Consider the following 115,343-nt stretch of genomic DNA (forward strand, 5'->3'; position numbering starts at 1 on the left):
GCCGGCTCTCTTTACGAAAACTTTGACAGAGAAATTGCCGGGGGTTTGCTCAAGTATTTCGATTTGAAGCTGGCCCAACCGCATAGCAGCCTTTCCAAGGGGATGAAAAGCACCTTCAATTCCATTCTCGGCATTTCCGCCCGTTGTGCCTTAACCATATTTGATGAGCCGACGACAGGAATGGATGCTGCCATCAGAAAGGATTTTTACCGGGCGCTGCTCAAGGACTATATGGCATATCCCCGGACCATGCTCATTTCCAGCCACCATCTTAATGAAATCGAGGATTTGATGGAAGATGTCCTGCTGCTCCATGAGGGAAAAGAACGTCTGCACATGCCGATTACCGACCTTGCGGAACTGGCTGTCGGTCTAAGGGGGAAATCGCATATGATGGAAGAACTGGTCAAAGATCAAGAAATATTTCATCAAGAGAGCTTGGGGAAAGACGACGTGTATCTTGTGGTGAGGAATAATTTGGCCGGGGAAAAACTGCAAAAGGCAAGAGGGGCAGGCGTAGAGATATCGCCGGTGTCCTCTGAGGATCTCTGTGTTTACCTTACTGCCAAAACCAAAGGAGGAATCGACCATGTCTTTGACAGAAACTAACCTTCTCTTTGTGGCAAAAAAACAGTATTTTTATAAGCTAAAAGCCTATGTCGGTTTATTTTTTGGTCTGGCAGTGATTCAATTGCTGGTGTTTGGCTTGTCGGGGGGCCGCATTGGCATGGAAGGATCCTCTAGCGACTACGTAAGCTTTCAAGTATACAGGTTTTCCAGCGAAGTGATCATCAGTACCACAATGTTGTGGGCATTGACGGTGGCAGTGATCCTTACCACAAAATCATACAGAGATGTAGACTTTACCTTCGTATCCAATCGGATCAGCAGCAATCTTTCCAATATTGGATTTTTGCTGACCGCCGGGCTGGTGGGCGGGGTTACGGCTTCACTGTACGGTCCGCTGGTAAGGGTGATGATGTATTTTTCCGCAGGAAGTCACAACATCATCAGGGAAAATTTTTTTATGACACCAAGGGAACTAGTTGTCGGTATGAGTGCCGCTGCTCTTTATATCATTCTTTTCAGTGCTTTGGGCTATTTTCTGGGCATGTTTGCCCAGGTGCACAAAATCTGCCTGGCTTTTCTGCCTGTGTTATTCCTGGGCGCATTATTTCTGGGAAATATTACCCAGAGTGAAGCAACCCTATTCGCTAAGTCTATTCAGTTTTTTGGCTACGAAAAATCTTTTCTTCTATTTACGGTAAAAATACTGCTTACTGCCGCCATATTGTTCACTGGAGCCATCATTTTCTCCAACAGAGTGGAGGTGAGAAAATGAGTATAGTTCTTTTTTTGCTGCTCCTCCTGATCATGGTAATTCTCTTTACCCTGGTGGTGATCTCCAAAAGCAAAGTGCTTTTGAGGGGAAATTATCTCCGCCGGAGCTGGGTAAAATGGATTTTTATCCTTTACTGTACGTTGTTGGGCGTCAGTGTAGCCGTATTTTATCTGATCCCGGATAAAGGTTTTTTGTCTCCCTTATCAGACCGCCAAATAGATGAGGAGCTAAAGCGTTCTCAGGACATGCTTCAGGTTGCGAAAGAGCATAGATTAGATAAAACCCCCGGTATCCATCTCCTTGGAAAAAAGAACATCATTTATACAGGAAAGGAACTGGAATTAGTGTCTCCCCATGGAAACGATTTGAATCTGCAAATTATCGTAGAGAGAAAAGATGAGCAGGATGATACGATCGAGGCCTTTTGTTATGCGGGAAAAAACCTATTAAACAATATGGACTTCTCCGAGAGAATCAAATCGCCCCAAATGGAGCTCTCAGGAAAAAAACTGCAGATTAAAAAACCGGACCCTTATGAAATCAGATTAAGCCGGTTTGAAAAAGATTTTACCGTGACTCAATTTTTGGACCAAAGCAGTCGTTATCTCGATCACGGGCCGAGCATGATGTGGCAACAGAGCGTACTTTATCTGCGCATTCCCTCGGACGTCCAAATTAAAGATACAGGATTGGATATCCAATTTATCGGGGCAGACTGATCGGAAAAGGCAAGACGCTCCCTGATACTTCTTTCCTTATTCTTGCAGATCTAATTTTTAGGTTTCCTTTTCTCAGTATGGGGCAAACCCTGAACAACCGTTGGGTTGCGCCCATAATTCAATTCAAGAACTGTCCCCGAATTTACTAAGTTTGGCCGTATTGCTTCCTAACCAGCGTTTGAGGAGCGGGGGAACCAGAAAAAGAATAAAGAAAACCCGGAAGATTTGGTAGGCGGAAATCAGGGAAAGATCTCCCTGTACCTGGATGGCGGTAATGCTCATCTCCGATATGCCGCCGGGAGCGGTGCTCAAAAAGGCATTAACCAGCTTTACTGAATGGAACATACTAAGAAGTTCTCCCAAGACAAGGGAAAATAGCACTAGGAACAGGCTGCCCATCAGAGTAAAGGGAAGCATCCTTTTCCAGTTGCTGAGACCGGCCAGTTGCATTTGTTGCCCCATATAAGCGCCCATAAAAAGCTGTGCTACTATGACCAAGAGCCTTGGTACCTCCGGCCCGGTCCCCCCAAACATGTTCAGGACCGCAGTCCCCAAGATGGGTCCTGTTAAAAATGGAGTGGGTGCTTTCAAACGCCAGGCCAGGAAAGTAGCAGCCAAAGCAACCGCAGCATAAATGGCCAATCCGGCAGGATCCACCGGAGTAAAAGTCCAGATGGAATGGGATGCGCCGGCGGCGTTTCCCGGGGCAGTATTTCCGGAAAGGCCATGGATCACCAAAAAAGGAACAACAAAGACCACGGCGAGGAGGCGAAAGGTCTGCAAAAAAATTACGCCGGAAATATCTACTCCTTTTATTTCCTCAGTTAAGGCTACCATTTGGGTTAAACCCCCGGGGATACTCCCCAGAATACCGGTGGACAGGGACATGCCTGTTCCCCGGGAAGTAAGATAAGCAATGAGTAAGCTGAAAAGGACGGTAGCCATGGTACAGATAAACATGGCCGGTAATTGCCTGAAGATTTGTACGGCGGCAACCGGTGAAAAAGAATTGCCAATGATATACCCCAGAATGACGAGAGCTGTGTTGCGGATTTCCACCGGCCACCAGAGGGGGCGCTTTAACAACTGTCGCCAAACCATTACCAAGGACAATGGTCCAAGCATCCAGGGAAGCGGGGTGTGGATGAGTTGAAAAAGAAGTCCTCCTGCGCACGATACTAGTAAAGTTTCCCCAAAGCGGGCCCACATAAAATCACCTCATCAATATCATACCACGTATTGATGAAAAGGTAGTGAAAAAAAAGCTGTCATCTATAATGAGAAAAGCAGAATGAAAAATCATTCTGCACCTGAATTTATGTGATAACTTGAAAATGATGAAGGAAATTTCCTTGCCGCCTACCGGTAGCCGGCATCTTCCTCGGCTCGAAAGGGTGCGGACCGTTACGCTTAGGGAAGGAAGATCATCCTGCCTACTTGCGGGTAGTTGGGATTAAGCCCGGGATTATAGCGCAGGATGTCTTTCACAGTAGTATTCCTCAGTTCGGCCAATCTCCATAGAGCATCGCCGGGCCGGATGGTATAAGTCATAAAGCCCATGGGACTAGATAATGCCGGCCCCGCCGCCCGGGGGAGACTGATGATCTTGCCTACTTGCAGAGAGTTGGCGTCGAGCCCTGGGTTGTAAGATAATATGGTCTCGATATTGGTCCTGTTCCTATGGGCAATTTCCCATAGGGTATCGCCGGGTCGAATGGTATACTGGGTGAGACCAAAAGTATAGGGCTTTGAGGAAGGCGGCCGAATCCCCGGAATAAAGATGACCCGGCCGACTTCCAACCGATTATCGTCCTTTATTTCCGGATTAATTTCAATTATTCCATCTAAACTGATATTAAACCGCTGGGCTATTTGTCCTAAGGTATCTCCAGGCTGAATGATATAGGAAATTGATTCTGTAGGACGTCTGATGGGCATGCTAAGCATCTCTCCTAAAATTATTTTAGTTGATATACAATATTCACTTGGCCTATGATATGTTAATATTCAATTCAGGGACGGTTCTTGAATTGAATTTCCTTGCCATGACTTTTATTCAATTCAAGAACCGTCCCTGAATTGAATAGTCCCTGAATTGAATAAAAGTTTTTATTTCCTTTAAAATTATTTGTGATATAATTTATATAATAATTTAATACAACCTTTTAGGTGTCCTTTGATAGGGAGAATAGGGAAACCGGTGCGATTCCGGTGCGGACCCGCTGCTGTAAACGGAGACGATTCCCCCTTTAATGTCACTGCAGTTGAGAAGATTGCGGGAAGGCGGGGGAGGAGGATGACACGTAAGCCAGAAGACCTGCCTAAATGTCAGCTGCTGCCTGGGGAAGGGCAGGCTGGTTCAAATTGATGCGGATTGGTGGAGCGGGTACCATCCCTTAGCTTGGAAGCTAAGGGATTTTTTAATGAGGAAAAGGAGGAACAACTTTGAGTAAAGCTTTGATTATCATCAGTCACGGAAGCAGATCCCAGGATGCTGTGGCGGCATTCACAGAAATTGTAGATTTGGTTCGGGAGAAAGGGGAATTCGACCAGGTCGCCGGGGCCCACATGGAACATAGCAAACCTTCCATACCCCAGGCGATTGAACAGGTGGCCCAAACCGGCGCTCAGGAAATTGTCTTTGTTCCTTATTTTCTTTATGAAGGGATCCATATTAAAGAAGATATTCCTCATCTCCTTGATGAAATTTCCCGGGATTATCCGGATATCCGGTTTAAATTGGCCAAACCGATCGGGGTAGAACCGGTCTTAGCAGGGATTCTGGTCGACCGGGCGAAAGCTGTTGAATAAGAACGGAAAGAGTGGACAGAAGATGGACATTGTGGTTGTCGGCGTCAGTTATCAAAATACACCGATAGATGTCAGAGAAAAGCTCTCTTTTTCGAAAAAGAAATTGGAGAGTGCTTATGAACAATTAAGTCATTTATTAGATGAGGTGGTGATTCTTTCCACCTGCAACCGCAGCGAGATTTATGCTGTCTGTCCGGAGGGCACATCTTCCATCAGCCTGTTGAAGGATTTTTTTGCCGGTTTTCATGGCTTTCATCATCAAGAACTTACCCACTATTTTTATATCAAAGAAAACAGGGATTGTGTGGAGCATCTTTTTCTGGTCACCGCAGGGTTGGATTCTCAGGTGTTGGGGGAAGACCAAATTTTGGGGCAGGTGAAAGAAGCCCATGAAACTGCTTTGGAAAAACAGGCCACGGGCCGGGTATTGAATAAACTTTTCCGGGACAGCATTACCTATGGGAAAAAAGTGCGCCAGGAGACGAGAATTTCTCAAAATCCTACATCTATCAGCTATATTGCCGTGCAATATTTAGCGAAACAAATGGAGGATGTTTTGGGGAAAAATCTTCTTCTGGTAGGAGCAGGTAAAATGAACCGTTTGGCCCTGACCTATTTAAAGGACATGGGTTTTCACCAGATTTTTGTGGCGAACCGCACCTGCCAAACGGCGGAATCCTTGAAAGAGATCGCCCCCGGCCTGGAGGTCATCGATTTTCACCAGATTGAAGAATATCTGCCTCTTTGTGATGTGGTAATCAGTTCTACCGCTGCGCCCCATCTGGTGCTTAAAAAAGAAAGAATTACCCGGTACAAAAAAAACAGTATCTTTATCGATCTGGCTGTGCCCAGAGATATCGACCCGTCTATCGCCCAGCTGGAGGGAATTACCCTGATCGATTTGGATGACTTAAAAAGGGTTCAGGAAGAAAATTATGAGAAGAGGCGTCTGGCCGGCGAGGCAGCGGGAGAAACGATCCAAAACGGCATTACGGAGTTTTATCAATGGCTCCAGTGCATTCCTTTGTTTCCGGTGATTAAACAAATTGAAAACTACCATGAGCATGTGCTGAACCGGGAGATGCCTAAATTGATCGGGCGGTTGAAAAACACGGACGATGAAGCTAAAATTGCCGTCTTGTTAAAAAGTTTTGTCAAAAAAATATACTCCCCGCCTTTAATCAGATTAAAACAGTTTTCCGGCCTGGAGAAGCCGGAAAATTTTGCGGAGATTTTGGAAGCCATGTATAAGGAGGAGACCGTGTAATTTGAAAAAATACTATCCTCTGCTGGTAGACTTAGATCAGGTAAAATGTTTGGTGATCGGGGGAGGAGCCGTTGCTTACCGGAAAGTGCTCTCCCTGAAAGAATCAGGCGCCGCGGTTACCTTGATTAGTCCCCGGATCCTGGAACCGCTGGCCCAGATGGGGGATCAAGGGGAAATAACCATTCTGAAACGAAGATATCAATGGGGCGATTTGAAAGGATTCCGTCTGGTGTATGTAGCTACCGATGATCAGGAGGTAGGCGTCCAGGTTTGTAATGAAGCCAAGGACGAGGGTATTTTATTAAATATGGCGGACAACCCTTCCTTAGGTAATTTTATCGTGCCGTCTAAAATACAGCGGGGAGATTTATCTTTGTGCATTTCCACAAATGGGAAAAGCCCCCTGCTGGCAAAAAAAATCAGACAGGAGTTAGAGGTGCGTTACGGCCAGGAATATGCAGACTTTCTCCGTTTATTGGGGCAAGAGCGGGAGGCGGCCCTGCGGGAAATTCCCGATGGGGATAAACGGAAAGCGTACTTTGAGGCGTTGGTGTCTTCCGATCTATTAGATTTGATGCGGGAAGGACGAAAAGAAGAAATCAGTGAGCGGCTGGCAGAAATCCGGAAAAAGTTGGAATAGAGGCTAAATTTATGGTTAGGCAAACGGGAGGGATAAAAATGGATCAACCTTGTACCGCGTATTTGGTGGGGGCAGGCCCCGGTGATTATAAATTAATCACTTTGAAGGCTGTGGAGTGCTTAAAAAAAGCCGACGTGGTGATTTATGACCGGTTGGCAAACAAAAGGCTGTTGGATTTTGCGCAGGAAGGTGCGGAAAAAATTTTTGTCGGTAAAGAGTGCAGTTTTCACTCTCTTCCCCAGGAGCAAATTAACAGGTTGATTGTGAAGAAGGCCAAGGAAGGGAAGACAGTCGTACGATTAAAAGGCGGAGATCCTTATGTTTTTGGGCGGGGAGGGGAAGAAGCGGAAGAACTCCGCAAGGAAAACATTCCTTTTGAAATTGTGCCGGGGATCACTTCCGCCATATCTGTTCCTGCTTATGCAGGCATACCCGTAACCCACCGGGATTTTGTTTCTTCTGTCCACATTATTACCGGACATGAAAAGCCGGAGAAAGATTCCTCTTGGCTGGATTACAAGGTACTGGCAAAACTCCAGGGGACGTTAATTTTCCTGATGGGCCTGTCAAATTTAAGCAATATCTGCAAAAATCTTATGGAGTGGGGAAAGCCGGAAGATACTCCCGTGGCCGTGGTTTCGAAAGGAACTACCTCTGCCCAAAAAAAAGTGGTTGGAACCCTTGCTGATATTGAGGAGAAAGTAAAAGATGTCCATTTGCTTCCTCCTTCCATCATCATTGTCGGCCAAGTGGTCAATCTTCATGACCGGTTAGATTGGTTTGACAAGAAGCCTTTATCGGGGAGAAGAGTATTAATTACCCGCACCAGAACCCAGGCCAGCGTCCTGGCGCAAAAAATCGAGGATCTGGGGGGAGATGTTTATTCTTTTCCCACCATTAAAATCGTGGAACCGGACGACTTTGACGCTATTGATGAAAAGCTTTCTCAGGCTGGGACATACCAGTGGATTGTTTTTACCAGCGTCAATGGCGTGGAGGCCTTTTTTGCCCGCATGAAAGCGCGTAAACTAGATATTCGTTCCCTCCAGGGCGTCAAAATGGCTGCCATTGGTTTTGCCACCGGGAAAGCCCTGGCGGAGAAAGGAATTATTCCCGACTTTATTCCGGCAACATACCAGGCGGAAATGCTGGCCGCCGGATTAAAGGAACAGATTCAGGCCGGGGAAAAAGTACTGCTTCCCACGGCCGATATTGCCAGAAAACTGTTGCAAGAAGAATTGATCAAGCACGGCGCCCTGGTTGACAAGCTGGACCTGTACAAAACGATTCCCGGAGAAGGAAAAAGAGAATTTCTTTTGGAATGGCTCCAAAACAAGGAGATCGACATTGTCACCTTTACCAGTTCCTCCACCGTCCGGAATTTCGTGAAAATTTTGGGCGAGGAAAACCGGCCGCTGCTCCAGGGGGTAAAAATTGCCTGCATCGGGCCGGTAACCCGGGCCACTGCAGAGGAATTAGGCTTGGAGGTGGCTGCGGAAGGGAAAGAGTATCATATTGAAGGGTTAATTGAGGCAATCTTGGAAATGGAAGGCAGATCATAGGAGAGAATTATGTTTTATATCGACCAATTTGTCTATGCCAATAAAATGCGTAGGTATCACCCGGGGGAAAGAGCTGTTTTTTCCTTTGTCACCATGATCATTTGTCTCACGGCAAAGAGCCTTCTCATTGATCTGCTGGTGATCGGCATCATGGTGGGGATGTTGGTTCTAAAAGCCAAGATTCCCTGGCCGGTGGTTTTAAAACTGATGTCGGTGCCCATGAGTTTTTTGGTCATTGGTGTGCTTACCATTGCTCTGTCTTTCGGCAGGACTGATTTTGGCATGGCGGCAAGTTTCCCAATAGGCGGGTATTATTTGGGGGTTTCCCAAGCAGGCTTAAAAACTGCCGGGCTCATTTTTCTTCAGGCCTTGAGCTCTGTGACCTGTTTATATTTTTTGGCTCTCACTGTTCCCATGATTGAATTGATTTTTGTGCTGCAATCCTGTAAAGTCCCCGCTCTGGTGATCGAGCTGATGATGCTGATTTACCGCTTTATTTTTGTCTTTGTGGAAACAGCCTTTAACATCTATACCGCTCAATCATCCCGCTGGGGATATTGTAATTTTAGAAGGTCCCTTTATTCCTTTGGTATTCTCTTTGCCAATCTGTGGGGAAAAGTATTTTTAAAATCCCGGGCTTTGCTGGACAGCTTAATGTCCCGGGGCTATGAAGGAGAGCTTAAGGTTTTAAACCCCAGGTACACATGCTCTTGGGGAAATATCTTTGTTTTTTGTTTCATTGACTGCGGCTTGGTGATGCTAGCGCTGATTTAGGGAGGCCTACCTGTGACGGATTTTATTTTAGAGGCAAACAACCTGGAATTTTCTTATTTAGACGGCACCAAGGCGATCAAAAATTTATCGATCAATATTGTGCGCGGAAAAAAAGTTGCTCTGGTCGGGAATAACGGGGCGGGAAAAACCACCCTTTTTCTTCACTTTAATGGGGTGCACCGGCCCAGTAAAGGGGTGATCAGGTTTAAGGGAGAAAAAATAGACTACAGCAATAAACAATTAAAGGAATTGAGAAAAAGCATTGGTATTGTTTTTCAGGATCCTGATAACCAGTTGTTTTCCGCCAGCGTTTATCAGGATGTGTCTTTCGGACCGATTAACTTAGGTTGGCCGGAAGCAGTCGTGCGGGAAAAAGTGGAACAAGCGATGCAAAAGACCAGTACCTGGAGTATTAAGGACAAGCCGACCCACTTTTTGAGTCATGGACAGAAGAAAAGAGTGGCCATCGCGGGAATTCTGGCCATGGAGCCGGAAATCATTATTTTGGATGAGCCCACGGCAGGTTTAGATCCGGTGGGGACAGGTCAAATGATGCAGTTACTGGACCAGTTTAACCAGACAGGAGCAACGGTGATCTTAACCAGCCACAATCTTGATGAGGTTTATGCCTGGGCAGATGATATTTTTGTCATGGAAAACGGCAACATTATTGCCCAGGGGAATCCGGAAGAAATATTTCGCAATGAGGAAGTTTTGCGACGGGCAAATCTGGTCAAACCGTGGGTGCTGGAAGTTTATGATCATTTGGTGGCAAAAAATATGATTCGGCACCAACCCCAGTCCCCCAGAAACAGGGAGCAATTAAAAAATTTGCTGGGTTAAAAGAAGGATATCACCCGAAAAGCCCTTTGGGCTTTTTTAAGTTAATTCTGACTGAAAAGAGTCTTTCTAGACTCACAGAAAAGGGTGTGTTTTCCAAAGAGGGAGGTGGATCAAAAAACCATGAGCGGATACCCGGAACCGAGGAAGTCAAATTTTTCAATGCTTACGCCCGGTTTATCGGCTCATGATGCATATTCAGTTTTTTTTGGGATATTTGGCATAAAAATTGCAAAAGCTTACGCAGAGATTGTTTTTTACCTGGTTCTGAAACCAACATATGGGGGGTGGATCGCATAGATCGCGCGGACTCTAAATTCGTGTAGCCGGGTGTGACTCCCGGACTCCCCGCCAAAAAACAAAGTTCAGCGTATCTTTTTTTTTGGGAGGAAGAAAATTGGTTTATTCATGGACGCCTGTACAAAAACAAAGACTGAAAGAATTGAATGCCGATGAAGAGCAGCAGGAAATGCTGTTTGAAAATAATGAAAAACGGGACCGGGCTTTTCAGGAATTGGAACAGAAACTGGTCAAAAAAGGGAAAGAGAGATTACAAGGATTAAAGGACGAGAGAAAACGACCGGCTCTTTCTATATTGGAAAGTAAATTGGTAGATGCTTTAACGAAAGAGGGTTTTGTGCAAGTTGTCACGCCCATTATTCTAGCGAAGGGCTCCCTGGCGAAAATGTCCATTCATGATGAGCATCCTCTGTTTTCTCAGGTGTTTTGGCTTGATGAAAAAAAATGTTTGCGTCCTATGCTGGCGCCGAATTTGTATGCCCTGTGGCGGGAACTGTTACGGTTATGGGAAAAGCCCATCCGGATATTTGAAGTCGGTTCCTGCTTTCGCAAAGAATCTCAGGGCGCGCATCATTTAAATGAGTTCACCATGTTAAATGTCACGGAATTGGGACTCCCTTTGGAGAAGCGGCAAACCTGGCTGGAGGAAATGGCTGCTTTGGTGATGGAAACTGCCGGCATCGACCATTACGACCTGGTCAGCGAAACCTCTGTGGTTTATGGCGACACCGTTGATGTGGTGGCAGGGATCGAATTAGGATCCGGTGCCATGGGACCCCACCCTTTAGATGATAACTGGGGAATTATTGATCCCTGGGCTGGAATTGGCTTCGGATTGGAACGTTTACTCATGGTGCGCGAGGGCGGCCAAAACATTCAAAGAATGGCGAAAAGCATTACCTATTTAGACGGTGTGAGGTTAAACATTTAGTGAATGCTGTTAACTGGAGAAGGTGAAAAGAATGGGAATAAGCTCTCAAGAATTTCAGCTGGGAGAGATATTGGATAAAGCTTACCGGGAAATTCCTTTAAATAAGGCGGAAATCATCTTTCTCCTGGGATTGAATCAAGAGGAAGAAATCAGTCAGGTCTTTCAGGTGGCAAGGGATTTGCGTCAAAGATATTTTGGAGAAAAACTCTTTCTTTACGGATTTGTCTATTTTTCGACCTTTTGTCAAAATAATTGTACCTTTTGTTTGTATCGAAAATCCAATCGTTCCTTAAAACGTTACCGGAAAAGTGAGCGGGAAATCTTGGACACGGCATACTCTTTAGCGGAATCCGGTGTTCATTTGCTCGATTTGTGTATGGGTGAGGATCCGGAGTATTTGATGGATAGTCCCCGGAGTTTTGGTAAATTACTAAAAATTGTCGAAGATGTAAAGCAAAATACCGGCCTGCCCCTGATGATATCCCCGGGGCTGGTTCCCCAGGTATTTTTGGAGAGATTTCAAGAAGTGGGCGTAAATTGGTACGCTTTATACCAGGAGACCCACAACCGGAGTTTGTATGCGAAAATGCGACTGGATCAAGACTATGACGCGCGCTGGGGAGCCAAGAGGGCCGCTCACCACATGGGACTGCTGGTGGAAGAGGGGCTTCTGACCGGAATCGGAGATACCATGGAGGATGTGGCTGATTCTTTTCAAGCCATGAAAGAATTAGGGGCAGAGCAAGTTCGGGTGATGAGTTTTGTTCCTCAAGAGGAAACGCCCATGGAAAAATGGGTATCGCCCCCCCGCATGAGAGAAATCTTGATCATTGCGGTGATGCGGCTGCTGTTTCCCGACCGGTTGATTCCGGCCTCCTTAGATGTGGACGGTATTCGGGGCTTAAAACAACGGCTGAATGCCGGGGCGAACGTGGTCACATCTATTATTCCCCCCAAGGCGGGTTTGGCGGGAGTATCCAATAATTCTCTGGATATCGATGAGGGAAACAGGACGGTGAAACGGGTTGCCGAAGTAGTTGAGGATCTTGGATTGCGCCCGGCTTCTTTGGACCAGTACATAGATTGGGTGGAGAAGAAACAAAAGAGGATCGGCCGGATCCCTGCCAAGGAGGCAACGATATGAGAGTAGCTGTCGTGGGAGGAAAATTGCAGGGGGTAGAAGCTTGTTATCTGGCCAAGAAAGCCGGCTGGGAAGTGTTCCTGATCGACAAAAAAGACGGGGTGCCTGCCCAGGGATTGTGTGACGAATTTTATTTATGGGATGTGACGAAACAGGATGCACAGCTGAGCGCACTTTTCCAGAAAGTTGATTTTATCCTGCCTGCTTTGGAGAATAAAGAAGCCCATGCCGGCCTGATCCGCTGGGCGGACAAGCTAGATGTTCCCTTGGTTTTTGACCGGGCGTCCTACGAAATTTCCTGCTCGAAAATTGATTCGAACCAGGTTTTTCGGGAGACGGGCATTCCCATGCCCAAGTTATGGCCGGAGTGCACATTGCCTTTGGTGGTTAAGCCTTCGGGCTCCAGTGGGAGTGACGGGGTTTTTAAAGTGAGGGACCGGGAGGACCTGGAAAAACTTCAAGAACGTCCGGAAATACTGGAAACATGGGTGGTGCAAGAATTTGTGGAAGGGCCTTCCTATTCCATAGAAGTAATTGGATGGCAGGGCCATTTTACCTGTTATCAGGTCACAGAATTGGAAATGGATGAACATTATGACTGCAAAAGGGTGCTGGCTCCGGCCGGCTTAGACTTTGTTTTGGAGAACGAATTTGTCCGAATAGGCGAAAGGATTGCCCGGCATCTCAACTTATCCGGGATCATGGATGTGGAAGTAATCTTGCATGAAGGACAATTAAAGGTCCTGGAAATCGATGCCAGGTTGCCCAGCCAAACGCCTACGGTGGTCTATCAATCTTCTGGGATCAATATGGTGGAAATATTAGGTAATCATTGTACTCAGGTACAGGGAACCAGGAAAAAAGAATGGCCCGGCAACCGGGGAGCGGTCTATGAACACATTTCAGTATCAATGGATGCTGTTAAGGTCTGTGGAGAACATATTATGAGTGAAGCCGGACCCCTTCATTTGATTCCGGACTTTTTTGGTGCTGATGAAGCCATTACCAATTACTGTCCGGGAAAAAAGGACTGGGTTGCCACGCTGATCATTTCGGGTGCCGACAGACAGGAAGCCTGGGAAAAAAGATGCCGGGTCATTGACCAGGTGAGGCAAGAGCTGTCCCTGGATCATTATATTGACCTCCTGCCGGAAGGTTAAAAAAAGAGGAATGCCTGAAAAATGAGGGGGGCCGGAATGGTGGAAGCGCAAGAAAAGGTGCAAAAACCTGCGTCCAAAGAAAAGAAAAGATATTACCGCAAGAACGTGGATTTTTTTAAATTAATCGAAAAAATTAAGTTATGGCCTTCGAGAAATGGCACGCTGCATGGGATCAGGTCCATGAAAATCACGGGTAATACCGCTGAAATAGTGACCCATTGTAATGAACGGTTTATTATTCGTAATTCTAAGAACAGCAGGGCCGCCAGGTGGCTGCGTAATAAATGGTTTTTCCATGTTTGCCCGGGCTGTAAAATCCCCCAATGGAAGTTGGAGAAATATTCTGCTACCTATTTAAATCAGTTTTGGGGGTCCAGTCTATAGGTGAAGGAGCGCGCTTACATTTTCCACGGGGTTTAAGGTATTTTATCTTACCCTGTGGCGCAATAATAATATTAGCTGACCTACAGGTTAAAAAGGAGGGATGTTTCAGGAGAAAAGGGATGATGGACCCATTAGAGAGAAACCGTCGCTGGGGCGGGAATAAAGTTAAGCTGTTGTAAAAACAACGGTAAAAAAATCTTAAAATAAAGGAGATTAAAAAAATGGCAAATTTTGAAGCATTATCCCAAAGTGTGATTTCCGGAAAAGAAGCCCAGGTGAAAGAACAAACGAAAGCACTGGTAGACGCAGGAGTAAACCCTCTTGATATTATCAACCAGGGTTTAATCGCCGGCATGAACGTGGTGGGCGCCCGGTTCAAAAACGGCGAAATGTTTGTTCCGGAAGTACTCATGTCCGCAAAATCCATGGCATCCGGTATTGAAATCGTCAAACCTTTGATCGCCGACAAAGATATGCCCAGCAAAGGCAAAATCATACTGGGCACCGTGAAAGGCGACCTCCATGACATCGGTAAAAACCTGGTGGGCATGATGTTGGAAAGCGGCGGCTTCAGTGTAGTTAACTTAGGCATCGACATTCCTCCGGAAAAATTTGTGGCTGCAATCAAAGAACATACCCCGGATATCGTAGCTATGTCCGCTCTTCTTACCACCACCATGCTGCATATGAAAGACACCATTGAATTAATCAAAGAAGAAGGCCTAAAAGTAAAATGTATCGTGGGCGGCGCCCCTATTTCCCAGGACTTTGCTGATGAGATCGGCGCCGACGGCTTTGCTCCCGACGCCGCTTCTGCTGTAGAACTCTGTGCAAAACTGCTTGCCTAAGATAAAAATTTTTTCGGGATCCGGGTACTGATTACCCGGATCCGGGAAAACCAAAGAGAGAAGATCCTTTTCATACCAGGTGAACTACCCGCACATGTGCAGAAGAACCTATTTTTTTGAAAAAGGAGAAAGTAATAGATGTTAATCGTTGGAGAACTGATCAACACCAGCCGGAAAGCGATCAAACCGGCAGTAGAAGCTAAAGATGCCGCTTTTATTAAAGATATGGCCCAGAAACAGGTGGATGCCGGCGCCGATTATGTCGACGTGAACTGCGGCACCATGGTTTTCAACGAAGAAGAAACTATGGCCTGGTTAGTGGAAACCGTGCAGTCCCAGGTGACCGCACCCCTTTGTATCGACAGTCCCAATCCCAAAGCTTTGGAAGTAGGGCTTTCCCTGTGCAAGCACGGCCAGCCCATGATTAATTCCATCACCGCGGAAAAAGAACGCTATGCCACCATCCTGCCCTTTGTCTTAAAATATAAGGCCAAGATCGTCGGCCTGTGCATGGATGATTCCGGGATGCCGGAAACTGCGGAAGACCGCTTAAGAATTGCCGACAGGCTGGTGGGCGACATGGTTGCCGCCGGGGTACCGGAAGACGACATCTATCTGGATCCCCTGGTGAAGCCGGTAAGCACGGGAGACAAAGCCGGTTTGGAAGTCCTGGACACCATTTACGGGATCAAGCAGAAATATCCTAAAGTCCACGGCATCTGCGGCTTAAGCAACATTTCCTACGGATTGCCCAACCGGAAAATCTTGAACCAGGTCTTCATGATCCAGACCATGACTATGGGCATGGATGGCTACATCCTGGATCCCCTGGATAAGACCATGATGGGTTTTGTGTATGCGTCCCAGGCCCTCCTGGGTAAAGACGAATTCTGCATGAAGTATTTGACCGCCCATCGCAACGGATTGTACGAATAGAATTTACCTGGACCGGTGAAACAATAAAAATAGTGACAAATACGGGGGTGAATCTCTTGACAGTTAGAGGTGTCCACGCCGGTTCCCACCGCATGGAGGGAATTGGGCTGAATATGTTCACCTACGATGAACTCTACGACATCCATTTAGCAACACTGGATGTGCTGTGGAACATCGGGTGCAAAGTAGAAAGCGAAGAAGCTGTTGAAATTTTTGACGGTGCCGGATGTACCATTGACCGGGCCAATCACAATGTGAAGATACCTGCCTACCTGGTGGAAGATGCGCTGCGGTCTATTCCGAAAACCTTCCGGGCTTGCGGGCGCAATCCGGAAAATGACTGGTTAAATGAGAATAATCGGACCGGTTTCGTAAACTTTGGTGAAGCGGTGCAAATGATTGACCCCTATACCAAGGAAATTCGGAAACCCAAAAAGAAAGACGTGGATGATGTTACCAGATTCTGCGAAGCAATGGACCAGATCATTATTTTTGAAAGAGCACTGGGACCTTCCGAGGTAGATCCCGATGTTTCTCAGGTTCATATTGCTGAGTCTTTCTATAACAATTGTACCAAACACGCTTACATAGGCATGAATAGACCGGAAAACATGCGCGCTGTCGCGAAAATGGGTTATGTGGTATCCGGTGGGGAAGACCAGTTCCGACAAAGGCCTCTCTTCTCACAAAGTACGGACCCGGTGAGTCCCCTGGTTCACTCCAAGGGCGCTACCGATACCTTAATTCAAGCGATCCGGTGCGGGGTACCGGCGAAGATTAACTCCATGGGTCTCTGCGGGGGCACCACCTGTGTGAACCTGGCCAGCACCCTGGTTACCCACAACGCCGAAATGCTCAGCATGTTTGTCCTGGCCCAACTGGTGAAGAAGGGCCATCCCCTGGTATACGGGACTTCTACGGCCATAATGGACCTGAGAACCACCACTGCTTGTGTGGGAAGCCCTGAATTGGCCCTGTTCAGTGCCGCATGTGCGAAAATGGCTCAATTTTATAACATCCCTGTCTGGGTAGCCGGTGGGTAGACTGACAGCAAGGTTCCTGATGCCCAGTCCGCATTTGAGTTTTGCATGACCGCTTTATTACCAGCGTTAGCAGGCGCTAACATGATCTATGGTCTTGGCTTACTCGAAGGCGGTTTGACTTGGGACTATGCCATGCTGGTGATGCAGAATGAAATGGTGAAACAGATTCTCCATTGCGTGAAAGGAATTCCGGTAAATGATGAAGAAATGGCGTTGGAAGTAATTAAGTCGGTAGGACCCGGCGGTGAATTCATCAGCCATGAACATACATTCCAGAATTTCCGCAGATTATCCGCACCGGTGCTCTTGGACCGGCACAATCGTGACGGCTGGAAGGCGGCCGGCAGCAAGGACATCGTTCAGAAGTCCTATGAAAAGGCCCACGAAATCCTGGAAAACTATAAGCCCACGCCGCTGCCGGAAAACATTCAGAAACAATTAAAGGATATCGTCGCGGAAGCGGAAGCGGAGACGACTGAAATCAAAGCCAAAGAAAAAGAAGCCATGAGAAAAGGCAAATAAATATTTATGATAAAAGAGAGGAGCCGTGAGACGCGGCCCCTCTCTTTTATTTTAATTTAGACTATAACAAGATCTAAACATGAACGCTACCCTGTACTGTAAAATGGATTTCCCCGCCCCCGGGGCTAACTGGTTTTTTCCCTATTCGTACAATATTTCCGAATCAGCCTGCTCGCCTTGCTTTGGCTGGTCTTTAAGGCCTTGGCCACTTCATAGGAACTGCCTAACTCTTTATAGGCTTTTTCAATGAGGTTTTTTTCCACTTCATTAATGGCCTCGTCCAGCGGCACAGCCTTGGGAAACAGAATCAGAGACTCATGCTTCTGGCTGTTATCGAGCAAATGTCTGGGTAAATGGCTCTCATTAATAATGGTTTCCGGTGCTACGACCACCAAACGTTCAATGGTATTCTCCAATTCCCGGATATTTCCCGGCCACCAATAGCTAGAAAGAATATTTAGACAATTTTGGGAAATCTGATGGGAAACCCGGTATTTATTATTATATTTATCCAGAAAATAATGAATGAGAGGAATAATTTCTTCTTCTCTCTCCCGCAGCGGAGGAATTTCAATTTCGAAGACATTCAGGCGGTAGTATAAATCTTCTCTAAATTCTCCCTTCTCCACCATCTCTTTAAGATTGCGGTTGGTGGCGGCAATAATGCGACAATTGGCTTGCTGAACTTCTCTGCCGCCCACTTTAAAATACTGGTTGTCTTGCAGGACCTGCAGTAGTTTGGCCTGCATTTTCATGGGAAGTTCGCCGATTTCGTCTAAAAATAAGGTACCGTCGTTGGCTAATTCGATTAAGCCTAATTTGCCTTTTTCATGGGCGCCGGTAAAGGCCCCTTTGGCATAGCCGAATAATTCCGATTCCATTAATTCGCTGGGAATGGAGGCGCAGTTAATGGGAATAAAAGGACCATTTTTTCTGGAACTGTTTTTGTGAATATATTTGGCCACGATGCCTTTCCCTGTTCCTGATTCGCCCAGGAGCAAAACTGTGGATTCGACAGAGGCGATTCTTTGGGCCAACTCCAGAAGATCGGACATTTTTTTGCTGCGCACAATGAAGTCCGGTGTGCTCATTTCTTTCTTGCGCAGTTCTTCCACCTCGGTTTTATACCGCTTTAACAATTGGGTGCTCTTGTCCAGCTCGAATTTAAGGCCTTCGGGCTCGGTAATATCACGAGAGTTTTCAATCACCAGCTCCAGGTGTCCCTCTTCATCCCAAATAGGTGTGGCGGTAGTAAGCAGCGTTTTTCCGGTACAGGTTTTTTGTTCTAATGTGAAACTCCTTTTTCGTTTGATGGCAATAGGGCTCACCCGGGGTCCCCATAATTTTTTTTCGGAGATTTCCTGTGAGCTTTTGCCGATGATTTCCGATGCTTTCACGCCATAATGTCTTTCCGCCGCATTGTTCACATAAATCACGATACCTTCTGCATTTGTTACATAGATCTCATCGAAAGAATGATCCAAAATTTTTTTCAGCGTGTTGTAGTCCAACTGAGTTACGGGTTCCTTTTTATGATGTGCCATGCTCTTACCTCCTGTTCCGCTGAAAAAACTAGCAGTGTAGTTTAAAAAAAGATAATTTTAACAGGATATTAAATATAAATACCGTTTACAAGAATATTATTATAACAAAAAAACATTGTTCTGAACATTGTATTTTTTTACAAATACTCATTGTAATTTCGACGAAAAAAAGGGAATTCCTTTAATTTAAAAGATAATTAACCAAGGCTTAATCTTGACGGATTTTGTCGGAACAGGACGAGTTTTTACAAAAGGGTTTTGTGCGGTGTATAGGGAAAACTTATTAAGGGGAAAATGATCATCGACAGCCGAGTATTCCTTGACTCAAAGGAAGTCATAAATGACTTGTTGCCCGCCACCATCCGGAAGCCAAAGCCTTCTCTGCCGGGGCTCTACAAAAAATAAAGGAATGGCACGATTTTTGCTATCTACAATAGATAGCGAGAAGCCTGAACGGTAAGAATTGTTTGCCTTCAGGTATCATATTGTTGAAAGGAGGGTAGACAGCTCGTTTGATCATAGGGTACCTATGTGTTCAGATGGCGGTCCAAACCTGCCGGTAAAAGTTGAATTTGGGAAGAAATACACTCTTATCATTAGTAAGGAGGGCAAAATGGATACTAGTCGCATGCTTCAGCTTACAGAGTTGAACACGAATCAGTTGTTTACGCTTTTTGCTCAGAGCGAAAAACTTACAGCCATTGCCTCGGATTTTCGTGCAGCTATGGAGTTGTCCTTGGTTCGTAATCAGATTGTGGATGCGTTAAAGTTTTACGATCTAGGGACGGTAACGGATGTCTATGAGATTTTCGGTGGGTATATTAACAAAAGCTATGGAATCTATACAGAAAAAGATGGAAAAACATATGAGTATTTTGTGAGAAAGTACAAGAAGGGAATTATGGAAAAGGAAATGGAGCTGGAGCATTCCCTGATTGATTTCTCCATTGCCAATGGACTTGACATTGCCGCAGGCTTGATTCGTACCAAAGATGGGAAAACTTTTGTCAAACTGTCCGAAACGTCAAATGGGGAAGTAGAATACCGTTATTTTGCCATTTATGATTTTCTCTCCGGGGAAGACAAGTATACCTGGGTCGACCCCTATTTGACGGATGAGGAGTTTGCCAGCTTTGCCGAGGTGCTGGCTACCTTGCACAACGCCTCCCGGCATTTTGACCCCAAAGGGCGGGAAAGAGTTGAGCCAAAGATTTTAGAGTTTGTTCCCACGCTTCCGAAAACCTTTAAAGAATTTACCAAAACCGACATCAATAATAAGTTCCACAGCTATTATTTAAGAAGCTTCGATGAAATTATGGAAGTGATCGACAGAATTAAAATTCCTCCAGAAGCAGCGGCTAGGATGCCCTATAACCCCATTCATTCCGATTATCACCCCGGAAACGTAAAGTTTCAAGACGGTAAGGCTGTAGGTATTTTCGATTTTGACTGGGCAAAAATTGATCATCGCCTGTTTGATGTGTGTCTGGCCTTGGTTTATAGTTGCTGTGCCTGGGAAGACTTGCCGGATGGTTCCTACGACGGCATGCTTCGCCTGGACAAATGCGGAATTTTCCTGAAGGCTTATCAGAAAAAGCTCAAAGAATTAGGCGGATTGGATCCCATCAATGAAACAGAGAAAGAATATTTCCCGATTATGGTAGCGGCAGCTAACGTCTACCTGATTAACTGGTGTCTGGCGGCCTATTATGCTGAGCCGGAGAATCTCAATGTTTACGAGTATTTAACCTATCTCATGCACCAGGTAAGATTGATGAAATGGATTGAGGAGCACAAACCGCATTTGGCAGATCTGATTAAATCCATCTAATTCAAATGGATGAGTAAAAAAATAATGTTTTTCGGAAAGGGGTAATACGATGGCAAATAATAACGCGCAACAGGTTCTTGAGGCCCATGAATTGAATTTTGCAAAAAGGGGTCTGGTATGGGGGATCATTTCAGGGGCTACCTGGGGCTTGGACGGAGTGTTGCTTACAATCGCAGGGTATATGGCTCCTTTTTGGCTCGATAGTTATTCATTGGGTGTCGTGATCGTAGCGTGCCTGGCTTCTGCCGCGATGCACGACCTGTTTGCCGGCGGTTGGCTGGTGCTTTACAATCTATTCACCGGGCGTTTTGCGGAATATGCCAGAACCTTAAAGACGAGACCCGGAAAGATTGTGATGCTGGCTGCCTTGTTCGGCGGGCCCATTGGCATGGGCGGCTATCTGATCGGCCTTAATTTGTGCGGTGTCACCTATGCTTTATCTATTTCCGCCTGCTATCCCGCTCTCGGCGCTATTCTGGGCGTATTTATCCTGAAAGAAAGGATTAGTCCCCGGGTCTGGATCGGTATTATTGCCTGCATGATCGGTGCCTTGATTGTATCCTATTCACCTCCGGGAAATATCGCCGATTATCCTAATTTCTATTTGGGCATCTTCTTCTCCATCCTGCCGGCTATCGGCTGGGCGGCAGAGGGTGTGATCTCCACTTACGGCATGGACATGGTTGACCCCGACATTGCCATTGGCATCCGGGAAGGTTTCTCCGGACTGATTCTCTTTTTCATCGTCATTCCCATCGCCGGTTTTATTGCCGGGGCAGGTATGGCCGGCTGGAACATTTTCGGCGGCGCTTTCGCGGCTGTACAGCCCATGCTGTGGGTGGCCGCAGCCGGTTTGTCCGGTGGACTGTCTTACCTGGCTTGGTATAAGGCCCTTAACATGACAGGAGTGGGCCGTGCCATGGCCTTCAACGTGACCTATGCTTTGTGGAGTATCCCCTTCGCATTGTTGTTCACCAAATTAGGTGTTTACAGCTATTCCATTTCTACCCAGGCGATCATTGGTGCGGCCATTATCACTATAGGCACCATTCTGGTTGTGGCGAATCCCAAAGAATTGTTAAAATTAAGAAACTAGGAGGGGAAACTAATGGCACAATTACTACCTTTAAAATTCCGTATTCTCCATTATTTTTCCAAGGCAAAGGGTGATGTGAGCGTCGATGATCTCTTGAAGGATTTAAAGAACGAATACAGCGGCGACGGACAGTTTACGAAATCTGGCGTTTCCAACCACTTGGACTCCCTGCGCGCCGTAGGCATGATCGAAGTAACAGAACCGGTTTTGAACAACAATGAATTGACGATTAAATACAAAATTACCGACTATGGTACCAGCAGGCTGGCTTATTTACCCCAGGAGTGGCAAAGTAAATAAATAGCTTTTCCAAAGCAGTAGTGCACATCTGCCGGATCTGTTCCGAAAGGAATAGGTCCGGCGGATACTTATGTGCGGTACATAAAAATATTTTGTTCTGTATAGGATATGATCCAGCAGGCAAAAAAAAAGAAGTAAAGGAAAGGGATATAATCATGGAATTTGCGAAATTTTTTACCCAAGCGGAAGCGCAAAGAATTCACGAGGCATCTTTAGAAATTTTGGAAAACATAGGCCTTTTGGTACATAATGAAAAGGCGCGCCATATTTTTGCCCAGCATGGATGTACGGTCGATACCCAGACCGGTCTGGTGAAATTTCCTCCTCAGGTAGTAGAACAATGCCGTCAATCCTTTGTTCCTAAATATACTTTTACTGCTCGTGATCCTCAATTTGACCGGGTACTGCCTGACCACAGGCCGGTAGTCGTCACGGCAAGCTCCGCCCCCAACATTATTGATCCCAAGACTGGCAAAGAAAGACGGGCGACTTCAACTGACATCGCAAATATCGCCTTTTTAATAAATGAGCTTCCTGCTTTCGACGTCTTCTCCATTTCGGTTTTAGCCGATGACGCGCCCAAGGATCAGATCAGTATCTCCCGGTTTTATCCTGCTTTAAAAAATTGTACAAAACCGGTCAGGAGCAATACGCCTACCATTCGGGATTTGGAAATGGTTTTGGAATTAGGCTATACCATTGCAGGCAGCAAAGAAGCTTACCTGGAGCGGCCCTTTATTAATCACCATTATTGCCCGGTGGTTTCTCCCTTAACCATGGATGTGGAGTCTACGGAAGCGGTGATTTATTTAACGGAAAAAGGCCTGCCCGTATACGGCACGATTGTTCCGAATGCCGGTCTGACTTCGCCGATGAGTTTATTGGGGACGCTAACCATGGGCAATGCGGAGTTCTTGGCTCTGGCTTGCCTGCTGCAAATGATTCGTCCGGGGGCACCCAATATTTATGCGGTTTTGAGTACGGTAGCCGATATGCGTACCGGTGCTTATGCATCCGGTGCCATTGAAACAGGGATTCTTCAGATGGCCCATACCATGATGGCCAGATTCTATAATATTCCTTCCGGCGGTTATATCGGTTTGACCAACGCCCAAACCACTGATGCCCAATCCGGCTATGAGACCGGAATGAATACTGCTGCCGCCTTGCTGGCCGGGGGCGACCTGTTTAATATGGGCGGACTGCTGGGCGGATTGATGGCCTTTGACTATGCCAAAGCGATTATGGATAATGAAATGGCCATGATGCTGAAACAAGTGAAGCGGGGCGTAGAATTCAGTGAAGAGGGCCTTTGCCTCGACCTGATTAAAGAAATCGGCCCGGGCGGTTCTTACATGGATGCCCTGCATACCCTGGAGCATATGCGGGAAGTGGCTTTCTTCCCCAAAGTAGCGGGCCGGGAAATGCGGGCCCAATGGGCTGTTTCAGGCCAGTTGACGGCCAGAGACCGGGCGGTGGAAGAAGCGAACCGGATTCTCTCCAAAGAAAACCCGGCTAGATTTTCTGCGGAACTGGATGCCAAAGTACGGGCCCATTTCCCCAATTTAGTGGCCGGAGATGCCAAATGGGAAGCCTAAAAGGCTGAGCGGACGGGACCAATCTCAGATGAAAGAGTAGCGGACCAGGGGGACGGCTCTATACTGTCCCCCTGATCCGCGTTCAAAACACCGGGGAGGATACGCGCATATGGCTTTGGTAATGTTTGACTATGACGGCGTGATTGCCGACTCTTTTGAAGTGCATATGAAAAGTTTTTTGAGTGCCTTTCATGAAAATGACTGTAAGAAGGTGAATACCGAACAGGACATTCTTAATTTATATGAAGGGAATGTTTATAAGTCCATGGCGGAATTAGGACTGGACGACGGGCAAATTAACCGGATCCTGGAAAGCTATGAAAAACGGCAAAACATCTTGCTGGACCGGATTGATTTTTTTGCCGGCATGGATACCGCTCTGACGAGGATTTCCGGCTCTCACAAAATTTATATTATTACTTCCAACATCGCCGGCGCCGTGCTGCGTGTTCTGGACCGGTACGGCCTGACCTGTATTGAAAAGGTAATCGGATCGGAGACGGAAAAAAGTAAGATCAAGAAAATTCAAGCGGTCATGGGTCTCTACCCGGAGGCACAGGCGTATTATGTGGGGGATACCAAGGGCGACATATTTGAGGGAAAAGAGGCAGGTGCTTTAACCGTTGGGGTAGCCTGGGGATGGCATGGGGCCGATAAATTGCACGAAAGCAATCCGGATTATTTGGTTTTTTCCCCGGGGGAATTGGCAAATATCCTCTGTGCAGTTTAGACTTGACGGGATGGACTACTTTTGCTAAACTGATTGGTAAGATTATAGTTTCATGACCGGAAGCAAAAAATAGCATAAGCTGGGATATGGTGCCCTGTTGAGGGTTAAAAGGGAAAGCGGTTACAATCCGCTGCAGCCCCCGCTACTGTGTAATGGGTATGAAATCCAACAATGCCATTGGGAAACCCCGAGAAGGCTGGAGAGTAAGATGATCCATGAGCCAGGAAACCTGCCATATCCTTGAAATGTTTTCTACCTCGGGCAGGAGGGGTGAAATATTGTCATTGGTATTTCCCGCACTTCGAGTGCGGTTTTTTAGTTATAACCATAAAAGGAGTGTGTTCATGATGGGTTATCAAGCAATTGTAAAAGGAATCAGACCTCTGGATGAGAAGGCTGTCTCGGCAGCGAAAAACCGCATGGATAATTTGATTAAGCCGATCGGCAGTTTAGGAAGGCTTGAAGATATCGCGATCCAATTGGCGGGTGTAACCGGTAAAGTAAAAAACAAATTTGAGAAGAAATGTACCGTAGTGATGTCTGCCGACAATGGGGTGATGGATGAAGGGGTGAGCGCTGCTCCCCAGGTTGTTACCCTGATTCAGACAGGTAATATGTTTAAAGGTATTTGCGGGATTAATGTATTATCCCGGCAGGCGGGCGCAGACGTGCGCATCGTCGATATCGGCATCAACGGGGAGATCGACTGTCCGGGATTGATCCGGAAAAAAATTCGCCCGGGCACGTCCAATATGGCAAAAGGCCCGGCCATGTCCCGGGATGAGGCCATCCAGGCCATAGAAACAGGGATGGAAGTGGTCAGCGGGCTGGTGGAAGAAGGCTATGACCTGCTGGGCACCGGCGAAATGGGCATCGGCAATACCAGCACCAGCAGCGCCGTTTTAATGAGCCTTTCCGGGTGCTCTGCCGAAGTCGCGGTGGGAAAAGGAGCCGGATTGACAGAAGAGGACTTTACCAAGAAAAAACGGGTGATCGAGACGGCCCTTCACGTAAATAAGCCGGATAAAAACGACCCCATTGATGTGCTGGCAAAAGTGGGGGGCTTTGATATTGCCGGTTTGGTGGGGTGCTATTTGGCGGCGGCCTTCCACCGGGTACCCATTGTGGTGGACGGGTTTATTTCCGCAGTGGCAGCTTTGGTGGCTGCCAGGATCAGTCCTTTGGCGCGGGAATACATGATTCCTTCCCATTTTTCGGCCGAACCCGGGGTTGAATATCTGATGAAAGAAATCGGCCTGGAGCCCATGCTTCTGCTGAAAATGCGGCTGGGGGAAGGCACCGGGTGCCCCTTAATGTTCCATGTCATTGAAAGCGCGGCGGCGGTGATGCGTGATATGGCCACATTTGAAGAAGGGGCCATCGAGAGCGAGACCTTGGTGGATATCAGAGAATAATGGGAAAGTCAATTTTAGTTACCGGGGGAGCAAGAAGCGGGAAGAGTAAATTTGCGGAGAAACTGGTCAAGGATTTAGCCGGACCGGTCCTTTATGTTGCTACGGCCCAGGTCTTTGATGAAGAGATGAAATTGAGAGTTGAAAAGCACAGGCAGTCCAGACCAGCGGATTGGGCAACGGTAGAGGCTTACCGGGGCTTAGGCAAAATCGTCGCGGACCAGGGGGACCGATACCAGGGAATTTTGATTGATTGCATCACCATTATGGTGACAAACCTGCTCTTCGATTTGCCCGAAATACAACAGGAAGACTTTAGCAGAAACAGCATCGAGCAGGCGGAAACCAGGATTTTAGAAGAAGCAGGGCGGCTGGCGCAAGGGATTGCCTCCTCCCCGGCGACCATCGTGATGGTGACAAATGAATTAGGCAGCGGCATTGTTCCGGAATATCCCCTTTCCCGGATTTTTCGGGATATTGCCGGCCGCGTTAACCAATATTTGGCAGAAAAGGCGGATGAAGCATATTTCGTCGTCTCCGGCATACCCATAAAATTAAAATAATATGAGAAATTTTGGTACCCTGGAATGGAGCTGACAAAGATGACTCTCCTTTATTTGGTGAGACACGGAGAAACCGATCTCAATACAAAAGGGGTTTATTACGGGTGGACAGATGATGGTCTGAGCCCCCAAGGGATCAAACAAGCAGAAAAAATGGCGGTGATGCTGGAGGATGTTCATTTTGACACGGTCATTTCCAGCCCCTTAACAAGAGCCAGGGAGACGGCGGTGATTGTGAGCAGGTCTGATCCCGACCGCATTATCCTGGATGAACGCCTGAAAGAATTAAATTTTGGCGCCTGGGAAGGAAAACACTATCAGGTGATTCAGGATCATGACAAAGAAAACTGGGATTTGTGGGTAAAGGACTGGAAAAAGGCCTCTCCTCCTGCGGGAGAGTCTTTTGTAAGCATGTACCGGCGGGTCAAGCAAAGTATCAAAGAGACCCTGGAAAAATATGAGGGGCAAACCCTCTTGATGGTAACCCACCAAGGATGCCTGCGCATTATCATGTGTATTCTGCTCAATATGAAATACGAAGGTTATTGGCACTTTACCTTTGACCACGGTGCATACAGCCTGATCGATGTCGAACAGGGTTATTGTATTGTGAAAAAGATTAATCAAAAACCGTAAGAGAGAAAAAAGGACGTGCTTCTATGAAAAACAAGAGCATTATGATTCAAGGCACGGGCTCATCTGTAGGGAAAAGTATTTTGTGCACGGCTTTGTGCCGGATCTTTACGCAAGACGGGTACCGGGTGAATCCTTTCAAAGCCCAAAATATGTCGAATAATTCTTTTATTACTTATGAAGGCCATGAAATGGGCCGGGCCCAGGTGATGCAGGCGGAAGCAGCCGGCAGGGCACCGCGGGCGGTGATGAATCCCATTCTGCTGAAACCTACCTCGGATCACAAGTCCCAAGTGGTGATTCAGGGAAAAGTTCATGAAACCATGGATGCGGTAGAGTATTTCGCCTATAAGCCCCGCTTAATAGAGATGATTAATGCCATTTACCACGAACTGGAAGCGGAAAGCGACATTGTGGTGATTGAGGGGGCGGGAAGCCCGGCGGAAATCAATCTGAAACAGGATGACCTGGTGAATATGGGCATGGCAAAAATGGCCGCTTCCCCGGTGATTCTCGCCGGTGATATTGACCGGGGCGGCGTGTTTGCCTCTTTGGCCGGAACCATGCTTTTGCTGGATGAGGAAGAAAAGAAAATGGTGAAAGGGGTACTGATTAATAAATTCCGGGGCAGCCTGGATATCCTGAAACCGGGATTGGACATGCTGGAAGAGATCATCCATCTTCCTGTTTTGGGGGTGATCCCCTATTTCCATTTAAACCTGGAAGATGAAGACAGTGTAACGGAATGGGGCAAGTTCACCAAACAGCAGAACGGCGAGATAGACATCGCCATTATCAAGCTTCCCCATATTTCCAATTTCACGGATTTTAATGTGTTGAAACTATATGAGGACGTTAATCTGCGCTTTGTCGATCTGGATGACGAATTAGGCCATCCTGACGTGATTGTGATTCCGGGCACCAAGAGTACGGTGGCCGATATGGACATGGTGAAAAAGTCCGGGATGGGAGAAAAAATAATACGGTGCCACGATCAGGGCAGCTATGTTTTCGGCATCTGCGGCGGCTTCCAAATCATCGGAGAGGAAATCCGGGATCCGGATCATGTAGAATCCTCTTTGTCCGGTATTTCCGGATTAGGATTAATTCAGGCCGTGACCACCTTCCGGGGAGAAAAAACAACGACTCTTTCCGAAGGTATAGATGAAGCATTTCAGTGCAAAGTCAAAGGTTATGAGATCCATATGGGGGAAACGGTGTTGCGGGAAGGGGTTTTTCCTTTGATTCAGGTATTATCCCGTAACGGCACGGCGACAAATTTAAGGGACGGTGCGGTAAATCAGGATAAAACCGTTTTTGGTACTTATTTTCATGGGATTTTTGACAGTGCCGCTTTTACCAGGAGTTTCCTCAATCAAGTGCGCATGGCGAAAAATTTAGCCCCCCGCGCCAGCGATGTCCAGGACTATTGGGCATATAAAGAGGAACAGTACAACAAATTGGCGGATGTGGTGAGAAAAAACCTGAACATGGACAAGATCTACCGAATTGTGGAGGCCGGCTTACATGGTTAGTATTTGGGCAGCCTATGTACTGGATTTGATCCTGGGTGACCCTTACCGGTTTCCCCATCCCGTGGTCTATATAGGAAAATATGTAAGTTTTGTGGAAGGGCAGGTGCGCAGAATTGCTTCTTCCCCTTTGGCGCTGAAGGCGGGGGGGATTTTTCTGACCATCAGCACCGTGCTCATTACTTATGGTTTGACCTGGGGGGTATTGTCCGGGGTAAAGGCGCTGAACATCTGGTTATTTTATTTTCTCAATATTGTACTGATGTGGACATGCTTAGCGGCAAAATCTTTGCGTGTGGAAAGCATGAAGGTTTTTGGGGCCCTTGACGCAGAAAACCTGGCGCAGGCCAGGACTGCCGTTTCTTATATTGTAGGCAGGGATACCAGCGTCCTGGATGAGGAGGAAGTAACCAAGGCCACTGTGGAGACGGTGGTGGAAAACACAGCCGATGGGATTGTAGCCCCCCTTTTTTATATGTTTATCGGGGGAGCCCCCCTGGCTTTGGCCTATAAAGCGATTAATACCATGGATTCTATGGTAGGATACAAAAATGAAAAATATCTTGATTTCGGTTGGGCTGCCGCTAGATTAGACGATTTAGCCAACTTTATCCCGGCGCGCATCACCGGATTTTTTTTGACCCTGGCCGCTTTTTTCTTGAAATTGAATTATTTAGGCAGCATCCGGGTGTTAATCCGGGACCGGAGAAATCATCTCAGTCCCAACTGCGGCTATCCGGAAGCGGCGGCGGCCGGCGCTTTAAACATCCAACTGGGCGGTACCCACACCTATTTTAATCAGGTTGTACATAAACCGACCATAGGAGATGATCTTCGGCCGGTTCAGCAAGACGATATCCTATGGGCGATCAGAATGATGGTTCTATCCTCCGTCTTGGTTATGATATTTTTTTCTTTTATCTATTGGTTTATCATAGGGCAGATAGAATTCTGAATACCTGAATAGCAACTGACATTACGGCATGGGGAAGGAATGGAAGCTGATATGAATTTTCATGGGGGAGATATTTATTCGTGCCAAGGAGAAGTGCTGGATTTCAGTTCCAATATCAATCCTTTGGGCGTGCCCGAAAGTTTTCGCATGGCCTTATGTGAGAAGATCACTGATTTCACCCGTTATCCGGACATCCAATATCGGGCCCTGCGCGCAGAATTGGCCGAGTATCTGGGTTTTGACGATCCTGAGCTGGTCATTCCGGGTAACGGCGCGGTAGAAATCATTTATAAAACCATCCTAGCTTTAGAGAGCGCCCGGATGATCAATTTAAGCCCCACCTTTTCCGAATATGCCCGGGCGGCCAGGCAAAACGGCGTGGAAGTCATTGATTTAAATATCTATGATGCCAGCTTTACGGATCTGGATTTTTCCCTGCTTTTTGCGGCATTGATCCCAAACAGCCTGGTGGTGCTGTGCAACCCCAATAATCCTACGGGAACCTTTGTGGAAAGGGAAAAAATGTGCTTCCTGGCCCGGGAACTGGCCCAAAAGGATTGTTTTTTACTCATCGATGAGGCATTTATTGAGTTTACCGATCACTATCCGGAAAACAGTATGATCGGGGAGCTGGGTCATTATCCCAACGTAATCCTGATCCGGGCCGCGACCAAATTTTTCGGCATGCCGGGGATTCGTTTAGGCTTTGGCGTGAGTAAAAACAAGCAATTGATCCGGGGCATCCGGGAGCATTTAGAGCCCTGGAACGTGAATGCGGCGGCGGTACTGGCCGGGTGCACCGTTTACCGGGATCAGGAATATATCACCGCGTCCCGGGCCTGGGTGAAAGAAGAGCGGGAGTTCCTTTTTCATCAATTAAGTAAAATCGATGGATTGACCGTTTATCCCTCAAAAGCGAATTATCATTTGGCAAAAATCAGCCGGGGAAAGATGGATGCCTGGGCATTAAAAAACCGCCTGCTGGAAAAAGGGGTCTTAATCAGGACACCGGATGGTTTTAATTATTTATCGGCCTATCATTTCCGTCTCGCCGTAAAGGACCGTCCGTCCAATCAACGGTTGGTAGAGGTGCTGAGGGAGGTTTTATCTTGCCATGGATGAGAAAAAAAGGGGAGTCCTTCCCCGTCTCGTGATTTCTGCCCCGGCCAGCGGCAGCGGAAAAACCACCTTTTCTATGGGACTGATGGCGGCTTATTGCCGGCAGGGTTTATCCGTGCAACCCTTTAAAGTAGGCCCGGATTATATTGACCCTGCTTTTCACACCGCAATTACCGGGAGAAACAGTGTGAACCTGGACGGTTGGATGCTGGATGAGCGATCCATCAAGCAAATGTTTGTGCGCTATGCCCAGGGTGTTGATTTGTCACTTGTGGAAGGAGTCATGGGTTTGTATGACGGCTATGGGGACGATCCTTTCCAGGGAAGTACGGCAGGGATTGCCCGAATCCTGGATGCCCCCATTGTTTTGATCATGACCGCCCAGGGGATGGCGGCCAGCGCCGCCGCCGTGCTTTACGGTTTAAAAGAATTCGGCAAAGCCAATATTGCCGGGGTGATCATCAATCAGCCTTCGTCGCCGAACCATTACCGGACCATAAAACAGGCGGTGGAAAATCATACCGGCATCAAAGTGGCAGGTTTTCTGCCCAAGACTTCCGGAGTCGCATTGAAAAGCAGGCATCTGGGGTTGGTGCAGAGCAGCGAGACGGAAAATTTAGCCGGCATTGTGGACCGGCTGGCCGATCTCATGCAGGACCATATTGATCTGGATTTTCTCTTGACTACAGCGAAACAATCCCCTCTGTGGGACAGAGAAGAACTTCCTTCCTGTCAAAGTGAACCGGAAGAGATGAATATTGCCATTGCCTGGGACAAGGCCTTTAGCTTTTATTATTATGAGAATCTGGAAATTTTACGGCGCTTGGGCGCTCATTTAAAGTTTTTCAGCCCGATACATGATATTTCTGTGCCGGAGGACTGCAGCGGTGTTTATTTCGGGGGGGGTTACCCGGAGGTATTTGCCGAAGAGGTAGCCGCCAACACCTTGTTAAAAAAAGATATTCGGGAAAAAGCAGAGGCCGGGCTGCCCATGTTCGGCGAATGCGGGGGATATATGTACCTGAATCGCAGCTTTACCCGGACAGATGGAAAGACTTTCGAATTCGTGGGCATCTTTGACGGCGCTACGGTATTGACGGAAAGGCTGCAGCACTTTGGCTATTTGGAATTAGAGGGACTGGTGGATACCGTGATGTTCCAAAAGGGCGACCGCATTCGGGCCCATGAGTTCCACAAGTCTTTGATTCAGAGAACGGACGTGGATTATTGTGTCAAAGCGCAAAAGATCAAGAATGGGCAGATGGTGGAATGGCAGTGCGGCCGGGCCTACAAAAATGTCTTTGGCATGTATCCCCATATTTATTTCCCCTCGAATATGAATTTTGCCCATAATTTTATCAGCCGGTGCCGGGAGTATCAGCGAAAATAGATTGACAATTGACCCTGGACAATTGACAATGAAAAAGAAAGGAATCCAAGTGGAGTACGGAAGAGGAATGATCAATTGCCAACGGGGCATAGCCTAATTGAACGCATTTTAATTTCCATATAACTTTGGGCCTGGGAAAGGAATGAATGGTAAAATGGATCATGATTATGTGAAAGATCCTCAGGAAATCGAAAAGAAAAGTTTTGAGATCATCAGTGCGGAACTGGGAGAAAAGAACGGATCCGGATTAAGAATGGATATGGTGAAGCGGGTGATCCACACCACCGCCGACCTGGATTATGGCGATCTGCTCCAATTCAAGGATGGGGTGGAAACAAAAATTCTGAACGCCTTTTTGGCCGGCGCCACCATTGTCAGCGATACCAATATGATTAAGGCCGGGATTAGTAAAAAATTAGCCGCTCAGCTGGGCGTCGAAATCCAGTGCTATGTAGACAGTGAGGCGGCCTACCAAACAGCCCGGGAAAAAGGGATTACCCGCTCCATGGCGGCCATTGATCTGGCCGCTGAACTTCCGGGACGAAAGGTCTTTGTGATTGGGAATGCCCCTACGGCTCTTTATCGAATCTTAGAACGCACAGAAGCCGGAGAACTGGGAGCAGATGCCGTGATCGGTGTTCCCGTCGGTTTTGTCGGCGCGGCGGAGTCGAAGGAAGCCTTGTGGGCCACCCCTATTCCCTCCATCATTACCAAAGGGCGTAAAGGGGGAAGCACCATTGGCGTGGCTTTGGTAAACGCCGTACTTAGGGAGGCAGTAAAACACCTTGGAAAATAGCAGGTTTGTCTATAAAAACGGCAAAAAACTTCGTACCGGATATACTACCGGATCCTGCGCTGCAGCAGCGGCTAAGGGGGCGGCCCGGATGCTGTTTTCCGGGGAAAAAATAGACCGGGTGGAAATTGATACGCCGAAAGGATGGAAACTAAACCTGGATCTCAAAGAGGCTTGTTTTGAGGACACAACAGCCCGCTGCTCTGTGATCAAGGATGCGGGGGATGACCCCGATGTCACCGATGGCATTGAAGTTTTTGCCCAGGCAAAAAAAATTGCCGGAACGGATATTGTGATTAGCGCCGGCCCGGGTATCGGCAAGGTGACCCGTCCCGGACTTTTGGTTCCGGTAGGGATGCCTGCCATTAATCCGGTGCCCCGGGGCATGATTATGCAGGAGGTAAAAAAAGTGCTTCCGGACGGAGCCGGGGTGGAAATCGAACTGAGCATTCCCCAAGGCGAGGAGATTGCCCGAAAAACATTTAACCCCAGATTAGGGATTGTGGGCGGGATTTCCGTTCTGGGCACCACCGGTATTGTGGAGCCCATGTCAGAAGAAGCCCTCAAGGATACCATTGCCTTGGAACTGCGCTGCCGGCAGGCGGCGGGGAAAAATAAGGTGATTTTAGTGCCCGGAAGCTATGGCGAACGGTTTTGTGAACAGTGGCTGGGCATCCCCAGGGAAGAAACGGTGAAAATGAGCAATTATCTGGGCTTTGCCCTGGAAAAGTGCGCCGAACTGGGCTTCAAAAAAGTAATTCTGGCCGGGCATCTGGCCAAACTGGTCAAACCGGCGGGGGGCATCTTCTATACCCACAGCCGGGTCAGCGACACCCGGATGGAAATTCTTACGGCTTATCTGGCTGTGATGGGGATGACGACCGAGTATTTGAGAAAGATTATGGACTGTATCACGACGGAAGAGGCTCTTCCCATTATTGATGCGGCAGGATTCCAGGATGTGTACCGCATCATCGCGGAAAAATGCGCGCAAAGATGCGGGACCTATATCTATGGGAATCTGGACATCGGCGTGGTGCTTTTTTCTATGAAAGAACTGCTGGCAAAAAGTGCCCAGGCAGACAGCATTTTGGGGGAAATAAAAAATGAATAAAATTTGCATTGCCGGGATGGGACCGGGCGCGCTGGAATATATTACGCCTGCGGCATTGGAGGCGATCATCCGCTCTGATATCCTGGTAGGGGGAAAAAGAAATCTGGACAGCTTTCAACACTTGAACAAGGAAGTCTACGAATTTAAATCCAGCATGGAAGATATGTTCAATTATGTTCAGGAGGCGCGACAGGAGAAAAAAATTTGCGTGGTGGTGTCCGGTGATCCCGGATTTTACAGCCTGCTGGACTTTTTCCTCAAGAAATTAGGGAGGGACAGCCTGGAAGTGATCCCGGGAATTAGTTCCTTCCAATATCTTTTTGCCAAATTGGCCAAGCCCTGGAAAAACTTTTTTTTATGCAGTATGCATGGCAGAGATACCGATATGAAAGAGAAGCTGGCGGAAAAGGACGGTCTGTTTCTCTTGACTGACCGGACCAATAACCCAAATATGATCGCGGATTTTTTAATTTCTCAGGATTTGGGCCCGTGTACCATCACTGTGGGAGAAAATTTGTCCTACGCGGATGAACGGATTGTGGTGGGGCGGCCGGAAGAGATCAGGAATCTGAGCTTTGGTGATTTATGTGTGGTGGTGATTGAAAAAGATGGCATGGAATTATAGCACCCCGGGTATTCCGGAGCATTATTTTAAGCGGGGGAAAGTGCCCCTTACCAAAACGGAAGTACGGGTAATCGCCCTGGCCAAAATGAGACTGCAGCCGGATTCCCTGGTATTGGACGTGGGATGCGGTACAGGAAGCATCACGGTGGAGGCTGCCCTGCACTGCCCGAAAGGACGGGTTTGGGCGGTGGATATGGATGAAGAGGCCGTGCAATTAAGCCGGGAAAATGCAGAAAAGTTTGACCTGTCCAATGTAGAAATAATTCAGGGCCCGGCCCCGGAGTGTCTGCCGGACCTGAATTTTGACCGGATTTTTATTGGGGGAGCAAGCAACCAATTAGAGGAGGTTGTGCGCTATGCCAAAGAGCATTTGGCCGTGAATGGGATTCTTGTGGCCAATACCATTCTGCTCGATAGTACGTACAAGATATTGAAACTACTGGAAGAACACGGTTTTAAAGAGATGGAGTGCATTTGTGTGAATATTTCCCGGGGGGAAAAACATTCCGGGTGGATGATGAAGGCACTGAACCCGATTTATATCATTAGTGCGGTGAAGAGCACAGAACAAAGAGAGGTGTAAATAGATTGGCAAGATTTTATGGCATCGGCGTAGGTCCGGGAGACCCGGAACTGCTCACGATCAAGGCAGCCAGGATTTTGGAATCCATTGATGTTTTGCTTTTACCCGAGTCCCAAAAGGGCAACAACAACATTGCCTATGAAATTGCCGCAGAACACATTAATCCCGAAGCCAAATTAATCAGTGTAGAATTTCCTATGGTTACCGATACGGAAATCATCAATAAGTCCGGAAAACTGGCGGCTGAAGTAGTGGAAAGATATGTGCGGGAGGGCAAAAATACCGCCTTTATTACCCTGGGCGACCCCTCGGTTTACAGTACCTATAACTATATTGTGAAACACCTTAGTGCCGATATCGAAATCGAGACTGTACCGGGAATTACTTCGTTTTGCGCTGCGGCTGCTAGGGTAAACCGCTCTCTGGCGGAAGGAGATGAAATTCTCTCCATTATTCCGGCTACGTCCACAAAGCGGCTCATGGAAATGGCGTTGGATGTCACCCATAGTGTGGTTTTTATGAAAGTATACAACCAAAAAGATAAGGTCCTTAAGCTACTGGAAGAGTATGAAATGGAGGATTCCAGCGTTTTAGTGAAAAGATGCGGTTTTGAAGACTGCTCCGTTCATTACGACCTCAAAGAGGCTTTGTCCGGAGATAAGCAATATTTATCGATTGTGTTGAGCAGGAAGGAGTCATAAAATGGTTTATTTTGTTGGGGCGGGACCGGGAGACATGGAGCTGATCACCGTAAAGGGAATGAAAGTACTGCAAAATGCCGACGTGGTGATTTATACCGGATCACTGGTGAGCGGAAATATTTTAGCCTATTGCAAAGAGGGCGTGCAGGTTTACAACAGCGCGGAGATGGATTTGCCTGAAGTGATCGAGGCGATTCAGCAGGGTGTAGACCAGGGAAAAAGTGTGGTGCGGCTTCATACCGGGGATCCTTCCATTTACGGGGCGATCCGGGAGCAAATGGACGAACTGGGGAAACGGGGCATTGAATTTGAAATCATTCCTGGCGTGAGTTCCTTTGTGGCGGCCGCTTCCCGGGTAAAAGCAGAGTTTACCTTGCCCGGGGTGTCTCAAACGATCATTATTACGAGAAAGGAAGGGCGGACAGGCTCCTCCGAAGGGGGGAAACTCTCCGAGCTGGCGAAGCATCGGGCGTCCATGGCCATTTTCCTCTCCGTGCAGTCGATCGGCCAGGTAGTGGAGGAACTGCTTACCGGCTATGATGAAGATACGCCGGTGGCCGTAGTTTATAAAGCGACATGGCCGGAGGAAAAAATCATCCGGGGAACGCTGAAAGATATCGCCGAAAAAGTGGCAGAAGAAAAAATTGACCGTCATGCCCAAATTTTGGTGGGGGATTTCATGGGCTCAGAATATGAGCTTTCCAAGCTTTATGATGCTTCCTTCAGCCATATGTACAGGAGAGGAAAAGAGTGAAAAGGGCAATTCTGTCCGTTACTACTGGAGGACTGAAGACGGCGCAAAGCATTCAAAAGGAAATGGGCGGGGACATTTTTACCCTGGAAAAATACTGCCCGGGCACCGACTACCGGCCCATTCGTACCGGTCTGAAAGAGTTTATGGGCGGCATCTTCGGCACTTACCGGGAGTTGATTTTGGTCATGTCTTGCGGCATTGCCGTGCGGAGTATTGCTCCTTATCTGGATTCCAAACTGACGGATCCGGCCGTGGTGGTCCTGGATGAACGGGGAAATTTTTGTATCAGCCTTCTTTCCGGCCACCTGGGCGGTGCCAATCAATTAGCGGAAAAGGTCGCCTCTATCACAGGGGGCATCGCCGTCATTACCACTGCTTCAGATAATTTAGGCCTGGAATCGGTGGACATGATTGCGAAAAAGTATCATTTCGTGATGGAGGATATGGAGCAGGTAAAAAGAGTCACCTCCTGCCTGGTGAATGGAAAGAAAGTGGTTTTGGTGAACGATAGCCCCATCCATTTGGACCTATCTTTGGAACGCCGGGATCTAGAGCAGGTCGCTGCAGAGCAACCGGATGCCGTGATCTATGTAGGAAATAAGGAAGAACTGGGATGGGACCAGGGGGATATTTTTGTGGCGAAACTCCGGGTGCCGAATTTAGTCCTGGGCATTGGGTGCAGAAAAGGGATGGACGGGGAAAAACTCCGGTCTTCCGTAAGAGCCTTTTTTCACCAGCATAATCTTGCTTTATGCGCCGTGAAGGCGATCGCCACAGTGGATGTAAAAAAAGATGAGCCGGCGATCCTTGGTTTGGCGGAACAACTGGCCGTTCCATTGTGTATTGTGGACCGTGGGGAAATATTACCCATAGAAAAAAGGTTTGCCTGTTCCGATTTTGTTAAAAAGACCATCGGGGTGGGATGTGTTTGCGAACCCGCCGCCTTTATCGTTTCAGGGCAGGGAAAATTACGGGTGCCCAAAACAGCCTTAGAGGGAATAACCCTTTGTATCTATGAAGAGCGAGGCAATGAAATTTATAACATGGGATAATCAGAATGTAAAAAACGAGGCTGATAGATAGGGATCAGGGAATAAACGCGGAAACCTGAAACAGAATTTTTACGGAGGTCATGATGAAAGGGAAAATATTTGTCATTGGTTTGGGACCGGGGGATCCGGGCAATATGACGGTCAGAGCCTATCAAGCCATAGAAAGCTGCCAGGTTCTGGTGGGCTATACCGTCTATATTGAGCAGGTGCGTGAACTTTCTCAGGGGAAGGAAATTATCAAGAAAGGGATGGGACAAGAGGTTGAGCGGGGCAAGATTGCCCTGGAAAAGGCTTTGGAGGGGAACACGGTAGGGGTGGTATGCAGTGGAGATGCCGGCGTTTACGGCATGGCAGGTTTGATCCTGGAGCTGTTGAAAGATCACGGGGAACGGGAGCAGATTTCTTGTGAAGTGATCCCCGGAATTACCTCCGCCCTGTCTTGTTCTTCTCTTCTGGGTGCTCCCATTGTGGAAGATTTTTGTACCATCAGCTTGAGTGATTATATGACTCCTTGGGAGCGTATTATGACCCGGTTGGAAAATGCCTGTGCGGGGGATTTTACCATTGCCCTCTATAATCCGCGCAGTCTAGCCCGGCCGGAGTACTTGCACAAGGCCATGGATGTGGTAAAAAAATACCGGCACGGGGATACCCCGGTGGGTATCGTGCGCAATGCCTATCGGGAAGACCAGTCTATAGTGATTACCAAATTGACGGATTTTGATCCGGAGTCGGTGGATATGTTTTGCACCGTTATCATCGGCAACAGTAAGACTTATGTTGCCCACGGACGGATGATCACATCCCGGGGGTATCAACTATGATTTTGGTCATTGGGGGAACCGGTGATGCTTTGGATATTGCCTGCACATTATCCGAATTAACAGAAAACGTCACCATCAGCACGGCCACAGAGTATGGCTTTGAGGTTTCCCGGGACCGTTTCCCGGGCCGGATTATTTTTGGAAAAATGGACCGGGAAGACTTAAAGAAATATCTCCAGAAGGAGGGAATCACCCATGTGGTGGATGCCTCTCACCCTTATGCGGAAAACATTTCGCGCCATGCGATTCTGGTGTGTCAGGAGCTAGGCATTGATTATGTCCGGTTTGAAAGGCCTGCCTGGCATCAAGAAGGCGGCGCCGTCCTTGTGTGCGCGAGTTATGCCCACGCGGCGGACCGGGCAGAGCAGATGACAGGAAACATTTTTATTAGCACCGGGATCAATCATGTGGAAGAATTCGTGACCAGAATCAGCGATAAAAAAAGACTGAAAATAAGAGTGCTGCCCCAGTCAGAGACCATTCTCAAATTAGAAAATTTGGGGCTTCATGCGGATCATATTATAGCCATGAAGGGGCCCTTTTCTGAAGAAATGAATTATCTCATGTTTAAAGAGGCGGGGGCTGCTATATTGATCTGTAAGGACAGCGGGGTCCAGGGGGGCACTGATCACAAACTCACGGCGGCAAAACACCTGGGCATGACATCTATTATCATCAAGCGCCCGGACCTGGCATATCCGAACCAGTTTGAGCAGATCACCGACTTAAAAAGGTATTTTAAGGAATTGATCGAATAAATATGGATCAGAAAAAAGGCAGGTGTATTCCCTTTGGCTCTGGTATCTTTGATGAAAGTTCCCGGGAATCCAAAAATGGAAGATGTGGAAGCAGCTTTGGGAAAAAGCCTGCAGCTTTTGGGCGGACCAGGTGCTTTGGGGCTCCCGGCCCCAAGGGTGTTGATCAAACCTAATGTGGGCGTAGTCGCCGGACCCCAGAGCGGGATCATTACCGATCCCTTCGTGATTGAGGCCTTGATTCATGTTTTAAAAAGTACCGGTGTCCCCAACATCCTGGTCGCTGAATCCGCAATTGTAGGCGTGGATACCAAAGAGGTTTTCGAAGCAACAGGATATGCCGCGATGGCTGAACGGACCGGGGTTGAACTGGTAGACTTGAAAGAGACGCCGGTAGAAGAGATTCCCGTAGCGAAGGGGCTCATCTTTGACCGCATTAAAATTTTTCGTCCGGTACTTGAGGCAGATTTGGTGATCAATGTACCGACCTTGAAGACGATCACCGCTGTTCCCGTAAGCCTGGGCATGAAAAACCTCAAAGGATTGATTCCGGACCAGGAAAAGAGACGGTTTCACTATGGGGAACTGAATCAGGCGATTGCAGATTTGACCGGCCTCATCAAACCAGGGTTGACCATTATTGACGGCATTGTCGGCAGTGAGCTGTATCAACCCAAAGAAATGAACATATTGATTGCCGGCACGGATGTCGTGTCCGTGGATGTGGTGGGCTCCTTAGCCATGGGAGTGGACCCGGCCCAGGTAAAATATCTGGCGTTAGCCCATGATCAGGGATGGGGAACTGCCGCATTAGATAAAATTGAAATTCTGGGCGAAAAACTAACTGATCTGAAACAAAGCTTCCAGCAAGCTTCCGGTAATGTAGACGGGTTCAAAAAAATGTTTCCCGAGGTGGACCTGGTAGCCGGGAATGTTTGTACCAGTTGCCTGTCCGGGCTTAACCGGGCTTTAACCCAGGCGAGAAAAGAAGGGCTTCTGGAAAAATGGCAGGGTTTGACCCTGGCGGTGGGCTCCGGGGCCAGGCCGGATGCCGGCAAGCGGACGGTCTGCATCGGAAACTGTTTGAAGCAGGTGAAGACGGCGGATTATATTCCAGGGTGTCCCTTTATTTTTTTAGATTTACTTGAGTTTCTAAGGACCAGTAAGATGAACTAGAGGGTCTTGCTTGGCGCAGGAAAGGGAATGCTTTGTCTGAGAGTGATGGATTTTTGCATTGATAGATGGGATTTTGCATCTCTTTTGATGGGCTAAATGGCCCGGATCCGTCAGGAGACATTGTCGTCTTAAGGTAAATTTACATTACGAAGCGCCCCTGCACTAGCTTTCTCCTATGGGAAAAAGCTTGGTGCAGGGGCTTTTCCATTTTGGCATTATTTTTGCTTATCTCTATGCCCAAGGTAGTTATTACTAAAGGAGGAAGAATCTTGGGCGAAAATCGTAAAATTTGTAAAACACTGGAACATTTTTTAACTGTTGCCCCCTATATCAACCGATTAACCATTGATGATATGGGTATTTTTATTTGTGACACGGAGCAGGTGATCTGGGAAGTTGCTCCCAAAACGTTTAAATTTCCCCAAGCTTCCTATCTGGGAGACAATCCGGATAACGGCTGGGTTGTATATGAGGCGATGCAGCAAAGAAGGCGTCTGACCCGGGAAGTCGGCGGAGAAGTATATGGTGTAGCCTATGTGGCCGTAGGAATGCCGATTTTTGAGGATGAGAAGGTGGTGGGCGGCATCAGCATTTATCAATCCGTAGGGCGGAAAGAGAAGCTCTTTGAAATTGTGAAATCCCTGGATCAGACGATTAAAACATTTGATACCACCATCCAACAGATAGCAGCGGAAGCAGAAGAACTGTCCGCAACAGGGGAAGAATTGGGCAGTATCTCTCAGGAGACAACCTCTCAGGTGGGGGAAACCGATGAAATTATTGAAGTAATTCGTAAAATTGCCGATCAAACCAATTTAATCGGTTTAAACGCGGCCATTGAAGCGGCGCGGGTGGGTGAACATGGCCGGGGCTTTGCCGTGGTGGCGGAAGAAGTGCGGAAGCTGGCCCAATCCAGTTCGGTTTCCACAAAAAACATCCGGCAAACCCTGGACAAAATAAAAGGTGCTGTAGCACAGATCAATGCCGCGATCAAAGAAGTGACTACCGTAGCCAACCACCAAGCGGTTGTTCTCACAGAAATTACACCTGCCGTTGATGAATTAACCCAGCTGGCCGAAACCATTGTGTCCATGGCAAAGGATTTAACCACCGATATTTACACATTGTACCCCGGCGAATAGTCAAAGGACTGATCATAGGGAGACAGCCTTTACGGGTTATCTCCGGTTTGCTCGGAATACAAGTACAAAATCGTCTTGGGGCAAACTGTGTCAAATTTTTGTTTTGAAAAAAGAACGGAGGTGGCACAGTCTGAAAAATAAATGGTGTTTCTAAAAAAATCGCTGGTAAGAAAGGAGAAAATTTGATGAAAAAATATTTGACGCGTTATGGCGACAATTATGCCGACTTTATCAGTGGCGACCAAATTAAAGCAGACATTGAAAGCGGCTCCCAGGACGCAGCGGAACGGGCCCATATCCCTCCCTTAACCCAGGATGAAATGGATTATCTTTACGAAATTATCATCAGCCCCCAGAAAATCGTTTCCGTAGAACCGGGCAATGAAGTTGTGGTATCTTTTGATGCGGGTACTTTGAAACTGCCGGTGCGAAACGGTATTCCCATGGACCGGCTCCAGGCCATCCTGACCCAGGAAAGAGCGCTGGCCTCGGACAGCATTGAACTCTGCCACGTGGACTACAGCTACAAACCGGTAAAGGCCATCATCAGCGAAGAAAGACAAACCATGGAACAGGCCCAATTAATGACCACATTGCCCCTGCTCTACGGTGCCATGCCCAATTTGGGCCTCTATACCAGGCCGGACGGCCCGGTGGGCAACTGGTCGGAACTGCTTCCCGCCGGTAAGATTGCGGAAGCGAGAGAAGCCCAGGAAGAAGCCATCCAGCATGCCATCCGGGATATTGTTTTTGTTGCTTCCCAGATGATTGAAAGCGGAGCGGACGGCATTAATCTGGATACGGTGGGCGCCTCCGGGGATGCGGACGTGAAAGCCAGCCTGGAAGCGGTAAAAATATTGAAACAAAAATATCCCCAGATCGGCTTTGAGACAGGGATGGCGGGAGAATTCAATATGGGGATGCACGGACTACTGGAGATTGACGGAGAGCGCATTGCCGGTCTTTATCCCCATAAACAGGTTAAAATGGCGGAAAAATGCGGCGTGTCCATCTTTGGGATGGCGGTGAATACCAACAGCAACATGTCTTTAGCCTGGAACCTGGCCCGGGTGTGCACTTTTGCGAAGGAAACGGTAAAGGTTTCCACCATTCCGGTGCATGCCAATGTGGGAATGGGTGTGGGTGGAATTCCCCTATCCCTGATTCCCGCAGCCGATGCCGTTTCCCGGGTTGACAAGGCTCTGATTGAAATTGCCAAAGTGGACGGCTTGTAGGTAGGCGCAGGAGATACCTTCGGGATGGCGGTTACCCATGAGGCTACCGCCGGTATGGGGGGCATCCGGTCAGCCGGAGATCTGGTCTTCCGGATGGAATTGGCTGGGATGAAAATTAATGAGGCGAAAACTTTCGTGGCGGAAAAATTACAGGTAGGCGTGAAGGATCTCGCCGACTGTGCCGTGATGAAAGATGTGCGCGAAGATTTGAATATGGGCACTACCCAAAGCCGTCCCAATGCCGGGGTGGGCATCCAGACCAAGTTTCGCATTGCGGAAATAATGGGAATTTCCATCAATAGCGTGGAAAAATTTAAAAAGGAAGCCGGAATATGAAAACAATTTGGGGGAGGTAAAGGCATGAATAAAGAAGAGGTCATCCAGGCGGCGATCGAATCCATATTAACGTATGACCAAAAGAAAGCACTAGAAATAGCCGAGATGGCTCTGAGCCAGGGATTAAATCCTGTAGAGGTGTTAACCGACGGCTTTAGCGCCGGGATTCGAAAAGTGGGCGATCTGTTCGGACGGGGAGAAGTATTTTTGCCGGAGTTAATGCTCTCTGCCGATGTGATGAAGGCAGTGACATCCCTCTTTGAGGGGACTGCCCAGGGACACGGGCCCCAAAAGAAAGGAAAAATGGTTTTTGCCACCGTAGAAGGGGACGTTCATGATATCGGAAAAGGTATTGTGATTTCCCTGATCAAAACTCAGGGGATTGAAGTGATTGATCTGGGCCGGGATGTGTCGGTGGGCAAAATTATCGAGAAAGCTGTGGAAGTGAAAGCAGACCTCATTGGCACCAGCGCTTTACTGACGACTACCCTGGTGGAACAAAAGAAACTAGAAGATGAGTTAAAGAAAAATGGCCTGAGAGACCGGTTTAAAACGATGGTAGGCGGTGCCCCTGCCACCCAGCGCTGGGCAGACAGAATCGGTGCGGACGCCTATGGTGAGGATGCGGCAGATGCTGTGAATAAAGCCTTGCACCTTTTAAACAAGTGAGATCAGAGGATAGATCGGAACCGTGTCCTGAATTAGGATGCGATTCAAAATATGGGCAAAAAAGTTTGATCAGGAAAAATGGACTTAAAGACAGCGAGTTTTTCGCTGTTTTTTTTATGCCGTGCCGAGAGGGTTTTATAAAAAAAGAGCTAATTAATATCCATGTTTAGGATGTTATTTCAAAATGGGTTGTCAACAGAAAGGGGACGGGAATAATTTGAGAATTACGGATTTTACCAGCAAGGCCTTCATTGTACTCCCCTCCGATGGAAAACTCGGTGAAATACAAGAAAAAATCATCATGGAAGACGGGCAAAAGGTGATAGTTACGGACAAGGAAAAAATAGTGAAAGTTTATTCCGGCTGGGATCTGCTGAAGCAAATGAGCTTGCCCGCACAACGGGACCGAAGCCTGGGCGCTTTGGGCGGGGGAGAAGACTTTTTCCTCGTGGATGAAGAATCTGCCCCGGAAGATTTGTGTCAAGTGCCGGAAACTCAGGTCCTGGTAGTCACCAGAAACCGTCGTCCGGTGGGCGTCATTAACGATGCCGGCCTTTTCGTGAAGGTTTTAAATTACCGGCCCCGCCCCCATCATCCTGCTGTTGACTACCAGGAGATCGTAGAATGCTTGGAAGAAGAAATTTTTGTCACGGATGAGAAAGGTTGTATCTGTTTTCTCAATCCCCAGGCGGAAAGCATCTGCGGCGTCAAAGCCGCTGATGTGGTTGGGAAGCATGTTACCGACTTGGAAAGAGAAAAAATCATTTCTTCCAGTATTAGTCTGGAAGTGATTCGGGCGAAGAAAAAAGTAAATATATTGCAGAAGCTAAAATCGGGGAAAACCGTTCTGGCCACGGGAGTTCCCATTTTTGATACCAGCGGGAAAATGCTTCGGGTCTTAATTACCTCCAAAGATGTACAGGAAATTAATAAACTGATGGAGGAAATTGAAAGAAAGAATACGGAAATAGAGAGAAAGAACAAACAATTTAATGCCCTGCGGGAAGGAATATTCGCCCAGGACAATTTTGTGTGCAGAAGTCCCAAAATGAATAACATCAAAGAAATGATCAAACGGATTGCCAGTACGGATATGACGGTTTCCATTCAGGGGGAGTCAGGCGTAGGGAAGGAAGTTGTGGCGAAACTGATCCATAATTTAAGCCCGAGAAATAGTCATTCTTTGGTAAAAATTAATTGTGGGGCGATTCCGGAAAACCTGTTGGAGTCTGAATTGTTCGGATATGAAAGCGGCGCTTTTACGGGAGCAAGTAAAGGCGGGAAATTGGGGAAAATTGAACTGGCCCAGCAGGGCACCTTATTTTTGGATGAAATCGGCGAGATGCCCCTCTTGCTCCAGGTAAAACTTTTAGAATTCTTACAGGACCGGGAGATCATCCGGGTGGGAGGGACGAAGAAAATAAAAGTTGATACCAGGGTGATTACGGCCACCAATCGTAATTTGGAACAAATGGTCCGGGAAGGACGTTTCCGGCAGGATCTATTTTATCGCCTCAATGTTTTTCCCATCCTGGTCCCGCCCCTAAGAGAGCGGCGGGAGGATATTCCTGCTCTGGCAGAATACTTTTTAGAAAGATTTAATAATAAGTATCAAATGCACAAAAGATTTGTCCCGGAAGTGATCAAGGCCTTCTCGGAATATAACTGGCCCGGTAATGTGCGGGAATTGGAGCATGTGGTAGAACGGGCTACTTTAGTCAATTATGCCGATACCATCGGTTATGAAAACGTTTGTGACAATTTTAATGCCGGATCTGTGAACGAGTCCCGGGTTATTTGCACCAACCTGATGCCTTTAAAAGAAGCAAAAAAAGAATTAGAGACCCAGCTGGTGCAACGGGCTTATGAGATTTACCATTCTACGTATAAAGCGGCAAAAATACTTCAGGTCGATCAGTCGACCATTGTCCGGCTTTTAAAAAAAGGTAAATAGAAAAGGGGGCTGTTCCAAAAAAATAAGGAATGGCCCTTTGCTTTTAAAAAAATCCCACCGGTGTTTCTTGCGTTCGGTGCCTAAATAGGAAGAGATGATGGTTTTTTGCATTGGTCAATGTAATTTCCCATCATCTTTTTATTTTGATTAGGGACACTTTGTTTGCCGCCGGGAATCATCTTTTAATGCAAATATCCATTGGTCCGGCCCCGGACTTATTTTGGCCTGGCCCGGCAAGAACTGCCCTGGGGGCCTTTCTTTGTTGGCACAGGCCGTAATTTTCCGGCCTCAGCCTGCCTGAAAGATGAGCGGTCTTGTTTTGGCATGTATATTGCTTATCTCTTAGGTTGATTGGTTTTCGAATATACCATCTGCTTGGTATAGAGCCATTCTTCAACGATGGCAATCAACGGAGACTTTCCAATGGCATATCACTCCGATGGTGGCTCGGGCCAGCAATACTTTTTCGGGGAGGGGATCGTGTATGATCAGAAATTTGTGAGTCATTTGAATAGAATCCCATTTATCCAAACGATACAGGATTGGCAGTGCTGATGGCCGCAGTCCTGAAAACCAGTCATGCTTGGGGAAAATGCACATCCATGAGTACTATTATAATCAACAAGGAGGATAAATTTATGAATAGTATCAAAAAGTGGCTGGCCCTTTTTGCCCTCTCCTTTGGTTATGCATCTGCGTTTACTGTTCCTTATGCTAAATATATTTTTTATGATCCGATGATGTCAGCTCTGAACTGCACAAATTTTCAATTAGGAGCAATGCTTTCCGTTTATGCTTTCGTCAACCTGTTTACCTATATCCCCGGAGGTTGGCTGGCGGACCGCTTTTCTGCCCGAAAAATTATTACGATATCGATGATCGCGCAAGGAATCATTACCATTTGGTTTGCCCTATCCATGAGTCTTACGGTAGGCTGGATTGTCTGGTGTCTCTTTCCCTTAACCGGCACTTTTGCATACTGGGCCGCGGTTTTAAAGGGTGTGCGACTGCTGGGGAGCAAAGAAGAGCAGGGCAAAATATTCGGATTCTTTGAATCCTTGGTGGGACTATCTAATGTCATTATCAGTACCATCGCTCTGGGGATCTTTGCCTGGTATCTGGACCAGGTTGCCGGTTTTAAAACAGTGATTATCGTTTATGCCGGCTTCAATATTCTGGCGGGAATACTTACCTGGTTCTTATATGAAGATTACATGACGGAAACGATTAGTGAAAGACCGAAAGTCGGTGTTAAAGAAGTACTGGCGGCGTTAAAGAGCCCGTTAGTCTGGCTGGTTGGTGTTATCGTCCTTACAACTTATGGGTTATACGTAGGGTTAACCTATCTTACTCCTTACTTAACGGCTGTGGTGGGGGTTACCGTTACCTTCTCGGGAGCCCTGGCGATTATCAGAACTCATGGTGTGAAGCTATTGAGCGGCCCTGCTACCGGTTATGTAGTAGATAAAATCAAATCGGCCAGTAAAATCTTAATTTGGGGAAATATGATCGTGATCGGCTTTCTGGTGGTGTTCCTAAACTTACCCGCAAAACCCGCTGTGGTGATGGTGATGGTTTTGATGCTGCTGGTGGCTTTCGTAGGAGCCGGCATGAAGGGTGTGATGTGGTCTACCGTCGAAGAATCAAAGATTCCCCGCTATTATTCCGGTATTGCCATTGGCATCGCTTCCATCGTTGGGTATCTGGCCGATATGTATATGGGTCCCCTGTTTGGCTACTGGCTGGATGCTTATGGAAACGCAGGCTACAACTATATGTTTGCCTGGTTGATTGGCCAGAGTATTGTAGGCGGTTTGGCCGCCGTGGGGATTTTAGTTCTGAAACGCAAACCTTCTTTAGAAGATACTGAGGATATTTCCGTCACAGGATAAAAAGGAGATAGTGCTTTCTCTTAAATAAAGCAAACTGGCGTTAAGAAATAAAAGGTTTCATAGCGGCAGTTTGCTCCGCTATTATAGGCTTAGTAGCCCATTCTAGATAAATGGTATTAAAAATCAACACCACGACAAATAAATAAAGCTTTACTGATAGAAGGGAGGGAACTGTTTTAAGCTTTAACTTAATCTTAAATTCATGGAGGTGACAGAAAGTGGGTCGAAATTTAAAGGCAGGATACCACCGGCAGGATGGATTTGGTCTAAATATGTTTTCCGATGATGAATTATACGCCATCCATTGTGCCACTTTAGATGTTTTGAAAAACTCCGGAATCAGGATCTTAAGCAAGGAAGCCCAAGATATTTATGATGGCGGAGGGGCCATCGTAGACCGGAAAAACAATATCGTCAAAATTCCCCCCTACATGGTGGAAGATGCCATTCAAAGCGCTCCCAGTACCCTTTTACTGGCGGGTCGGAACCCCAAAAATGACATCGTATTGGAAGCAAATCGAACGGGATTTACCAATTTTGGGGAAGGCATTATGATCATTGATCCATACACAAAAGCCTATCGACGTACCACAAAGAAAGATGTAGGGGATGTAGCCCGTGTTTGTGACGCCTTGGATGCCATTGATGTTCATGAAAGAGCAGTTTCGGCTCAAGATGTGCCGGCAGCGGTAGCCCCCCTGCACGAGGTTGAGATTAATCTGACCAATACGTCTAAACATCTCTTCCAGGGCTGCGGTGGGGCCAAAAACCTGCGCAAAGTAGTGGAAATGGCCGCTGCAGTAGTCGGAGGTAAAGATAAATTAAGAGAACGGCCCATATACAGTTGTATTACCTGCCCGGTAAGCCCTCTGCAGTTAGTTCCCGAAAGCACGGAAGTAATTATTGAGTGTGCCCGGCTGGGCGTTCCCATTAATATTTTGTCCATGGCTTTAGCCGGCGGGACATCGGCGGTGACACTGGCAGGCACTCTTGTTACCCATAATGCAGAAGTGTTAGGCGGCATTGTCCTAAATCAACTGACGAGTAAAGGAGCGCCGGTGATTTACGGAAGCTCTACCACCATGATGGATTTAAAATATACCACCTCTCCGGTAGGATGTCCTGAATTGGGCATGATTAATGCCGCGGTAGCCAAGCTGGCGCAGTATTATTTACTTCCCAGCTGGGTAGCCGGAGGGTAGGCGGACAGTAAAGTCCCGGATGCCCAGGCGGCTCATGAGAAGACGATTACCGCAATTTTACCGGCATTAGCGGGAGCCAATTTAATCTACGGGCTGGGCATGCTGGAATTGGGCATGACCATGGATTACGCCCAATTGGTCATGGACAATGAAATTGCCCGCATGATTAAGCAAGCGGTGGGAGGAATTGATGTTACCGATGAGGATTTGGCTGTGGATGTCATCAAGCAGGTAGGTGCCGCTGGTGAATTCGTCAGTCATGAACACACCTTCCATCATTTCCGGAGAGTCCAATCGACCACCCGGCTCATAGACCGGAGGATGCGGGAGGCCTGGCTCGCTGACGGGGCAAAAGACTTTACCCAGCGGGCATATGAACAGGCCATCGATATTTTGGAGAACTATAAACCTGACCCCCTGCCGGCGGGAGCAGCCGAAACCTTCCGGGCAATTATTGAAGAAGCGGAAAAGGAATACGGCGTAAAAAAGAAATAGTGGCGAAGCTAAGCATGAAATGATATAAAAAAATGGAGGAGGTTGATGATAATGGCAAAAGAAGAAATCTTAAAGGATTTAGCCGAGGCAGTCGTTGACGGCGATGAGGAAAAGGTGGCAGAGGTAACCAATCTGGCAGTTGCACAAGGGATTGAGCCTCTGGAGATCATTAATGGAGGATTGACCAGGGGTATCGAAATTGTGGGGCAGAATTTTGCGGCGGGAAAATTCTATTTGCCCGATTTATTATTGGGGGCTAAATCGATGGAAGCAGGAATCAAAATTTTAGAGCCTCTTTTAGCGGGGAAAAACAGAGATTTTTTGGGAAAAGTGCTCATGGGTACGGTAGAAGGCGACTTGCATGAGATTGGAAAAAATATTGTGATCATGATGCTCAAAACCTCGGGCTTTGAGGTTTTGGATCTGGGCATAGATGTGCCGGCAAAGAAATTTATTGAGAAAATTAAGGAGCAAAGGCCGGATATCGTTGGGATTTCGGCCCTGCTTACGACAACCGTGGCCAGACAAAAGGAAATCATTGAACTTCTGGAAGAAGAAGGCTTGAGGAAGTCGGTTAAGGTGATGATCGGAGGAGCGCCCATTAACCAGGCCTGGGCCGACAAAATTGGTGCGGACGGTTATGCGGAAGACGCTACGGTAGCAGTTGAGGTGGCAAAAAAGCTGATGGGAAAAACTCATTAAATTTATAAATAAAGGGGGAGTGAGCACATGAGATTCGACTTTTTTTCCGACGAAGAATTGATGCAAGTTCATGAAGCGACATTAAAAATATTGGGAACGATCGGGATTCATACTTTATCCGAGCGGTTTAAAAAGTTGCTCCTGGAAAATGGTTGTCTGGAAGAAGGAGACCGGATCCTTTTTCCGCAGACGGTGATCGAGAAAGCGCTGAAAACGGTTCCGGCGGCTTTTAATATCTATGACCGCAATGGCCGTTGTGCTTTGGAAATGGGCAAATTAAAAGCATATACCCATACCTGTGTAGGTACGCCGTCTATTATGGACCTTGACACTGGAGAAAGACGGGATTGTTATCTTAAGGATTTAGCGGAATTTTCCCGGGTTACCGATGCCCTGGAATTTATCGACGTGATTTCCCCGGTTTTCCCGCGAGATGTCCCCCAGGATGTTATTGTGACTGTGGAAACGGCTACCATGCTGCGCAATACGATTAAACCCATGCGCATTTGTGCCGAATCCAGCCATGAAATGAAGTCAATTCTAGGAGTTTTGGCGGCTGTGGCCGGAGGGGAAACTGCTATGCGGGAAAAACCCGTAGCCTATATTGAAGTTTCCTCGATAAGTCCTCTGGAATATGGCTTGCACCCTGCGGAAGCCTTAATTGATATCGTAGAAGCCGGGATGCCTTTGGGCATTGTTCCCTGCCCCATGATGGGATCTACCGGCCCTATGACACTGGTTGGTTCTGTGGCGCAGCATAATGCGGAAATTCTTGCCGGTGTGGTGGCCAGCCAGATGGTAAAATCAGGGGCACCGGTGGTAATGTCTCCCCGGGTCACTTTTATGGATATGAAATCTGGCGTCGGCTTGTGGGCCATGCCGGAAATGGGCCTGGCCGCAGCGGCTTCCATTCAATTATCCAAATATTATCACATCCCTTCCACTGCTGTCGGCTATTCCGGAGCGGCCAAGATCGCAGGAACCCAGAGCGGGTACGAGCATTTATATAATGCTTTACTGCCTGCCCTGGTCGGCACGGATATTATCGGTGCTGCCGGTTCTTTGGACAATTGTTTGGCTTCCTGCCTAATCATGCTGGTGATTGACAATGAACTTGCTTCGGTCGTGCAGCGAACGATTAAGGGCGTTACCGTCTCGGAAGATACCTTAGCGGTAGAAGTGATTAGAGATGTGGTTAATAGTAAAGGCAATTTCCTGACCCATAAACATACCAGGAAGTTCCTGAGAGCAGGGGAATTGTGGGTTCCGCCTCTGGGAGACAGACAGACCTTCGAGAAGTGGGCGGCAAAAGGAGAAACATTAGAAGATGCGGCGAAACGGAAAGCGAAAGAAATTCTTGCTACCCACCAGGTGGAACCGCTCCATGATGAGGTTAATAAAGAAATTGACCGGATTATTTCGGCAGCCCAGGAGAACTAGTACCTTTTCGGATCATCCTGACAGGATGTTTCTACGGTAAAAAGAACAACCAGCAGAACGGCTTCGCTTTCTGCTGGTTTGTTCCCCTTTTCTTCTAGAATTTGGGGAAGTTAACAAGCAATTTTTCACCGTCCAGGAAAGGCGGGTGTTTATGAATACATTGGAAAAAGTGATCAACAAAGCACTATCTCACCAGAAATTGTCCTTTGCGGAGATTATATTTCTCTTAAATCTGCAGGACAGCACAGAGCTGGATATGCTTTTTGAGGCTGCCCGAAGGGCACGGCAGGAATATTTTCAGCGAAAGATATTTTTATATGGCTTTTTATATTTTTCCACCTGGTGCCGCAACAATTGTACTTTTTGTTATTTTCGGCGCGCGAATCAGAAAAGCCAGCGTTATCGAAAAAGCAACGCAGAAACCGTAGAAGCCGCCTGCCAACTGGCTGAATCGGGTGTGCACCTGATTGATTTAACTTTAGGAGAAGATCCCCTCTTTTATTACCAGGAGAATGGGTTTGAAAAATTGTCGGCGCTGGTCAAGCTGGTGAAGCAAAAGACCGGTTTTCCCATCATGGTGTCACCTGGGGTCGTACCGGGGGATGCTCTGACTCTGTTTCAAGCGGCGGGGGCAGATTGGTTTGCTTGTTATCAGGAGACCCATAATCCTGAATTATTCTCCCGGTTAAGACTGGATCAAAGCTATTCCGCCCGGATGGAAAGCAAAAGGCTGGCTCAAAGGGCAGGGCTGCTGGTGGAAGAGGGAATCATGGTGGGAATCGGGGAATCGATTGCCGATATTACCAGCTCTGTGCAAAATATGGAGGACCTGGGGGCCCAGCAAATCCGGGTGATGAGTTTCGTTCCTCAGGCAGGAACCCCGTTGGCAGCCTGTTCTATGCCTTCCCGGATCAGAGAACTGGTGGTGATTGCCGTTTTTCGCCTGCTATTTCCGGATCGCCTCATACCGGCATCCTTGGATATAGACGGTGTGGAAGGCTTGCAAGCCAGACTGAACGCGGGGGCTAATGTGATTACCTCTTTGATCCCCCCTCAGTTGGGTCTGGCCGGAGTAGCACAAAGCTGTAAAGATATTAATGAAGGATACCGGACGGTGCAGGGAGTTTTACCTATCTTGGATCAAATGGGATTAAGAGCGGCAAGCTTGGAGGAATACCAAAGCTTTATCACTGCTGAAAAAGAGAAATTAAGAAAGCGTCAGATTAAAGCCGGGTGATGAGATGAAGATCGTGATCGTGGGGGGAAAATTGCCCGGGATAGAAGCCGCCTATTTGGCCCATCAGGCCGGTTGGGAAGTGATTTTAATTGATAAAGATCCTGGTGCACCGGCAACGGGTATGTGCGACAAATTTTTTCAACTGGATATTCATGAGGAAGGAAAGAGATTTGTCCAAATCGCTCAGGAAGCAGATTTGGTGATTCCTGCTTTACAGGATCAAAGAACATTGGATAGCCTGGTCGGGTTGGCAGGCCAATGTAAATGTCCCATGATTTTTGACCGGTTCTGCTATTCTATCACTTCCTCCAGATTAAAGTCCCATATTCTTTTCCAGCACCACGAAATTCCCGCACCCGGTCATTGGCCTCAGTGTGACCTGCCGGTGATGGTGAGACCTGCGGGCTTTAAAGAGAAAAGCCGGCTCATATCCACCCAAAGTGGATTAACCGGATTTTTGGATAAAAATCAGGCCCAGCGAGAGGAATTGGTGATTCAGCAATTTTTAAAGGGAGATTATTATTCTCTTGAAGTGATTGGATGCCAAGGCATATATCGTACTTTACAAGTAACTGATTTAGACATGGATCGGTGTTTTGATTGCAAACGTGTATCTGCTCCCACTAAATTAACCTATGAACACCAGCAAGAATTTTGCAGTTTGGGCGAAAAGATGGGTGCGATGATTAATTTGGAGGGAATAGCCAATATTCAAGTAGTTGATCATCAGGGAACACTCAAGGTGCTGGGGATTACCGCTAAATTGCCCAGCGAGACTCCTATTGTCGTATATAAATCAACGGGCTTGAACATGTTAGTCCTTTTGGATGGTGTTTATCGACGAGGCATAATGGATACCGTTTTGACTTTTGGGGATGCCAGGGCTGTGATATCCGAGTACGTGAAAGTAACATCTCAAAGGATGGAGACGATTGGCAAGCACAAAATACCGGACCGGGGCCCCATGTTTTTACACCAAAACTTTTTTGGGGCGGAAGAGGCGATCACGAATTATCGGCCGGGACAGAGTTCTTGGGTGGCCAGGCTGATTCATACGGGAAGCGACGTGGCCGAAGTCCGGATGAAGCGCATGAAAACGATCGAAACGATGCAAAAACAATTCAAAATTCCCTGTTTTGTGGATGCAGCACCGAAAAATGTGCACGAGATGCCCCAAAGAGCAAATAACCGGAAATAAAAGGAGGATCTTCATGCTGATTGTTGGAGAATTAATTAATACGAGCCGGAAAGCGATTAACGAACTAGTGGAAAAACGGGATGGGGAAGGAATTAAGAAGATTGCTATTGACCAGTTGGAAGCAGGCGCCAATTATATTGATGTGAATTGCGGCACCCAGGTTTTTAACGAAATTGAAACCATGGAATGGTTAGTGAATACAGTCCAGGAAGCGGTACAGGCTCCCTTGTGTCTGGATAGTCCTAATCCTCAAGCCATTGAAGCGGGCTTGGCTTTGGCCCGGTATGGCCAGCCCATGATCAATTCGATTACTGGAGAAAAAGAGCGCTTTGAGCAGATTCTTCCTCTGGTCTTAAAGTATCAGGCAAAAATTATGGCTTTGTGTATGGACGATCATGGTATGCCCAATACCGGAACGGAACGAATGAAAGTAGCCCGGGCGTTGCACGGGAGATTGACAGAAGCCGGTGTCCCGGAGGAGAATATTTACTTTGATCCGCTGGTAAAACCAATCAGTGTGGGCAACAATGCGGGAATTGAAGTGCTGGATACAGTTGATCTTATTACGAAAGAGTTTCCCCAGGTACATAAAATCTGCGGGTTAAGTAATATTTCTTTTGGACTTCCCAACAGAGCGGTATTGAACCGGCTTTTCATGGTTCTCACCATGGGCAGGGGAATGGATGGTTACATCTTGAATCCTCTTGATAAAACAATGATGGGATTTGTTTACGGCGCCCAGGCATTGCTGGCGCAAGATGCTTTCTGCATGGGTTACCTTACTGCCCATAGAAAAGGCATGTATCAGGAATAAAAATGGCTGATTCAGAATATTTCTGCTTGTATTTATAATGGCAATTTGAGCAGCGTCCGTTTCGCTGCTTTTTCTTTAGAACGAAAAAGATTTCTGGAGCATTTTGATAGTTTGATTACTCTGCTCCATTCATGACGAACCCATCTTTCTTAATTTTAAGATTCTTCCTATCTCCAGCACATTCTCAATTGTATACAACATATATTTAGAAATAATGTATACAATAGAAACAAGAATTACAATCCACAAATAAAGTGATAAAATATAGATTATATATAGACAAAATTATATCTGACTGTTATAATAACCGCAAGATTATCATAAAAATAAATTATAGTGTACTGTATACAAATAAGGGAGGGAACCCGAATGTCTCAAATGATTTTACATAGGGACAGATGCAAAGCATGTCGTTATTGCATCAAGGCATGCCCGAAAAATGCCCTATCGGAGTCAGACGAATTCAATAAAAAGGGCTATCAGCCTGTTGTTGTCGATGAAGAAAAATGTGTCCAGTGCGGCTCTTGTTATATTATTTGCCCGGACTATGTGTTTGAGATTGCCGAATAGGAGGAGAACAGATGGCGAAGGAATTATGGAAGGGAAATGAAGCATTGGCTGAAGCGGCGGTGCGGGCGGGGTGCCGGATCTTTGCCGGCTATCCCATTACGCCGCAAAGTGAGATTTTAGAATATTTGTCGTGGAGAATGCCGGAGGTGGGGGGGACTTTCGTCCAGACCGAATCGGAAATTGCCGGCATTTCCATGGTTTATGGCGCTGCAGCGACGGGCTTTCGGGCCCTGACCAGCTCTTCCGGCCCGGGTTTTACCCTGAAACAAGAAGGTATTTCTTATATTGCCTCGGCAGAGTTGCCTTGTGTCGTGGTGGACGTGGCCAGATATGGCAGCGGTCTGGGCGATATATACCAGGCCCAGGGGGATTACTTCCAAGCTGTGAAAGGGGGCGGCCACGGGGACTACCGGGTTCTGGTTTATGCCCCGGCCTCCGTGCAGGAAAATGCCGACCTCACTTATTTGGCCTTTGATAAGGCGGAGCAATATTTAAACCCTGTGCTGATATTATCTGACGGGGCGATTGGACAAATGATGGAAGCGGTTGAATTGCCTCCGTGCAAAACCCATGATCCGGATCGGTTCCCCTGGGCCATGACCGGCAACAAAAGCGGCAAGCACAAACAGGTAACGACCCGGTTTTATTATGACCAAAATGGGGACATCAAAGCCTATGAGGCTTATCTGAGAGATAAATATCGCGCCATGGGGGAACAGGAACAGCGCTGGGAAGCGGTGCAGGTTGAGGACGCAGAGGTTTTATTGGTCGGTTACGGAATTAGCGCGAGAATATGTAAAGAAGCTGTCCACCTGGCCAGGAAATCCCGTATTAAATTGGGGCTGATCCGGCCGGTGACCTTATTTCCTTTTCCCACAAAGGCTTTTGCACAACTGCCGGATTCCATAAAAGGGATTTTATCCGTAGAGATGAGCTGCCTGGGTCAATTGATAGAGGACGTGGCGTTGGCAACAAAATGTGCCGTCCCGGCTTATTCCTTCTTAAGCGGGGGCGCTGTTCCGGAAACGGAGGATATCCTCGAGGCAGTGAAGGATATCCTCCGGGATACCAGGAAGGCGGTGTACTAAATGCAAAAAATTCTTCCCAAAACGATCATTGAGGACAGTAAATATTGCCCTGGGTGCGGACACGGCATTATCACCAGACTGGTGGGAGAAGTATTAGAAGAATTAAAACTGGAAAGTGACGCCTTATGTGCCATTGCAGTGGGCTGCGCCTGCTGGCTGATGGATACCTTCGGCGTTGATCAGATCCAGGCTCCCCATGGCCGGGCGGCAGCTGTCGCTGCGGGTCTGAAACGGTGCCGGCCCGAAAAGGCGGTGTTTACCTATCAGGGCGACGGCGACGCCTCTGCCATTGGTTTGTCTGAAACGATCTGGGCGGCGGCAAGAAATGAAAAAATAGTCGTCATTTATGTCAATAACGGTGTGTTCGGCATGACCGGCGGCCAAATGGCCCCTACCACCCTGGAGGGGCAAAAAACCACCACCAGTATCTATGGCCGGGATGTAAACTTAACCGGCAAACCGCTGAAAGTGCTTGAGATGCTAAAAACGCTCGATATCGCTTATCTGGCCCGGGGAGCGGTGACCAGTGTGGGGGAAATTAATAAGACCAAAAAATATCTGAAAAATGCCTTTCAAGCCCAAATGAATGCGGCAGGGTATTCCTTTGTGGAAATCCTTTCACCCTGTCCCACCAACTGGAACCTGACGCCCCTTCAGTCCATCGCCAGAATAGAAAAAGATGTTTTGCCCGTTTATCCCCTTGGGGAGTACATGAAGCGAGGTGAAAAATAAATGGCCACCAATATTGTTTGTGCCGGTTTTGGGGGCCAGGGCGTTCTAACCGCAGGGTTGATTCTGGCCAAGATCAGCGTTGACGCCGGGAAGAATGTCACCTGGATTCCTTCATATGGATCGGAAATGCGCGGCGGCACGGCCAACTGCCATATTAAGATCAGCGACGAAGAGATTGCCAGCCCCTTTGTGAGAGACATTGATGTGCTCATTGCCCTGAATGAGCTGGCGGTAGACAAATTTGAAGGCAAGGTAAAAGCCGGCGGCTTCATGATTGTAAACAGCTCCATCGTGTGCGGGAAGGAATTCCGCAAAGATATTGATATCGTTCCTGTCCCTGTTACGGAAGTGGCGGCGAAGGCTGCCAATCCGAGAGGGGCCAACCTGGCCATGCTGGGCGCTTTTGTGGAAAAAACCAAGTTATTTGAGAAAGAATTTTTTGCCCAAGGGATTGATGATTTTTTTGCCGGAAAAGGAAAAGTAAATCCGGCCAATGCCAAGTGCTTTTATTTAGGCTGTGCCTTGTGCCACGAAAATCAATAAAGGGAGGGAACCTAATGGATATCGTAAAACTCTTAAAACCTCAAACCGTGGCAATTATAGGGGCCAGCGAAAAGGAGGGCACCTTTGGCGGGGATATTTGTACCAATATTAAAAAATATGGAAAGTTGGAAAAGACCTTTTTCGTCAATCCGAAATGGGAAAGCGTGCACGGGAAAAAGTGCTATCGGTCGGTTGATGAGATCCCCGGCGATGTGGATGTGGTGATTATCTGTACGCCTAAAAAAACGGTCAACGACCTACTCCGGCAGGCTGGGGCCAAAGGCTGCCGGGGAGCTGTGGTTTTTGCCAGCGGTTATTCTGAAGTAGGCAATAGGGAAGGCAAAGAGGACGAAAAGAAGTTAATAGATTTATGTCAAGAGCTGGATATTGCCTTGATGGGGCCCAACTGTGCCGGATTTATCAATTATCGGGACGGGGTGGTGGGCTTTCCCTTTATCTCTCAAGACCGGGACAGGAAAGGAAATGTGGGATTGGTTGCCCAAAGCGGCCAACTGTGCCTGTCTTTGATGGAAAGCCCCAATATTAAGTTTTCTTATGTGATTTCTGCGGGAAATAGCCCCGTGATCACCATTGAGGACTACCTGGATTTCTTGGTAGAAGACGCAGATACCAAGGTCGTCAGCGCCTATTTTGAAGGATTGCACAATCCGAAAAAGTTTGCAGAAGTATTAAAAAAAGCCGCCCTCAAAAGAAAGCCGGTGGTTGTCTTGAAAACGGGCAGATCGGTAAAGGGCAGCCAAATCGCGGCGTCCCATACGGGGAGTATGTCGGGGGCGGATGAGGTATTTGATGCCGTGTTTAGAAAATTCGGGGTGATCCGTGTGAAGGATATGGAAGAATTGCTGGCGGCATCTGTCTTGTTCTCAGTATTAGACCAATACCCGGCCAAGGACACTTTTGCCGCCATGAATCTGTCCGGGGGAGAGACGGGGATTTGTGCCGATGTGGGCTATCTGCATCAGATTAAGTTCCCGGACTTTACCCGGGATACGAATGCCAAATTGGTGGAGATGTTACCTTATTATGCCACGCCGAACAATCCTTTGGATACCACGACCACCTTATCCTACGACAGTGATCTTTATGCAAAGGCCCTGCGCACCGTGATGGATGACCCCCAGATCGGTATGGTGTTGATCGGGTATACGCTGCTCTTGGATATTGCCGACCCGGCCATTTATTATATCACGGAAGCCATTGAAAAGGTGATTGCCCAGGGAAATGCCAAACCCATTGCCATTATTCCCTTTGTGGAGAACACCCGAAATCAGGAATACCTGGATAAACTGGAGAATCTTCATGTGCCCATCTTGCCTCCTACCAATTATGCATTTTCCATCTTGAACTATTTAGCTGATTTTGTGAACTATCGTACGGAAGAGAGGGCATGGGAACTGGCCTTGCCCGACACCGCAGCCACTAACCTGCCCCTACAGGCTCTTTCTGAGCATGCCAGCAAAGAATTGTTCAAGAAATATGGGGTGCCGGTGACGCGAGAGGTGATTGTTACCAGTGCACAAGAAGCAGCAAGGGCGGCAAAAGATATCGGCTATCCTGTGGTGATGAAAGTGGAATCGGCTGAAATCCTACATAAATCGGATATGGGCGGCGTTATGTTAGGCATCCGGGATGATGTTGCTGCCGGGGAAGCCTTCCGCCGGATTATGGACAATGCGAGAAAACATAAACCGGAGGCCAAAGTAAATGGTGTATTAATTCAAGAAATGCTCCCCGAGGGTTTGGAAATGATCCTGGGTGTGCATAATGACCCCCAATTCGGTCCGGTCGTATTATGCGGTTTGGGCGGCGTCTTTGTGGAAGTATTTAAAGATGTATCCTTGTCTCCTGCGCCCCTTAATTCGTGTGAAGCCTTAGCCATGCTTCAGTCACTAAAGGCCTTTCCCTTGTTTAATGGGTATCGGGGGCGGAATGTCCTTGACATAGAAGCTCTGGCCCAAACGATCGTAAAAATTGCCCGTTTTGCCGCTGATCACAAAAATACCTTAAGCCAATTGGACATCAACCCTTTGATGGTATATCCCAAAGGCAAAGGTGTCTGCGCGGTAGATGCTTTGATCATTAACAGGCAGCAAGAGGATTAAGCCTTTGGGCGGTGACTCAGAAAAATAGCTAGAAAGGAGTGTTTCCACTGGAGAAGAGTAATTTAGAAATAGTGCTCAAAAAACTAAGGGGTGTGGTGGGCGAGAAGGATGTGTTAACGAAAAAAACGGACCTGACCGCCTACCGGGATTCCGTTCATTTGTCCGGCCCCCCGCCGTCGGCGGTTGTTTTCCCCAAGAATACGGCAGAGGTTTCAGAAGTGCTAAAGATTCTTTCTCACTATGGAGTCCCCGTTATTGCCAGGGGGGCGGGAACCAACCTGTGCGGCGATACCCTCTCCCAAGGGGTAACTGTGATTCTGGAAATGGCGAAAATGGATCGCATATGGGAAGTAAACATCTTAGATCGCTATATTGCGGTGGAGCCTGGGGTGTCCAATATGGCCGTACAAAAAGCGCTGGAGCCCCACGGATACTTTTTTGCCCCGGACCCGGCCAGTTTCGGCGTGGCCACCATCGGGGGAAATATTGGGGAAAACGCTGGGGGCATGCGTTGCGTGAAATATGGTGTCACCACCGATAATGTGATCGGCTTGGAGATGGTGTTAAGCGACGGACAGGTGATTTTGTCCCATGGCCCTGTGCAGGCTGGTGCCGGATATGATTTGACGGGCCTGATGCATGGTTCGGAAGGAACCTTTGGCGTCATAACGAAAGCGTGGCTGAAAATTATCAAACTGCCTGAGGAAGTGAAGACGCTGGTGGCGGTCTTTCCTACCTTGGAGGATGCTGTAACAACCGTATCTCAAATCATGGGGCGGGGAATGATTCCCAGCGCTCTGGAGATCATTGATCACCTGGCCATTCAAGCCTTAGAAGAAACCATGCCCTTGGGCTATCCCCTGGATGCCGAAGCGGTGCTTCTCATAGAAGTAGACGGTTTTGCCGGAACTTTGGATGGGCAGGTACAAAGAATTGTTTCCATTTGTAATGAAAGCAAGGCATCGGAAATCAGAGTTGCAAAAACAGAAAAAGAAAGGCAAACCCTCTGGCTGGGGCGGCGGGAGGCCTTGAATTGCTTTGTCAGTAAAAGACCTACCTATGCCCAGGAGGATGTGGCGGTTCCGCGCACGAGACTTCCGGAAATGCTCAATATCATCAAACAAATAGGCGGGAAATATGCTTTGGTCATTGCCAGTGTCTGTCATGCCGGGGATGGAAATTTTCACCCCACCATTATCTACGACGACCATGATGAGGAGGAAACCAAGCGGGCCCACTTGGGCTTTAGCGAGATGATGGAACATGCCATAGAGCTGGGGGGGACGATTACCGGGGAACATGGGGTGGGGATAGAAAAACTAAAAGGAATGAATTTACTCTTTTCCCGGGAGGAATTGAGCTTCATGTGGCGGCTCAAACTCGCCTTGGATCCCAAGAAAATATTAAATCCCGGCAAGGTAATTCCGGAGAATATTTCCCAGATGCCGACGGAGCGTACGGAACAGATCTCCGGCACCCTCAGTGAGGATTTTCGCAGAGATCAATATGCACAGGAACTGGAAATTGCTAAAATCGGGGGCATACATTTTGATCAGGAAACAAGAAAAGCCTATTCCCTGAACGATCATCAACCCTGGTGTGTGATCAGGCCCGAAAGTGTTGAGCAAATAGCAACGATGGTAAGGCTGGCACATCGATATGATATCAAAATCGTACCGTGGGGGAAAGGAACAAAGGTATCCCTAGGCACTTACGGTAAGCCCTATGATGTGATTGCCGAACTGAGCAATCTGAATCAGGTCATAGAAATTGACGGGGAAAATCTCACTGCTACGGTAGAAGCGGGTGTAGAATTGAACGTCTTTCAAGAGATGTTGCATCAAAAAGGCTATATGCTGCCGGTAAATCCTTTGGAAAAAGGTTCTCCCACCCTGGGGGGGATCGTTGCCGCTAACAGCACCGGAAGTTTAAGACTCAAATATGGCACCTTAAAAAATCTGGTCTTGGGTTTGGAAGTTGTTACGGCCGATGGAAAAAACATTCACTATGGGGGCAAGATGATCAAGAATGTGGCGGGATACGATGTGCGCAAACTCTTTGTAGGATCCTGGGGCACACTGGGTATTATCACCAAAATTACGGTAAAAATTTTTCCCTTACCGGGAAAAGCGCTGCATCGAACCTATGTGTCGGAAAATTACCAGGCCTTCATCGATTTTATTTTTTCCGTACAACAGAAGGATCTGGCCCTCACTAGCTTTGATCTTGCCGTTCATGACCAAAAACACTATGTGAATCTTGGCATCAGCGGTCAAGCGGAATCGGTAGACCGGCAGTTAAAAATGCTCAATGAACTGGTAAACAAGGAAGTAGCCTTATGGGAAGAAGACGAAGACCCCGATTATATTCCCGGCAGAGCATTCTATGACAAATATATTCCGCCTGACGGCGACAACAAAGCGGTGCTAAAAAGTTCTCTGCGCTTCTCCGATCTTCCCGGCTGGATGGAAAAGGTGCTGAGATTTCGCCATAGAGGAAAAGTATCCCTCTATGGGGATGGGGCGAGCGGTCTCTTATATGCCGCCTTCTCCGGGGACAAAAAAGACCTGGCCGATTTTATCACGGAGATGGGAGCCGATTTTAGAAAATCATTTGTTTTTGGCACCCATACCTTAGAAGCCGACCCGGGCATTTGCATCTGGGAGGGAAATAAGCCGAAAGATTTTGCCGGCCTGCGTTTGAAGGAAATGCTGGACCCCAAAAAAATCTTCAGCCCGGACAGAACATTAGGAGGGCTAGCGATATGAAAGATTTACAGTGGATTCATGAAAACGCTTCTAAGTGCGCCAAATGCGGGGATTGTCAATCTGTCTGCCCCATATACCGGGAAACAAAGCGGGAAGGATCGGTAGCGAGAGGGAGGCTGGCTATGCTGCGTTTCGCCGCCGCAGGAGAATTGCCCTTTGATGAAGAACTAAAAGACGGCATCTATGAATGCTTAATGTGCGGAAGCTGTGCGGCCAACTGCTCTTCCGCCGTTCCGGTCACCGATATTTTATATAGCGCCAAAGAAATATTTGCCGCACGAAAAACACCTTTGATTCAACGTGTAATGTTTCATCATTTTCTCCCTTATCCCAGACGGCTGGTCTTAACCAACCGGCTGTTAAAAATTTACCAAAATGCCGGATTGCGTTCCCTGCTGAGAAAAAGCGGTCTGATCAATATGCTGGGACCGCTCGCCAAAGCGGAAGATTTTATCCCCCGCATCAGTGCCACCTTTCGCGACCAACAAGGAAGCCTGGAATCGAATCCCAATCACCCTAAATGGAAAGTGGGCTTTTTTTTAGGCTGCGCCACCAACCTCCTGAAACCCGCGCAGGCCATGGCTGCCGTGAACATATTGAGAAAAATGGCATGCCAGGTGGAAATACCGGAAACCTTTTGCTGCGGGTTGCCGGCACTGACCTATGGCCAAAGCGAAATAGTCAGAGCATTGGCCAAAAAAAATATTGACATATTCTTGCAGAACAGATATGAATATATTGTGTCAGACTGTGTCAGCTGCACCAGTCAGCTGAAGGACTATGCCAAATTGTTTGAACGTACCGACCCTTATTATGAAAAGGCCTTGTGTTTATCCACGAAAGTAGTAGATTTTGCCCAACTGCTCTCCAAGATGGATCACGGCAAGAGCCTGTTTTACGAGAATCAAACTGTCACTTATCACGTGCCTTGCCATATGGCCCGGGGGCTGAAAGCGGGGCAGGAGCCGGTAGAAGTATTAAAATCCATTGCCGGAATCAATTTTGTCCCGTTGCCTGAAGAGGATGCGTGTTGTGGCGCTGCCGGCTCCTATCTGGCAACCCACCCGGAATTATCGCTGGCGGTATTGGAAAGGAAAATGGAGCATATTCGGACAACCGGCGCCTCCATCGTCGTTACCAGCTGCCCTGAGTGTGTGATGCAGTTGGAACGCGGCGCCAGGTTGTTTCATGTGCCGGTAAAAGTGAAACATTTAGCGGAAATGGTGCTGGAGGCCTCTCGGTGAAGTGTTTGAGCCTGGCAAGTAGATGGGAATTTCACTCCTTTTAAAAATAGTGTTTGGATTCTTGCTTGCGAAAGAAAACGGAGAAACCATGATCTTTGTTTATCTATCATTTTAATGATAAACTATGAATAATCTCAGCATTTGTCCGCGGTTGATGAACCTTTTTTGAAATATCTGCAGCCAACAAATCATACTGCTATATGGCAAGAACATAGGGCTATTTTTACATTGGAGGGAAAGATGAGATGAATACCAGGCTACTCAAAGATGAAATTTTCGATTTGCTGGCGTCCAAAATACAGTCGGGTGATTTATTGCCCAATCAGAGAATTACCGAGGAGTCTCTGGCCAATGAAATGGGCATTAGTCGTACACCTGTCCGAGAGGCGCTCATTAGGCTGGCAGCAGATAATTTACTGGTGAAAATACCGCGCAAGGGATTTTTTATCAAGGATTTTACCAAAAAGGAAAAATTAGAAAAATATGAAATCATGGGAGCTTTAGATGGCCTGGTGGGCTCTCTGGCCGCTACCCGGCTTTCCGACGAGGATATTTTGCGCATGGAGGAATTGGTTGAGTTGATTGACGTGTGCATTAAATATCGAAATTGGACCAAATATCAGGCCTTGGTCGCGGAGTTCCATGACGCGTACACAAAAAAATGTGGCAATGATTCCTTGATTAAGCTGGTGCGCTCCCTGCAATTTAATTTTGTTCCTAATAAATATATCAGTAATGATGATGAAAAACTTGCCGAACTGCAAACGAATCTGAACAATGATCATCGGGAATTGATCAAGTGTTTTATGAATAGAGATGCTGCCGCCGCAGAGATGGTGTTGAGAAAGCATTGGAAAACAGATGAGAATTATATCTGATGCCCGAAGTGTTAATTTACGCCTCTTGGATGACAAGTAAAAATAACGTAAGAGGTGTTAAAAATGCAAGTACAGGATTTTGCTCTTGCCATCGAAGGACTAAAGGATATTACCTTCCCGCGATTTGTGAAAATCAGGCAAAGATTTAACAGAATCAAGGTAGGAAATATTCCGGATCAGGTCCATCGGGAATTTTCTAAAACACCGGTGGCCACCGGGATTCCCCATGGATGCCGGGTTGCGGTAGCCGTAGGGAGCCGGGGCATTGCCAATATTCAAGAAATCGTAAGGGCTGTTGTGGGCGAGCTAAAAAAGCTGGGCGCCATCCCGGTGATTGTACCGGCCATGGGAAGTCACGGGGGAGGAACTGCCGAAGGGCAACGGGAAGTACTGGCCGGCTATGGAATTACACCGGACGAAGTGGGGGCTTCGATCCATTCTTCTCAGGATGTGGTTCAGGTAGGTGAGATCAATGGTCAACCGGTCTATTATGATCACTTTGCCTTCCATTCGGATGCTGTGGTATTGATAAATCGGGTGAAACCCCATACGGATTTTAAGGGCCCGATTGAGAGCGGCTTAATCAAGATGATGGTGATTGGCCTGGGAAACCATGCGGGGGCATCCTCTATTCATCGCCAGGGCTTTGAGAACTTTCGCCAGTTAATTCCGAAAGTTGGGGAGATTATTTTGGCCCATACCCCACCTACGATTGGTGTAGCTGTCCTGGAAAACGCCTATGAAGAAACCGCGATCATTGAGGCGGTGCCTGGAGCGGATATATGGAAAAGAGAACCGGAGCTCTTGAAAACAGCGAAGCAACTGATGCCTAGATTGCCCCTTGATGCGATAGATGTCCTGATTGTGAATGAGATGGGTAAGGATATCAGCGGCGCCGGCATGGACAACAATATTATCGGGCGAGTGGAAGGTTTTGATGAAGTTCCTTCCATAGGAAAAATTATGGTGCTGGATTTGACTGAACGTACCCATGGGAATGCATGCGGGATGGGATACATTGATGTTACGACTACCAAGATGATCTCGAAAATAGATTTTAAGGTGACATTCACCAATGATATCGCCAGTGGCTCCATGGAAAAAATTCCCCCTTTTTTAAATTCCGAAAAGGAGGCTCTGCAAGTCGCTTTAATCACAAGCAGGGTTCGTCCTGAGAAGTCTAAAATCATCAGAATAAAAAACACCTTAGAGTTGAGCGAGATGATTGTTTCTGAGCCCTGCTTACCGGGATTAACGGGAGAAAATATGGAGATTCTGGGCGCACCGTTTTCTTTGGCGTTCGATGAAAAGGATAACCTGCTATGAACCATCATGCTGCTTTTCTTCTCATGTAGTGTTATGATGAGGAACCGTCTAAAGAAGGAGATATCTCTCTTTAACTTCTAAAAAGTTATGTTGAGCTAGCTCCTTTTTCGTTTTTGCACGGGTATTCATGATAAATACCTCGTCTCAATATTTTCCCCATCTTTACTTTTTAAGTGTATGATTTTGTTTCATTCACGTTGCTTTCGCATCGCAAGGGATGTGGGCTTTCTTTGTATCCTTTAAAATAGTTATTTCCCAGGCAATGCAAATTTACGTTAAGTAATGAAAATTTACATCGTGTGAGAAAGATAACAAATACGCGGGGCCTGACCCGAACTCAGGGTTTCTCTGGCCAAAAGTAATGTAAATTTACATCGCGCCTTTTCTCCCTCCCTTTTGCCCGCTTGCCTGTGGGCTGGTACAAAAGGTGGCAGGATATTTGCTGATAAATAGTGGTTAAAAAGTCCCTACTATCTGCTGCCTCAACCCATCCCCCTTCCGGTGGGTTTCCCGGGAACAATATGTTTGGAAAGCGAAGAGGACTACAGTATAAAGAGATTATTCCATAATGGGGAAAGGAGTTTGAAAATCAGATAAAAAAGGAGGTGTGGAGAAGCTTAACAGAAGAAAAAAAGAAAAAGATTGTTAAAGAAAGTCGATGTTGTTGTTCAACTATTCGTAAGGAGGGGTAAAAATGAATAATGGGAATCCCAAACCAATATATGCCAGGGTAAACAACATGGTGTTTGCGATTTCTGTACTGGCCTGTTTGCTATTTTATGGGCCCATGGTCGTATTCCAAAAGTCGGCACAGGGCGCGGTTAATCAGGCTATGTACGTCATTACCCACAACACGGATTGGGTATGGGAATTTGTGGTATTCGGGTGCCTGGTGTTTTTAGCCTGGTTGGCTTTAGGCCGCTACGGTAATGTGAAATTAGGGGGAGCTGACGATAAACCGGAATTTTCCACTTTTACATGGGTATCGATGATGTTTTGCGGCGGTACAGGTGCCAGTCTTGTCTACTGGGCATTGATTGAACCAATTTACTATCTTCAGTATCCGCCGTTCTGGTTGGAACCTTTCTCCCCGCAATCTGCCCAATATGCTTTGGCTTACGGCATCTTTCATTGGGGCTTCAGTGCCTGGGCCACCTTCGGCGTTCCGGCTGTTGCCTTTGCCTATATGTATTATGTGCGTAAAAGGCCTTTCCTTTATCCCAGTTATGCCTGCCGGGGAGTTTTAGGAAACATGGTTGACGGGTGGGTCGGGAAGGTCATTGATGCCCTCGTAATTATCGGCATGGTTGGAGGGATGGCGACTACGCTCGGTTTTGTGATCCCCATGCTCTCCGATATTTCTTCCAACTACTTCGGTATTGCAGACACCATCGGCTTTAAACTGGTGGTGTGCTGTCTTTTCTCCTGCGTTTATTGCTGGAGCTGTTGGAATGGTTTAAAGGGAGGAATCGCCAAACTGGCGGATTTCAACATGTACTTAACCTTTATTTTGCTTGGTTTCGTGATGCTTGTCGGGCCGACCGCTTTCATGTTTTCTTTGTTCGGCGACAATATTGGGGTATTATTGCAGAGTTTTCTGCGCATGAGTTTTTATACAGACCCCATCACCAAGTCAGGGTTTCCTCAGGACTGGACTGTTTTCTATTGGGCCTGGTGGCTCTCCTGGGCCATTTACGTAGGTCTGTTTGCAGCGAGAATCTCCAAAGGACGTACCCTGAGGTCCCTGATTATGAACATGATTTTTTCCGCTACAGGTGGGTGCCTGCTCTTTTATTTAGTATTTGGCAGTTATCAGGTTGACGCCATATTGAACCAGGGAGCTCAGATTGCGGACATTTTAAAAGAACAGGGCGGCCCTGCTGTTGTCAGCAATTTTTTAAAAACGCTGCCTCTTGATGCACTGGTCATTCCCTTCTTTATCTTTACCATGGCGGTTTCTTCAGCCACCGGCCTGGATGCCGCTTCCTTCACGATGGCGAATATGACTTGTTATGAGATTCAGGACGGCGTGGAGCCACCGAAATGGATTCGCATGTTCTGGGCCCTGATGATCTTTTTTGCCGCGATGGCATTACTTTTAGTAGGTGGCATGGACGTCGTGCAGTTGTCCTCGGTCTTAACATCGGTACCGGAGCTGTTCCTGCTGGTCATTCTGGCTATTTCTACGACCAAATGGCTTCGAGAAGATTTTGGATCTCCAGAGCCTTTAATAACAGATAAATATCAGGAAAGTGCCGGTACACAGTCTGTATTTATACCAGAAGAATCCCAAGTGAAGAACGTCTAGCAATCTTATTGATATTTGCATGGGAATAGGACCAAAGGTAATTCAGATCGTTTTTTGGCCGGGGCAAATGTCCTTACGGTAAAATGAGCTCGGGTGCTTCAGAAAGAGAGGAGAAAAAATTGGAAGTGTCATTGCATTCCCAGCATGTCATTATGATCATAGGTACCCTTTTATTGGTTGCCTGCATCGGGTTTTACTCAGGGAAAAAGGTTATGGGAAACAGTGATTTTTCTCACGGGGGAAATAAAGCCGGAGTCAGTATTGTGACGGGTACGATAATGGGAACCCTGGTAGGGGGAGCATCTACCATCGGAACTGCCCAGATGGCATTTGTCTGTGGTTTCTCTGCCTGGTGGTTTACCCTCGGGGCAGGCATCGGCTGTTTTTTTCTGGGCACCTTTTATGCCAAACCCATGCGTGATTCCGGGACTCAAACAATCCCCCAATTGTTGTTTCATGTCTATGGCGAACAGGCCGGCCTGTTTGCGGGTGTTTTTGCTTCCCTAGGCATGTTCCTCAATATTGTGGCCCAGGTCATTGCCCTGGTTGCCCTTTTGTCTGCCATGTTTCATCTAAGTACCTATGCTTCAGCCGTTCTCGGCATCGTTTTAATGGCCTGTTATGTTTCCTTCGGCGGTGTTTGGGGTACAGGAATGGTGGGGATGGTGAAAGTGGCCCTGCTCTATTTTACCGTGTTACTGGCCGGGACTTTTGCCTATGTTTTCATGGGAGGAATTACCGGGGCCCATCAAGTCTTTCCTTCTTATCCCTGGTTTAGTTTGTTTGGGCGAGGATGGGAAAAAGATTTTTCTGCCGGGTTTTCTTTGGTGGTGGGAGTATTGTCCACCCAGACTTATTTTCAGGCGGTATTGGCGGGACGGGATCTCAAGACTTCCCGCCGGGGTTGCTGGCTCAGTACAGTTTTAATTCCCCCCATCGGCATGGCGGGAATTTTTATCGGTCTTTTTATGAAGGCCCATTTTCCAGAAATAAACCCGGCAGAGGTTTTTCCCTTGTTTGTGATCAAATTCCTGAACCCCTGGTTGGGCGGGGTCGTTTTGGCCACCCTTCTGATTTCCGTGATCGGAACTGGTGCCGGCCTTTCTTTAGGGATTGCCACCATCTTATCTCATGATATCTATCAAAAGTACTTCAAACAACAAGCAGATGAAAGGGCCATCTTGAAGCTGACCCGAGCTTTTATTTGCCTGGTTTTGGGTTTGGCCTTGCTTTTTGTCTCCGGAAACCTAAAATCTCTCATCCTGCAATGGAGCTTTTTATCCATGGGATTAAGGGGGGCCACCTGTTTTATTCCCTTGACGGCAGCTTTACTTACGAAAGGCAGGGTAGCTTCATGGGCAGGAACCTGGGCGATTGTGACAGGACCCCTAGTAGTCATTGCCTGGGAGCTCTTCTCTCCTTTCCAGATAGATTCATTGCTGATCGGCATTCTCGCCGCTTTATTGATTTTTGTCTGGGGGACGGTCTGCCGGAAAATCAATAAAGATGGGCAGGCCCTGGAAAGCGCGGATAGAAAGGATTTTTCGCTAAAAGGAAGACAATAGAGGGAAAAAGAGATCCTTTTCCCTCTATTGTCTTAAGGTTGCAACCAGTCTTTTCGGGTGAATCAGTAAATCTAATGCGTCCAAGATGTTTCGCACCATAACGTCGGCATCGATGAGACACTTGGCGCAGGTTCCCTCATCTCCCAAGACTGCAATGCCTAATGCAGCACTGGCCAGCATCTGCCTGTCGTTTGCGCCGTTTCCCACGGCAACCACTTTTGACGGACCGAGAGTTTGAATGAAATTTTCTTTTTGCGGTCCGCCCGGGCATGAATTGTCCAAAAGCTGCAGGGTACAGGGGATCCCCTCACATTCTGCGGCGCAGATTCCAAACGTATCGGCGGTAATGATGTGGATGGTGAGATCCTGAGCGAGAAAATTCAGTTTTTCTCTCACATGTGGCTTTAAATGCCCGTCAACGGCTAGTGTCCCGTTGTAATCTAAAACCAAATGTTCCAGTGTTAATTCCTGCCCGGCAGGGATTTTTATTTTTATCATCCGCTTCTCCGGCCTCCTTTTTTCTTTTGCTTCCTTCATTATAGCATAGAAGGGCGATGAGAATGCGAACGACAGAAAGCGGTTGAAAAAGTCGGCCGGAATTCTTTAAGGGAAATCCCGGCAGAAAGGATAGGCAATATTTTTACAATTATTAATAATAATTATTATTACTAAAATTTTTTTACCTTTTACCAAAATCATGCAGGAATTAGTGAACTATTGGTGAAGATAATATAAATACAATGAAAGGAGCTGAAGTCCATGGATCCAAAAGTTTTTCACAAGATTAGCTACGGCCTTTACGTGATCGGTTCAACAAGAGAAGGAGCCTTCAACGGCCAGATTGCCAACACCGTTTTTCAAATCTCTGCCGATCCTGCCACGGTAGCCGTTAGTATTAACAGAAACAACCTCACCAATGAATTTATTAAAGCCAGCAAAGTTTTTTCTGTGTCCATTTTACCAACAACAGTCGCGCTGGATTTTATCGGACATTTTGGCTTTAAATCGGGAAGAGATATTGATAAATATCAAAAAGTGTCCTTTAAACCGGGTGTTACCGGGGCGCCGGTTCTGCTGGAACAAACCGTAGGCTATCTGGAGGCGGAAGTAATTGACAGCATTGAGGTGGAAACCCATACCCTATTTATCGGCAAAGTGATTGATGCGGAGGTGCTAAGCACTGAAGAGCCCATGACCTATGCGTACTATCACCAGGTGAAGCGAGGCTCTGCCCCCCCGACGGCTCCTACCTACATAAAAGAAGAGAAAAACGTGGAAAATAAACCAGAAGGAACAAAGGAGGATCCTAAAATGAAAAAGTATCAGTGCACCGTATGCGGATATGTTTACGACCCTGCCCAAGGTGATCCCGATTCCGGCATTGCCCCGGGAACAGCCTTTGAAGATATTCCGGAGGATTGGGTTTGTCCCGTTTGTGGCGTAGGAAAGGATCAATTTGAACCTGCCGAATAAAATCGCGTGTTTGAGGTGTTGAAATGAAACCTGTACAAGTGAAAGAAAACATCTATTGGGTGGGAGGGATCGATTGGGATATTCGGAATTTTCACGGTTACCTAACCCAAAGAGGCACAACATATAATGCCTATCTCATCATCGACGAAAGAATAACACTGGTTGATACGGTAAAGCATTACTTGTTTGATGAAATGTTAGCCCGCATCTCAGCCATCGTTGACCCGGGGAAAATTGACTATGTGGTGTCCAACCATGTGGAAATGGACCACTCAGGAGGTCTGCCCCGGTTGATGGCAGTGACCCCGCAGGCAAAAATCTTTACCTCGCCAAACGGGGAAAAAGGATTGAAAGCGCACTATCAGGGGAATTGGGATTTTCATGTTATGAAATCAGGAGAGACCTTAAGCCTGGGAAAAAGGACCCTCACCTTCGTCCATACGCCGATGGTGCACTGGCCGGATAATATGACCAGTTACCTGGCGGAAGAAAAAATTTTATTTTCCAACGATGCTTTTGGGCAGCATATTGCTTCCTCTGAACGCTTTGACGACCAGCTCCCTTTGGATATCATTCTGGAGGAGGCTGCCAAATACTATGCCAATATTGTCCTCCCTTATGGCAGCCAGGTTCAAAAAGCTTTGGAAGCTGTGGGCGGCTTAGAAATTGACGTGATTGCTCCCAGCCATGGTCTGATCTGGCGCTCCCATATCCCGGCCGTGCTGCGGGAATACCGGAACTGGTCAGCTAATGAAACGGAAGACAAAGCGGTCATTGTCTATGATTCTATGTGGGATTCTACGGAGAAGATCGCCTATGCCGTTCAGGCTGCTTTTGAGAACAAGGGCATCAACACCCGGATGATGAATCTAAAGACCAATCATATTTCCGATATTATGACCCAAGTTCTCACGGCTAAATATATTTGTGTGGGGTCACCTACGCTCAATAACAACATGATGCCCACAGTTGCAGCATTTTTAGCATACTTAAAAGGGCTGGCGCCCAAAAAGCGGGTCGGATTGGCTTTCGGTTCTTATGGCTGGGGAGGACAAAGTGTGGGCCTGGTGGAAGAGGTGCTTAAGAGTCTGGGCTTTGATCTCATGGAACAGGTGCGCATCCAGTACATTCCTGATCGGGAACAATTAGAGGAAGTAAGGAAAAAACTTGAGGAGGGAATCTGATGACCAATTTGAGAGATCTATATAAGTGCAGCGTCTGCGGCAATGTGGTGGAAATCGTTCATCCGGGCGCGCCGGCTTTAGTGTGTTGCAATCAACCCATGGAAAAATTGGAAGCGAAAACGCAAGATGCGGGAAATGAGAAGCATGTTCCTGTGATAGTGCCGGGGGAAGCAGGAATTGTGGTGAAGGTGGGCAGCGTGGAGCATCCCATGGAAGAGAAGCATTCCATCCGGTTTATTGAAGTATTGACAAAAGAGCAAGTGCTGCGGGCCGAATTAGTGCCGGGCCAGAAGCCAATGGCGGAATTTCCCGTAAAACAGCCGGAAGTAATAGAAGTAAGAGAATATTGCAACATACATGGACTCTGGAAGAAGTAAATGATCACTTAGGGAGGTATGAAAATGAAAGACCTGAAAGGAACAAAAACGGAAAAAAACTTATGGGAAGCTTTTGCCGGGGAATCCCAGGCGAGGAATAAATATACCTATTTTGCTTCCGTAGCGAAAAAAGAAGGCTATGAGCAAATTGCCGCATTCTTCCTGGAAACCGCAGACAACGAGAAGGAGCACGCCAAAATCTGGTTTAAAAAATTGTATGGCATCGGATGTACAGAGGATAACCTGAAGTCAGGTATTTCCGGAGAAAATGGGGAGTGGACTTCCATGTATCCCAAGATGGCTGCGGAAGCACGGGAAGAAGGATTTGAGGACATTGCCAAGTTGTTTGACGGGGTAGCAAAGATTGAAAAAGAGCATGAAGAACGATATGCCCAGCTTCTGAAAAATATCCAGGAAAGCAAAGCCTTTAAAAAAGACAATAAAGTAGTCTGGAAGTGCCGGAACTGCGGCCACATTCATGAGGGAGCGGATGCTCCGGATGTCTGTCCGGTCTGCGCCCATCCCAGAGCCTATTTCGAGGTACTGGAGAAAAATTATTAATCCGCATATCATCTGAACCTATTCCAAGACCCCCATCCAGATCCATAGATGGGGGTTTGTTCATCAGCTGGCTTGGGAAGGAAGGGGTAGACATGGAAGACAAAATTCGGGGAGGCCTCTACGGTGTGGCGGTGGGCGATGCTTTAGGGGCGACGGTGGAGTTTTTGACTCCCCGGGAGATTAAAGAAAAGTATGGCCGTCACAGCGAAATGATCGGCGGCGGGTGGTTATCTCTCAAACCGGGTCAATTTACCGATGATACTTACATGACTATGGCTGTGGCAGAAGGACTCTTAGCTGATCCGGACGATCCGGTTGGTAAAATCGGGGCAGGGTTTATGAGCTGGTTCAGGTCTAATCCCCCGGATGTAGGGAATACCGTCCGCACGGCCCTGACCTGCTTTGCTGAAACGGGCGACTGGGAAAAGGCCGCCCGTGAGGCGAGAAGACTGCTGCACGGGCGGGTGGGGAGCAATGGCTGCCTCATGCGCACTTTGCCTGTTACCTTTGCTTATCTCCGGGACCCGGGCAAAATGGCGAAAATGTCCCGAAAAATTGCCGCCATGACACATCAGGATCCGGAGGCAGAAATGGCGTGTGCCTTTTATAACCGTTATGCTGCCGAACTGGTTGGTGACCAAAATAAAGAAGGTGCTTTGAGAACTGTTTTAAAGGAACTGGAAGCAGATTTTAAAACGTGGGGCACAGAAGAACTTTACGGGCGTTTGGTGCGGGTTGCCTCTTTACGAAAACAAGATTTACGTGCCAGCGGATATGTGGTAGATACCCTGATTGCCGCCCTGAAAGTGTTTTTGGCTGGTGATGATTTTGAGAATACTGTTGTAGAGGCAGTAAACCTGGGTGATGATACGGATACGGTCGGTGCCGTAACAGGGGGGCTTGCCGGTGTGTATTATGGATTTGGCCGCATTCCGCAACGATGGCTGGAGCCTCTCAAATACAAAAATAGAATGGACTATATTGTAGAAAAATTCTTAAAAACGTCTTAAGTGCAATAATTGAACCCTTGTGATAGATTATGAGGAACAACATGGAAGGTAAATTTCACTAAATATAGAATATTTATATCATACGACTGTTGGACGAATAAGCAATAACTTTATTCCCTCCAGGAAAATTGGGAGGAATAATCATGTACTTTCAGTATGTTCCTTTTATTTGGACCCTTTTGGCTTCTACCCTGGTCATTTTGGCCCTGGCGATTTATGCATTGCAGCACAAGGATGTCAAGGGAGCAGTTCCTTTCAGCATCTGTATGTTCTTGACTGCCCTGTGGTCGGGGAGCTATGCTCTGGAATTAGCCGGAACGGACCTCTTTACCAAACTTTTTTGGACCAATGTCCAGTGCATCTCCTATAGTTTTGCTCCGGTGCTCTGGTTGATTATGGTGTTCCGGTTTATTGAACGGGATCACTGGGTAACCAGGCGAAATATCCTGCTTTTGCTCATCCTTCCCTTCCTCACGGTGATCCTGGCCTGGACCAATAACCTGCACGGTTTGATGTGGCAAAATGCCCGGCTGGATATCAACGGCCCTTTTCCTGTGGTAGCCAAGACCTTTGGACCCTGGTTTTGGGTCATCGCCGCTTATTCATATCTGCTGAATATTCTATCCGAGTCTTTGCTGGCCTTGTCCCTACGCAGAAAATCCGCTTTATACCGGGAGCAATCCCGGGCTCTGTTTATCGGTCTGGCCTTACTTTTTATCCAAAATGCCCTGTATATTTTTGGCATTCATCCCGTTCCTCGCTATGACCTGACCCCGGTGGTGGCGGGTGTGTCCGGGCTTTACATTGCCTGGGGCATCTTTCGCTACAGGCTGTTTGATATTGTCCCGGTGGCCCGGGAAAACATCATCGAAAACATGGACGACGGCCTGATCGTGCTGGATGCCCGGAACAGGATCGCGGATATGAACCGTACGGCAAAAACCATCTTCGGCCCTCCGTCCATCCGGGCAATTGGACAGAAGGTGGAAGCCTTCTTTAAAAACCAACCGGCTTTCGCGGAAATAAGCTGCGGCAGGGAGACGCTGCCCAGAGAACTGGTGATACAGAATGAGAGCGATCGGAAAACATTCGAGGTATCTTATTTATCTCTGCAGGACAGGCGGGGAAAACATAACGGGCTGACCATCATATTCCATGACGTGACCGAGCGGCGGCTGGTCCAGGCCCGGCTGCTGGGGCAAGAGAGGGCGCTCGCCATGTCGGAGGAGAGGGAACGGCTGGCCAGGGATCTGCATGACAACCTGGGACAGATCTTCGGATTTATCAACATCCAGGCCCAGGCAATAAAGCATGAGCTGGCAAGCGCCGGAATCGGCATAGCCTCCCATAAGCTGGAAAGACTGGTTGAGGTGGCCAAGTCGGCCCACCAGGAAATGCGGGAATACATCCAAAACGTAAAAATCACTGCGGCAGCTGAAAAGAATTTCGTCTCTGCCGTAAAAAAGGAAATAGAGCAATACATAAAACAAACCGGCATCGAGGTAAAGCTCCGGATCTCGGACGAGCCGGTGATCGAAGGACTGGAGCCGAATATTAAACTTCATATGATCAATATTGCCAAAGAAGCCCTGAACAACATCCGGAAGCATGCCGAGGCAAAGCAGGTATCCATTGAAGTCAAAGTTGCCGGGAGTGAAATTTTTGCCCGGATAGAGGATAACGGCAAGGGCTTTGATGTTATGAAGTATGAAAAAGAGCCGGCACACGGCTTTGGATTAAGTATCATGAAGGAACGCGCGGGGGAAATAGGAGGGGACATCAGGATTGACTCCAACCCCGGAGAGGGCACGAGGATTTTGCTACGTGTTCCACAAAGATAGGGGTGAAGGAAAATGAAAGTGATGCTAGTGGATGACCATTCGCTTTTCCTGGAAGGGCTCCAGTACCTTCTGGAGACCCATGGCATCGAGGTGGCGGGTACGGCGGGAAACTGCACTCAGGCCATGGAAAGGGTACGCACGCTCAAACCCGACGTGATCTTGCTGGATATCGAGATGCCGGGGGGCAGCGGGCTTGACGCCATACGCCCAATAAAACAGGAAATGCCGGAGGTAAAAATAGTGCTGCTTACTTCCTTCAATGACGACGAAAACCTGTTTGAGGCCGTGAAAAGAGGGGCCAACGGCTACCTACTGAAGAACCTGAATGCGGAGGAGCTTATCGCTTTGCTGCACACCCTGGAACAGGGAGAAGCCCCTTTGTCTCCCGGACTAGCTGCCCGGCTGCTGGAGGAATTTGCCCGCCAGGCGGCAGAAAAAAGGCAGGATTCCTTGATAGACAGGGAGGAAGCCGCAGGACGGGAGGAGCGGGTCGGCAAACTGACCGGGCGGCAGAACCAGGTGCTCAACCTGGTGGCGCAGGGCATGTCCTACAAAGAAATCGGAGCGGTCCTGGGCTTAAGCGAGCGCACCATCAAATATCATATGGAGCGGATACTTGAAGTGCTCCGTCTGGAAAACCGGGCCCAGGTGATCGCCCATGTCGCCCGGGAAAGCTCCATCCGAGTCGACAAGATCAAATAGTTGAGATTAAATCAAGCTGGCGGTTCAGAAAGGTATAAACGACTTGTTCTTCTGTATATACTAATTTTGAAAAATATGGTAGCATATAATTATTGAGTACGGAGGCGGTATTTATGGGAGAGGCTTCAATAGCATCTAGTATTCATTCAGAGGTAGATTTTATTAAAAATCAAATTATTTCAAGCTATAATCCTTCAAAAATAATATTATTTGGCTCGTATGCAAACGGAACTGCTACTGCAAAAAGTGATATAGACCTATGTATAATAAAGAATACTAATAATAAAAGAAAACTATTACCTGATATGTATCTGAATATTGAGAGCAAAAAACCCTTTGATCTACTTCTTTATACAGAAGCGGAATGGAATGAATGTATAAATGACACTTCCAGTTTTGCATACCTAATTAATAAGAAAGGAATTGTCATATATGGTTGATAGTAAACGATATCATGATTGGCTTGAAAAAGCGAAAAGAGATATAAAATCAGCAAAGATATTAAAACAGAATGACTGTGGTAACGATGTTGTTGCTTTTCACAGCCAGCAAGCTATAGAGAAGTCATTAAAGGGTTTTTTGCTTAAGCACACTGGGCAGGTTGCAGAAGGGCATAGCCTTATTTACTTGTGCAAGGAAGCTACCAATTATAATATTGAATTTAAGAAAAGTTTAAAAAATTGTGCTTTTGTAAATCAGTATTATATCGAAACACGTTACCCGGCTGATAATCCACTTAATGTACCAAATGAAGAAGCTGAAGAATGTATAACAATTGCAGAGGATATTTATAAATTGGTAATGGATAGTATTTCTGATTGAAATATTACTTCTGTGAAAAGCAGGTGTGATATTTTTTTGACTTGGCAGATGATTAGGACATTTACTTTACAACGTGCATCCGTTAAGTAAATCGAATATAGTTTTCCAGAAAAGTACAGTCATAGGTGCAATATGACTGTACTTTATTTTTTGGACCGACTGTACCTGGGGACATTGTAAATGAAATGGCCAAAGTTATATTCTTTAAGTGAAAAAGAGCATCTGGTAAATGTATGCAAAAATACATGATAAGGCGGGGATATGGCATGAATGTCTTACTGGTAGACAACCGGGTCCTCTTCCTGGAAGGATTGCAGAGCCTCTTGCAGTCTAACGGAATCAAAGTGGCGGGTATGGCCCTGAGCGGTCCGGAAGCCCTGGAAAAGACCCGGCTGCTTGGCCCGGATGTGGTTCTGATGGACGTCACCGGCACCGGGCAGGACCGGCTGGAGGCCATCCGCCGGATCAGGGCGGAAAACCCTGCGGTCAAAATCATTGTTTTTGCGGACAGTGATGAAAACCTGATCGCCGCCGTGCAAAACGGGGCCTGCGGCTACCTGCTCACCAGCATCGAGGGCGGGGAACTGCTGCAGAAGCTGGGCGACCTGGAACGGGGCGAGGTCCCCTTCTCCCCCGGCTTGACCGCCCGGGTACTGGAGGGCATTGCCCGGCTGGCGGCGGAAAGGGAGCGGGCCGGTCCGATGACAGAGAAGGTACAGGTTGTGCCGGCAGCAGAGAATGGAGAAGCTGTACAGCTCACCGCCAGGCAGCAGGAGATCTTGGGCCTAGTGGCCCAAGGGCTGACCTACCGGGAAGCGGGGGAAGCCGTGGGGCTAAAGGAGCGTACCGTTAAGTACCATATGGGCAGGATTATGAAGCAGGTGCATCTGAAAAAAAGGGAACGGGTGATCGCCTATGCCCTGAAGAAAAGGCTCTGAGTTACAGTCCATATCAACGAGAATAGACTCGGAGACTTAATTTAACAAAGACTAGTCTGTCATCGCAAGGAGGAGTAATTAAACACCCCATCCTGTCATCGCGAGGAGCGATAGCGACGTGGCGATCTCACAGGAGAGATTGCTTCGCTGAACGCTCGCAATGACAAATGGGGGCTCCAATGACAAGCGGTGGGAGTCTCCGCATGTACAAAACGATCAATAGGAGGGGAAGACCATGTACGGATATGAAATAAGAAAGAATCTTTTTCCCCGGACCGGCCCGGTTTTGGTGGCGGCAGTATTGCTCTGGCTGGCCTGGGGCGGGCTGTGTCCAAATGCTGCGCTGGCCTACAGCGGCGGCGACGGCTCATCGGGCGATCCGTATCAGATCAACACAGTGGCCAATCTGGAGCAGGTCGGGACGGACGCGGCCAACGGGGAGACCGACGGCAAATATTATAAGCTGATGAATAACCTCGACCTCGGCGGCGTGGCAAGCTGGACGCCCATCGGCGCGGAAGCGAGCCATCCGTTCAGGGGTAACTTCGACGGTAATAGCCATGTGATCCGGAATTTGAGCATCGGAGGCACGGGAGGAGCAAATATCGGGTTATTCGGTTATACTTCCCCAACTGCCGAGATTAAAAACCTCGGATTGGAAAACGTAGATATCGACCTCGACAATGGGCAATATGTCGGCGGGCTGGCTGGGCAGAATAAGGGAAACATCAGTGGTTGCTTTGTCACCGGAAAGGTGCGTACCGGTAATGGAATCGTCATCGGCGGCCTGGTCGGCTTAAATTACGGCGGTAGAATTAGCCACAGTCATTCTACCACTGATGTGGCCGGGACTGCTATTGTCGGCGGCCTGGCTGGAGGCAACACCTTAGGCAATATCAGCGACTGCTGTGCTACCGGCAACGTGAGTGCTACCAACTACCCAACCGGTGAGACCGGGGCCGGGGGACTGGTAGGTGCTAATTCGGGTGGCACTATCAGCGGTTGTTATGCTACCGGGAATGTCAGTGGCCAGGGTGACGGCGTGGGAGGCCTAGTGGGCGGTAACGGAAATGATGATAGCACCGGCAGTCAAGGCAATATCAGCAACTGCTATGCGACAGGGAATATCAGCAACACCGGCACCGGCACTGGCGGACTGGTGGGAGGTAATGATACCGGCTCCACCATCAGCAACTGCTACGCTACTGGGACTGTCAGCAGCACCGGACAGGGTTCTGGCGCTCTGGTGGGCGGTAACAGCGGCATCATCGGCAGCAGCTCTGCCCTTACCGGTGGTCCCTCGCTGGTGGGCTATAGTGACGGTACCGTTACCGGTTCCTCGTTGAAGTCCTCCGCGAATCTTAGAAAACAGGCCACATTCAGTGGCTGGAACTTCAATACCGTCTGGGGTATCATGGAAGACAGGGGCTATCCCTATCTGGCAGGAGTTACCGAGGCTCCCGCCGTTATCGGCACTAGCCCGGCTGATGGGGCTGCCGGCGTCAGTTCGGACCAGTTTATCAGCATTACATTCAGTGAAAAGATTCAGGCCGGGACCGGCATTAATGGTGTTACTTTTAATGGTATCGCCATCGGATACGATTACAGCATCAGCGGGAACGTGCTCACTATCAATCTTGCTTCCAGCTTGGAAGATGGCGACTATACCGTAACCGTTCCTGCGGCTGCCGTGGAGAGTCTCCAGGCTGTCCCCTTGGCAGCTGACTACAGCTTTAGTTTCACCACCAGCCCGCCCGTCCAATATACCCTGACTGTGATCAAAGTAGGTAACGGCACGGTTACCCCAGACATCGGTGACCATCTCTATGATGAAGGAACGGCAGTACACCTGGCCGCCGAGCCCGCCCCCGGCTGGACCTTCAGCGGCTGGAGCGGGGATGTGGATGCCGGCGGCAGCACCGTTGCCATGGACGGGAATAAGAACGTCACCGCTACCTTTGTAGAGAATGCCGTTACCCACACAATTACCGCCAGCGCCGGGACCGGCGGCTCGATATCCCCTGAGGGTGAGGTCCTGGTAAATGACGGGGCCAGCCGGGCATTCAATATTCAGGCCGGCAGCGGTTATATCATAGTAGATGTCCTGGTGGATGGCATCTCGCAGGGACGGATAAGCAGCTATACCTTTAGCAATGTTACTGCCGACCATACCATCGAGGCCAGGTTCGAGAGCGGGTTTGAGATTACCGCTAATACGAGTTGGAGTGCCATCACCGCCGGCTCCTGTCCCGGCGGGCAACCCGCCCTTTCGGATACGGTAATAATACAAAATAATGCTACACTGACGGTTGATGTTGTTGATGGTCTGGCAGGAACAATTCAACTGGGCGGAGCAGGAGCCTCCGGCGGTGCCGGGACTCTACGCTTCTTGGCCGGTAAGACCATCACGGTAAATTCACTGCTTTTTGGTAATGGAGACAACGCCGGTAACGTCGATATGTCTGCCGGCGGTACGCTTAAAATCAGCGGGTCAATAACCAACATTAACTACTATGGTACCTGGATTCACGGGACCGGGACCGTGGATTATTGCGGCGGAGACCAGACCGTCCAGGGCAGAAATTACTATAATCTGGTTACCAGCGGCAGCGGCACCAAGACCCTGACCAATGATATGGCGTCAATTTATGGAAACCTTACTGTGGGGTCAGGGACCACTCTGTACCTGGATAACTCTTCCGCCAACCATAATACCCCAACATCAACTGGGACATTGACTCTCCAGGATAATGCCACTTTGCTTATTAACAGCGGAAATTTATTCCCGGCGAATTATATTACCTATAGTCTGGCTTCCGGAAGCACCGTGAACTATAACCGGCTGGGTATTCAAAATATCGCCGCCCGGACCTATGGCAACCTGACCACCAGCGGCAGCGGTACCAAGACATTGCAGGGTAACACGGTGGTAAATGGTAATTTGACCATCGGCGCCGGAACGACCCTGGATACCAGGCAAAATTACGGCTATTCCCTGACCGTCAGAGGCGACTGGACTAATAACGGAAGCTTCACCGCCTGGACCAGCACAGTTACCCTGGACGGCGCCGCCATCCATTCGCTCGGAGGCTCGGCTGTCACTTCATTCAATAATCTGACGCTTTCCGATACCGTTAATGCCAGTCAGAACTTTAATGCCGGCGGCAGCGGCACTGGAGCACTGACGGTCAACACCGGCGCCGTTTTAAATCCCGCGGCGGATGTAGTTATCAACGGCAGCGGGCCGCGCGGTACCTTGACCGGTTCCGGGACGATCAAGGTCACCCGGACCACCGGTCAGCAGCATATGTACAATCAGTACTATATGAGCACCTTCTCCCTGACCGGCCTGACGGTAGAATACGCCGCCTCCGGTAACCAGGATGTCTGGTATCCGGGTAATAGCTACGGCAACCTGGTACTGAGCAGCGGCGGTACTAAAAAACCGCTCTGGCCCCTGACCGTGTACGGCAACCTGACCATCGGCGGCGGCGTTACGCTGAACCAGAACGGCATGGATATAACGCTCGGCGGCAACTGGACCAATAACGGGAGCCTCACTGCCTCGAACAATGCAGTTACTTTGAACGGCGCCGGAGTCCAGGAAATGACCGGATCGACTACCTTCCGGAGACTGACTCTGAACAATGCCGCCGGTCTCACCATTCACAGCGATGTGACAATAACCAATACGCTTACCTTAACCAGCGGTAAGATTACTACCGGGACTAATAAAGTCATATTGTCATACGCTTCGGGTACAATATCCGGCGCTAACAGCAATAATTACATCGTGGGCGGTTTGCAGAAAATTATCGCTGCCGGAGCTACGACACGCACTTTCGAAGTCGGTACGGCTACCAACTATAATCCGGTGACCGTAGCCTTCGGGAACGTCGCCACAGCAGGAAACCTGGTTGTCAAAGCCACAGCCGGGGACCATCCAAATATTGGTACTTCCACCATCGACCCGTCGAAGAACGTCAATGTCTACTGGACGCTCATTAATTCAGGTACTGTCTTTGATAGCTTTGGCGCCATCTTTAACTTTACCGCCGGGAATATCGATGCCGGCGCTAGCACGGGCAGCTTCATTATCGGGAAATACGACGGGTCTGCCTGGACATACCCGGATATCAGTGCCCGGAATGCTACCAGCACCCAGGCCACAGGGATGACCTCCTTAAGCGATTTTGTTCTGGGTGAAGGCCGGGAAGGAGATATCACCGCCCCGGAAGTAGCAGACAGTACGATCAGAACCAGCGGTCTTTCGGATACGTCAGTAACTTTGAGCTGGAATAAAGCAACGGACGACGTCAGCGCTCAATCGGCTTTGCAGTACATGGTATACCGCTCGGATTCGAATCATATAGACACGGTGGTGAATATAGAGGCCAACGGCACGGCCGTCGGCTCATACGCAGCGGACATCAATACAAAGCAAATCACCGGACTGACAGCCGGCACAACCTATTACTTCAATGTCGTCGTTAAGGACGAAGCCGGAAACAAGACGGCATATACCATGAAGGAGGTGACTACCTGCGCATCCATAGATGGTGGCGGCCTCAACTACGAATCCGCCAATTGGGCCATCACCCCCAGCATGGCGGTATACGACGAGCACCTCTATACCGCCTGGGTAGAAAACACCAATGAGCATACCCAAATCAGAGTGAAAAAATATGACGGAGCCGCCTGGAGCCCTGCGGACAGCGGCAGCCTGAACATGGATTCCGGCAAAAACGCCTATAATCCGGTATTGTGTGGATTCAACGGTTCCTTATACCTGGCCTGGTATGAAGATCCGGGCAGTAACAAATTATACCAGGTCTATATCAGGAAATATGCCGGGGGAACGAGCTGGGATGAGGGTGTTAAATTGAGTTACAGCGATTATAAAGCATTTAACGTCAAGCTAAAAGTTTATGACAATACCCTTTGTGCCGTTTGGGTAGAGAACAATGGAACCAGGAACCAGATCCGGGCCAAAATGACATCAAATGGAAGCGCTTGGGAGACGGCAGACGGTAATAATACCTTAAATTACAATCCGGCTGATCACGTCACCATTCCCAGTGCAGAAGTGTACGACGATGCCCTTTATGTGGCCTGGAGTGAAAAAGGAAAGATCAGATTAAGAAAATATGACGGAAGCTGGAGCGGCGCAGATGACGGAAGCCTCAACTATGACGACAGCAAAACCGCCCACGTGCCCATTTTGTTAAACAACGGCAGCTTATATCTCATCTGGCTGGAGCAGAATGCTTCAGACATCTACCAGGTCAGGGCGCAAAAATATAACGGCACCTCCTGGGCACCTGCAGGCAGCGACAGCTTGAATGATGATGAAAGCCAGGGGGCATCCATGCTGAACGGCACCGTATATCACGGTACTCTTTATGCCGCCTGGACGGAAAACGGAAAAGTGAGAATCAAAACCTATGATGAAGATGAAGAAACATGGGTACCGTCAGGTGACGGAAATATCAATTATGATGCGTCAAAAGCCTCCTCCGGGCTCACATTTATGGAGTACCAGGAAAAACTGTACATCTCCTGGAAGGAAAGCAATGAGAGCAGCGTAGAGCAAATCCGGGTAAAGGTATACCAAGGGGGTGAATAAACATGGCTGAAGGTACATTAAGGGACGTAGGGGGCGGTTTCTGTGCCGCCCCGCATAGGAAAGGAATGAATGGGCGGATGGAAAAAGAAGCAGCCAAGAAACCATGGGAAAGCCCCCAAATCATAGAGATAGAGATTAAGATGACCCAGCTGGGCGGGGGATTTGGTGGGTTTGACCTGTTCGAACAAGAAGAAGAGACTGATGTGGGTTCATAAGTCAATTGTCCTAAGTACAGTCATATGGTGCAAATATGACTGTGCTTTTTTTTTTGGGCCGACTGTACCAATAGACGTTGTAGGGGAAAACAGGTAAATTATATGCTTTAAATGGAAGAGTAGTACGGAAAAAACAAGGAGTGGGTGAGATTGAAAGAAACCGGATTTAAAATGATGATCAAGCTTTTATCCTTTATTCTGACTCTAGCTGTGATGTCCGCGGGGCTCCCGGAAACGGCGGCATATGGGGTGGGTTATTCGTATATCACCACCGTGGCCGGTACGGGGAGCGGCGGCTATGACGGCGACGGGGGACCCGCCACCAGCGCGAAGATTAATCAGTCCTACAACGTGACAGTGGACAGCGCGGGCAATCTCTACATCGCCGATAGTTGGAACCACCGCATCCGCAAGGTGGAGGCCGGCACCGGTATCATCACCACCGTGGCCGGTAATGGAACCAATGCCGCCGGTCAAGGAGATATCGGCGAGGGGGGCCCTGCCACCGGCGCCAAGCTCAGTTATCCCGAGGATGTGGTGATCGACAGCGCGGGCAATCTCTACATCGCCGATTCGGGCATCCACCGTATCCGCAAGGTGGAGGCCGGCACCGGCATCATCACCACCGTGGTCGGTACCGGAGGCAAAGGCTATGACGGCGACGGGGGGCCCGCCACCGGCGCCAAGCTGGACCGTCCTTGCGGCATGGCAATGGACAGCGCGGGCAATCTCTACTTCGCCGATTCGAACAACAACCGCATCCGCAAAGTGGAGGCCGGCACCGGTATCATCACCACCGTGGCCGGTAATGGGACGGAGGGTTATGACGGCGACGGAGGTCCCGCTACCAGCGCCAAGCTCAGTAATCCCGAAGACGTGGCGGTGGACGGCGCGGGCCATCTCTACATCGCCGACTTTTATAATAACCGCATCCGCAAGGTGGAGGCCGGCACCGGCATCATCACCACCGTGGCCGGCAATGGAATGCTAGGTTATTCCGGCGACGGGGGCGCCGCCGCCGGCGCGAAGATTAATTGCTCCCGAGGAGTGGCCGTGGATAGCGACGGCAATCTCTACATCGCCGATAGTTATAACAACCGCGTCCGCAAGGTGGAGGCCGGCACCGGCATCATCACCACCGTGGCCGGCAATGGAAGCCAAGGCTATGACGGCGACGGGGGAGCTCCCACCAGCGCTCAGCTTCATCTTCCCTACCGCGTGGCAGTGGACGGCGCGGGCCATCTCTACATCGCCGATTGTGCCAACAGCCGCATCCGCAAGGTTTTTTGTGACGCGGTTGCCCCAACATGGTCCGCAGGTTATCCCAGGACCGGGACGGTCAGTGATACGGCGGCCCAGGTACTGGTAAAGGCAAACGAGAACGGGACGGCCTACTTTGTCTGTCTCCCTTCCGGCGCGGAGGCGCCTGGTGCGCTTCAGGTCAAGGCAGGGCAGGATGCGGTTGGCACGCCGGTGGCGGCAAACCGGAAAGGAAGCGTGGCGCTGACAGCTGACCATGAAGCAAGTCTTTCAGTAACGTCACTAACGAATGGCACTTATCGCATTTACGTGGCGGCGGAGGATGGGTTTGCCAATCTGCAGGCGGAGCCGGCCAGGGTAACAGTGACCAATGACTCGGCGCCGGAATTCGACAGCGGTTACCCCCGCACGGCCAACGTGAAAAATACCAGCCTTGACCTTTTGCTTAGGACCGATCGGGCCGCCACCGTCTACTACAAGGTATTTGCCCAGGGGGTGGCCCCACCCACCTCGGCAGAGCTTAAGAGCACCGGTACACCGGTGATCATAGCGGAGAAATTTGTTGCCATATGGGAGGGCAGCGGCAGCGGCGCCGGACAGTTCAACATGCCCTTCGGCATCGCGGCGGACGCGGAAGACAATGTCTATGTGGCGGATACCATGAACCACCGCATCCAGAAATTCGACCGGGACGGTGACTTTATCGTCCAATGGGGCAGCCAGGGCAGCGGCGACGGGGAGTTCAACAGGCCTTTCGGCGTCGCGGTAGACAGGTCCGGCCATATCTACGTGACGGACGCCTCGAATAACCGCATCCAGAAATTTGACAGCGGCGGCAATTACCTTGTCCAGTGGGGGGGCGCCGGGTCCGGTAACGGGCAGTTCAACAGCCCCATAGGAATTGCGGTGGACAGTGACGGCCATGTCTATGTGACGGATAGTAATAACAAACGGGTGCAGAAATTCGACAGCAGCGGGAACTATCTCACCCAGTGGGGCACAGAAGGTACGGATAACGGACAGTTTAAGGGACCCATGGGCATCGTGGCGGACGAAAACGGCCATGTCTATGTGTCCGATGAGCTGAACCACCGTGTCCAGAAGTTTGACAAGGACGGGAACTTCCTGCTCAAGTGGGGCCGGGCGGATTGCCAGCAGGGTTCCGGCGACGGCGAATTCTATTGGCCTGATGGCATGGCCGTAGACAGCGACGGATATATCTATGTCATTGAATCGGGCAATAACCGTGTTCAGAAGTTTGACACCAGCGGAAACTTTATCGCCAAGTGGGGCGGCTACGGCAGCGGCGCGGGACAGTTCAGCCACCCGTATGGAATCGCCGCGGGAAAGGTTGGCATCTATATTGCGGATACAGGGAACAACCGGGTCCAGCAGTACGCCTTTATGGAGACGGCGAGCGTCACCCAGGGCCTTATGGACGGGCAGGCCTTTGACATCTATGCCGTGGCCGAGAGCCGGGGCTACCTGCATCCGGCACCGGTTAAGGTGACGGTGGCCATGGATACGGCGCCGGTCTTCGACGGTGGCTATCCCAAAACGGCCAATGTGCAGACCGCCAGCCTGGACCTGCTGCTAAAGCTGGATGAGGCGGGGACGGCTTATTACAAGGTCTATGACGTGGGGATGGGCAACCCGTCATCGGCGGAATTGAAAGCCAGCGGCACGCCGTTGACCGTCGCGGGCACCGGGGAAGTGTCCGTAGCGATCACGGGCGGCTTGGCGGAAGGACAGACCTATGACATCTTCGTAGCGGCTGAGAACGCCAACGGCAGCCTGCAAGTTGTTCCGGCCAAGGTCATGGTGACCATGGCGGGGACGGCATCCGGGGCTTATATCGCATCCGCGGTACCTGAAGTATTGACCGAGGGGTTAGCCAACGACGGCAGCCTTGACCCCAATACGGTAGTGATCACCATCGCCGGCGGCACCCTGGCGGCCGACATCACCAAAGGGGACGTAACAGCGGAGAACCTGCCCGCAGGATTGGACTACACCGTCATCAGGACGGACGGGACCCATCTGACCATCGCCGTCACCGGGCAGGCCGCCCGCCATACCGATGTCGATAGCGTAAGCGGCCTAACCTTCACCATTGTTAAGGCCAAGGTAAGCGGGGCGGTAGGAAGCCTGATCAGCCCAAACATCAGCATCCAATTCAAGGGGGCGGCGGCCCCCACCAACCCGGTGGCGGACGATGACAGCGACACCTTCGGCTGGACTTATACGCCGGGTTATGAAACCCTGGCGGATTACGAATACAGCGTTAACGGCGGACTCACCTGGAATGACTGTACAGCCAACCCCCAGCCCGTGGGAAATGATCATTATGCGGCAGGAACGGTACAGGTCAGGGTGAAAGGGGACGGTGCCACAGGGAGGCCCTCCGGAGAGATACTGGCTTCCGATGGGGCCTTTACCAAAATACCGGTATTTGACAGCGGCTATCCCAAAGCCGATCACGTTACGGATACCACGGTAGACCTGAGCGCCAAAATGGACGAGGGGGGTAACGTTTACTATGTGATCTGCGGCCCGGGAGGGGACGCGCCGTCGGCGGCGGCCGTGAAGAGCGGCGGGACCCCGATGGCGGTCACCGGGAGAACCTACGCCGCCCAGTGGGGCACAAGCGGCAGCGGCAACGGGCAGTTCAATACCCCGAACATGGTAGCCGTAGATCGAGACGGCAATATCTACGTGGCGGACGATGGCAACGCCCGCGTCCAGAAGTTCGACGCCAATGGGAACTGGCTGCTCCAGTTCGGCAGCCGCGGCAGCAACGACGGGCAGTTCCAGAACGTCAACGGGGTGGCGGTGGATGGCGCCGGCAACGTTTACGTGACGGACTGGAGCCTGAACCGGGTGCAGAAGTTTGACAGCAACGGGACTTTCCTGACCAAATGGGGCGGCAGCGGCACCGGCAATGGGCAGTTCAACCGCCCCTACGGCGTAGCGGTGGACGGCGCCGGCAACGTCTATGTGGCGGACAGTCAAAACAGACGCATCCAAAAATTCAACAGCAGCGGGACTTATAGCACCCAGTGGGGCACTTTAGGGGGCGGCGACGGGCAGTTCAACCAGCCGGTGGGCGTGGCCGTGGACGGCGCCGGCAACGTCTATGTGACGGACTGCAATAACCACTTCGTCCAGAAGTTTAACAGCAGCGGGGGTTTTCTCGCCCGATGGGGCGTGATCAGCGGCGGCAGCGGCGACGGGCAGTTTAACAAACCCCAGGGAATCGCGGTGGATCAGAACGGCCATTTCTATGTGGCGGATATGAATAACCAACGTATCCAGGAGTTTGACGGCAACGGGACTTTTATCTGCAAATGGGGCGGTGCCGGCAGCAGCGACGGGCAGTTCAACGAGCCGTATGGGGTAGCCGTGGACAGCGAGGGCAATGTCTATGTGTCCGACCGGCCCAACAAACGCATCGAGAAGTTTTCTCCCGTACATACGGCCCATATCACCGGGCTTTCGCCCGGGCAGTCGTACGACATCTACGTGGTGGCGGAGAACACCGGCGGCCGTCTGCAGCCCAGTCCGACCAAGGTCATGGTAACCATGGGCGTGGCGGTCCATTTCCCCGATGCCGGCCTGGAGGCGGCGGTGCGGGGGGCCATTAACAAGCCGGCGGGAAATATTTATCAGACCGACCTGGATGCCCTGACCGCATTGGATGCCAGCGGCCGTAATATTACCAACCTCTCCGGCCTGGAGCATTGTACCGTCCTGACCGAACTCAACCTGTCGGACAATCAAATCAGCGATCTCTCGGTTTTGGCCGGCTTGACCGCGCTCTTTAGCGTCAACCTGCAGCATAACCGGATCAAGGACATCACCCCCCTGGTGGAGAACGCGGGGCTGGGCGCCGGCGACACCGCGGATATCACTTACAACCACCTGGATCTTGGCGCCGGTTCCCCGGATCTCACGGCGATTCAGGTACTGCAGGGCCGGGGCGTGGATGTGAACTTCGAACCGCAGGAACCGGTTTACACCCTAACGGTCAATATCGACGGTCCGGGCAGCGTCACCAGGGAGCCGGACCGGACGGCCTTTGCCAACGGCGAGTCCGTGACCCTGACCGCAGTTCCCGACAACCGCTGCTGCTTCAAGGGCTGGAGCGGCGCCCTGACCGGCACCGCCAACCCGGCCACCCTCGTTATGGATGGGGATAAGACGGTTACGGCCCAATTTGCGCTGATACCGGCGGCGCCGACGGGCCCGATCGTGGACGATGTTGACGACACCTTCGGCTGGACCAACGTGCCGGATTATCCTGACATCCAGGATTACGAATACAGCGGAGACGGCGGCGCCACCTGGTCCGACTGCACCGCCCACCCCCAGCCTGTGGGAAACCGCAATTTTGCGGCGGGAGCGGTGCAAGTCAGGGTAAAAGCGGATAGTGTTACAGGGAGGCCCTCCGGAGAGATACTGGCTTCCGATCGGGCCTTTACCAGAATACCGGTATTTGACAGCGGCTATCCCAAAACTTCCAACGTCACGGACACCGCATTGGAACTGAGCGCCATGATGGACGAGGCGGGCACCGCCTATTATAAGGTGTACAGCCACGGGGCGGACGCGCCGTCGGCAGCGGCCGTGAAGAGCAGCGGGATCCCGCTGGCGGCCGGCAGAGTCTACGCCGGCCAGTGGGGAGGTAGCGGCAGCGGCAACGGGCAGTTCAATGCGCCGCACATGGTGGCCGTGGATCGAGACGGCAATATCTACGTTGCGGACGATGGCAACGCCCGGGTTCAGAAGTTTGACAGTAGCGGGAACTGGCTGGCCCGGTTCGGCAGCGCCGGCAGCGGCGACGGGCAGTTCCAGAACGTCAACGGGGTGGCGGTAGATAGTGCCGGCAATGTCTATGTGACGGACTGGACCCTGAACCGCGTGCAGAAATTTGACAGCAGCGGGAATTTCCTGGCCAAATGGGGCAGCGGCGGTACCGGCAACGGGCAGTTCAGTTATCCCTACGGGGTGGCGGTGGATGCAGCCGGCAATGTTTATGTGGCGGACAGTCACAACAACCGGATCCAGAAATTTGACAGCAATGGGACTTTCCTGGCCAAATGGGGCAGCAACGGCACTGGCAACGGGCAGTTTAAACTGCCGGTGGGAGTAGCCGTGGATGGCGCCGGCAATGTCTATGTGGCGGACTGCGATAATCATCGCGTCCAGAAGTTTAACAGCAGCGGGACTTTTCAGGCCAAATGGGGCGGCACCAGCAGCGGGAGCGGTGACGGGCGGTTTAACAAACCCCAGGGAATCGCGGCGGATCAGAACGGCCATGTCTATGTGGGGGATATGAGAAACAATCGCGTTCAGGAGTTTACCGGAAACGGCACTTTTGTCAGCAAGTGGGGCAGCGCCGGCAGCGGCGACGGGCAATTCAACGAACCCTATGGAGTAGCCGTGGACAGCGCCGGCAATGTCTATGTGTCCGACCGGCTGAACAAACGCATCGAGAAGTTTTCTTCCCTGTACAGGGCCAACATCACCGGGCTTTTGGCCGGGCAGGCATATGATATCTACGTGGTGGCCGAGAACACCGGCGGCTGCCTGCAGCCCAGTCCGACAAAAGTAGAGGTGACGATGGCCACGGTGGTCCGGTTCCCCGATGCCGGTCTGGAAGCAGCGGTGCGGGAGGCCATTAGCAAGCCGGCGGGAAATATTTATCAGACCGACCTAGATGCCCTGACCGCATTAAATGCCAGCGGCCGCAACATCGTCAACCTTTCCGGCCTGGAGCATTGTACCGCCCTGACCGAACTCGATCTTTCGAACAATCAAATCAGCGATCTCTCGGCCTTGGCCGGCCTGACGGCGCTGCATGATGTCTATTTGCAGCATAACCTGATCGAGGACCTCGTCGCCCTGGTGGCGAACACGGGGCTGGGCGACGGCGACACCGTGAATGTCACCCACAATCACCTGGATATTGTGAGCGGTTCCCCGGACCTGGGGGCGATTCAGGTCCTGCAGGGCCGGGGCGTGGATGTGAGCTACGATCCTCAGGAGCAGATCTACACCTTGACAGTTAACATCGCCGGCCCGGGCGGCGTCACCAGGAACCCGGACCGGACGGCCTTTGCCACCGGCGAATCCGTGACCCTGACCGCGGTTCCTGACGCCGGCTGCTACTTCGAGGGTTGGAGCGGCGCCCTGACCGGCCGCACCAACCCGGCAACCCTCTTCATGGACGGGGACAAAACGGTCACAACCCAGTTTGCCCCGGTGCCGGCGGCGCCGACAGACCCGGCGGTAGACGACCTCGACAACACTTTCGGCTGGACCAACGTGCTTGATTATCCTGACATTGAGGATTATGAATACAGCGTCAACGGCGGCGCCACCTGGTCCGACTGCACGGCCAACCCCCTGCACTTGGGAAACCGCAATTATGCGGCGGGAGCGGTGCAGGTCAGGGTGAAAGGGGACAGTGTCGCAGGGAGGCCCTCCGGAACGATACTCGCTTCCGGCCAGGCCTTTACCAAAGCGCCGGTACTTGACAGCGGCTATCCCAAAGCCGCCAACGTCATGGAGACCACGCTGGACCTGACCGTTAAAATAGACGAGGCGGGCACCGCCTATTATAAAGTGTACAGCCACGGGACGGACGCCCCGTCGGCGGCGGAGTTGAAGACCGGCGGGACACCGGTGGCCGTCAGTACGGCCTACGTCGCCCAGTGGGGCACAAGCGGCAGCGGCGACGGGCAGTTCGATACTCCGAACATGGTAGCCCTGGATAAAGACGGCAATATCTATGTGGCGGACGATGGCAACGGCCGCGTCCAGAAGTTCGACGGCAACGGGAACTGGCTGCTCCAGTTTGGCGGCCCCGGCAGCAATGACGGCCAGTTCCAGAATGTTAGCGGGGTGGCGGTGGATGCGGACGGCAATGTCTATGTGACGGACTGGAGCCTGAATCGCGTCCAGAAGTTTCATAGCAGCGGGACTTTCCTGATCAAATGGGGCGGTAGCGGCAGCGGCGACGGGCAGTTCAGCTATCCCTACGGGGTGGCGGTGGATGCAGCCGGCAACGTTTATGTAGTAGACAGTCACAACAACCGCATCCAGAAGTTCAACAGCAGCGGAACTTTCCTGGCCAAATGGGGCGGCAGCGGCTACAGCAACGGGCAGTTCAGCCTGCCGGTGGGCGTAGCTGTGGATGACGCCGGCAATGTCTATGTGGTGGACAACAGCAACAAACGCGTCCAGAAGTTTGACGGTAGCGGAAACTTTCTAGCCAAATGGGGCAACTTAGGCAGCGGCGACGGGCAGTTCAACTCTCCGGAGGGAATCGCGGTAGACCATTGCGGCAATGTCTATGTGGCGGATGGGAACAACAAACGCGTGCAGAAGTTTAACAGCAGCGGGACATTTATCAGCAAATGGGGCAGCAGCGGCAGCGGCGACGGACAGTTCAGCTACCCCTATGGAGTAGCTATAGACAGCGCCGGCAATATCTATGTATCGGACCGGCCCAATAAACGTATCGAGAAGTTTTCTTATCAAGCAACCACAAACATCACCGACCTGGGGGCCGGACAGGCATATGACATCTATGTGGTGGCCGAGAGCAGCAGCGGCGGCTTGGAGGATGCGCCCTCCAAGTTAGAGGTGACGATGGGAGGGACCATAGACAACGGGGGGATCAACTATGAATCGGAAAATTGGGCCATCACCCCCGGCATGGCGGTATACGACAATCACCTCTATACCGCGTGGGTAGAAAATACAAACGGGCATACCCAAATCAGAGTCAAAAAATATGACGGCGCCGACTGGAGCCCTGCGGACAGCGGCAGCCTGAACATGGATTCCGGCAAAAACGCCTATAACCCGGCCCTACGTGAATTCAAAGGTTCCTTATACCTGGCCTGGTATGAAGACCCGGGCACTAACAAAATATATCAGGTATATATCAGAGAATATGCCGGGGGAACGAGCTGGGATGAGGGTGTTAAATTGAGTTACAGCGATTATAAAGCCTTCAACATCAAGCTTAAAGTTTATGACAATACCCTTTATGCCGTCTGGGTAGAGAACAATGGAACCAGGAACCAGATCCGGGTTAAAATGACATCTAATGGTGGCACCTGGGAGACGGCAGACGATAATAATACCTTAAACTACAATCCGGCTGATCACGTCACCATTCCCAGTGCAGAAGTGTACGACGATGCCCTTTATGTGGCCTGGAGTGAAAAAGGAAAGATCAGATTAAGAAAATATGACGGAAGCTGGAGCGGCGCAGATGACGGAAGTCTCAACTATGACGACAGCAAAACCGCCCACGTGCCCATTTTGTTAAACAACGGCAGCTTATATCTCATCTGGCTGGAGCAGAATGCTTCAGACATCTACCAGGTCAGGGCGCAAAAATATAACGGCACCTCCTGGGCACCTGCAGGCAGCGACAGCTTGAATGATGATGAAAGCCAGGGGGCATCCATGCTGAACGGCACCGTATATCACGGTACTCTTTATGCCGCCTGGACGGAAAACGGAAAAGTGAGAATCAAAACCTATGATGAAGATGAAGAAACATGGGTACCGTTAGGTGACGGAAATATCAATTATGATGCGTCAAAAGCCTCCTCCGGGCTCACATTTATGGAGTATCAGGGAAAACTGTATATTTCATGGAAGGAAAGTAATGGTACCGCCGAGCAGATTCGCGTGAAGGTACATTAAGGGCGTAGGGAGCGGTCTCTGTGCCGCCCCGCATAGGAAAGGAATGAATGGCCGGATGGAAAAAGAAACAACCAAGAAACCATGGGAAAGCCCCCAAATCATCGAGATAGAGATTAAGATGACCCAGCTTGGCGGGGGATTTGGTGGTTTTGACCTGTTTGAACAAGAAGAAGAGACTGATGTGGGTTCTTAATGTACCCATGACAGACAAAATTTGTGGTGTAACATTGTAGGCGGCGGTCTCTGTGCCGGTTTTTCTTATGATCATTTGCATATGATGATGGTAATACCGAAACGGGCAGGCACAGAGACCCACCCTTACAGGATATAAATGATTGTTTAAATCATTTATGATTTTTCTGAAAGAGGAATTAAAACAAACTGGTCGAAAGTGTTTTTGGAATAATTCTCATATAAGTAGTGTTGGTAATCAAATGAATCTGGCGCACAAAAAATTATGGGGGCGGCTATGGGGGCAATCTGCGGTATTTTTGATTTAAGTGGGGATAGTATTAATCCTGAAATATCCGGTTTCATGATGCATGAATTAGGTAGATATGAAGGGGATTTTTCCGATACCTGGACAAAAGGTCAGGTGTTTATGGGCTGCTATACCCAATTCATTACTCTGGAATCAGTTCATGAGAGGCTGCCCTATCATGATAGTAAATCAAATATGACCATTACAGCAGATGCCATCCTGGATAACAGAGCAGAGCTGTTAAATATATTTGGTATTGCTGGACAAAATTGTACACAAACACCGGATAGTCTTCTCATATTAAAAGCCTATCAAAAATGGGGGAAAGAATGTCCTGCCCATCTTGTGGGCGATTTTTCCTTTGCCATTTGGGACGGAAATGTGAGGAAGTTATTTTGCGCTGTCGATCACACGGGAAACAGGACCTTTTATTATTACACCTCCCCCCGGCTGTTTGCCTTTTCCACTCTTATCAAGCCCCTGTTTGCAATTGGAGAAATTAAAAAAAATTATTCTGATGCATGGATTTGTGATTTTCTCTCCATCCCTTCGGTGATTCACCAACTGGATAGTGAATTGACGATATATCAAGACATTCTTTTGCTTCCTGCCGCCCATACCTTAATGGTGAATAGGCAAGGAATCAGCAAACAAGTTTACTGGAAGATGGAAAAGCAAAAAGAGCTAAAACTTAAATCCGATCAAGAATATGAAGAAGCCTTACGACATGTTTTGGGACAGGCGGTAAACAGCAGGCTCAGGAGCATAAAACCGGTGGGAGTAATGTTGAGCGGAGGACTTGATTCCACTTCCGTAGCGTGCCTGGCCGCCACTGAGCTAAAGAAAAGAGGACAAACTCTTCAGGCGTTCAGCTCCATACCGATGGTTGGATATCATAACAGGCTTTCCGCGAAAAAAATAGCGGATGAAACACCGTATATTGAGGCAGTAAAGGACTATTCCGGAAATATTGACGTGATATACTGCCGGTGTGAAGGGAAACATTCATTGAGCGATACGGACCGTTTTTTCTCGGTCTTTGAGCAGCCCTATAAAATACTGGAAAACCTGTTTTGGATTGACGAAATTTTAGCTCAGGCAAAGGATAGAAACGTTGGAATCATGCTGACCGGAGGTATGGGTAATACCACTATCTCATATGGAATATTTAGACATTGTCTCATCTCCTTCATGCATTCGGGTAAATGGAAAATGTTAATAAGTGAGATAAATGCTTATTCCAAGATTAAAAAAACAAAGCCCCTTAAGATTATTTCGGATTTAGTCAAATCATTATTTCCCTATGAAGTACAAGAAAGATGGTATCAGATGAGAAACAAGAACTGGGATACCCCCTTTCAATTATCCCCTATTAACCCCCAATTTGCGAAGCAAATGGGCCGCAGAGGCAGGTTTAAAAGGTATCGGTACGATCCTTTTTATATCAAAAAAATGGACTCTTTTGCGTACAGACAAATGATGCTATCGCCTGCTCACTTCAGTCATTTAGCGGGTATTTATACTAAAATATCCCTATCTCATCATTTAATTTTGCGGGATCCGACTATTGATAAACGAGTGATAGAGTTTTGTTTGAGCGTACCTGATGAACAATATATCAGAAATGGCAGGGAAAGATCGTTGCTGAGACGGGCCATGGAAGGGATATTGCCCGATAAAGTAAGGCTCAACTACAAAGAACGTGGGCAGCAAAGTGCGGATTTTGTCCAAAGATTGCAGCCGCTGGAACAAGAAATTAAGGAAGAAATCATGAAAATCGGGAAGTCGGATCAAGAAAAAAGGTACCTTGATCTGGAAAGAATACACCGGACTTTACAAGAAATTGACTTAACTAAGATGGATGCTTTAAACGATTATGACTTTCGGATGTTATTAAGAAGTATTATTTTCAGCCGGTATTTGAGAGAAAATCGATAAATGCTATTTTTATAAACAAGTGGGGCTGTTTTCATAAGAATTTGACTTATGAGACGCCCCTTTGACATTACTTTGGCGAATCTTAATTTTTATTTTTAGAATACCATCATCTGAGTGCCAATGTTGAGGATAAAGACAAGAACAAGCCCATAAATGATAAAAATTGACAAAATATATAAAATTTATAAAAATTATGTGCTATTATATTGAGTAGATAGGTTAAGACTAAGGGGAGTGAAAATAAATGAAACGCATGGAGTTATTGGGGCTACGAAAGTTATGGAAAAGAATTTTGTTTTCCTTATTCATAATAGCGCTGAGCGCTGTGATTGTGTTAAGTCCAGCGGATGTGGCGGCGGCAGATTTTACCCAAGTTGTGCCGTCTTTTCCCCTGCCTTCTTTTTCATCCCCCACCGGTTTAGCCGCGGACAGCAGCGGAAATGTATATGTGGTCGATTCAGCAAATAACCGCATCGAGAAGCTTGATGCCGCGGGAAATATCTTAACAGTATGGGGAAGCAAGGGTTCTGGTGACGGGCAGTTCAACAGCCCTAAGGGAATAGCGGTGGATCGTGTGGGGAATGTCTATGTAGCCGATACAGGCAATAACAGGATCCAAAAGTTTGATTCCCAAGGCGATTTCCGCGGGAAATGGGGAAGTACGGGCACCGGCAACGGGCAGTTCAATAATCCATACGGGATCGCAGTCGGCAGTGACGGGAACATCTATGTAGGCGATGCCAATAATTACCGGATCCAGAAGTTTAACTCAGACGGAGATTTCCTGATAAAATGGGGGAGCCAGGGAACCGGTCAAGGTCAATTTGATTGGCCCACGGGCGTGGCCGGTGACAGAAACGGAAATATTTATATAACGGATACAGCAAATAACCGCATCCAAAAATTTGATGCTTACGGAAATTATCTTACACAATGGGGAAACGAGGGATCGGGTCAGGGCCAGTTTAATTGGATGTACGGGATTGCCCTGGATGATGAGGGAAACATTTATGTAGCAGACACAGACAATAACCGTGTCCAGAAGTTTAATTCAAACTGTACTTTTATCACGGAATGGGCGGGAAGCGGGGATTATACGTTCAGCGGCCCCTATGGCATTGCTGTCACCGCTAGTGGAGAAATTTATGTCGCCGATACCAATAAAAACCGGATCCAGAAGTTTGATTTAAATGGTAGCTTTCTCACAGTTTGGGAAAACAAAGGAAGCGGAGAGGGGTGGCTGGACCAGCCTGGCGGAGTGACGGTGGATAGCAGTGGGAATATTTACGTGGCCGATACGTTAAACAATCGCATCCAGAAGTATGATGCCCAGGGAAACTTTGTGAAAAAATGGGGAAGCTTGGGCACCGGCGACGGCCAGTTTGACGCTCCTTCTGGAGTTGTGGCCGACATGGCCGGGAATATCTACGTCGCGGATACAAACAACTGCCGCATCCAGAAGTTCGATGGGGAGGGAAATCTTACTAAAAAATGGGGGAGCTTCGGTTTTAGCAGCGGTAAATTTAGTTATCCCAAGGGGCTAACGGTAGACAATGCCGGGTATATCTACGTGGCAGATACAAATAACCACCGGATTCAGCAGTTTACCTCCGAAGGCAGTTTTGTCAGAGAATGGGGGAGCAGGGGGAGCGAAAATGGTCAGTTGAAATATCCTTGTGGGTTAACGGTGGACAAGACGGGTAATATCTACGTTGCCGATAGAGATAACCACCGGATTCAAAAACTTGATACAGAGGGAAATTTTACTGCATGGGGAAACTTCGGTAGTGGCAACGGGCAGTTTAAAAATCCTTCCGGGGTGGCGGTAGACGGAACCGGGTACGTTTACGTGGCGGATGCTGAAAACTCCCGCGTCCAGAAGTTTGATGCCGACGGAAATTTTCTTACAGCGTGGGGAGGAAAGGGCAGCCTGGAAGGCCAGTTTGATGAACCCGGGGGAATTGGTGTAGACAAAGGGGGAAACGTTTACGTACCGGATACACTAAATCACCGGATTCAGCGTCTGATTACCGACCCTGTAGTGGTGACAGACAGCGTTCCGACAGTGGATCCAACGGGAAGCAAGCTTATGATCACCTTCAGTAAGGAAATGGCAGATCCTGCCGGCAAACAGGGCTCCTTTACAGTCACGGCAGAAAACCAGCCCATAACGGTAAGTTCCGTATCATTAGGGGTTAATAACAATACCATAGATCTGATTATTGGCCAGGTATACCAAGGACAGACAGTAAAGGTGGCTTACACGGGAGCGGCAGGACAAGTGACCTCCTCCGACGGAGGGATGCTTGTAACATTTGGGGCCAATACTTATCAGGTAGTTAATAACTCCACGGCGCCCTTCGACCATGGTGGCTTAAACATAGATTCTTCCAGCAGGGCAATCACCCCCAATATGACTGAATATAATGGTGACCTCTATGTCACCTGGATGGAAAACAGCGGCGGGCACACCCAAATCCGCGTTAAAAAATTTAACGGCACCACATGGAGCAGCGCGGACAGCGGAAGTCTGAACATAAATACGCAAAAGGATGCCTATAACCCGATCTTGATGGAACTGGACGGCACCTTATACCTGTCCTGGTACGAACAAACTGTTGACAGCAACAACTATCAGGTATACATCAAAGAATATGACCGGGAAACAAATGACTGGGGAAACAGCGAAAATATCAGTTGCAGCAGCAATAAGGCATTTAACGTTAAATTGGCAGCTGACAATGATTTTTTGTATGCCGTTTGGGTAGAGAAAAACCATGAGAACAAAGACCAGATCAGAGCAAGGAAGTATGATGGAAGCACATGGAGCGAAGCAGACCTGGGGACGGTAAACTACAGCTCCGCAAAGGCCGCATCGCTTCCCGATATTAAGATATTCAACGATGATCTTTTTGGCGCATGGAGTGAAAACGGCAGAATTCGAGTAAAAAAATATGAGGGAACTTCCTGGAGTACGGCAGACAGCAATACCAGCCTCAACTACGACAGTACAAAGGTCGCCGACATGCCGGTCCTCATCGTCAATGGCAGCGATTTGTATCTCATCTGGGGGGAGAAGAATGCTTCAGGGATCTACCAGGTACTGGCAAAAAAATACAATGGCACAACATGGGAACCAATCAATGGCGGGGCTAGTCTGAACAACAATCAAAACGATGGGGCATACATGTTAAACGGGTTCTCATATCACGGGACTGTATACGCTGCATGGACGGAAAATGGGAAAGTAAGGATCAAAGCCTATGATGAAGGGGCAGACACCTGGACTTGGGCAGACAACGGCAGCATTAATTATGACGTTTCACAAGCATCCTCCGGAATCACATTTCAGGAGTATCACGGAAAACTATATATGACCTGGAATGAACATCATGATACCGCAGAACAGGTTCGGGTGAGAATATATCAAAACTAACCATTTTGTGCGGTGAAAGGAAGGAATATTGAAATGGAGAAAAATACATGCAAGAAACCATGGTCAATTCCCCAAATCGTAGAGATTGCTATGATGAAGACGGAACATGGCGGGGGATACGATGGGTTTGATATTGCTTTTCAAGATGCTTCGGAAGATCCGATAGTTACCGGTTCTTAATTCTAACAGGTTCTCTCAAGTTTGCCTGAATTGATAACTGAAATTGTGCTATGGAAAGGTATGAATGAAAAATGGCGGCTGTTTATCAATACTGCGCCTTTGGAATGAAAATCGCCTCCCAAATACCGATACCGGAACTGCAACCCTGTTCTGGCATGCCTGATATAAATATTGCTATTGGCAAAGTGCCTAAAGAAATTGAGGGAGCTATTGACTCTAATGCCTATTATCAGGCAGGCAAAAATCAATTGCTGTTTCATATCACCAATGTGGGAAGCTATTATATCAAAAATGGAAATCAAATTATGATCGAGCCTGCTCCGAATGCAGAGAAAAAAGCAATTCGTTTATTCCTGCTGGGTTCAGCCATGGGGGCAATCCTCTTCCAAAGGGGTTTTTTTCCTATTCACGGAAGTGCCGTTGTTGTCAATGAATACTGTTTTATCGTTACCGGAAACCAAGGGGCAGGCAAGTCAACATTGACAGCAGCCCTAAGGAAGAAGGGATATGCTATTTTAACGGATGATATCGCTGCCGTAGCTTTCGATGCGGAAGGGATTCCCTGGGTTTACCCGTCGTATCCCCAGCAAAAGCTGTGGAAAGACAGCTTAGAATCAATGGGGCATGAGGTATCTTCCTTATCCAACATATATGGACGTATAGATAAATATGCCGTTACGATACAGGATAAATTTTGTGAAACCCCTAAAAAGCTGGTAGGAATATACGAGGTGAGGAAAGAAATTTGCCAAAATGTAAACATGAATAAACTTTCCGGCATGGACAAGCTTGCCACAATTATGAACAATATTTATCGATTGAGTTTTGTCAGCGGGTTGAATTTAAAGGAAGAAACTTTTCGCTACTCTGCCGCCTTGGCGAAACAGGTTTCTGTTTCTAGGATCACCAGGCTGGATAGTGTGTTTTGCGTGGAAGACCAGATTAATCTAATCGAAAGTGATTTACAAAAAGGAAGTGAAATAAATGAATCAGCCATTTAAAATTCAGCTTGAAACGGTTATTATACAGACAACGGGTTTGGTTGCCGCCGATCTGGACGGAGAAAAGGCCATGATGAGTGTAGAGAAGGGAAAGTATTACGGACTTGATGCCACGGGGAGTTGTATTTGGGAATTGATTGCGAAACCTGTGACTGTGAAAGAGGTGATTGAAGCGCTGATGGATCAATACGATGTTGACGAAACTACCTGCCAAAAAGATGTGCTTGTTTTCTTAAATAAGATGGTTGATGAAGGACTTGTATCCATTGTTTAGGCTTCTGAAAAAGTGGACTTTGCTCCCCCGGGCGGACCGTTTCATGCTTTTGAAAGTTTTTTGCTTGATGGGTATGGTAAGAGTGTTGATTCTGCTCCTGCCTTTTAAATGGATAGCCAAGCATTTAGGCCATCAAGGGATAGAATCATCTCAAGAAGAGGACTCGGTCAAGAGGGAAGCTGCAAGAAAAATTGGCCGGGCGATCGCAAAGATCAGCCGGTATACACCGTGGGAAAGCAAGTGCCTGGTTCAAGCGATAACTGGAAAGATTCTGATGAGGAAGATGGGAATATCAAATACCTTGTATCTTGGGGTAAGGAAGAATGAAAAAAATGAGCTGGTTGCCCATGCCTGGCTCAGGGTAGGACCGGCAATAATCAGCGGCAGGCATGGGAGGGACGAGTTTAAGGTTGTATCTTGTTTTTCAGAGATCATGAATGACCCAAAACAATAAATGTAAAATAGGAAGGATCGTATAGGATATGGGGTATAACCGCCTGTTTAGAGAAATTTCACCGGAACTGATGCTATTACTCCTGTGTGCGAAAGACAAAAATGGGGAAGAAGAGGAGATCGCCAGGCTGTTAACTCAATCCGTCAATTGGAATTTATTTTTGCAGCTGGCCAGGCACCATCGATTATTTCCCCTGGCACATAAAACATTGAGCAGTATAGATAACCCGAGAGTCCCCGATCATGTGACGGAGGCGTTGCACCAGGAGTACCGGAAAAATGCTTTAAAAGCTGTGGGCCTGACCGGTGAGATGGTAAGAATCATGCAACTGTTTGAAGAAAATGGAATCAGGTCCCTCATCTTAAAAGGCGCTCCTCTCGCCCTTAAGCTATATGGCGATGTTGCTTTGCGACCATCCAAGGATATCGATATCATGGTGGGACTTGAAGATTTGGAAAAAGCGGGCAGAATCCTGGAAAAGGAAGGATATAAAAATAATCTGTTTGATGTTCCTATGACACTGCGTCAAAAAAAGGACTATTTAGATAAATTTCATCATTTCAATTATGATCATGCGGAGCGGCACGTATGTCTGGAACTGCATTGGAAGATGCATAAAATTGATTTAAAATATCAAACCCTATCAAATCTCGAGGTCAGAAAAGTAGATATTGCCGGATATGCGGTGCCGGTGATGGCAGATGAAGAGTGGTTTATCTATCTGATGGTGCATGGATCCAGTCACAAGTGGTTCCGTTTGCGCTGGTTGTGTGATATGGAAAGATGGATGGGGCAGGAGCGGGATATGGATTGGGAGAAATTGATTTCTCTTGCTGATCATGCCGGACTAAGAACCGTTTTGCACCAGACCATCCTTCTGACCAATGCGCTTTTGAAAGCACCTGTTCCTGATCCCATCGCACCGTCTCTTCTGCGTGATAAAAAAGCCTGGGCACTGGCTAATTTAGTGATCAATCAATTGTATGACAAGGAAGACCATAGGCCTTCAGTTTCCTACCGGAGGAATTTTATTGTGAACAATGGGTATCATTTACGGCTGCGTTCAGAATGGCGGAATAAGGTGACCTATCTATTTTCTTTATTGCAGCCTACGAGCCGGGATTTCCGGCTGATTTCCCTTCCGGACAGCTTGTATCCCCTCTATTATCTGATCAGGCCGATGACCTGGCTGGGCAGGCGTTTGAGCAGTTTTTCAAGGAGAAAGATGCTGTGAGAAACTTTTTATTCTACATCAAGGATTTATATGCCTATGCAAAATTAAAGATCTTGCTTAATTTGGTCCTAATGGTGCTGCTGGGCTTGCTGGAAGGGATCGGTATCCTGATGCTGATCCCCTTTCTCAGTATTGCCGGGATTCTATCGTCAACAACGGCCGCAGGAGGAGCGGATTTCTGGTTGAAACAGTTTTTTAGTGATTTGGGGACAACCATCAGTCTGCCTGTGGTTCTCCTGATTTACACCGGCATCATCTTTGTCCAAAGCTGGCTCCGGCGATATCAATCGAACCTAAACACCCGGATTCAGCAAGGGTTTTATAGTTTTTTAAGCATCAGGATGTTTCAAGCCTTGGCCTATACCAAATGGTCTTCTTTAATGGCCAGGAAAAAATCGGATGTTACCCATTTGTTAACCGGGGAATTGGCCCGGGTGAGCGGGGGTACCCAATATGTTTTGCAGATGACGGCAACCGCCGTGATATCAACGATCCAAATCGGTATTGCTTTTTTGTTGTCTCCCGGATTGACTTTCCTTGTGCTCCTGGGCGGGATGGCGTTTTTTTGCTGGATGCAGAGGTATGTAAAGGAAGCGAAAAAGACGGGGGCATCTATTTCCCAGCATACCCGGAATTTATTTTTTGATGTGACTGAGCATTTGAACGGCATCAAAGAGGTAAAGACTTGCGGCATGGAGACCAGGCAAATCGAAAATTTTATCAAACTGCGCCAGGCCATTGAAAACAACTTTGTCCGGTTCAACCGGATTCAAAGCGGCACAGACATGTTATATCGGGTAGGCGCGGCGGTTTTTATCAGCATCTTTTTGTACAGCGGGATAGAAATTTTTCAGATTCAAGCTGAGGAGCTTTTATTGATGGTGGTGATTTTTGCCCGCCTTTGGCCCAGACTGTCTTCTCTCCAGGTGGGGCTTCAGCAAGTGGCGATGATGCTTCCGGCGTTTCAGGCTGTGCTTGACTTTGAAAGCCAATGTCTCCGGGACCAGGAGAAGTATTTGGAGGGGCCTGCCTATGCTCCCATAGAATTAAGATCCGGCATCGAATTGAAGCATGTTTTTTTTCGCTATCAGCAAGAGTCTTCCAGCTATGCCCTGAGAGATATCAGTTTCTCCCTTCCAGCGGGAACCACCACTGCCCTCGTCGGCGTTTCCGGTTCCGGAAAAAGTACGGTAGCAGATTTGATTACCGGCCTGATTACCCCTCAACAGGGAGAGATTCTCATTGATGGTACTCCCATAGCCAATAGTGCTCTGCATTTGTGGAGAAGAGGGATCGGTTATGTTCCTCAGGATGCCTTTTTATTTCATGCCAGCATCCGGGATAATATGGGGTGGGCCCATCCCGGGGCATCAGAAGAAGAAATATGGAAAGCGCTCAAGATGGCGGCAATAGATGAATTTGCCGCACATCTGCCGGAGAGGCTGAATACTGTGGTTGGGGACAGGGGCGTGCGCCTGTCGGGCGGAGAGCGTCAGCGCATGGTTCTGGCCCGTGCTTTGTTAAGGAAACCTTCTGTGCTGATCCTGGACGAAGCCACCAGTTCTTTGGATGGGGAAAATGAAAAACGAATCTATCAAGCCATTGAAAGCCTTCATGGGAGATTAACGATTCTGGTGATTGCCCACCGGTTATCCACGATCAGGAAGGCAGACCAGATTATCGTATTGGACCAGGGAAGGATTGTGGAAAAAGGCAATTATGCAAATTTAATGGAGAATAAAGAGAGCCGTTTGCGTGCTCTGGCCGCAATATAAACGAAAACCGAAGGAGGACATCGGGATGCATGCCCTTGTTTTTGGCCTTACTTTTCGTCCCTTTTCCTTTTATCATATGGGAGCCCTTGCAATGATTCCCCTGCTGGGTTTCCTGCTCTTTCATTTTCGGCAGATGATCAGGCAAAAGAAGATCAACAGGATCATCCGGGGTATTTTCTTTGTGATCATTGTAGGCAACGAACTGTCGGGGCATATCTGGTTAATCCTGCATCACCAGTGGTCCATTACCTGGGCGGCGCCCCTGCAGCTTTGCGATCTTTCCGCCCTCCTCTCGGCGATTCTCCTGCTGAAGAATCACCTTATTCTTTATGAACTGGTCTATTTTTGGGGACTTGGCGGCGCGGTGCAGGCTCTTTTGACCCCCGATATCGGCAGCAACCCGGTTCCTTTATTCTGGCTACTCCAGTTTTTTATTTCCCATGGGATGATTATCATCACCTGCCTCTTCTTTACCTTTGTGGAGAGGTTCCGGCCCTCGGTTAAATCAATAGGGAAAACGATCCTGGCTACCAACCTCTATGCAGTTCTCATCGGTTTCTTTAACTGGTGCATCGGAGCAAACTATCTCTATATTTGCCATAAACCGGCCGCCCCCTCTCTTCTGGACTATCTGGGGCCCTGGCCCTGGTATATTTTCTCCCTGGAATTGGTGCTGGGGGTTATGTGCTGTTTGCTGTATCTACCTTTTTTGATTCTTGACCGTTTCAAGCCCGTCCTTATTCCGGGAAAGAGTGACGGCTCCAGCTTATAGCCGGGTGACGGGAAAAGTTTTAGCAGGAAAATTGATCATGAAGTGGAATTGTAGAGTATGATGAAAATAATTTGTACTAGCGATCAGAGCAGAAAAATTAAATATTTCGCCGTGACTTTATGGGCAGTGATTCTTTGGAGCACCTCTTACCCTGTTATTCGTTATTTGGTTCTCGCCGGAAGCGATCCTTTTTTAGTGGCCTTTTGCCGCACCTTTTTTACTATGATCATTTTTGCCGGCCTTCTTTTCTGGATGAAAAAGCCTCCTTCTTTTGCGCACTTTAAAGCCAATTGGCCCCTATTACTGGGGATGAGTCTGACGGGAGTGGTGGGGATGTTTCTCGCCCTTGCCATTGGCCTTCAATATGTCCCGGCGGGGAAATCCACCCTGATTAATTCCATTAATCCGGCTTTAATTGTTTTTATGGCCCATTTTGTTTTTCATGAGCCATTAAGCTGGCGTCGCATCACCGGGTTAGTGCTTTCGCTGCTGGGGGTGCTTTTGGTGATTACCGGCAATGACCTGGGGGTTTGGCATCGCCTTTCTTTTCAGGCGGCCGATCTGTTTTTTGTTTTTTCCGGTTTCTGTTGGGCTTTTTATTCTATTTTGAACCGGGCTTTAGGCGACAGGATGGATCCCATGGAAGGGTTGTTCTGGGTGTTTGCCTGTGCCGTGATTTGTCTTCTTCCTGTGGCAATCATCTTAGGCAACCATTTTAGGCTTTTCTCGGCACAGAGCTGGCTGTGGCTGTTCTATTTAGGCTTATTTCCCGGTGCTTTAGGCAATTATTTTTGGTATCAGGGAATTATCGTGGTGGGAGCGGCAAATGCGGGCCTGATCAATAGCTTCTTGCCTCTTTCCGCCATTATTATTTCTTATTTTACTCTGGGCGAGATTCTCACGCCTCTCCAGATGGCGGGGGCAACGATTCTCACCTTTGGTGTTTGGCTCGGGATTTACCGGACGCCCAAACCCGGTGCATTTGGGCATGCTCATCTTGAGGACCGGAGCCTGTCTAAATAGGCGAGGGAAAACCGGGTGATCCGAAACTGGGTCCGGAATCTGATTTGGCAAAGGCTGTAGAGACTTGATGAGGGAGAGCTTTGGTGATGCATTATGTTTATATTGTGGAATGTAAAGACGGCACTCTTTACACAGGGTGGACCACGGATATGGAAAAGCGAATCGCAGAGCACAATAAAGGGAAGGGAGCCAAATATACCAGGGGAAGATTTCCTGTGCAGTTAAAATATTATGAAGAGTTTTCCGTGAAGGAAGAAGCCTTGCACCGGGAGTATTTAATTAAACAATTATCCCGGCAGGAAAAGGTAGAATTAATTTCTTCCCCATCATCGGCAAAATGATCAAATGGAGATCATTTCTGGGACGGGAAAATTCATTAAAAAAAGCGCAAGGCGCTTTTTTTTTACCTGACTAACTTGGCGTAGGTCTCCCGCTTCGGGAGTGCAACGCCAAGTTAGTCATGCATTTGCAGTTCTCACTCGGTATTAGCAGTTCTAAAACTTGGTAAGAAAAGCACTTATCAAGTTAAGAACTTGCGTCAAAATTCAGATAGAGTAAAAGAATCTCCATCTGAATTAAGAACTTGTTTCAATGAATATAACCTTGGCTGGGCTCATATTGTTCTCTGGGGAGCATATGCCCTAAATCCGGATTGATCAGGCGGTTTCTTTGATCGTCTCTGTCCTCCTGGCTGGGCTGCTCCCCATAAGCCAGGCGAAACAATTCTTCTAATTCGGACACCAGGGGCAGCCGGGGATTGGTGATGGTCACCTGATCCTCAAAGGCTTTTTCTGCCAGCATCGGTATTTTTGCTTCATATTCCTCCCGATTAATACCCAGTTCCCCAATGGAAAAAGGAATATTGATTTCTTGCATCAAATTCCTGATCCGGTCGATGAGACTGTTTACCCCTTCCTCCGGAGTTGAAGCGGGCAGACCTAAAAATTGGGCGATCTGCCGGTATTTTTCCGGGGCGATATAATACTCGTATTTGGGGAAAGAAACGAATTTGCTTGGCTTCCGGGCGTTATAGGCAATCACATGGGGGAGGAAAATGCCGTTGGCCCTGCCGTGGGGGATATGGAATTCCCCGCCCAGTTTATGGGCCAAACTGTGGGTAACACCCAAAAATGCGTTGGTAAAAGCCATACCTGCGATACAGGAGGCATTATGCATTTTCTCCCGGGCTGCCTTGTCTTTTCCGTTCCGGTAGGCCGTGGGCAAATACCGGAAGACCAGATCGATGGCTTTTAGGGCCAGGGCATCCGTATAATCAGAGGCCATGATGGATACATAAGCTTCGATGGCATGGGTAAGCACGTCAATGCCCGTGTCCGCCGTGAGGCTTGGGGGAATGGAATAGGCAAATTCCGGATCGATAATGGCTACATCGGGGGTTAATTCGTAGTCGGCGAGAGGATACTTTATTTCCGCGCCTTTATCGGTGATCACCGTAAAAGCGGTCACTTCGGAACCACTGCCGCTGGTGGTGGGAATCGCCACCATTTTTGCTTTCCGGCCCAATTTGGGATATTTATAGGTGCGTTTGCGGATATCCAGAAACTTTAATTTCAGGAATTCAAACTCAACGTCAGGGTGCTCATAGAACAGCCACATGCCTTTGGCCGCGTCCATCGCCGAGCCGCCGCCCAAAGCAATAATGGTATCGGGCTGGAACCGGTTCAGGATTTCCACGCCTCTGCGCACGGTGTCAACAGAAGGATCCGGTTCCACATCGCTGAAGATATCCACGTCTACTTTCTCGGAGCGCCGGTCCAGGTGATAAACCACCTTATCCACATAGCCTAAATCCACCATTACTTTGTCGGTGACGATTACCGCCTTTTTAATCCCAGGCATTTTTGACAGGTACTGCACGGAACCGGGCTCAAAATAAATGCGTTCCGGCACTTTGAACCACTGCATGTTTACCCGGCGGTGGGCCACCCTTTTGATGTTGATGAGATTAATATCGCTGACGTTGGAGGTGGTGGAATTGTGCCCCATAGAGCCGCAGCCCAGGGTGAGGGAGGGCATCATGATATTGTAGATGTCGCCGATGGCCCCGTGGCTGGACGGGGCATTGACCACAATTCTTCCCACCATCATGCGCTTAGAAAACCTGTTCACCACCTCGTCGTTTTCCGAATGGATCACGGCGGTATGTCCCATGCCGCCGAAGGAAATCATGTCCTGGCACAATTTAAAGGCATGCTCCAGGTTTTCCGCTTCGTAATAGGCCAGAACCGGGCTTAATTTTTCCCGGGACAAAGGAAAGTCTTTGCCCACGCCGGTTAAGGGGGCAATCAATATTTTGGTATCTTTGGGAACAGAAATGCCGGCGGTTTCCGCAATGAAGGATGCCGGCTGGCCCACGATGCTGGGATTCAAAGAACAGGTGCCGTCGTCCGTGACCAGCTTTTCCAGCTGGGAAATCTCTTCCGGAGAGAGAAAATAACAGCCGTTGGCCATTAATTCTTCCTTGATCGGGGCGGCAATTTCCCGGTCTACGATCACACCCTGCTCGGAAGCGCAAATCATGCCGTTGTCAAAAGTTTTGCTTAAGATCAAATCATTGGCCGCTCTTTTGATATGCGCCGTTTTTTCAATATAACAGGGGACATTTCCCGGCCCCACACCCAGAGCAGGTTTGCCGGTACTGTAAGCGGATTTTACCATGCTGCCCCCGCCGGTGGCCAGGACTAAAGCCACTTTGGGGTGATTCATTAAAGCCTGGGTAGCCTCAATGGACGGTTCGGTAATCCAGCTGATGCAGTTTTCCGGCGCCCCCGCCTGGACAGCGGCTTTGAGCATGATGCGGGCGGCGGCGGCACTGCTTTGCTGGGCCCCCGGATGGAAACTGAAAATAATCGGATTCCGGGTTTTCATACTGATCAAGGACTTAAACAGGGTTGTGGAAGTAGGATTCGTCACCGGAGTTACCCCGGTGATCACGCCCACCGGTTCGGCAAACTCCAGATACCCTGCCTCTTCGTCTTCTTTAATAATTCCTACGGTTTTGTGATATTTGATGCTGTGATAAATGTATTCGGTGGCAAAGATATTCTTTGTAATTTTGTCCTCATAGACGCCCCGCTTTGTTTCTTCAACGGCCAGCTTGGCCAGCTCCATGTGCTGGTCCAGGCCCGCTAAGGCCATCGCCCGCACAATCTCATCAATCTGCTCCTGATTTAAGTCGAGAAATTCTTCCCGCGCCTTTAAAGCCTTTTGCACCAGGGTGTCGACGGCTCCTTGTATGTTTTGACCCATGTTTTGTCCGTTTTCCGGCTCCTGCTTGCTCATGGTCCAACCTCCCTATGATTCAAAATCGTGTTAAGACAAGTATTCCCCGGACGGGTGGGGATATGCGGGGGAAGGGGCGTGCTCCGTTTTCAGGGACATTTTTTCGGACAGGGTATCGGTCATTTTGTAATAATCCTCCATCCATTGGATCGCCGTAGGATTATCATTGGGGGTATCAAAGGGAGACCTGTCTGCAAAGTTCTGAACGTAAGGCGCTGCTTCCTCAACTTTTATCAAGGTCCCGGGGCCGCCGATGCATCCGCCGGGACAGCCCATTCCTTCCATGAAATTGGCCTGGATGGTGCCTTCCTCAATTTGCTGCAGAAGTTCTCCGCATTGTTTCAGCCCGTTGCCTTTGACCGGTTTAACCGATAAGCGGTGATCCCGTCTTTGAACTGCCCTGATAATGGCTTCCGTAACCCCGCCCGTATGGGCGTAGATGCGGCCATCATGGGAGGCATCCGTTAGGTCCATGCGGCCCAAAGATCCGTCAAGTTTGATTTCTGCTGCTTCCAAAAGGGCCTTTGTTTCCTTAAATGTCAGCACGCAATCCACGGCAGGCTGCAGATCAGGTCTTTTGGCCTCGTTCTTTTTGGCGATACAGGGGCCGATAAAAACAACCCGGCAGTTTTCCTCTCTTTGCTTCAGCATCTTGCCCAGGGCGATCATGGGGGACACGGTGGGGGAAACCAGGTTGGCCACTTTGGGCCGTAATTTTTCAATAAACTTGATAAAAGCGGGGCAGCAGCAGGAGGTGATCATGAATTTTTCGCCCCGTTCCATGCGCTGGCTGAATTCTTCCGCCTCAAACAAGGTCGTGATATCTGCGGCCAGGGCAACCTCATATATTTCGGTAAAGCCCATCGCCTTTAAGGCGGATTTGAATATTTCCGGCGTTGCCTGGGGACCGAATTGTCCCACGAAAGAGGGGGCCAGGATGGCGTATACCGGATGGGTATCGCTTTGTAAAAGCATGGTTGCTACCTGGGCAAATTCGGAACGGGCCATGATTGCCCCGGAGATGCACACATTGATACATTGTCCGCATTCTATGCACCGGTCCCGGTTGATGTGCCTGATTCCTCCGGTACAGGTAATGGCCTCCGTAGGACAAATCTCGGTACAGGGATGCAAGTCCGGACCGCAGTCCGGGCAAACGTCTTCCATGATTTCCACCAGCGGGGGTGCATCCTTCCTTTCATCGAGGAGGAAATTCAGTCTTTTTTCGACCGCATGATAAACCTGCTGGTCTTCTTTCCGGTCCGGCAAGCATTCCGTGATAATATTGTTGATGAACTTCTCCCGGTCTTTGATACCTCCCTCCCGGATCTGTTTGGCCAAATTTACTAAGATACGGTGGTGGATTTCATGAGGGTCCATTTTTTCACCTCGTAAGGTTTAATCTCTTGAGGTTAATTTTTGCTTTTTGGCCGGGACTTATTCCTTTTGAAGAAATTCTCCGGGCTGAGTTTTGATAAAACCTAAAGTAGAAAAAACAAATTATTTGTCGGAAAAATTATGTAACGATTGGGAACCTTTTGGGGCTAAAATAAGTCTTATCAACATAGGAAAAATTTAACAGGAGATTACCGATCATGGATCGCCCCGGACCCAGAGAATAGAAAAATGATTCCCATTTAATGTAAATAAATTTATGAAAGGGTTGTAAAAAAGAGAGGGAATGTCTCTCTATATAGTAAAGGCAGTTCTTAAAGGTGGTGATATCACCTACGAGTAGTTGGTAATTTCATGAAAAAATATATCAAAGGCAAACCTATCGAAAGATAGGGACGCAAAGCCGTGGGTCTAAAGCACAAGTAAGCTATGACTGCCTGGTTGCCGCAAAAAAGATTGGTCCAACCTGCCTTGCGTGAAGGCAGGTTTTTGACTTAAGGGAGGTGTTTCGATGCAAGAACCTTTTACAAATGAGTTTTTAGGTACGATAGCTGGAGCCGCTGCTGCTACGACCTTAATCGTAGAATTGATAAAAGATCTCAAACCGGTGAAACGCTGCCCGACACGTTGGATAGTAATAGCAGTAGCTGAGACAATTACTATCTTAACCACATGGCTTAATGGTCAGTTCGCATGGAACAAATTACTGCCGTGTTTCTTAAACGGGTTGGTTGTTGCCTCTACCGCGATGGCCGGTTGGCATGTGACCCAAATCGGTAAAAGTACTACCAAGAAGGAGAGTGAAAAATAATGGTACAATCAGATGCCCAGATTACCATGTATTTAATCACTGCCCTACGTCATACTGCTGCTCGAAAAGCTTCTCAATACCGTGACCAGGGAAAAAGGGAAATCCTGTTATTTGACGCACCAGCAAGTGGTCCAGGTTTGGAAGACGAAAGGACCTGGGGAGAATTCGTCCCAATAAGTGAGGAAGGCATAGAAGAAAAAGTAACGAGACATACCTTGGTAAAACAAATTCTACTTAGCCTGACCCCCAGAGAGAGGCAAGTAATCATAGAAATGTATATGCTGCAGCGTAGTGAAAAGCAAACTGCCCAAAAACTGGGTGTTCGCCAACAGCGGGTCAGCCAGTTGAAAAAGAAAGCATTGGTGCACATGAGGGCAGAATGTGAAAGGCAAGGGATCATCGCATGAGTCCACGGCTGAAGGAATTAATTTCGCGCGCCCAGCAAGGGGATGAGGCCGCTATAGAAGAGATATTAAATCGTTTTCTTCCTGCGATCAAGAAGTACAGCCGTTGTATGGGCTATGAGCAGAATGATGCGGCCCAGGACTTGAGGGAAGTCCTTATTAAGGCGATCAAAAATTATAAGTTGTCTTCTTCTGACGATTAGCCGGAGGGGAGCAAAGGGGCGGTTCTTTTGCTCCCCTCTTGTTTACCTATGTTGAAACATAGAAAAATGGTTGGTGATCAAAAGCACCAGGCAAGTAAGAGAAAAAATTTCAATACATGGGGAACCTTTTCCGGCTTAACGAAGTCTTACTTTATGGAGTCAAAATTTCTGCCGGATTTTACAGGAAGGCGTTTTTTTCTTTTTATATCCTAAAAATCCAAAGGATTTTCGACAACAAAAGAGAAATTATAACAAAACCATTGGTAAAAGGAGTAGAATTCTCATGAAAGCTTTTGTCTCATTACTTACTTGCGTAGTCCTCGTTTGCTTTTTTGCGCTGCCCGCATTTGCCCAGGAAAGAGAAATCACCGTTCGTATCGATGGCTTGGCTGTTCCCCTGGATACACCGCCGTTACTGGATAATGGTCGAACGCTAATTCCTTTTCGGGCGATCACGGAAGCATTGAATATACCTGTAGTTTGGGATGAAGCAACCCGGACGATTACAGCCACGGACGGCGTGGTCAACGTTATGCTGCAGATCGGCAGCACTACTGCTTACCGCAATGATGTGCCCATCTCTTTGGATGCACTGCCCCAGATAATAGAGGGAAGGACCTTGATTCCCCTCCGCTTTTTTGGCGAGGCCTATAATTGTCAGGTAGTATGGGACAGCGCCAAGGGAGAGGTGAGGATTACTTCGCCGTCACAAAAGATGGCTGTTTTTGGGTTCTATGCCCTGGGCGATAGCCGTACCAGCAGTTGGGAAGACTTATTTGCCCAACCCTATCCGGCAAAAGGGACGGGAAATACCGATCTGGTCAGTGATCTGGCCTTGGGCTGGTATAGCCTTGACCGGGAAGGAACTCTTCTCACCAAAAGCACAACAGGCTGGCAACAGCCTGATGGATGGGAGGATGTATTGGAGGCTGCCCGGGAATATGGGATGTCCACAGAAATGGTTGTTCACCTGACCGATAGCGACAGTACCATCAGCGACCTGCTGGCCGACGAAACAGCCATGGAAGAAGCTGTCCAATCCATTGGGGAAGAAGCCGAATTGTACCAGGGGGTTAACCTTGATTTCGAAGGTCTGGGGTACCGGGATGAAGGCGAGCAATTAGAGGAGGTTCAGGACCGTTTTACCGCTTTTGTCTCTCTTTTATCTCAGCAATTACATGCCACCGGCCATTCCCTCACCCTGACCCTGCATGCGCCCAACAGCGCCTACAAGGGGTATGATTACCAGGCTTTGGGCACGCTGGCCGATCAGATCATTATTATGGCCTATGATTACGGTACCCAACCGGAACCGGTGAGCCTGGTCCAACAGGCGGTAGAAATGGCTGCGTCTTCGGTTCCCCCGCAAAAACTGTTTTTGGGCATATCGGCCCCTAGTGAGTCCGGGGAAAGCATCACCACCAAGGTGGCCATTGCGAAACGTTATCACCTGGGGGGAATTGCCCTGTGGCGGTTAGGTTTGGTCACCGATGATATGTGGCAGAGCTTAAGACTGTCCATTCAACCGAAATAGCCTGGAAAATATTTCAGCCTCAATCAGGTCCTTTAATTAAATACGACTCTATTTTATAAACGTGCAAGTTTAAAACATAATTTGCACGTTTTTTGTTTGATGGAACTACTGTTGGGTTGGAATACTTTTTGGGCAGAAACTATTTTCCCCCGGAATACGTCTAACACCATAGAGTATTTAGAGGAAAAATCTCTCATCTTTAAGAAATCCGGGCACAGAAGTAAAAAGGGACACTTCATTTGTGGATCTTTTTCTGGAGGGAATTTTAGCCTGTTAAATGAAAGACATCTGGTGATATGTCAAGACAATATCTAAATATTCTTGTCTTGGGTTTTGTAAAAAAGGGTATAGCAAACAAACCCGTCCTTAAAAGCATCAAAAAAACAGGACTAAAGGTTTGTATTTAGTTAAGTGGTTGCTTCAACAGCTCCTCTCGTTGAAATATAGAGTTGATTATTGCGTAGCAGTGCATAAATCAACCTGACAAGTTTTCGTGAAGTCAGTGCGAGTGCTCTTTTATGCTGGAAGCGAGTCGCTTCATTACGTTTTTTATGGTAGAAAGCTGTGTATTCGGGATTATGGTTTTTGATTAAACTCATAACGGCTTCGCCCAAATAATAGCGAAGAT

The 115,343-nt window shown here is 48.5% G+C and carries 93 protein-coding genes, 4 pseudogenes and 3 riboswitches (2 of these 100 running past the window's edge); of the genes and pseudogenes, 90 read left to right on the forward strand and 7 right to left on the reverse strand.

Annotated elements, in window-relative coordinates:
* The 3 genes in view from DCMF_RS28055 to DCMF_RS28065 are tightly spaced (each overlapping or abutting the next) and all read left to right on the forward strand, a layout consistent with a single transcriptional unit that may run on beyond the window.
* A protein-coding gene (locus DCMF_RS28055; protein WP_148137506.1) for an ABC transporter ATP-binding protein crosses the window boundary here: on the forward strand, window positions 1-609 show its 3' portion. The gene continues 294 nt to the left of window position 1, outside the view; 609 of the gene's 903 nt are visible here — the last part of the coding sequence; its start codon lies beyond the left edge, outside the window; it ends in the stop codon at window positions 607-609.
* On the forward strand, window positions 590-1,342 hold the full coding sequence (locus DCMF_RS28060) for a hypothetical protein (protein ID WP_148137507.1): 753 nt from the start codon (window positions 590-592) through the stop codon (window positions 1,340-1,342). The genes DCMF_RS28055 and DCMF_RS28060 overlap by 20 nt, the downstream gene beginning before the upstream one ends.
* Window positions 1,339-2,061 (forward strand): hypothetical protein, encoded by a 723-nt coding sequence (locus DCMF_RS28065; protein WP_148137508.1) that lies wholly within the window; start codon window positions 1,339-1,341, stop codon window positions 2,059-2,061. Before DCMF_RS28060 ends, DCMF_RS28065 begins: the two co-directional genes overlap by 4 nt.
* A gap of 123 nt (window positions 2,062-2,184) precedes the next feature.
* Here the strand turns inward: DCMF_RS28065 and DCMF_RS28070 are convergent, their stop codons facing one another.
* Both DCMF_RS28070 and DCMF_RS28075 read right to left on the reverse strand, forming a co-directional pair.
* Entirely contained in the window at window positions 2,185-3,270 is a 1,086-nt protein-coding gene (locus DCMF_RS28070; RefSeq protein ID WP_148137509.1) for an AbrB family transcriptional regulator, read from the reverse strand.
* Between the two features lie 201 nt (window positions 3,271-3,471).
* A complete protein-coding gene (locus DCMF_RS28075) occupies window positions 3,472-3,999 on the reverse strand; it encodes a LysM peptidoglycan-binding domain-containing protein (protein WP_214658963.1) in 528 nt (175 codons plus the stop codon).
* A gap of 212 nt (window positions 4,000-4,211) precedes the next feature.
* A riboswitch (cobalamin riboswitch) is annotated at window positions 4,212-4,400 on the forward strand.
* 106 nt (window positions 4,401-4,506) lie between these two features.
* Here DCMF_RS28075 and DCMF_RS28080 point away from each other — a divergent pair.
* The 13 genes and pseudogenes from DCMF_RS28080 to mttB (DCMF_RS29925) all read left to right on the forward strand — a co-directional run bounded on the left by DCMF_RS28080 (window position 4,507) and on the right by mttB (DCMF_RS29925) (window position 17,220).
* Complete coding sequence (locus tag DCMF_RS28080; protein WP_148137511.1) at window positions 4,507-4,872, forward strand: sirohydrochlorin chelatase; 366 nt, start codon at window positions 4,507-4,509, stop codon at window positions 4,870-4,872.
* Between the two features lie 22 nt (window positions 4,873-4,894).
* Window positions 4,895-6,139, forward strand: coding sequence for a glutamyl-tRNA reductase (gene hemA, locus DCMF_RS28085; protein WP_148137512.1), 1,245 nt, complete (start codon window positions 4,895-4,897; stop codon window positions 6,137-6,139).
* 1 nt (window position 6,140) lies between these two features.
* Window positions 6,141-6,779: a precorrin-2 dehydrogenase/sirohydrochlorin ferrochelatase family protein gene (locus DCMF_RS28090; RefSeq protein ID WP_214658964.1), complete on the forward strand. Its 639-nt coding sequence runs from the start codon at window positions 6,141-6,143 to the stop codon at window positions 6,777-6,779.
* 38 nt (window positions 6,780-6,817) lie between these two features.
* Window positions 6,818-8,341, forward strand: coding sequence for a uroporphyrinogen-III C-methyltransferase (gene cobA, locus DCMF_RS28095; RefSeq protein ID WP_148137514.1), 1,524 nt, complete (start codon window positions 6,818-6,820; stop codon window positions 8,339-8,341).
* 9 nt (window positions 8,342-8,350) lie between these two features.
* The gene (cbiQ, locus tag DCMF_RS28100) at window positions 8,351-9,115 is read left to right on the forward strand and encodes a cobalt ECF transporter T component CbiQ (protein ID WP_148137515.1); all 765 of its coding nucleotides are present in this window, start codon (window positions 8,351-8,353) and stop codon (window positions 9,113-9,115) included.
* A 12-nt stretch (window positions 9,116-9,127) separates the two neighbouring features.
* Complete coding sequence (locus DCMF_RS28105) at window positions 9,128-9,958, forward strand: energy-coupling factor ABC transporter ATP-binding protein (protein WP_148137516.1); 831 nt, start codon at window positions 9,128-9,130, stop codon at window positions 9,956-9,958.
* 394 nt (window positions 9,959-10,352) lie between these two features.
* The gene (pylSc, locus tag DCMF_RS28110) at window positions 10,353-11,186 is read left to right on the forward strand and encodes a pyrrolysine--tRNA(Pyl) ligase large subunit (RefSeq protein ID WP_148137517.1); all 834 of its coding nucleotides are present in this window, start codon (window positions 10,353-10,355) and stop codon (window positions 11,184-11,186) included.
* 31 nt (window positions 11,187-11,217) lie between these two features.
* On the forward strand, window positions 11,218-12,330 hold the full coding sequence (pylB, locus tag DCMF_RS28115) for a methylornithine synthase PylB (RefSeq protein ID WP_148137518.1): 1,113 nt from the start codon (window positions 11,218-11,220) through the stop codon (window positions 12,328-12,330).
* Complete coding sequence (pylC, locus tag DCMF_RS28120; RefSeq protein WP_148137519.1) at window positions 12,327-13,487, forward strand: 3-methylornithine--L-lysine ligase PylC; 1,161 nt, start codon at window positions 12,327-12,329, stop codon at window positions 13,485-13,487. The genes pylB (DCMF_RS28115) and pylC (DCMF_RS28120) overlap by 4 nt, the downstream gene beginning before the upstream one ends.
* 36 nt (window positions 13,488-13,523) lie before the next feature.
* Entirely contained in the window at window positions 13,524-13,871 is a 348-nt protein-coding gene (gene pylSn, locus DCMF_RS28125) for a pyrrolysine--tRNA(Pyl) ligase small subunit (protein ID WP_148137520.1), read from the forward strand.
* A 221-nt stretch (window positions 13,872-14,092) separates the two neighbouring features.
* Entirely contained in the window at window positions 14,093-14,719 is a 627-nt protein-coding gene (locus DCMF_RS28130; protein WP_148137521.1) for a cobalamin B12-binding domain-containing protein, read from the forward strand.
* 138 nt (window positions 14,720-14,857) lie between these two features.
* Window positions 14,858-15,655 carry a methyltetrahydrofolate cobalamin methyltransferase gene (locus DCMF_RS28135; protein WP_148137522.1) on the forward strand — a complete coding sequence of 266 codons (798 nt, stop codon included), beginning with the start codon at window positions 14,858-14,860 and terminating at the stop codon, window positions 15,653-15,655.
* Window positions 15,656-15,768: 113 nt separating this feature from the next.
* Window positions 15,769-17,220 (forward strand): annotated as a pseudogene (gene mttB, locus DCMF_RS29925) ([trimethylamine--corrinoid protein] Co-methyltransferase).
* A gap of 125 nt (window positions 17,221-17,345) precedes the next feature.
* Here the strand turns inward: mttB (DCMF_RS29925) and DCMF_RS28150 are convergent.
* The gene (locus DCMF_RS28150; protein ID WP_148137525.1) at window positions 17,346-18,764 is read right to left on the reverse strand and encodes a sigma-54 interaction domain-containing protein; all 1,419 of its coding nucleotides are present in this window, start codon (window positions 18,762-18,764) and stop codon (window positions 17,346-17,348) included.
* A gap of 613 nt (window positions 18,765-19,377) precedes the next feature.
* On the opposite strand from DCMF_RS28150, the gene DCMF_RS28155 reads away from it, so the two are divergent.
* The 44 genes and pseudogenes from DCMF_RS28155 to DCMF_RS28375 all read left to right on the forward strand — a co-directional run bounded on the left by DCMF_RS28155 (window position 19,378) and on the right by DCMF_RS28375 (window position 69,761).
* A complete protein-coding gene (locus DCMF_RS28155; RefSeq protein ID WP_148137526.1) occupies window positions 19,378-20,595 on the forward strand; it encodes a phosphotransferase in 1,218 nt (405 codons plus the stop codon).
* A gap of 49 nt (window positions 20,596-20,644) precedes the next feature.
* Window positions 20,645-21,691 carry a DMT family transporter gene (locus tag DCMF_RS28160; protein ID WP_148137527.1) on the forward strand — a complete coding sequence of 349 codons (1,047 nt, stop codon included), beginning with the start codon at window positions 20,645-20,647 and terminating at the stop codon, window positions 21,689-21,691.
* Between the two features lie 12 nt (window positions 21,692-21,703).
* Window positions 21,704-21,991 (forward strand): MarR family transcriptional regulator, encoded by a 288-nt coding sequence (locus DCMF_RS28165; RefSeq protein WP_148137528.1) that lies wholly within the window; start codon window positions 21,704-21,706, stop codon window positions 21,989-21,991.
* Window positions 21,992-22,146: 155 nt separating this feature from the next.
* A complete protein-coding gene (locus tag DCMF_RS28170) occupies window positions 22,147-23,589 on the forward strand; it encodes a trimethylamine methyltransferase family protein (RefSeq protein WP_148137529.1) in 1,443 nt (480 codons plus the stop codon).
* A gap of 109 nt (window positions 23,590-23,698) precedes the next feature.
* Window positions 23,699-24,319 (forward strand): HAD family hydrolase, encoded by a 621-nt coding sequence (locus DCMF_RS28175; protein WP_148137530.1) that lies wholly within the window; start codon window positions 23,699-23,701, stop codon window positions 24,317-24,319.
* A gap of 70 nt (window positions 24,320-24,389) precedes the next feature.
* Window positions 24,390-24,570: riboswitch (cobalamin riboswitch) on the forward strand.
* A 93-nt stretch (window positions 24,571-24,663) separates the two neighbouring features.
* The gene (cobT, locus tag DCMF_RS28180; protein WP_148137531.1) at window positions 24,664-25,734 is read left to right on the forward strand and encodes a nicotinate-nucleotide--dimethylbenzimidazole phosphoribosyltransferase; all 1,071 of its coding nucleotides are present in this window, start codon (window positions 24,664-24,666) and stop codon (window positions 25,732-25,734) included.
* Entirely contained in the window at window positions 25,734-26,294 is a 561-nt protein-coding gene (cobU, locus tag DCMF_RS28185; protein ID WP_148137532.1) for a bifunctional adenosylcobinamide kinase/adenosylcobinamide-phosphate guanylyltransferase, read from the forward strand. Before cobT ends, cobU begins: the two co-directional genes overlap by 1 nt.
* 39 nt (window positions 26,295-26,333) lie before the next feature.
* Window positions 26,334-26,930, forward strand: a complete 597-nt coding sequence (cobC, locus tag DCMF_RS28190) for an alpha-ribazole phosphatase (protein ID WP_214658965.1) — start codon at window positions 26,334-26,336, stop codon at window positions 26,928-26,930.
* Window positions 26,931-26,953: 23 nt separating this feature from the next.
* Window positions 26,954-28,462, forward strand: coding sequence for a cobyric acid synthase (locus DCMF_RS28195; protein WP_148137534.1), 1,509 nt, complete (start codon window positions 26,954-26,956; stop codon window positions 28,460-28,462).
* A complete protein-coding gene (cbiB, locus tag DCMF_RS28200; RefSeq protein ID WP_148137535.1) occupies window positions 28,455-29,414 on the forward strand; it encodes an adenosylcobinamide-phosphate synthase CbiB in 960 nt (319 codons plus the stop codon). The genes DCMF_RS28195 and cbiB overlap by 8 nt, the downstream gene beginning before the upstream one ends.
* Window positions 29,415-29,453: 39 nt before the next feature.
* Entirely contained in the window at window positions 29,454-30,536 is a 1,083-nt protein-coding gene (gene cobD / locus DCMF_RS28205) for a threonine-phosphate decarboxylase CobD (protein ID WP_236860142.1), read from the forward strand.
* Window positions 30,529-31,923 carry a cobyrinate a,c-diamide synthase gene (locus tag DCMF_RS28210; RefSeq protein WP_148137536.1) on the forward strand — a complete coding sequence of 465 codons (1,395 nt, stop codon included), beginning with the start codon at window positions 30,529-30,531 and terminating at the stop codon, window positions 31,921-31,923. The genes cobD and DCMF_RS28210 overlap by 8 nt, the downstream gene beginning before the upstream one ends.
* 154 nt (window positions 31,924-32,077) lie before the next feature.
* Complete coding sequence (locus DCMF_RS28215) at window positions 32,078-32,719, forward strand: precorrin-8X methylmutase (protein WP_148137537.1); 642 nt, start codon at window positions 32,078-32,080, stop codon at window positions 32,717-32,719.
* Window positions 32,709-33,830 (forward strand): cobalt-precorrin-5B (C(1))-methyltransferase CbiD, encoded by a 1,122-nt coding sequence (cbiD, locus tag DCMF_RS28220; RefSeq protein ID WP_148137538.1) that lies wholly within the window; start codon window positions 32,709-32,711, stop codon window positions 33,828-33,830. Before DCMF_RS28215 ends, cbiD begins: the two co-directional genes overlap by 11 nt.
* Entirely contained in the window at window positions 33,823-34,455 is a 633-nt protein-coding gene (gene cbiE, locus DCMF_RS28225) for a precorrin-6y C5,15-methyltransferase (decarboxylating) subunit CbiE (RefSeq protein ID WP_148137539.1), read from the forward strand. The genes cbiD and cbiE overlap by 8 nt, the downstream gene beginning before the upstream one ends.
* Entirely contained in the window at window positions 34,439-35,038 is a 600-nt protein-coding gene (cbiT, locus tag DCMF_RS28230) for a precorrin-6Y C5,15-methyltransferase (decarboxylating) subunit CbiT (protein WP_148137540.1), read from the forward strand. The genes cbiE and cbiT overlap by 17 nt, the downstream gene beginning before the upstream one ends.
* A gap of 5 nt (window positions 35,039-35,043) precedes the next feature.
* The gene (gene cobI, locus DCMF_RS28235; RefSeq protein WP_148137541.1) at window positions 35,044-35,739 is read left to right on the forward strand and encodes a precorrin-2 C(20)-methyltransferase; all 696 of its coding nucleotides are present in this window, start codon (window positions 35,044-35,046) and stop codon (window positions 35,737-35,739) included.
* A 1-nt stretch (window position 35,740) separates the two neighbouring features.
* Window positions 35,741-36,493, forward strand: a complete 753-nt coding sequence (cobM, locus tag DCMF_RS28240) for a precorrin-4 C(11)-methyltransferase (protein WP_148137542.1) — start codon at window positions 35,741-35,743, stop codon at window positions 36,491-36,493.
* Complete coding sequence (gene cbiG, locus DCMF_RS28245; protein WP_148137543.1) at window positions 36,490-37,545, forward strand: cobalt-precorrin 5A hydrolase; 1,056 nt, start codon at window positions 36,490-36,492, stop codon at window positions 37,543-37,545. The genes cobM and cbiG overlap by 4 nt, the downstream gene beginning before the upstream one ends.
* An 80-nt stretch (window positions 37,546-37,625) precedes the next feature.
* Window positions 37,626-38,369, forward strand: coding sequence for a precorrin-3B C(17)-methyltransferase (gene cobJ, locus DCMF_RS28250; protein ID WP_148137544.1), 744 nt, complete (start codon window positions 37,626-37,628; stop codon window positions 38,367-38,369).
* Window positions 38,366-39,127 carry a precorrin-6A reductase gene (gene cobK / locus DCMF_RS28255; protein ID WP_148137545.1) on the forward strand — a complete coding sequence of 254 codons (762 nt, stop codon included), beginning with the start codon at window positions 38,366-38,368 and terminating at the stop codon, window positions 39,125-39,127. The genes cobJ and cobK overlap by 4 nt, the downstream gene beginning before the upstream one ends.
* 33 nt (window positions 39,128-39,160) lie before the next feature.
* Entirely contained in the window at window positions 39,161-40,300 is a 1,140-nt protein-coding gene (locus DCMF_RS28260) for a DUF362 domain-containing protein (protein ID WP_214658966.1), read from the forward strand.
* A 269-nt stretch (window positions 40,301-40,569) separates the two neighbouring features.
* On the forward strand, window positions 40,570-41,442 hold the full coding sequence (locus DCMF_RS30185; protein WP_269467154.1) for a methyl-accepting chemotaxis protein: 873 nt from the start codon (window positions 40,570-40,572) through the stop codon (window positions 41,440-41,442).
* Window positions 41,443-41,627: 185 nt separating this feature from the next.
* A pseudogene (gene mtbB, locus DCMF_RS28270) lies at window positions 41,628-43,013 on the forward strand ([dimethylamine--corrinoid protein] Co-methyltransferase).
* A 24-nt stretch (window positions 43,014-43,037) separates the two neighbouring features.
* Window positions 43,038-43,682: a cobalamin B12-binding domain-containing protein gene (locus tag DCMF_RS28275; RefSeq protein WP_148137547.1), complete on the forward strand. Its 645-nt coding sequence runs from the start codon at window positions 43,038-43,040 to the stop codon at window positions 43,680-43,682.
* A gap of 184 nt (window positions 43,683-43,866) precedes the next feature.
* Window positions 43,867-45,636 carry a sigma-54 interaction domain-containing protein gene (locus DCMF_RS28280; RefSeq protein WP_236860143.1) on the forward strand — a complete coding sequence of 590 codons (1,770 nt, stop codon included), beginning with the start codon at window positions 43,867-43,869 and terminating at the stop codon, window positions 45,634-45,636.
* A gap of 638 nt (window positions 45,637-46,274) precedes the next feature.
* The gene (locus DCMF_RS28285) at window positions 46,275-47,528 is read left to right on the forward strand and encodes an MFS transporter (protein WP_148137548.1); all 1,254 of its coding nucleotides are present in this window, start codon (window positions 46,275-46,277) and stop codon (window positions 47,526-47,528) included.
* Between the two features lie 272 nt (window positions 47,529-47,800).
* A pseudogene (gene mttB, locus DCMF_RS29935) lies at window positions 47,801-49,225 on the forward strand ([trimethylamine--corrinoid protein] Co-methyltransferase).
* A 51-nt stretch (window positions 49,226-49,276) separates the two neighbouring features.
* Window positions 49,277-49,927 carry a corrinoid protein gene (locus DCMF_RS28300; RefSeq protein WP_148137551.1) on the forward strand — a complete coding sequence of 217 codons (651 nt, stop codon included), beginning with the start codon at window positions 49,277-49,279 and terminating at the stop codon, window positions 49,925-49,927.
* Window positions 49,928-49,954: 27 nt separating this feature from the next.
* The gene (locus DCMF_RS28305; RefSeq protein WP_148137552.1) at window positions 49,955-51,367 is read left to right on the forward strand and encodes a trimethylamine methyltransferase family protein; all 1,413 of its coding nucleotides are present in this window, start codon (window positions 49,955-49,957) and stop codon (window positions 51,365-51,367) included.
* A gap of 151 nt (window positions 51,368-51,518) precedes the next feature.
* Window positions 51,519-52,604, forward strand: coding sequence for a methylornithine synthase PylB (gene pylB / locus DCMF_RS28310; protein WP_148137553.1), 1,086 nt, complete (start codon window positions 51,519-51,521; stop codon window positions 52,602-52,604).
* A 4-nt stretch (window positions 52,605-52,608) separates the two neighbouring features.
* Window positions 52,609-53,802 carry a 3-methylornithine--L-lysine ligase PylC gene (gene pylC, locus DCMF_RS28315; RefSeq protein ID WP_148137554.1) on the forward strand — a complete coding sequence of 398 codons (1,194 nt, stop codon included), beginning with the start codon at window positions 52,609-52,611 and terminating at the stop codon, window positions 53,800-53,802.
* A gap of 13 nt (window positions 53,803-53,815) precedes the next feature.
* Window positions 53,816-54,616 (forward strand): methyltetrahydrofolate cobalamin methyltransferase, encoded by an 801-nt coding sequence (locus tag DCMF_RS28320; protein ID WP_148137555.1) that lies wholly within the window; start codon window positions 53,816-53,818, stop codon window positions 54,614-54,616.
* A gap of 369 nt (window positions 54,617-54,985) precedes the next feature.
* The gene (locus tag DCMF_RS28325; RefSeq protein WP_148137556.1) at window positions 54,986-55,186 is read left to right on the forward strand and encodes a 4Fe-4S binding protein; all 201 of its coding nucleotides are present in this window, start codon (window positions 54,986-54,988) and stop codon (window positions 55,184-55,186) included.
* Between the two features lie 11 nt (window positions 55,187-55,197).
* Complete coding sequence (gene vorB, locus DCMF_RS28330; protein ID WP_148137557.1) at window positions 55,198-56,274, forward strand: 3-methyl-2-oxobutanoate dehydrogenase subunit VorB; 1,077 nt, start codon at window positions 55,198-55,200, stop codon at window positions 56,272-56,274.
* Window positions 56,275-57,006 carry a thiamine pyrophosphate-dependent enzyme gene (locus tag DCMF_RS28335; protein WP_148137558.1) on the forward strand — a complete coding sequence of 244 codons (732 nt, stop codon included), beginning with the start codon at window positions 56,275-56,277 and terminating at the stop codon, window positions 57,004-57,006.
* A complete protein-coding gene (locus DCMF_RS28340; RefSeq protein ID WP_148137559.1) occupies window positions 57,007-57,549 on the forward strand; it encodes a 2-oxoacid:acceptor oxidoreductase family protein in 543 nt (180 codons plus the stop codon).
* Window positions 57,550-57,563: 14 nt separating this feature from the next.
* Entirely contained in the window at window positions 57,564-59,672 is a 2,109-nt protein-coding gene (locus DCMF_RS28345; RefSeq protein ID WP_148137560.1) for an acetate--CoA ligase family protein, read from the forward strand.
* A 71-nt stretch (window positions 59,673-59,743) separates the two neighbouring features.
* A complete protein-coding gene (locus tag DCMF_RS28350) occupies window positions 59,744-62,440 on the forward strand; it encodes an FAD-binding oxidoreductase (protein ID WP_214658969.1) in 2,697 nt (898 codons plus the stop codon).
* Entirely contained in the window at window positions 62,437-63,684 is a 1,248-nt protein-coding gene (locus DCMF_RS28355) for a (Fe-S)-binding protein (RefSeq protein WP_148137562.1), read from the forward strand. The genes DCMF_RS28350 and DCMF_RS28355 overlap by 4 nt, the downstream gene beginning before the upstream one ends.
* 245 nt (window positions 63,685-63,929) lie before the next feature.
* A complete protein-coding gene (locus DCMF_RS28360; RefSeq protein WP_148137563.1) occupies window positions 63,930-64,562 on the forward strand; it encodes a GntR family transcriptional regulator in 633 nt (210 codons plus the stop codon).
* 63 nt (window positions 64,563-64,625) lie between these two features.
* Window positions 64,626-65,888 (forward strand): nickel pincer cofactor-dependent isomerase, group 22, encoded by a 1,263-nt coding sequence (locus DCMF_RS28365; RefSeq protein WP_148137564.1) that lies wholly within the window; start codon window positions 64,626-64,628, stop codon window positions 65,886-65,888.
* Window positions 65,889-66,582: 694 nt separating this feature from the next.
* Complete coding sequence (locus DCMF_RS28370) at window positions 66,583-68,196, forward strand: BCCT family transporter (protein ID WP_148137565.1); 1,614 nt, start codon at window positions 66,583-66,585, stop codon at window positions 68,194-68,196.
* 125 nt (window positions 68,197-68,321) lie between these two features.
* Window positions 68,322-69,761, forward strand: coding sequence for a sodium:solute symporter family protein (locus DCMF_RS28375; RefSeq protein ID WP_236860372.1), 1,440 nt, complete (start codon window positions 68,322-68,324; stop codon window positions 69,759-69,761).
* A gap of 24 nt (window positions 69,762-69,785) precedes the next feature.
* Here the strand turns inward: DCMF_RS28375 and DCMF_RS28380 are convergent, their stop codons facing one another.
* Window positions 69,786-70,259 (reverse strand): HAD family hydrolase, encoded by a 474-nt coding sequence (locus tag DCMF_RS28380; protein ID WP_148137567.1) that lies wholly within the window; start codon window positions 70,257-70,259, stop codon window positions 69,786-69,788.
* Window positions 70,260-70,520: 261 nt separating this feature from the next.
* Between DCMF_RS28380 and rd the strand changes: the two genes are divergently transcribed.
* From rd to DCMF_RS28535, 26 genes and pseudogenes are all read left to right on the forward strand, one after another.
* Window positions 70,521-71,234, forward strand: a complete 714-nt coding sequence (gene rd, locus DCMF_RS30290; protein WP_148137568.1) for a rubredoxin — start codon at window positions 70,521-70,523, stop codon at window positions 71,232-71,234.
* A gap of 23 nt (window positions 71,235-71,257) precedes the next feature.
* Entirely contained in the window at window positions 71,258-72,418 is a 1,161-nt protein-coding gene (locus DCMF_RS28390; protein ID WP_148137569.1) for an FprA family A-type flavoprotein, read from the forward strand.
* Window positions 72,418-72,795: a desulfoferrodoxin gene (locus DCMF_RS28395; RefSeq protein ID WP_148137570.1), complete on the forward strand. Its 378-nt coding sequence runs from the start codon at window positions 72,418-72,420 to the stop codon at window positions 72,793-72,795. The genes DCMF_RS28390 and DCMF_RS28395 overlap by 1 nt, the downstream gene beginning before the upstream one ends.
* A 24-nt stretch (window positions 72,796-72,819) precedes the next feature.
* Complete coding sequence (rbr, locus tag DCMF_RS28400; RefSeq protein ID WP_148137571.1) at window positions 72,820-73,356, forward strand: rubrerythrin; 537 nt, start codon at window positions 72,820-72,822, stop codon at window positions 73,354-73,356.
* 92 nt (window positions 73,357-73,448) lie between these two features.
* Window positions 73,449-74,366 carry an ADP-ribosylglycohydrolase family protein gene (locus DCMF_RS28405; RefSeq protein ID WP_148137572.1) on the forward strand — a complete coding sequence of 306 codons (918 nt, stop codon included), beginning with the start codon at window positions 73,449-73,451 and terminating at the stop codon, window positions 74,364-74,366.
* Window positions 74,367-74,509: 143 nt separating this feature from the next.
* Window positions 74,510-76,207 (forward strand): sensor histidine kinase, encoded by a 1,698-nt coding sequence (locus tag DCMF_RS28410; RefSeq protein ID WP_148137573.1) that lies wholly within the window; start codon window positions 74,510-74,512, stop codon window positions 76,205-76,207.
* 12 nt (window positions 76,208-76,219) lie between these two features.
* Window positions 76,220-76,909, forward strand: a complete 690-nt coding sequence (locus DCMF_RS28415) for a response regulator (RefSeq protein WP_148137574.1) — start codon at window positions 76,220-76,222, stop codon at window positions 76,907-76,909.
* Between the two features lie 113 nt (window positions 76,910-77,022).
* Window positions 77,023-77,349, forward strand: coding sequence for a nucleotidyltransferase domain-containing protein (locus DCMF_RS28420; RefSeq protein ID WP_148137575.1), 327 nt, complete (start codon window positions 77,023-77,025; stop codon window positions 77,347-77,349).
* A complete protein-coding gene (locus DCMF_RS28425) occupies window positions 77,342-77,731 on the forward strand; it encodes a HEPN domain-containing protein (RefSeq protein WP_148137576.1) in 390 nt (129 codons plus the stop codon). The genes DCMF_RS28420 and DCMF_RS28425 overlap by 8 nt, the downstream gene beginning before the upstream one ends.
* A 266-nt stretch (window positions 77,732-77,997) precedes the next feature.
* On the forward strand, window positions 77,998-78,669 hold the full coding sequence (locus tag DCMF_RS28430) for a response regulator (protein WP_214658971.1): 672 nt from the start codon (window positions 77,998-78,000) through the stop codon (window positions 78,667-78,669).
* Window positions 78,670-78,904: 235 nt separating this feature from the next.
* Window positions 78,905-84,295 carry a beta strand repeat-containing protein gene (locus DCMF_RS28435; protein ID WP_148137578.1) on the forward strand — a complete coding sequence of 1,797 codons (5,391 nt, stop codon included), beginning with the start codon at window positions 78,905-78,907 and terminating at the stop codon, window positions 84,293-84,295.
* A gap of 2 nt (window positions 84,296-84,297) precedes the next feature.
* A complete protein-coding gene (locus DCMF_RS28440; RefSeq protein ID WP_148137579.1) occupies window positions 84,298-84,510 on the forward strand; it encodes a hypothetical protein in 213 nt (70 codons plus the stop codon).
* Window positions 84,511-84,723: 213 nt separating this feature from the next.
* Window positions 84,724-85,095, forward strand: a pseudogene (locus DCMF_RS30585) (hypothetical protein); the annotation flags it as partial.
* Between the two features lie 213 nt (window positions 85,096-85,308).
* Window positions 85,309-94,497 carry a 6-bladed beta-propeller gene (locus tag DCMF_RS29440; protein WP_236860144.1) on the forward strand — a complete coding sequence of 3,063 codons (9,189 nt, stop codon included), beginning with the start codon at window positions 85,309-85,311 and terminating at the stop codon, window positions 94,495-94,497.
* 55 nt (window positions 94,498-94,552) lie between these two features.
* A complete protein-coding gene (locus DCMF_RS29445) occupies window positions 94,553-94,690 on the forward strand; it encodes a hypothetical protein (protein ID WP_214658973.1) in 138 nt (45 codons plus the stop codon).
* 276 nt (window positions 94,691-94,966) lie between these two features.
* Window positions 94,967-96,916: an asparagine synthase-related protein gene (locus DCMF_RS28490; protein ID WP_214658974.1), complete on the forward strand. Its 1,950-nt coding sequence runs from the start codon at window positions 94,967-94,969 to the stop codon at window positions 96,914-96,916.
* A gap of 244 nt (window positions 96,917-97,160) precedes the next feature.
* Window positions 97,161-100,352, forward strand: coding sequence for a 6-bladed beta-propeller (locus tag DCMF_RS28495; protein ID WP_148137581.1), 3,192 nt, complete (start codon window positions 97,161-97,163; stop codon window positions 100,350-100,352).
* A gap of 33 nt (window positions 100,353-100,385) precedes the next feature.
* On the forward strand, window positions 100,386-100,532 hold the full coding sequence (locus DCMF_RS29450) for a hypothetical protein (RefSeq protein WP_214658975.1): 147 nt from the start codon (window positions 100,386-100,388) through the stop codon (window positions 100,530-100,532).
* A gap of 71 nt (window positions 100,533-100,603) precedes the next feature.
* Window positions 100,604-101,533, forward strand: a complete 930-nt coding sequence (locus tag DCMF_RS28500; RefSeq protein WP_148137582.1) for a phosphoenolpyruvate carboxykinase (ATP) — start codon at window positions 100,604-100,606, stop codon at window positions 101,531-101,533.
* Window positions 101,517-101,807, forward strand: a complete 291-nt coding sequence (locus DCMF_RS28505) for a lasso peptide biosynthesis PqqD family chaperone (RefSeq protein WP_148137583.1) — start codon at window positions 101,517-101,519, stop codon at window positions 101,805-101,807. The genes DCMF_RS28500 and DCMF_RS28505 overlap by 17 nt, the downstream gene beginning before the upstream one ends.
* A 43-nt stretch (window positions 101,808-101,850) precedes the next feature.
* Entirely contained in the window at window positions 101,851-102,261 is a 411-nt protein-coding gene (locus tag DCMF_RS28510) for a lasso peptide biosynthesis B2 protein (RefSeq protein WP_236860145.1), read from the forward strand.
* Window positions 102,262-102,289: 28 nt separating this feature from the next.
* Window positions 102,290-103,495 (forward strand): nucleotidyltransferase domain-containing protein, encoded by a 1,206-nt coding sequence (locus tag DCMF_RS28515; RefSeq protein WP_148137585.1) that lies wholly within the window; start codon window positions 102,290-102,292, stop codon window positions 103,493-103,495.
* Complete coding sequence (locus DCMF_RS28520; protein WP_148137586.1) at window positions 103,492-105,270, forward strand: ABC transporter ATP-binding protein; 1,779 nt, start codon at window positions 103,492-103,494, stop codon at window positions 105,268-105,270. Before DCMF_RS28515 ends, DCMF_RS28520 begins: the two co-directional genes overlap by 4 nt.
* Window positions 105,271-105,295: 25 nt before the next feature.
* A complete protein-coding gene (locus DCMF_RS28525; RefSeq protein ID WP_148137587.1) occupies window positions 105,296-106,042 on the forward strand; it encodes a YwaF family protein in 747 nt (248 codons plus the stop codon).
* Window positions 106,043-106,099: 57 nt separating this feature from the next.
* Window positions 106,100-107,065, forward strand: a complete 966-nt coding sequence (locus DCMF_RS28530; RefSeq protein WP_148137588.1) for a DMT family transporter — start codon at window positions 106,100-106,102, stop codon at window positions 107,063-107,065.
* Window positions 107,066-107,151: 86 nt separating this feature from the next.
* Window positions 107,152-107,406: a GIY-YIG nuclease family protein gene (locus tag DCMF_RS28535; protein ID WP_148137589.1), complete on the forward strand. Its 255-nt coding sequence runs from the start codon at window positions 107,152-107,154 to the stop codon at window positions 107,404-107,406.
* Window positions 107,407-107,653: 247 nt separating this feature from the next.
* On the opposite strand, the gene adhE is transcribed toward DCMF_RS28535, so the two are convergent.
* On the reverse strand, window positions 107,654-110,368 hold the full coding sequence (gene adhE, locus DCMF_RS28540; protein WP_148137590.1) for a bifunctional acetaldehyde-CoA/alcohol dehydrogenase: 2,715 nt from the start codon (window positions 110,366-110,368) through the stop codon (window positions 107,654-107,656).
* Between the two features lie 30 nt (window positions 110,369-110,398).
* Window positions 110,399-111,748: a [Fe-Fe] hydrogenase large subunit C-terminal domain-containing protein gene (locus DCMF_RS28545; RefSeq protein ID WP_148137591.1), complete on the reverse strand. Its 1,350-nt coding sequence runs from the start codon at window positions 111,746-111,748 to the stop codon at window positions 110,399-110,401.
* 377 nt (window positions 111,749-112,125) lie between these two features.
* Window positions 112,126-112,212: riboswitch (cyclic di-GMP riboswitch) on the forward strand.
* A 62-nt stretch (window positions 112,213-112,274) separates the two neighbouring features.
* Here DCMF_RS28545 and DCMF_RS28550 point away from each other — a divergent pair.
* The 4 genes from DCMF_RS28550 to DCMF_RS28565 all read left to right on the forward strand — a co-directional run bounded on the left by DCMF_RS28550 (window position 112,275) and on the right by DCMF_RS28565 (window position 114,715).
* Window positions 112,275-112,574 carry a hypothetical protein gene (locus DCMF_RS28550; RefSeq protein ID WP_148137592.1) on the forward strand — a complete coding sequence of 100 codons (300 nt, stop codon included), beginning with the start codon at window positions 112,275-112,277 and terminating at the stop codon, window positions 112,572-112,574.
* Complete coding sequence (locus DCMF_RS28555) at window positions 112,574-112,981, forward strand: sigma-70 family RNA polymerase sigma factor (RefSeq protein ID WP_148137593.1); 408 nt, start codon at window positions 112,574-112,576, stop codon at window positions 112,979-112,981. Before DCMF_RS28550 ends, DCMF_RS28555 begins: the two co-directional genes overlap by 1 nt.
* A complete protein-coding gene (locus DCMF_RS28560) occupies window positions 112,978-113,181 on the forward strand; it encodes a helix-turn-helix domain-containing protein (protein ID WP_148137594.1) in 204 nt (67 codons plus the stop codon). Before DCMF_RS28555 ends, DCMF_RS28560 begins: the two co-directional genes overlap by 4 nt.
* Window positions 113,182-113,464: 283 nt before the next feature.
* The gene (locus tag DCMF_RS28565) at window positions 113,465-114,715 is read left to right on the forward strand and encodes a stalk domain-containing protein (RefSeq protein WP_148137595.1); all 1,251 of its coding nucleotides are present in this window, start codon (window positions 113,465-113,467) and stop codon (window positions 114,713-114,715) included.
* A gap of 407 nt (window positions 114,716-115,122) precedes the next feature.
* Here DCMF_RS28565 and DCMF_RS28570 read toward each other — a convergent pair whose 3' ends face one another.
* On the reverse strand, window positions 115,123-115,343 hold the final stretch of the coding sequence (locus DCMF_RS28570; protein ID WP_148134993.1) for an IS110 family RNA-guided transposase. 1,075 nt of this gene lie beyond the right edge of the window; 221 of the gene's 1,296 nt are visible here — the last part of the coding sequence; the start codon falls outside the window, past its right edge; its stop codon occupies window positions 115,123-115,125.

The sequence above is a fragment of the Candidatus Formimonas warabiya genome (genome assembly GCF_002777255.1).
GTDB classification, from domain to species: Bacteria; Bacillota; Dehalobacteriia; order Dehalobacteriales; family Dehalobacteriaceae; genus Formimonas; species Formimonas warabiya.

Bases quoted from the DNA above. Each gene is read 5' to 3' on its own strand.
- DCMF_RS28380 (WP_148137567.1), bottom strand. From the start codon at position 70,259: ATGATAAAAATAAAAATCCCTGCCGGGCAGGAATTAACACTGGAACAT.
- DCMF_RS28390 (WP_148137569.1), top strand. From the start codon at position 71,258: ATGAAACCTGTACAAGTGAAAGAAAACATCTATTGGGTGGGAGGGATC.
- DCMF_RS28425 (WP_148137576.1), top strand. From the start codon at position 77,342: ATGGTTGATAGTAAACGATATCATGATTGGCTTGAAAAAGCGAAAAGA.
- DCMF_RS28155 (WP_148137526.1), top strand. From the start codon at position 19,378: ATGGATACTAGTCGCATGCTTCAGCTTACAGAGTTGAACACGAATCAG.
- DCMF_RS28285 (WP_148137548.1), top strand. From the start codon at position 46,275: ATGAATAGTATCAAAAAGTGGCTGGCCCTTTTTGCCCTCTCCTTTGGT.
- cbiE (WP_148137539.1), top strand. From the start codon at position 33,823: ATGAATAAAATTTGCATTGCCGGGATGGGACCGGGCGCGCTGGAATAT.
- DCMF_RS28335 (WP_148137558.1), top strand. From the start codon at position 56,275: ATGCAAAAAATTCTTCCCAAAACGATCATTGAGGACAGTAAATATTGC.
- DCMF_RS28555 (WP_148137593.1), top strand. From the start codon at position 112,574: ATGGTACAATCAGATGCCCAGATTACCATGTATTTAATCACTGCCCTA.
- DCMF_RS28210 (WP_148137536.1), top strand. From the start codon at position 30,529: ATGGATGAGAAAAAAAGGGGAGTCCTTCCCCGTCTCGTGATTTCTGCC.
- cobA (WP_148137514.1), top strand. From the start codon at position 6,818: ATGGATCAACCTTGTACCGCGTATTTGGTGGGGGCAGGCCCCGGTGAT.
- vorB (WP_148137557.1), top strand. From the start codon at position 55,198: ATGGCGAAGGAATTATGGAAGGGAAATGAAGCATTGGCTGAAGCGGCG.
- DCMF_RS28360 (WP_148137563.1), top strand. From the start codon at position 63,930: ATGAATACCAGGCTACTCAAAGATGAAATTTTCGATTTGCTGGCGTCC.
- DCMF_RS28530 (WP_148137588.1), top strand. From the start codon at position 106,100: ATGATGAAAATAATTTGTACTAGCGATCAGAGCAGAAAAATTAAATAT.
- DCMF_RS28395 (WP_148137570.1), top strand. From the start codon at position 72,418: ATGACCAATTTGAGAGATCTATATAAGTGCAGCGTCTGCGGCAATGTG.
- DCMF_RS28510 (WP_236860145.1), top strand. From the start codon at position 101,851: ATGCTTTTGAAAGTTTTTTGCTTGATGGGTATGGTAAGAGTGTTGATT.
- DCMF_RS29445 (WP_214658973.1), top strand. From the start codon at position 94,553: ATGGAAAAAGAAACAACCAAGAAACCATGGGAAAGCCCCCAAATCATC.
- cobD (WP_236860142.1), top strand. From the start codon at position 29,454: ATGGAAGCTGATATGAATTTTCATGGGGGAGATATTTATTCGTGCCAA.
- DCMF_RS29450 (WP_214658975.1), top strand. From the start codon at position 100,386: ATGGAGAAAAATACATGCAAGAAACCATGGTCAATTCCCCAAATCGTA.
- cobT (WP_148137531.1), top strand. From the start codon at position 24,664: ATGATGGGTTATCAAGCAATTGTAAAAGGAATCAGACCTCTGGATGAG.
- DCMF_RS28420 (WP_148137575.1), top strand. From the start codon at position 77,023: ATGGGAGAGGCTTCAATAGCATCTAGTATTCATTCAGAGGTAGATTTT.
- DCMF_RS28075 (WP_214658963.1), bottom strand. From the start codon at position 3,999: ATGCCCATCAGACGTCCTACAGAATCAATTTCCTATATCATTCAGCCT.
- DCMF_RS28165 (WP_148137528.1), top strand. From the start codon at position 21,704: ATGGCACAATTACTACCTTTAAAATTCCGTATTCTCCATTATTTTTCC.
- DCMF_RS28345 (WP_148137560.1), top strand. From the start codon at position 57,564: ATGGATATCGTAAAACTCTTAAAACCTCAAACCGTGGCAATTATAGGG.
- cobK (WP_148137545.1), top strand. From the start codon at position 38,366: ATGATTTTGGTCATTGGGGGAACCGGTGATGCTTTGGATATTGCCTGC.
- pylB (WP_148137518.1), top strand. From the start codon at position 11,218: ATGGGAATAAGCTCTCAAGAATTTCAGCTGGGAGAGATATTGGATAAA.
- DCMF_RS28160 (WP_148137527.1), top strand. From the start codon at position 20,645: ATGGCAAATAATAACGCGCAACAGGTTCTTGAGGCCCATGAATTGAAT.
- pylC (WP_148137519.1), top strand. From the start codon at position 12,327: ATGAGAGTAGCTGTCGTGGGAGGAAAATTGCAGGGGGTAGAAGCTTGT.
- DCMF_RS28560 (WP_148137594.1), top strand. From the start codon at position 112,978: ATGAGTCCACGGCTGAAGGAATTAATTTCGCGCGCCCAGCAAGGGGAT.
- DCMF_RS28545 (WP_148137591.1), bottom strand. From the start codon at position 111,748: ATGGACCCTCATGAAATCCACCACCGTATCTTAGTAAATTTGGCCAAA.
- DCMF_RS28215 (WP_148137537.1), top strand. From the start codon at position 32,078: ATGGATCATGATTATGTGAAAGATCCTCAGGAAATCGAAAAGAAAAGT.
- DCMF_RS28275 (WP_148137547.1), top strand. From the start codon at position 43,038: ATGAATAAAGAAGAGGTCATCCAGGCGGCGATCGAATCCATATTAACG.
- DCMF_RS28535 (WP_148137589.1), top strand. From the start codon at position 107,152: ATGCATTATGTTTATATTGTGGAATGTAAAGACGGCACTCTTTACACA.
- DCMF_RS28175 (WP_148137530.1), top strand. From the start codon at position 23,699: ATGGCTTTGGTAATGTTTGACTATGACGGCGTGATTGCCGACTCTTTT.
- rd (WP_148137568.1), top strand. From the start codon at position 70,521: ATGGATCCAAAAGTTTTTCACAAGATTAGCTACGGCCTTTACGTGATC.
- cbiB (WP_148137535.1), top strand. From the start codon at position 28,455: ATGGTTAGTATTTGGGCAGCCTATGTACTGGATTTGATCCTGGGTGAC.
- DCMF_RS28170 (WP_148137529.1), top strand. From the start codon at position 22,147: ATGGAATTTGCGAAATTTTTTACCCAAGCGGAAGCGCAAAGAATTCAC.
- DCMF_RS28135 (WP_148137522.1), top strand. From the start codon at position 14,858: ATGTTAATCGTTGGAGAACTGATCAACACCAGCCGGAAAGCGATCAAA.
- DCMF_RS28565 (WP_148137595.1), top strand. From the start codon at position 113,465: ATGAAAGCTTTTGTCTCATTACTTACTTGCGTAGTCCTCGTTTGCTTT.
- pylC (WP_148137554.1), top strand. From the start codon at position 52,609: ATGAAGATCGTGATCGTGGGGGGAAAATTGCCCGGGATAGAAGCCGCC.
- DCMF_RS28410 (WP_148137573.1), top strand. From the start codon at position 74,510: ATGTACTTTCAGTATGTTCCTTTTATTTGGACCCTTTTGGCTTCTACC.
- cobU (WP_148137532.1), top strand. From the start codon at position 25,734: ATGGGAAAGTCAATTTTAGTTACCGGGGGAGCAAGAAGCGGGAAGAGT.
- DCMF_RS28525 (WP_148137587.1), top strand. From the start codon at position 105,296: ATGCATGCCCTTGTTTTTGGCCTTACTTTTCGTCCCTTTTCCTTTTAT.
- DCMF_RS28060 (WP_148137507.1), top strand. From the start codon at position 590: ATGTCTTTGACAGAAACTAACCTTCTCTTTGTGGCAAAAAAACAGTAT.
- rbr (WP_148137571.1), top strand. From the start codon at position 72,820: ATGAAAGACCTGAAAGGAACAAAAACGGAAAAAAACTTATGGGAAGCT.
- DCMF_RS28280 (WP_236860143.1), top strand. From the start codon at position 43,867: ATGGGTTGTCAACAGAAAGGGGACGGGAATAATTTGAGAATTACGGAT.
- DCMF_RS28305 (WP_148137552.1), top strand. From the start codon at position 49,955: ATGAGATTCGACTTTTTTTCCGACGAAGAATTGATGCAAGTTCATGAA.
- DCMF_RS28550 (WP_148137592.1), top strand. From the start codon at position 112,275: ATGCAAGAACCTTTTACAAATGAGTTTTTAGGTACGATAGCTGGAGCC.
- DCMF_RS28490 (WP_214658974.1), top strand. From the start codon at position 94,967: ATGGGGGCAATCTGCGGTATTTTTGATTTAAGTGGGGATAGTATTAAT.
- DCMF_RS28430 (WP_214658971.1), top strand. From the start codon at position 77,998: ATGAATGTCTTACTGGTAGACAACCGGGTCCTCTTCCTGGAAGGATTG.
- DCMF_RS28150 (WP_148137525.1), bottom strand. From the start codon at position 18,764: ATGGCACATCATAAAAAGGAACCCGTAACTCAGTTGGACTACAACACG.
- cobM (WP_148137542.1), top strand. From the start codon at position 35,741: ATGGTTTATTTTGTTGGGGCGGGACCGGGAGACATGGAGCTGATCACC.
- cbiT (WP_148137540.1), top strand. From the start codon at position 34,439: ATGGCATGGAATTATAGCACCCCGGGTATTCCGGAGCATTATTTTAAG.
- DCMF_RS28415 (WP_148137574.1), top strand. From the start codon at position 76,220: ATGAAAGTGATGCTAGTGGATGACCATTCGCTTTTCCTGGAAGGGCTC.
- cobJ (WP_148137544.1), top strand. From the start codon at position 37,626: ATGATGAAAGGGAAAATATTTGTCATTGGTTTGGGACCGGGGGATCCG.
- DCMF_RS28300 (WP_148137551.1), top strand. From the start codon at position 49,277: ATGGCAAAAGAAGAAATCTTAAAGGATTTAGCCGAGGCAGTCGTTGAC.
- adhE (WP_148137590.1), bottom strand. From the start codon at position 110,368: ATGAGCAAGCAGGAGCCGGAAAACGGACAAAACATGGGTCAAAACATA.
- DCMF_RS28515 (WP_148137585.1), top strand. From the start codon at position 102,290: ATGGGGTATAACCGCCTGTTTAGAGAAATTTCACCGGAACTGATGCTA.
- DCMF_RS28440 (WP_148137579.1), top strand. From the start codon at position 84,298: ATGGCTGAAGGTACATTAAGGGACGTAGGGGGCGGTTTCTGTGCCGCC.
- DCMF_RS28365 (WP_148137564.1), top strand. From the start codon at position 64,626: ATGCAAGTACAGGATTTTGCTCTTGCCATCGAAGGACTAAAGGATATT.
- DCMF_RS28505 (WP_148137583.1), top strand. From the start codon at position 101,517: ATGAATCAGCCATTTAAAATTCAGCTTGAAACGGTTATTATACAGACA.
- DCMF_RS28500 (WP_148137582.1), top strand. From the start codon at position 100,604: ATGGCGGCTGTTTATCAATACTGCGCCTTTGGAATGAAAATCGCCTCC.
- DCMF_RS28065 (WP_148137508.1), top strand. From the start codon at position 1,339: ATGAGTATAGTTCTTTTTTTGCTGCTCCTCCTGATCATGGTAATTCTC.
- cbiQ (WP_148137515.1), top strand. From the start codon at position 8,351: ATGTTTTATATCGACCAATTTGTCTATGCCAATAAAATGCGTAGGTAT.
- DCMF_RS28405 (WP_148137572.1), top strand. From the start codon at position 73,449: ATGGAAGACAAAATTCGGGGAGGCCTCTACGGTGTGGCGGTGGGCGAT.
- DCMF_RS28130 (WP_148137521.1), top strand. From the start codon at position 14,093: ATGGCAAATTTTGAAGCATTATCCCAAAGTGTGATTTCCGGAAAAGAA.
- hemA (WP_148137512.1), top strand. From the start codon at position 4,895: ATGGACATTGTGGTTGTCGGCGTCAGTTATCAAAATACACCGATAGAT.
- DCMF_RS28340 (WP_148137559.1), top strand. From the start codon at position 57,007: ATGGCCACCAATATTGTTTGTGCCGGTTTTGGGGGCCAGGGCGTTCTA.
- cobC (WP_214658965.1), top strand. From the start codon at position 26,334: ATGACTCTCCTTTATTTGGTGAGACACGGAGAAACCGATCTCAATACA.
- DCMF_RS28070 (WP_148137509.1), bottom strand. From the start codon at position 3,270: ATGTGGGCCCGCTTTGGGGAAACTTTACTAGTATCGTGCGCAGGAGGA.
- DCMF_RS28435 (WP_148137578.1), top strand. From the start codon at position 78,905: ATGTACGGATATGAAATAAGAAAGAATCTTTTTCCCCGGACCGGCCCG.
- DCMF_RS28370 (WP_148137565.1), top strand. From the start codon at position 66,583: ATGAATAATGGGAATCCCAAACCAATATATGCCAGGGTAAACAACATG.
- DCMF_RS28495 (WP_148137581.1), top strand. From the start codon at position 97,161: ATGAAACGCATGGAGTTATTGGGGCTACGAAAGTTATGGAAAAGAATT.
- DCMF_RS28195 (WP_148137534.1), top strand. From the start codon at position 26,954: ATGAAAAACAAGAGCATTATGATTCAAGGCACGGGCTCATCTGTAGGG.
- DCMF_RS28320 (WP_148137555.1), top strand. From the start codon at position 53,816: ATGCTGATTGTTGGAGAATTAATTAATACGAGCCGGAAAGCGATTAAC.
- DCMF_RS28355 (WP_148137562.1), top strand. From the start codon at position 62,437: ATGAAAGATTTACAGTGGATTCATGAAAACGCTTCTAAGTGCGCCAAA.
- pylSn (WP_148137520.1), top strand. From the start codon at position 13,524: ATGGTGGAAGCGCAAGAAAAGGTGCAAAAACCTGCGTCCAAAGAAAAG.
- DCMF_RS28325 (WP_148137556.1), top strand. From the start codon at position 54,986: ATGTCTCAAATGATTTTACATAGGGACAGATGCAAAGCATGTCGTTAT.
- pylB (WP_148137553.1), top strand. From the start codon at position 51,519: ATGAATACATTGGAAAAAGTGATCAACAAAGCACTATCTCACCAGAAA.